The 115,343-nt window shown below is 59.8% G+C and carries 102 protein-coding genes and 1 pseudogene (2 of these 103 cut by a window edge); 55 read left to right on the top strand and 48 right to left on the bottom strand.

Annotation, left to right across the window (positions count from 1 at the left end; all coding sequences use genetic code 11):
* Window positions 1-359 carry the 5' portion of a methyltransferase domain-containing protein gene (locus ACM1ZW_RS26525; RefSeq protein WP_017338266.1) on the bottom strand. It extends 400 nt beyond the left edge of the window, so only the first 359 of its 759 coding nucleotides appear in the window; its start codon is at window positions 357-359; the stop codon falls past the left edge of the window.
* 65 nt (window positions 360-424) lie between these two features.
* On the opposite strand from ACM1ZW_RS26525, the gene gloB reads away from it, so the two are divergent.
* From gloB to fabI, 8 genes are all read left to right on the top strand, one after another.
* Complete coding sequence (gene gloB / locus ACM1ZW_RS26530; RefSeq protein WP_416740848.1) at window positions 425-1,192, top strand: hydroxyacylglutathione hydrolase; 768 nt, start codon at window positions 425-427, stop codon at window positions 1,190-1,192.
* Window positions 1,193-1,291: 99 nt separating this feature from the next.
* Window positions 1,292-2,734, top strand: coding sequence for a transglycosylase SLT domain-containing protein (locus ACM1ZW_RS26535; RefSeq protein WP_017338264.1), 1,443 nt, complete (start codon window positions 1,292-1,294; stop codon window positions 2,732-2,734).
* 331 nt (window positions 2,735-3,065) lie between these two features.
* Window positions 3,066-4,874 (top strand): extracellular solute-binding protein, encoded by a 1,809-nt coding sequence (locus ACM1ZW_RS26540; RefSeq protein ID WP_416740849.1) that lies wholly within the window; start codon window positions 3,066-3,068, stop codon window positions 4,872-4,874.
* On the top strand, window positions 4,871-6,712 hold the full coding sequence (locus ACM1ZW_RS26545) for an extracellular solute-binding protein (RefSeq protein ID WP_414878263.1): 1,842 nt from the start codon (window positions 4,871-4,873) through the stop codon (window positions 6,710-6,712). Before ACM1ZW_RS26540 ends, ACM1ZW_RS26545 begins: the two co-directional genes overlap by 4 nt.
* A gap of 3 nt (window positions 6,713-6,715) precedes the next feature.
* Window positions 6,716-7,789: a microcin C ABC transporter permease YejB gene (locus tag ACM1ZW_RS26550; protein WP_017338261.1), complete on the top strand. Its 1,074-nt coding sequence runs from the start codon at window positions 6,716-6,718 to the stop codon at window positions 7,787-7,789.
* A 1-nt stretch (window position 7,790) separates the two neighbouring features.
* On the top strand, window positions 7,791-8,810 hold the full coding sequence (locus tag ACM1ZW_RS26555; protein ID WP_017338260.1) for an ABC transporter permease: 1,020 nt from the start codon (window positions 7,791-7,793) through the stop codon (window positions 8,808-8,810).
* Between the two features lies 1 nt (window position 8,811).
* Window positions 8,812-10,422 (top strand): ABC transporter ATP-binding protein, encoded by a 1,611-nt coding sequence (locus ACM1ZW_RS26560; RefSeq protein WP_017338259.1) that lies wholly within the window; start codon window positions 8,812-8,814, stop codon window positions 10,420-10,422.
* Window positions 10,423-10,443: 21 nt separating this feature from the next.
* A complete protein-coding gene (gene fabI, locus ACM1ZW_RS26565; RefSeq protein WP_017338258.1) occupies window positions 10,444-11,238 on the top strand; it encodes an enoyl-ACP reductase FabI in 795 nt (264 codons plus the stop codon).
* A 67-nt stretch (window positions 11,239-11,305) separates the two neighbouring features.
* Here fabI and ACM1ZW_RS26570 read toward each other — a convergent pair whose 3' ends face one another.
* Window positions 11,306-12,193, bottom strand: a complete 888-nt coding sequence (locus tag ACM1ZW_RS26570) for a LysR substrate-binding domain-containing protein (RefSeq protein ID WP_416739694.1) — start codon at window positions 12,191-12,193, stop codon at window positions 11,306-11,308.
* Window positions 12,194-12,307: 114 nt separating this feature from the next.
* On the opposite strand from ACM1ZW_RS26570, the gene ACM1ZW_RS26575 reads away from it, so the two are divergent.
* Window positions 12,308-12,733, top strand: a complete 426-nt coding sequence (locus tag ACM1ZW_RS26575; RefSeq protein ID WP_414885213.1) for a VOC family protein — start codon at window positions 12,308-12,310, stop codon at window positions 12,731-12,733.
* 76 nt (window positions 12,734-12,809) lie between these two features.
* On the opposite strand, the gene ACM1ZW_RS26580 is transcribed toward ACM1ZW_RS26575, so the two are convergent.
* From ACM1ZW_RS26580 to ACM1ZW_RS26600, 5 genes are all read right to left on the bottom strand, one after another.
* Complete coding sequence (locus ACM1ZW_RS26580) at window positions 12,810-13,391, bottom strand: GGDEF domain-containing protein (RefSeq protein ID WP_416739695.1); 582 nt, start codon at window positions 13,389-13,391, stop codon at window positions 12,810-12,812.
* 74 nt (window positions 13,392-13,465) lie between these two features.
* Entirely contained in the window at window positions 13,466-14,044 is a 579-nt protein-coding gene (locus tag ACM1ZW_RS26585; RefSeq protein ID WP_017338254.1) for a hypothetical protein, read from the bottom strand.
* A 1-nt stretch (window position 14,045) separates the two neighbouring features.
* Complete coding sequence (locus tag ACM1ZW_RS26590) at window positions 14,046-16,214, bottom strand: molybdopterin cofactor-binding domain-containing protein (protein WP_416739696.1); 2,169 nt, start codon at window positions 16,212-16,214, stop codon at window positions 14,046-14,048.
* A 10-nt stretch (window positions 16,215-16,224) separates the two neighbouring features.
* Window positions 16,225-16,680 (bottom strand): (2Fe-2S)-binding protein, encoded by a 456-nt coding sequence (locus ACM1ZW_RS26595; protein ID WP_010459764.1) that lies wholly within the window; start codon window positions 16,678-16,680, stop codon window positions 16,225-16,227.
* A 292-nt stretch (window positions 16,681-16,972) separates the two neighbouring features.
* Window positions 16,973-17,818 (bottom strand): oxidoreductase, encoded by an 846-nt coding sequence (locus ACM1ZW_RS26600; RefSeq protein WP_416739697.1) that lies wholly within the window; start codon window positions 17,816-17,818, stop codon window positions 16,973-16,975.
* Between the two features lie 115 nt (window positions 17,819-17,933).
* Here ACM1ZW_RS26600 and ACM1ZW_RS26605 point away from each other — a divergent pair, with 115 nt between their 5' ends.
* Window positions 17,934-18,857: a LysR family transcriptional regulator gene (locus ACM1ZW_RS26605; protein WP_414878271.1), complete on the top strand. Its 924-nt coding sequence runs from the start codon at window positions 17,934-17,936 to the stop codon at window positions 18,855-18,857.
* A gap of 102 nt (window positions 18,858-18,959) precedes the next feature.
* Here the strand turns inward: ACM1ZW_RS26605 and ACM1ZW_RS26610 are convergent, their stop codons facing one another.
* Complete coding sequence (locus tag ACM1ZW_RS26610) at window positions 18,960-19,208, bottom strand: transmembrane sensor/regulator PpyR (RefSeq protein ID WP_414878272.1); 249 nt, start codon at window positions 19,206-19,208, stop codon at window positions 18,960-18,962.
* A gap of 282 nt (window positions 19,209-19,490) precedes the next feature.
* Here ACM1ZW_RS26610 and ACM1ZW_RS26615 point away from each other — a divergent pair, with 282 nt between their 5' ends.
* The 4 genes from ACM1ZW_RS26615 (at window position 19,491) to ACM1ZW_RS26630 (ending at window position 24,528) form a co-directional block, all read left to right on the top strand.
* A complete protein-coding gene (locus tag ACM1ZW_RS26615) occupies window positions 19,491-20,015 on the top strand; it encodes a sigma-70 family RNA polymerase sigma factor (protein WP_017338249.1) in 525 nt (174 codons plus the stop codon).
* Between the two features lie 4 nt (window positions 20,016-20,019).
* On the top strand, window positions 20,020-21,003 hold the full coding sequence (locus ACM1ZW_RS26620; RefSeq protein WP_416739698.1) for a FecR domain-containing protein: 984 nt from the start codon (window positions 20,020-20,022) through the stop codon (window positions 21,001-21,003).
* A 102-nt stretch (window positions 21,004-21,105) separates the two neighbouring features.
* Window positions 21,106-23,586 carry a TonB-dependent siderophore receptor gene (locus ACM1ZW_RS26625; RefSeq protein ID WP_416739699.1) on the top strand — a complete coding sequence of 827 codons (2,481 nt, stop codon included), beginning with the start codon at window positions 21,106-21,108 and terminating at the stop codon, window positions 23,584-23,586.
* A gap of 108 nt (window positions 23,587-23,694) precedes the next feature.
* Complete coding sequence (locus tag ACM1ZW_RS26630; protein WP_414878275.1) at window positions 23,695-24,528, top strand: AraC family transcriptional regulator; 834 nt, start codon at window positions 23,695-23,697, stop codon at window positions 24,526-24,528.
* A 212-nt stretch (window positions 24,529-24,740) separates the two neighbouring features.
* Here ACM1ZW_RS26630 and ACM1ZW_RS26635 read toward each other — a convergent pair whose 3' ends face one another.
* Window positions 24,741-25,328 (bottom strand): LysE family translocator, encoded by a 588-nt coding sequence (locus ACM1ZW_RS26635; RefSeq protein WP_414878276.1) that lies wholly within the window; start codon window positions 25,326-25,328, stop codon window positions 24,741-24,743.
* 85 nt (window positions 25,329-25,413) lie between these two features.
* Window positions 25,414-26,745: a PLP-dependent aminotransferase family protein gene (locus ACM1ZW_RS26640; RefSeq protein ID WP_416739700.1), complete on the bottom strand. Its 1,332-nt coding sequence runs from the start codon at window positions 26,743-26,745 to the stop codon at window positions 25,414-25,416.
* Between the two features lie 103 nt (window positions 26,746-26,848).
* Here ACM1ZW_RS26640 and ACM1ZW_RS26645 point away from each other — a divergent pair, with 103 nt between their 5' ends.
* From ACM1ZW_RS26645 to ACM1ZW_RS26655, 3 genes are all read left to right on the top strand, one after another.
* A complete protein-coding gene (locus ACM1ZW_RS26645) occupies window positions 26,849-27,745 on the top strand; it encodes a DMT family transporter (protein WP_017338243.1) in 897 nt (298 codons plus the stop codon).
* Between the two features lie 382 nt (window positions 27,746-28,127).
* Window positions 28,128-28,487, top strand: coding sequence for a DUF6124 family protein (locus tag ACM1ZW_RS26650; protein ID WP_017338242.1), 360 nt, complete (start codon window positions 28,128-28,130; stop codon window positions 28,485-28,487).
* Window positions 28,488-28,721: 234 nt separating this feature from the next.
* A complete protein-coding gene (locus tag ACM1ZW_RS26655) occupies window positions 28,722-29,552 on the top strand; it encodes a type 1 glutamine amidotransferase domain-containing protein (protein WP_416739701.1) in 831 nt (276 codons plus the stop codon).
* Window positions 29,553-29,705: 153 nt separating this feature from the next.
* Here ACM1ZW_RS26655 and ACM1ZW_RS26660 read toward each other — a convergent pair whose 3' ends face one another.
* A complete protein-coding gene (locus ACM1ZW_RS26660) occupies window positions 29,706-30,230 on the bottom strand; it encodes a DUF3833 domain-containing protein (protein WP_017338240.1) in 525 nt (174 codons plus the stop codon).
* Window positions 30,231-30,249: 19 nt separating this feature from the next.
* Entirely contained in the window at window positions 30,250-30,801 is a 552-nt protein-coding gene (locus ACM1ZW_RS26665; RefSeq protein WP_416739702.1) for a chalcone isomerase family protein, read from the bottom strand.
* A gap of 555 nt (window positions 30,802-31,356) precedes the next feature.
* On the opposite strand from ACM1ZW_RS26665, the gene ACM1ZW_RS26670 reads away from it, so the two are divergent.
* From ACM1ZW_RS26670 to ACM1ZW_RS26680, 3 genes are all read left to right on the top strand, one after another.
* Window positions 31,357-32,490, top strand: a complete 1,134-nt coding sequence (locus ACM1ZW_RS26670; RefSeq protein WP_416739704.1) for an alanine--glyoxylate aminotransferase family protein — start codon at window positions 31,357-31,359, stop codon at window positions 32,488-32,490.
* 242 nt (window positions 32,491-32,732) lie between these two features.
* On the top strand, window positions 32,733-33,815 hold the full coding sequence (locus ACM1ZW_RS26675; protein WP_416739705.1) for a bifunctional transcriptional activator/DNA repair enzyme AdaA: 1,083 nt from the start codon (window positions 32,733-32,735) through the stop codon (window positions 33,813-33,815).
* 84 nt (window positions 33,816-33,899) lie between these two features.
* The gene (locus ACM1ZW_RS26680; protein ID WP_017338235.1) at window positions 33,900-34,517 is read left to right on the top strand and encodes a DNA-3-methyladenine glycosylase family protein; all 618 of its coding nucleotides are present in this window, start codon (window positions 33,900-33,902) and stop codon (window positions 34,515-34,517) included.
* 73 nt (window positions 34,518-34,590) lie between these two features.
* Here the strand turns inward: ACM1ZW_RS26680 and ACM1ZW_RS26685 are convergent, their stop codons facing one another.
* Window positions 34,591-35,541: an IS481 family transposase gene (locus ACM1ZW_RS26685; RefSeq protein WP_416739706.1), complete on the bottom strand. Its 951-nt coding sequence runs from the start codon at window positions 35,539-35,541 to the stop codon at window positions 34,591-34,593.
* Window positions 35,542-35,694: 153 nt separating this feature from the next.
* Between ACM1ZW_RS26685 and ACM1ZW_RS26690 the strand changes: the two genes are divergently transcribed.
* The 7 genes from ACM1ZW_RS26690 to ACM1ZW_RS26720 all read left to right on the top strand — a co-directional run bounded on the left by ACM1ZW_RS26690 (window position 35,695) and on the right by ACM1ZW_RS26720 (window position 41,865).
* A complete protein-coding gene (locus ACM1ZW_RS26690; protein WP_414879657.1) occupies window positions 35,695-35,931 on the top strand; it encodes a hypothetical protein in 237 nt (78 codons plus the stop codon).
* Window positions 35,932-36,164: 233 nt separating this feature from the next.
* Window positions 36,165-36,770: an SCO family protein gene (locus ACM1ZW_RS26695; protein ID WP_017338234.1), complete on the top strand. Its 606-nt coding sequence runs from the start codon at window positions 36,165-36,167 to the stop codon at window positions 36,768-36,770.
* Entirely contained in the window at window positions 36,770-37,258 is a 489-nt protein-coding gene (locus ACM1ZW_RS26700; RefSeq protein WP_017338233.1) for a copper chaperone PCu(A)C, read from the top strand. The genes ACM1ZW_RS26695 and ACM1ZW_RS26700 overlap by 1 nt, the downstream gene beginning before the upstream one ends.
* Window positions 37,259-37,447: 189 nt before the next feature.
* Window positions 37,448-37,879, top strand: coding sequence for a PaaI family thioesterase (locus ACM1ZW_RS26705; RefSeq protein WP_416739708.1), 432 nt, complete (start codon window positions 37,448-37,450; stop codon window positions 37,877-37,879).
* Between the two features lie 57 nt (window positions 37,880-37,936).
* Window positions 37,937-38,425: a GFA family protein gene (locus ACM1ZW_RS26710; protein WP_416739710.1), complete on the top strand. Its 489-nt coding sequence runs from the start codon at window positions 37,937-37,939 to the stop codon at window positions 38,423-38,425.
* 99 nt (window positions 38,426-38,524) lie between these two features.
* Window positions 38,525-40,774, top strand: coding sequence for a TonB-dependent siderophore receptor (locus ACM1ZW_RS26715; protein WP_416739711.1), 2,250 nt, complete (start codon window positions 38,525-38,527; stop codon window positions 40,772-40,774).
* Between the two features lie 302 nt (window positions 40,775-41,076).
* Window positions 41,077-41,865 (top strand): MipA/OmpV family protein, encoded by a 789-nt coding sequence (locus ACM1ZW_RS26720; RefSeq protein ID WP_416739712.1) that lies wholly within the window; start codon window positions 41,077-41,079, stop codon window positions 41,863-41,865.
* A gap of 27 nt (window positions 41,866-41,892) precedes the next feature.
* Here the strand turns inward: ACM1ZW_RS26720 and ACM1ZW_RS26725 are convergent, their stop codons facing one another.
* The 3 genes from ACM1ZW_RS26725 to ACM1ZW_RS26735 form a co-directional block, all read right to left on the bottom strand.
* The gene (locus ACM1ZW_RS26725; protein ID WP_416739713.1) at window positions 41,893-43,179 is read right to left on the bottom strand and encodes an ATP-binding protein; all 1,287 of its coding nucleotides are present in this window, start codon (window positions 43,177-43,179) and stop codon (window positions 41,893-41,895) included.
* Window positions 43,180-43,887, bottom strand: coding sequence for a winged helix-turn-helix domain-containing protein (locus tag ACM1ZW_RS26730; RefSeq protein ID WP_017339417.1), 708 nt, complete (start codon window positions 43,885-43,887; stop codon window positions 43,180-43,182). It lies immediately after the preceding gene.
* Window positions 43,888-44,131: 244 nt separating this feature from the next.
* Window positions 44,132-44,740 carry a tRNA-(ms[2]io[6]A)-hydroxylase gene (locus ACM1ZW_RS26735; RefSeq protein ID WP_017339418.1) on the bottom strand — a complete coding sequence of 203 codons (609 nt, stop codon included), beginning with the start codon at window positions 44,738-44,740 and terminating at the stop codon, window positions 44,132-44,134.
* A 160-nt stretch (window positions 44,741-44,900) separates the two neighbouring features.
* On the opposite strand from ACM1ZW_RS26735, the gene ACM1ZW_RS26740 reads away from it, so the two are divergent.
* Window positions 44,901-45,764: a universal stress protein gene (locus ACM1ZW_RS26740; RefSeq protein ID WP_017339419.1), complete on the top strand. Its 864-nt coding sequence runs from the start codon at window positions 44,901-44,903 to the stop codon at window positions 45,762-45,764.
* Between the two features lie 147 nt (window positions 45,765-45,911).
* On the opposite strand, the gene ACM1ZW_RS26745 is transcribed toward ACM1ZW_RS26740, so the two are convergent.
* On the bottom strand, window positions 45,912-46,382 hold the full coding sequence (locus ACM1ZW_RS26745; protein WP_017339420.1) for a DUF1289 domain-containing protein: 471 nt from the start codon (window positions 46,380-46,382) through the stop codon (window positions 45,912-45,914).
* A gap of 567 nt (window positions 46,383-46,949) precedes the next feature.
* Here ACM1ZW_RS26745 and acnB point away from each other — a divergent pair.
* Window positions 46,950-49,559, top strand: coding sequence for a bifunctional aconitate hydratase 2/2-methylisocitrate dehydratase (gene acnB / locus ACM1ZW_RS26750; RefSeq protein ID WP_017339421.1), 2,610 nt, complete (start codon window positions 46,950-46,952; stop codon window positions 49,557-49,559).
* A 153-nt stretch (window positions 49,560-49,712) separates the two neighbouring features.
* Here the strand turns inward: acnB and ACM1ZW_RS26755 are convergent, their stop codons facing one another.
* Window positions 49,713-50,993, bottom strand: coding sequence for a serine/threonine transporter (locus tag ACM1ZW_RS26755; RefSeq protein WP_414879309.1), 1,281 nt, complete (start codon window positions 50,991-50,993; stop codon window positions 49,713-49,715).
* Between the two features lie 301 nt (window positions 50,994-51,294).
* Between ACM1ZW_RS26755 and ACM1ZW_RS26760 the strand changes: the two genes are divergently transcribed.
* The 5 genes from ACM1ZW_RS26760 (at window position 51,295) to ACM1ZW_RS26780 (ending at window position 55,406) form a co-directional block, all read left to right on the top strand.
* Window positions 51,295-51,678: a tautomerase family protein gene (locus ACM1ZW_RS26760; RefSeq protein WP_017339423.1), complete on the top strand. Its 384-nt coding sequence runs from the start codon at window positions 51,295-51,297 to the stop codon at window positions 51,676-51,678.
* Window positions 51,679-51,708: 30 nt separating this feature from the next.
* Window positions 51,709-52,293 (top strand): TetR/AcrR family transcriptional regulator, encoded by a 585-nt coding sequence (locus ACM1ZW_RS26765; RefSeq protein ID WP_414879310.1) that lies wholly within the window; start codon window positions 51,709-51,711, stop codon window positions 52,291-52,293.
* 112 nt (window positions 52,294-52,405) lie between these two features.
* Window positions 52,406-53,389, top strand: coding sequence for a 2-hydroxyacid dehydrogenase (locus ACM1ZW_RS26770; RefSeq protein WP_017339425.1), 984 nt, complete (start codon window positions 52,406-52,408; stop codon window positions 53,387-53,389).
* Window positions 53,390-53,532: 143 nt separating this feature from the next.
* Window positions 53,533-54,600: a phosphotransferase family protein gene (locus ACM1ZW_RS26775; RefSeq protein ID WP_017339426.1), complete on the top strand. Its 1,068-nt coding sequence runs from the start codon at window positions 53,533-53,535 to the stop codon at window positions 54,598-54,600.
* A gap of 38 nt (window positions 54,601-54,638) precedes the next feature.
* Complete coding sequence (locus tag ACM1ZW_RS26780) at window positions 54,639-55,406, top strand: SDR family oxidoreductase (RefSeq protein ID WP_017339427.1); 768 nt, start codon at window positions 54,639-54,641, stop codon at window positions 55,404-55,406.
* A gap of 176 nt (window positions 55,407-55,582) precedes the next feature.
* Here ACM1ZW_RS26780 and ACM1ZW_RS26785 read toward each other — a convergent pair whose 3' ends face one another.
* From ACM1ZW_RS26785 to ACM1ZW_RS26820, 8 genes are all read right to left on the bottom strand, one after another.
* Window positions 55,583-58,108: a hypothetical protein gene (locus ACM1ZW_RS26785; protein ID WP_416739714.1), complete on the bottom strand. Its 2,526-nt coding sequence runs from the start codon at window positions 58,106-58,108 to the stop codon at window positions 55,583-55,585.
* Between the two features lie 267 nt (window positions 58,109-58,375).
* Window positions 58,376-59,719 carry a hypothetical protein gene (locus ACM1ZW_RS26790; RefSeq protein WP_416739715.1) on the bottom strand — a complete coding sequence of 448 codons (1,344 nt, stop codon included), beginning with the start codon at window positions 59,717-59,719 and terminating at the stop codon, window positions 58,376-58,378.
* A 401-nt stretch (window positions 59,720-60,120) separates the two neighbouring features.
* On the bottom strand, window positions 60,121-61,758 hold the full coding sequence (locus ACM1ZW_RS26795) for a hypothetical protein (RefSeq protein WP_416739716.1): 1,638 nt from the start codon (window positions 61,756-61,758) through the stop codon (window positions 60,121-60,123).
* An 850-nt stretch (window positions 61,759-62,608) separates the two neighbouring features.
* Entirely contained in the window at window positions 62,609-62,857 is a 249-nt protein-coding gene (locus tag ACM1ZW_RS26800; protein WP_017339429.1) for a DUF1652 domain-containing protein, read from the bottom strand.
* Window positions 62,858-63,034: 177 nt separating this feature from the next.
* Entirely contained in the window at window positions 63,035-64,531 is a 1,497-nt protein-coding gene (locus tag ACM1ZW_RS26805; protein ID WP_416739717.1) for a PAS domain S-box protein, read from the bottom strand.
* 83 nt (window positions 64,532-64,614) lie between these two features.
* On the bottom strand, window positions 64,615-65,385 hold the full coding sequence (locus tag ACM1ZW_RS26810) for a hypothetical protein (protein WP_414878477.1): 771 nt from the start codon (window positions 65,383-65,385) through the stop codon (window positions 64,615-64,617).
* Between the two features lie 284 nt (window positions 65,386-65,669).
* Window positions 65,670-66,953, bottom strand: coding sequence for a Zn-dependent hydrolase (locus tag ACM1ZW_RS26815; protein WP_414878476.1), 1,284 nt, complete (start codon window positions 66,951-66,953; stop codon window positions 65,670-65,672).
* Between the two features lie 41 nt (window positions 66,954-66,994).
* Window positions 66,995-68,479: an NCS1 family nucleobase:cation symporter-1 gene (locus ACM1ZW_RS26820; protein WP_017339433.1), complete on the bottom strand. Its 1,485-nt coding sequence runs from the start codon at window positions 68,477-68,479 to the stop codon at window positions 66,995-66,997.
* Between the two features lie 554 nt (window positions 68,480-69,033).
* Here ACM1ZW_RS26820 and hydA point away from each other — a divergent pair.
* From hydA to preA, 3 genes are all read left to right on the top strand, one after another.
* Window positions 69,034-70,473 (top strand): dihydropyrimidinase, encoded by a 1,440-nt coding sequence (gene hydA / locus ACM1ZW_RS26825; RefSeq protein ID WP_017339434.1) that lies wholly within the window; start codon window positions 69,034-69,036, stop codon window positions 70,471-70,473.
* Window positions 70,474-70,630: 157 nt separating this feature from the next.
* On the top strand, window positions 70,631-71,998 hold the full coding sequence (locus ACM1ZW_RS26830) for an NAD(P)-dependent oxidoreductase (protein ID WP_416739718.1): 1,368 nt from the start codon (window positions 70,631-70,633) through the stop codon (window positions 71,996-71,998).
* The gene (gene preA, locus ACM1ZW_RS26835; RefSeq protein ID WP_017339436.1) at window positions 71,999-73,273 is read left to right on the top strand and encodes an NAD-dependent dihydropyrimidine dehydrogenase subunit PreA; all 1,275 of its coding nucleotides are present in this window, start codon (window positions 71,999-72,001) and stop codon (window positions 73,271-73,273) included.
* A 115-nt stretch (window positions 73,274-73,388) separates the two neighbouring features.
* Here preA and ACM1ZW_RS26840 read toward each other — a convergent pair whose 3' ends face one another.
* The gene (locus tag ACM1ZW_RS26840) at window positions 73,389-74,009 is read right to left on the bottom strand and encodes a TetR/AcrR family transcriptional regulator (protein WP_017339437.1); all 621 of its coding nucleotides are present in this window, start codon (window positions 74,007-74,009) and stop codon (window positions 73,389-73,391) included.
* Window positions 74,010-74,372: 363 nt separating this feature from the next.
* Between ACM1ZW_RS26840 and ACM1ZW_RS26845 the strand changes: the two are divergent.
* The 5 genes and pseudogenes from ACM1ZW_RS26845 to ACM1ZW_RS26865 all read left to right on the top strand — a co-directional run.
* A pseudogene (locus ACM1ZW_RS26845) lies at window positions 74,373-74,502 on the top strand (copper resistance protein CopD); the annotation flags it as partial.
* Between the two features lie 130 nt (window positions 74,503-74,632).
* Window positions 74,633-75,934 carry an OprD family porin gene (locus ACM1ZW_RS26850; RefSeq protein ID WP_414878472.1) on the top strand — a complete coding sequence of 434 codons (1,302 nt, stop codon included), beginning with the start codon at window positions 74,633-74,635 and terminating at the stop codon, window positions 75,932-75,934.
* Between the two features lie 283 nt (window positions 75,935-76,217).
* Window positions 76,218-77,036, top strand: a complete 819-nt coding sequence (locus tag ACM1ZW_RS26855) for an NAD-dependent epimerase/dehydratase family protein (protein WP_416739719.1) — start codon at window positions 76,218-76,220, stop codon at window positions 77,034-77,036.
* A 53-nt stretch (window positions 77,037-77,089) separates the two neighbouring features.
* Window positions 77,090-77,977 carry an SMP-30/gluconolactonase/LRE family protein gene (locus tag ACM1ZW_RS26860; RefSeq protein ID WP_416739720.1) on the top strand — a complete coding sequence of 296 codons (888 nt, stop codon included), beginning with the start codon at window positions 77,090-77,092 and terminating at the stop codon, window positions 77,975-77,977.
* 26 nt (window positions 77,978-78,003) lie between these two features.
* Window positions 78,004-78,882 (top strand): aldose 1-epimerase, encoded by an 879-nt coding sequence (locus ACM1ZW_RS26865; protein ID WP_416739721.1) that lies wholly within the window; start codon window positions 78,004-78,006, stop codon window positions 78,880-78,882.
* On the opposite strand, the gene ACM1ZW_RS26870 is transcribed toward ACM1ZW_RS26865, so the two are convergent.
* The 13 genes from ACM1ZW_RS26870 to pedF form a co-directional block, all read right to left on the bottom strand.
* A complete protein-coding gene (locus ACM1ZW_RS26870; protein WP_017339443.1) occupies window positions 78,867-80,594 on the bottom strand; it encodes a NahK/ErcS family hybrid sensor histidine kinase/response regulator in 1,728 nt (575 codons plus the stop codon). The genes ACM1ZW_RS26865 and ACM1ZW_RS26870 overlap by 16 nt on opposite strands.
* On the bottom strand, window positions 80,578-81,741 hold the full coding sequence (gene ercA / locus ACM1ZW_RS26875) for an alcohol dehydrogenase-like regulatory protein ErcA (RefSeq protein WP_017339444.1): 1,164 nt from the start codon (window positions 81,739-81,741) through the stop codon (window positions 80,578-80,580). The genes ACM1ZW_RS26870 and ercA overlap by 17 nt, the downstream gene beginning before the upstream one ends.
* Window positions 81,742-81,944: 203 nt before the next feature.
* The gene (gene pqqE / locus ACM1ZW_RS26880) at window positions 81,945-83,087 is read right to left on the bottom strand and encodes a pyrroloquinoline quinone biosynthesis protein PqqE (RefSeq protein ID WP_017339445.1); all 1,143 of its coding nucleotides are present in this window, start codon (window positions 83,085-83,087) and stop codon (window positions 81,945-81,947) included.
* Window positions 83,065-83,337 carry a pyrroloquinoline quinone biosynthesis peptide chaperone PqqD gene (gene pqqD / locus ACM1ZW_RS26885; protein WP_017339446.1) on the bottom strand — a complete coding sequence of 91 codons (273 nt, stop codon included), beginning with the start codon at window positions 83,335-83,337 and terminating at the stop codon, window positions 83,065-83,067. Before pqqD ends, pqqE begins: the two co-directional genes overlap by 23 nt.
* Window positions 83,334-84,086, bottom strand: coding sequence for a pyrroloquinoline-quinone synthase PqqC (gene pqqC / locus ACM1ZW_RS26890; protein WP_017339447.1), 753 nt, complete (start codon window positions 84,084-84,086; stop codon window positions 83,334-83,336). The genes pqqD and pqqC overlap by 4 nt, the downstream gene beginning before the upstream one ends.
* Before the next feature lie 108 nt (window positions 84,087-84,194).
* On the bottom strand, window positions 84,195-85,109 hold the full coding sequence (gene pqqB, locus ACM1ZW_RS26895; protein WP_416739722.1) for a pyrroloquinoline quinone biosynthesis protein PqqB: 915 nt from the start codon (window positions 85,107-85,109) through the stop codon (window positions 84,195-84,197).
* A 55-nt stretch (window positions 85,110-85,164) separates the two neighbouring features.
* Window positions 85,165-85,236, bottom strand: a complete 72-nt coding sequence (gene pqqA, locus ACM1ZW_RS26900) for a pyrroloquinoline quinone precursor peptide PqqA (protein ID WP_003253598.1) — start codon at window positions 85,234-85,236, stop codon at window positions 85,165-85,167.
* Window positions 85,237-85,495: 259 nt separating this feature from the next.
* The gene (locus ACM1ZW_RS26905; RefSeq protein WP_052909709.1) at window positions 85,496-87,016 is read right to left on the bottom strand and encodes an aldehyde dehydrogenase family protein; all 1,521 of its coding nucleotides are present in this window, start codon (window positions 87,014-87,016) and stop codon (window positions 85,496-85,498) included.
* A 309-nt stretch (window positions 87,017-87,325) separates the two neighbouring features.
* Window positions 87,326-89,101: a PQQ-dependent methanol/ethanol family dehydrogenase gene (locus tag ACM1ZW_RS26910; RefSeq protein WP_017339451.1), complete on the bottom strand. Its 1,776-nt coding sequence runs from the start codon at window positions 89,099-89,101 to the stop codon at window positions 87,326-87,328.
* Between the two features lie 270 nt (window positions 89,102-89,371).
* The gene (locus ACM1ZW_RS26915) at window positions 89,372-90,310 is read right to left on the bottom strand and encodes a quinoprotein relay system zinc metallohydrolase 1 (protein WP_416739723.1); all 939 of its coding nucleotides are present in this window, start codon (window positions 90,308-90,310) and stop codon (window positions 89,372-89,374) included.
* A gap of 16 nt (window positions 90,311-90,326) precedes the next feature.
* Complete coding sequence (locus ACM1ZW_RS26920; protein WP_414885245.1) at window positions 90,327-91,088, bottom strand: quinoprotein dehydrogenase-associated SoxYZ-like carrier; 762 nt, start codon at window positions 91,086-91,088, stop codon at window positions 90,327-90,329.
* Entirely contained in the window at window positions 91,085-91,963 is an 879-nt protein-coding gene (locus ACM1ZW_RS26925) for a substrate-binding periplasmic protein (RefSeq protein WP_017339454.1), read from the bottom strand. Before ACM1ZW_RS26925 ends, ACM1ZW_RS26920 begins: the two co-directional genes overlap by 4 nt.
* A gap of 3 nt (window positions 91,964-91,966) precedes the next feature.
* A complete protein-coding gene (pedF, locus tag ACM1ZW_RS26930; RefSeq protein ID WP_017339455.1) occupies window positions 91,967-92,428 on the bottom strand; it encodes a cytochrome c-550 PedF in 462 nt (153 codons plus the stop codon).
* Window positions 92,429-92,682: 254 nt separating this feature from the next.
* On the opposite strand from pedF, the gene exaA reads away from it, so the two are divergent.
* Window positions 92,683-94,575: a quinoprotein ethanol dehydrogenase gene (gene exaA, locus ACM1ZW_RS26935; protein WP_416739724.1), complete on the top strand. Its 1,893-nt coding sequence runs from the start codon at window positions 92,683-92,685 to the stop codon at window positions 94,573-94,575.
* Window positions 94,576-94,807: 232 nt separating this feature from the next.
* Window positions 94,808-95,458 carry a pentapeptide repeat-containing protein gene (locus tag ACM1ZW_RS26940; protein WP_414878465.1) on the top strand — a complete coding sequence of 217 codons (651 nt, stop codon included), beginning with the start codon at window positions 94,808-94,810 and terminating at the stop codon, window positions 95,456-95,458.
* 141 nt (window positions 95,459-95,599) lie between these two features.
* Here the strand turns inward: ACM1ZW_RS26940 and ACM1ZW_RS26945 are convergent, their stop codons facing one another.
* The 3 genes from ACM1ZW_RS26945 to ACM1ZW_RS26955 are packed head-to-tail and all read right to left on the bottom strand — an operon-like array spanning window position 95,600 to window position 97,622.
* Entirely contained in the window at window positions 95,600-96,238 is a 639-nt protein-coding gene (locus tag ACM1ZW_RS26945) for a response regulator transcription factor (protein WP_017339458.1), read from the bottom strand.
* Complete coding sequence (locus tag ACM1ZW_RS26950) at window positions 96,235-97,497, bottom strand: histidine kinase (protein ID WP_416739725.1); 1,263 nt, start codon at window positions 97,495-97,497, stop codon at window positions 96,235-96,237. The genes ACM1ZW_RS26945 and ACM1ZW_RS26950 overlap by 4 nt, the downstream gene beginning before the upstream one ends.
* Before the next feature lie 2 nt (window positions 97,498-97,499).
* Complete coding sequence (locus ACM1ZW_RS26955) at window positions 97,500-97,622, bottom strand: hypothetical protein (protein WP_017339460.1); 123 nt, start codon at window positions 97,620-97,622, stop codon at window positions 97,500-97,502.
* Window positions 97,623-97,779: 157 nt separating this feature from the next.
* Between ACM1ZW_RS26955 and ACM1ZW_RS26960 the strand changes: the two genes are divergently transcribed.
* The 6 genes from ACM1ZW_RS26960 to ACM1ZW_RS26985 all read left to right on the top strand — a co-directional run bounded on the left by ACM1ZW_RS26960 (window position 97,780) and on the right by ACM1ZW_RS26985 (window position 102,897).
* Window positions 97,780-98,964, top strand: a complete 1,185-nt coding sequence (locus ACM1ZW_RS26960) for an ABC transporter substrate-binding protein (RefSeq protein WP_414885249.1) — start codon at window positions 97,780-97,782, stop codon at window positions 98,962-98,964.
* A gap of 35 nt (window positions 98,965-98,999) precedes the next feature.
* Entirely contained in the window at window positions 99,000-99,959 is a 960-nt protein-coding gene (locus ACM1ZW_RS26965; RefSeq protein WP_416739726.1) for a YVTN family beta-propeller repeat protein, read from the top strand.
* Complete coding sequence (locus ACM1ZW_RS26970; RefSeq protein WP_017339463.1) at window positions 99,956-100,687, top strand: ABC transporter ATP-binding protein; 732 nt, start codon at window positions 99,956-99,958, stop codon at window positions 100,685-100,687. The genes ACM1ZW_RS26965 and ACM1ZW_RS26970 overlap by 4 nt, the downstream gene beginning before the upstream one ends.
* Window positions 100,684-101,475: an ABC transporter permease gene (locus tag ACM1ZW_RS26975; RefSeq protein WP_017339464.1), complete on the top strand. Its 792-nt coding sequence runs from the start codon at window positions 100,684-100,686 to the stop codon at window positions 101,473-101,475. Before ACM1ZW_RS26970 ends, ACM1ZW_RS26975 begins: the two co-directional genes overlap by 4 nt.
* A 142-nt stretch (window positions 101,476-101,617) precedes the next feature.
* On the top strand, window positions 101,618-102,175 hold the full coding sequence (locus ACM1ZW_RS26980; RefSeq protein WP_414885252.1) for a PQQ-dependent catabolism-associated CXXCW motif protein: 558 nt from the start codon (window positions 101,618-101,620) through the stop codon (window positions 102,173-102,175).
* A gap of 56 nt (window positions 102,176-102,231) precedes the next feature.
* Entirely contained in the window at window positions 102,232-102,897 is a 666-nt protein-coding gene (locus ACM1ZW_RS26985) for a response regulator transcription factor (protein ID WP_017339466.1), read from the top strand.
* Window positions 102,898-103,058: 161 nt separating this feature from the next.
* Here the strand turns inward: ACM1ZW_RS26985 and nahK are convergent, their stop codons facing one another.
* From nahK to ACM1ZW_RS27005, 4 genes are all read right to left on the bottom strand, one after another.
* Window positions 103,059-105,656 (bottom strand): hybrid sensor histidine kinase/response regulator NahK/ErcS', encoded by a 2,598-nt coding sequence (gene nahK / locus ACM1ZW_RS26990; protein ID WP_017339467.1) that lies wholly within the window; start codon window positions 105,654-105,656, stop codon window positions 103,059-103,061.
* On the bottom strand, window positions 105,625-106,788 hold the full coding sequence (gene nosP / locus ACM1ZW_RS26995) for a nitric oxide-sensing protein NosP (RefSeq protein ID WP_416739727.1): 1,164 nt from the start codon (window positions 106,786-106,788) through the stop codon (window positions 105,625-105,627). Before nosP ends, nahK begins: the two co-directional genes overlap by 32 nt.
* Before the next feature lie 270 nt (window positions 106,789-107,058).
* On the bottom strand, window positions 107,059-108,243 hold the full coding sequence (locus ACM1ZW_RS27000) for a porin (RefSeq protein ID WP_414878459.1): 1,185 nt from the start codon (window positions 108,241-108,243) through the stop codon (window positions 107,059-107,061).
* A gap of 175 nt (window positions 108,244-108,418) precedes the next feature.
* Window positions 108,419-109,225: a sulfite exporter TauE/SafE family protein gene (locus ACM1ZW_RS27005; protein WP_416740850.1), complete on the bottom strand. Its 807-nt coding sequence runs from the start codon at window positions 109,223-109,225 to the stop codon at window positions 108,419-108,421.
* 161 nt (window positions 109,226-109,386) lie between these two features.
* On the opposite strand from ACM1ZW_RS27005, the gene ACM1ZW_RS27010 reads away from it, so the two are divergent.
* Entirely contained in the window at window positions 109,387-110,250 is an 864-nt protein-coding gene (locus ACM1ZW_RS27010; protein WP_414878458.1) for an MBL fold metallo-hydrolase, read from the top strand.
* A 95-nt stretch (window positions 110,251-110,345) separates the two neighbouring features.
* Here ACM1ZW_RS27010 and bkdR read toward each other — a convergent pair whose 3' ends face one another.
* Window positions 110,346-110,834: a Bkd operon transcriptional regulator BkdR gene (gene bkdR / locus ACM1ZW_RS27015; RefSeq protein WP_017339472.1), complete on the bottom strand. Its 489-nt coding sequence runs from the start codon at window positions 110,832-110,834 to the stop codon at window positions 110,346-110,348.
* A gap of 185 nt (window positions 110,835-111,019) precedes the next feature.
* On the opposite strand from bkdR, the gene ACM1ZW_RS27020 reads away from it, so the two are divergent.
* The 4 genes in view from ACM1ZW_RS27020 to lpdA are tightly spaced (at most 3 nt apart) and all read left to right on the top strand, a layout consistent with a single transcriptional unit that may run on beyond the window.
* Entirely contained in the window at window positions 111,020-112,255 is a 1,236-nt protein-coding gene (locus ACM1ZW_RS27020) for a 3-methyl-2-oxobutanoate dehydrogenase (2-methylpropanoyl-transferring) subunit alpha (protein WP_017339473.1), read from the top strand.
* Between the two features lies 1 nt (window position 112,256).
* Window positions 112,257-113,315 carry an alpha-ketoacid dehydrogenase subunit beta gene (locus tag ACM1ZW_RS27025; RefSeq protein ID WP_017339474.1) on the top strand — a complete coding sequence of 353 codons (1,059 nt, stop codon included), beginning with the start codon at window positions 112,257-112,259 and terminating at the stop codon, window positions 113,313-113,315.
* A complete protein-coding gene (locus ACM1ZW_RS27030) occupies window positions 113,316-114,587 on the top strand; it encodes a dihydrolipoamide acetyltransferase family protein (RefSeq protein WP_414885257.1) in 1,272 nt (423 codons plus the stop codon).
* A 3-nt stretch (window positions 114,588-114,590) separates the two neighbouring features.
* A protein-coding gene (gene lpdA / locus ACM1ZW_RS27035; RefSeq protein ID WP_416739728.1) for a dihydrolipoyl dehydrogenase crosses the window boundary here: on the top strand, window positions 114,591-115,343 show its 5' portion. 630 nt of this gene lie beyond the right edge of the window; the window shows 753 of its 1,383 coding nt (coding positions 1-753); the start codon lies at window positions 114,591-114,593; its stop codon lies off the right edge, out of view.

Consider the following 115,343-nt stretch of genomic DNA (forward strand, 5'->3'; position numbering starts at 1 on the left):
GCCGCTTCACGCAGCAAACCGTGGGGTGAGAGGCAAAAATCCAGGCCATGCTGCAGCACCACCACATCGGCGGCATGCTCGCTCAACGGCCAGGCTTGTTCTTCACAGACGATTTCAACACCCGGCAATGGCGCGCCCAGCCGCACATTGCGCTGGACCTGCGGGGCGGACGGCGGTGTTTCGGCCGAAGGACCGTAATGCACCAGATAGCCACCAAAGAAGCGCCCCAGCTCGTCTTCAAGCATGCGGCGTTCTTCGTCCAGCAGAAATTGTCCGAGGGGGCCGGACAGCCATTCACGGGCCGCGCTGATCAAGGCCAGCCAGTCAGGATCAGCCTGAGCGAACGCTTTATCGGTCATTGCATTCTCCAACGCGCCAGGAAGTTCTAAGATGCGCCATTGTTTTCCGCTTGGCGAATCCGACGATGATACAGATCACAGCCCTGCCCGCCTTCACCGATAACTACATCTGGTTGTTACAAGATACCGACACCCGGCGCTGCGCCGTGGTCGATCCGGGCGATGCCGCGCCCGTTCTGGACTGGCTTGCGGCCAATCCGGGCTGGGTGCTGAGTGACATTCTGATCACTCACCATCATCACGACCATGTCGGCGGCGTCGAGCAACTGAAAAAAGCGACAGACGCGAAGGTCTACGGCCCGGCCAGCGAAACCATCCCGGCGCGGGACGTCGCGCTCAAGGACAACGATCGTATCAACGTGCTGGGTTGGGACTTCGATGTGATCACCGTTCCCGGTCATACCCTGGGGCACATCGCCTTCTACCATGAGGGAACGCTGTTTTGCGGTGACACCCTGTTCGCCGCCGGTTGCGGGCGCCTGTTCGAAGGCACGCCCGAGCAGATGCATGCGTCGCTGACGCGCCTCGCTTCGTTCCCAGAGGATACGCGGGTCTATTGCACCCATGAATACACCTTGAGCAATCTGCGCTTTGCCGCAGCGGTCGAGCCTGGCAACCCGCACACCGCCGAACGCCTGGCCAACGTCACCGCACAACGGGAAGCCGGAATCATCACACTGCCCTCTACACTGGGCCTTGAAAAGCTGACAAACCCGTTTTTGCGCACTGGCGAAACATCCGTTAAAGAAAAAGTGGACGAACGGAACGGCGCTCATTACCGGGCTCCCAGTGCGGTTTTTGCGGCTCTGCGCGCTTGGAAAGATACGTTCTAAACAGCGTTGCCGTTGGTAGCAAAAATCTGAATGGTTGACCGCAGGGGGTGCGCTTTCTAGAATCCCCCGACATTTTTGCCCGGAACTTACTTCCAGCCAATGTCGTCATCTATTCGTAAAGCCATCAATTCAGACGCATTGACCCGCTTGGCTCAAGCCATAGCGGTGGCTGTGTCCGCCACATTGGCGGGCTGTTCCAGCCATGTGCCACAGACCGACGCGACCCACACCCCGAATATCGCCGCTCGAGCCAAACAGAAGCCCATCTGGCTCAGCGAAAAGCCGACCCCGCAAATCCCACAGGACGTCTGGGAGCGCATGCGCCAGGGCTTCCAGTTGCAGGAAGGCCTGGGCGTCAACCCGCGCATCGAGCAACAGCGCCTGTGGTTCGCCAGCAACCCCTCTTTCCTCGAAAACGCCGGCGAACGCGGCAGCCTCTACATTCACTACATCGTCGAACGGCTTGAAGAACGCAACATGCCGCTGGAACTGGCGCTGCTGCCAGTGATTGAAAGCGCCTACAACCCGATGGCCTATTCCCGGGCCAATGCAGTTGGCTTGTGGCAATTCATTCCTTCCACCGGACGTTATTTCAACCTGCGTCAAACCCGTTTCTATGATGGCCGTCGCGACATCACCGCTTCGACCACCGCCGCCATGGATTACCTGACCCGCCTGCACGACATGTTCAACGGCGACTGGCTGCTGGCCCTGGCAGCCTACAACGCCGGTGAAGGCACGGTCAGCCGGGCCATCGAGCGTAACGAAAAGCTCGGCCTGCCGACCGATTACTGGAACCTGCCACTGCCGGCCGAAACCCAGGCCTATGTGCCGAAGCTGCTGGCCTTGTCGCAAGTGGTGCTGGCCCCGGAAGCCTACGGCGTGAACCTGAACCCGATCGCCAATGAACCGTACTTCCAGGTCGTCGAAATCAACCAGCGCATGGACCTGTCCAAGGTCGCCGCGGTGGCCAATATCGATGAAGACGAACTGTTCCAGCTCAACCCGGCCTTCAAGCAACGCACCACCATCGACGGTCCTCAGCATTTGCTGGTGCCGACGTCCAAGGCGCAGCTGCTGACCGCCAGCCTGTCGACCATGCGTCCCGAAGAATTGATCAGCAAGACGCCGCTCAAGCCGGTATTTGAAGGCGCAGACGACACCCAGCTCGCCAGCCTCAAACGCGCCTACCGGGTTAAACGGGGCGACAACCTTGGCACCATCGCCAAGGCCAACAAGGTCGAGGTCAAGGACCTGCAACGCTGGAACAAGCTGACCGGCAAGGACCTCAAGGTCGGCCAGACGCTGGTGATGCAGGACAAAACCAAGCGCAGCAACGGGCGCATCAACACCGTCGTGGCCGCCAATGCCAAGACGAAGACCAAGAAGCCGCAAACCCAATACAAGGTCCAGCAGGGTGATTCGCTCTACATGGTGGCCAAGCGTTTCAACGTTGAAATGCAACACCTCAAGCGCTGGAATCCGCGTGTCGGCCAAGCGCTGAAGCCGGGGCAGATGCTGACAGTTGCTTCGCCACACTAAAAAAGAGCCCCTGACTTCAGGGGCTTTTTTGTAGCCACTTGCGGGACTTTGTGGCGAGGGAGCTTGCTCCCGCTCGGCTGCGAAGCAGTCGTAAACCGAAATACGCGGAGTGCCAGAAATCACCGGGCTCCAGTTTTTGGGGTTGCTTCGCAACCCAACGGGAACAAGCTCCCTCACCACCGGTTCTGCGATCGGTCAGACTTCACCTCACAATTAACAACCCATTAAATCCCCGTCTTTTTCCTGTCCATACAAGCTGTTACTGTACGGCCCACAAAGCCCAAGCCGCCTGGATCGGATCTCTGACTTGAAGCGTCCCCTCCTCCTTCTCCTGATCAGCCTGGCCTTGAGCTCTTCCGCAAGCGCGACGATCAGCGAAAGCCATGGTTATGCGCAGTTCGGCACGCTCAAGTACCCGGCCAGATTTACCCACTTCGACTGGGTCAACCCGCAAGCGCCCAAGGGCGGTACGTTGCGGGTGATGGCGTTTGGCACCTTCGATACGCTCAACCCCTACACATTCAAGGGCACGAGCCCGGTCTCCACTGCAAATTTCCTGCAATACGGCATCAACGAGCTGAATGAACCGCTGATGGTCGGCACTGGCCAATACGCACCGTCCGGCGACGAGCCGACGTCCAGTTATGGCCTGATCGCCCAATCGGTGGAATACAGCGAAGACCGCAGTTGGGTGGTGTTCAACCTGCGCCCCGAAGCACGGTTTCACGATGGCACGCCGATCACCGCGTACGACGTCGCGTTCTCCTATCGGCTGCTGCTCAAAGAAGGCCATCCGCAATACCGCACCAATCTTCAGGAAGTGTTGCGGGTCGACGTGCTCAACCCGCAGCGCATTCGTTTTGTTTTCAAGCGTGCCGGGAATCCGCTGTTGATCCTGCGCCTGGGCGAGTTGCCGGTGCTGCCGCAGCATTACTGGAAAGGTCGCGACTTCAAGGCCACCACCTTCGAGCCGCCGCTGGGCAGCGGTCCTTATCGCATCACCTCGGTCACGCCCGGACGCCAGATTGTGTTTGAACGGGTCAAGGATTACTGGGGCAAAGACCTGCCGGTCAATCGCGGCAAGTACAACGTCGACCGCATGGAAGTCGAGTTCTACCGCGACAGCGACGTCGCGTTCGAAGCCTTCAAGGCCGGCGAGTTCGATATCTATATCGAGCATCAGGCGAAGAACTGGGAAAACGGTTACAACTTCCCGGCCGTGCGACGGGGCGATGTCATCAAGGCGCAGATCCCCCATCAGATCCCGACCCAGAGCCAGGGCCTGTTCATGAACAGCCGGCGACCGGCGTTTTCCGACGCCAGGGTCCGTGAAGCGCTGGGGCTGATGTTCGACTTCGAGTGGACCAACCGCACGCTGTTCAGCGGGGCCTACAAGCGCGCCATGAGTTATTACCCCAACAGCGAGTTCTCGGCCACCGGTCTTCCGGTCGGTCATGAATGGTTGATGCTCAAACCGTACCGCGAGCAATTGCCCGCCAAGCTGCTCACCGAGCCGTTCAGCCTGCCGCAGACCCAAGGGCGCGGCATTCCACGGGAAACCATGCGCAAGGCCCTGAGCCTGCTCGCCGAAGCCGGCTGGAAGCTGGACGGCCAACACCTGCAGAACGCGGCCAAACAACCACTGCGCCTGGAAATCCTGCTGGTCAACCCGAACCTGGAACGCATCCTCCAGCCTTATGTCGAGAACCTCGCCAGCATCGGCATCGACGCCCGTCTGCGCACGGTGGACCGCGCCCAGTACAAGCAGCGCCTCGATCAGTTCGATTTCGACATGATCCTGATGACCCTCAACCAGACCCTCAGCCCTGGACTTGAGCAATGGCAGTATTTCCATTCCAGCCAGGTCGGGGTCAAGGGCAGCAAAAACTACGCGGGCATCGCCAATCCGGTGGTCGATCATTTACTTGAACAATTGCTCGCCGCCCAGACCCGCGATGAACAGGTTGCCGCCGGCAAAGCCCTGGACCGCGTGCTGTTGTGGCAGCACTACATCATTCCCAACTGGTACCTCAATTATCACCGCCTGGCCTACCGCAACCGGTTCGCCTTTGTCACCACGCCGCCCTACACCCTGGGCCTGAGCGCGTGGTGGCTGAAGTCTTCGGAGAAAGATCGATGAAACCCATACGTGCCCTGCTCTTGCAGGCCAGCGGCCTGTTGTTCGCCGGGCTGGCCTGTGCCGCCCCGCAACACGCCCTGACCCTGTACAACGAGCCGCCAAAATACCCGGCCGACTTCAAACATTTCGACTACGTGAACCCGGATGCGCCCAAGGGCGGAATTTTTCGTCAGGCCGGATTCGGTGGCTTCGACAGCCTTAACCCGTTTATCAGCAAAGGCGTGCCGGCCGACGATATCAGCCTCATCTACGACACCCTCGCCAAACAAGGCCTGGACGAGCCATTCACCGAATACGGACTGGTCGCCGGCAAGATCGAAAAGGCCCCGGACAACAGCTGGGTGCGTTTTTACCTGCGCCCCGAAGCGCGCTTCCACGATGGTCATCCGATCCGTGCCGACGATGTGGTGTTCAGCTTCCAGACCCTGATCAAGGATGGCGCGCCGCTGTACCGCGGTTACTACAGCGATGTCGAAGAAGCCGTCGCCGAAGACCCGCTCACCGTCCTGTTCAAGTTCAAGCACAACAACAACCGCGAACTGCCGCTGATCCTCGGCCAGTTGCCGGTATTGCCGAAACACTGGTGGGCGACCCGGGATTTCAACAAGGGCAACCTGGAAATGCCATTGGGCAGCGGTCCGTACAAGGTCAGCGAAGTGAAGGCCGGGCGTTCGATTCGCTACGAGCGGGTCAAGGATTACTGGGGCAAGGACCTGCCGGCCAACCGTGGCTTCTACAACTTCGACGTGATGACCACCGATTACTACCGCGACAACACCGTGGCCCTGGAAGCACTCAAGGCCGGTCAGTTCGATTTCTGGCTGGAAATGAGCGCAAAGAACTGGGCCAACGCCTACAACATCCCGGCGGTCGCCGAAGGTCGACTGAACAAGGAACAGATCCCCAACGGCAACCCGACCGGCATGCAGGGTTTTGTGTTCAACCTTCGCCGCCCGGTGTTCCAGGACGTGCGCGTGCGCCAGGCGCTGACGTTGCTGCTGGACTTCGAATGGACCAACAAGCAGCTGTTCAACGGTGCCTATGTGCGCACCCGCAGTTACTTCGAAAACTCGGAAATGGCAGCCACGGGCTTACCGGATGCCGATCAGTTGGCCATTCTCGACCCGTTCCGCGGCAAGATCCCCGAGCAAGTGTTCACCGAGGCGTTCCAGAACCCGGTGACCGATGCCAGCGGCATGATCCGCACACAGCAACGCAAGGCTTACCAGCTGCTGCAAGAAGCAGGCTGGCGGATCGTCGACGACAAAATGGTCGACGCCAATGGCAAGCCGGTGACCATCGAATTCCTGCTGGCGCAGACCGAGTTCGAGCGAGTGCTGCTGCCGTTCAAGCGCAACCTCAGCGATCTGGGTATCGATCTGGTGATCCGCCGGGTCGACGTCTCGCAGTACATCAACCGCGTGCGCTCACGGGACTTCGACATGATCGTCGGCAGCTTCCCGCAGTCCAATTCGCCGGGTAACGAACAGCGTGAATTCTGGATGTCTGCCGCCGCCGACAAACCCGGCAGCCGTAACTCCATGGGTTTGAAAGACCCGGTGGTGGACCAACTGGTGGAGCAACTGATCAACGCCGATTCGCGCAAAAGCCTGGTGGCCCACGCCCGCGCACTGGACCGCGTGTTGCAATGGGGCTATTACGTGATCCCCAACTGGCACATCAAGACCTGGCGTGTAGCTTACTGGAACCACATCGGTCATCCGAAAATCTCACCCAAGTATGACATCGGCACGGCCACCTGGTGGATCAAGCCCAACGTGGCACCGGCGATAGAAGTCGAAACCAAACTGCAAGCCGACCCTGCGGGCACGGAGTAATAGATGCTGGCGTATATTTTTCGGCGACTGCTGCTGATCATCCCGACCTTGTTCGGCATCCTGCTGATCAACTTCGTGATCATCCAGGCCGCTCCCGGTGGGCCGGTGGAACAGATGATCGCCAAGCTCGAAGGCTTCGAAGGCGCCACCAGCCGCATTGCCGGCGGCGGTGCCGAAGTGTCGGTGGCCGGCTCGGCCTATCGTGGCGCGCAAGGCCTGGACCCCGCACTGGTGAAAGAAATCGAGCACATGTACGGCTTCGACAAATCGGCGCCGGAACGTTTGTGGATCATGGTCAAGAACTACGCCACCCTGGATTTCGGCGACAGTTTTTTCCGCGACGCCAAGGTCATCGACCTGATCAAGGAAAAAATGCCCGTATCGATTTCCCTCGGGCTGTGGAGCACGCTGATCATGTACCTGGTGTCGATCCCGCTGGGGATCGCCAAGGCGACGCGACATGGCAGCCACTTCGATGTCTGGACCAGTTCGGCGATCATCGTCGGCTACGCGATCCCGGCGTTCCTGTTTGCCATCCTGTTGATCGTTGTGTTCGCCGGCGGCAGCTATTTCGACTGGTTCCCGTTACGGGGACTGACCTCGAACAACTTCGATGAACTGAGCATGGGCGGCAAGGTGCTCGATTACTTCTGGCACCTGGCGTTGCCGGTCACCGCGCTGGTGATCGGCAACTTCGCGACCATGACCCTGTTGACCAAAAACAGCTTCCTCGACGAAATCAACAAGCAGTATGTGGTGACGGCAAAAGCCAAGGGCCTGACCAATCACCGCGTGCTCTACGGCCATGTTTTCCGTAACGCCATGCTGCTGGTGATCGCCGGTTTCCCGTCGGCCTTCATCGGGATCTTCTTCACCGGCTCCTTGCTGGTCGAGGTGATTTTCTCCCTCGACGGGCTGGGGCTGATGAGTTTCGAAGCCGCGATCAACCGCGATTACCCGGTGGTCTTCGGCACGCTGTTCATCTTCACGCTGCTCGGGCTGGTGGTGAAGCTGATCGGTGACCTGACCTACACCTTTGTCGATCCGCGCATCGATTTCGAAAGCCGGGAGCATTGAGATGAACCTGTCCCCTCTCAATCGTCGGCGTTTCGAACTGTTCAAGGCCAACAAGCGTGGCTGGTGGTCGCTGTGGCTGTTTCTCGTGCTGTTCGGCCTGAGCCTCGGTGCCGAGCTGATCGCCAACGACAAACCGCTGGTGGTGCATTACGACAACAGCTGGTATTTCCCGGCGATCAAGCGTTACCCGGAAACCGCGTTTGGTGGCGAGTTCCCGCTGGAAGCCAACTACAAAAGCCCCTACATCCGCGAATTGCTCAAGGCCAAGGACGCCTGGGTCCTGTGGGCACCGATTCCCTACAGTTACCAAAGCATCAATTACGACCTGAAAGTCCCGGCCCCGGCGCCGCCGTCGGCCGACAACCTGCTGGGCACGGACGACCAGGGGCGCGATGTGTTGGCGCGAGTGATTTACGGGTTCCGGATTTCGGTGCTGTTTGCCCTGACGCTGACCATTCTCAGCTCGATCATCGGCGTGATCGCAGGTGCCTTGCAGGGTTTCTATGGCGGTTGGGTGGATTTGGCCGGGCAACGTTTCCTGGAGATCTGGTCCGGGTTGCCGGTGCTGTATCTGCTGATCATTCTCGCCAGTTTCGTCCAGCCGAATTTCTGGTGGCTACTGGGGATCATGCTGCTGTTCTCGTGGATGAGCCTGGTGGACGTGGTGCGTGCCGAGTTCCTGCGCGGGCGTAACCTTGAGTACGTGCGCGCCGCACGGGCGCTGGGCATGCAGAATGGTGCGATCATGTTCCGCCACATCTTGCCTAACGCGATGGTTTCGACCATGACCTTCATGCCGTTCATCCTCACCGGCGCCATTGGTACCCTGACCGCCCTCGACTTTTTGGGCTTCGGCTTGCCGCCGGGCGCGCCGTCCCTGGGTGAGCTGGTGGCACAGGGCAAATCCAACCTGCAAGCGCCGTGGCTCGGCATGAGCGCGTTTGCGGTGCTGGCGTTGATGTTGAGTCTGCTGGTGTTCATCGGCGAGTCCGCTCGCGATGCCTTCGACCCGAGGAAGTGAAATGAATCAGGACAATCTGATCGAAGTGCGCGACCTGTCCGTCGAATTCGTCGTCGGCGATCGCTGTCAGCGTGTGGTCGAAGGCGTCAGTTTCGACATCAAGCGCGGCGAAACCCTGGCGCTGGTGGGTGAAAGCGGTTCCGGCAAATCGGTGACCGCGCACTCGATCCTGCGCTTGCTGCCCTACCCGCTCGCCCGGCATCCGTCCGGCACCATCGAGTATTCGGGGCAAGACCTGCTGAGCCTGAAAGAGAAAACCATCCGCCATATCCGTGGCAACCGGATTGCGATGATCTTTCAGGAGCCGATGACCTCGCTCAATCCATTGCACTCGATCGAAAAGCAGATCAACGAAGTCCTGGGCATCCACAAGGGTCTGATCGGCAAAGTCGCGACCAAACGCACGCTGGAGTTGCTGGAGATGGTCGGCATTCCGGAACCCGAGAAGCGCCTGAAAGCCCTGCCCCACGAATTGTCCGGTGGCCAGCGTCAGCGGGTAATGATCGCCATGGCCCTGGCCAACGAGCCGGAACTGCTGATCGCGGATGAACCGACCACCGCGCTGGACGTGACCGTTCAGCTGAAAATCCTTGAATTGCTCAAGGAATTGCAGGCCCGCCTGGGCATGGCGTTGCTACTGATCAGTCACGATTTGAACCTTGTGCGAAGAATTGCGCATCGCGTATGTGTCATGCAGCGCGGTTGCATCGTCGAACAGGCATCGTGCGAAGAGTTGTTCCGCGCGCCGCAGCATCCGTACACTCGGGAACTGCTGGCAGCGGAGCCCAGCGGGACGCCGGCGACCAATGTCATCGGGCCGCCCTTGCTGCAGGTCGAGGACCTGAAAGTCTGGTTCCCGATCAAGAAAGGCTTGCTGAAAAAAACCGTCGACCACATCAAAGCGGTGGACGGGATCAATTTCAGCCTGCCTCAGGGCCAGACCCTGGGGATTGTGGGAGAAAGTGGTTCGGGCAAGTCGACCCTCGGGTTGGCGATTTTGCGGCTGATCGGCAGCAAAGGTGCGATCCGGTTTGAAGGCAAGCAGCTAGACTGCCTGACGCAGCAACAGGTTCGACCGCTGCGGCGGGAGATGCAGGTGGTGTTCCAGGACCCGTTCGGCAGCCTGAGCCCGCGGATGTGCGTGAGCCAGATCGTTGGCGAAGGCCTGCGAATTCACAAGATGGGCACCGAGGCGGAACAGGAACAAGCGATCATTGCGGCACTCAAGGAGGTAGGTCTGGATCCGGAAACCCGGCACCGCTACCCCCACGAATTTTCCGGCGGGCAGCGGCAGAGAATCGCCATTGCCCGGGCATTAGTGCTAAAACCGGCGCTGATATTGCTGGACGAGCCGACATCGGCCCTCGACCGGACAGTGCAGCGCCAAGTGGTGGAGCTTTTGCGTTCACTGCAAACCAAGTACAACCTGACGTATCTGTTTATCAGCCATGACCTGGCTGTCGTCAAAGCGCTGAGCCACCAGCTGATGGTGGTCAAGCATGGCCAAGTGGTCGAACAGGGAGACGCGCAAAGTATCTTTGCCGCCCCCCAACATCCGTATACACAGCAGTTGCTGGAAGCCGCTTTCCTGGCACCAGCCACTGCGCAATAACCTGAAAGAGAGGAGCAACACATGGGTTTTCTCGCCGGTAAGCGCGTACTGATCGTCGGTGTCGCCAGCAAGCTGTCCATCGCATCCGGCATCGCTGCCGCCATGCATCGCGAGGGCGCTGAGCTTGCCTTCACTTATCAGAACGACAAACTCAAGGGTCGTGTCGAAGAGTTCGCACAAAGCTGGGGTTCCAACCCTGACCTGTGCTTCCCGTGCGACGTGGCCAGCGATGAAGAAATCGCCAAGGTCTTCGAAGCACTGAGCAAGAAGTGGGACGGCCTGGACTGCATCGTGCACTCCGTCGGCTTCGCCCCGGGCGATCAACTGGACGGCGACTTCACCGAAGCCACCACCCGTGAAGGTTTCCGCATCGCTCACGACATCAGCGCCTACAGCTTCGTGGCCCTGGCCAAAGCGGGTCGCGAAATGATGAAAGGCCGCAATGGCAGCCTGCTGACCCTGTCGTACCTGGGCGCCGAGCGCACCATGCCGAACTACAACGTGATGGGCATGGCCAAGGCTTCGCTGGAAGCTGGCGTGCGTTACCTGGCCGGCTCCCTGGGCCCGGACGGCACCCGCGTCAACTGCGTATCGGCCGGCCCGATCCGCACCCTCGCCGCTTCCGGCATCAAGAACTTCCGCAAGATGCTGGCCGCCAACGAAGCGCAAACCCCGCTGCGTCGCAACGTCACCATCGACGAAGTCGGCAACGCCGGCGCCTTCCTCTGCTCGGACCTGGCGTCCGGCATCAGCGGCGAAATCATGTACGTGGATGGTGGTTTCAACACCACGGCCATGGGCAGCATCGAAGAGTAATCTTCGGCTCGGCCATTAAAAAACCCGCCTCCCGAGGCGGGTTTTTTTGTGCCTGCGATTTCAGGGTTCATGCAAGCCCGCTTGTATGTTCAGACTTGAAGGGGTCCAGGCACTTCGCGAACAGCTGCTGGATCGGTTGCATTCGCTGGTTGTAACGCTGCAACAGGACGATCTCGCGGTAGAAGGTCAGCTCGCCCAACCGGATAATCCTGACCTTCGCGCCATACTCCAGCCATAACCCGGCTTCGGGAAGCAGGGACACGCCCAATCCGCATTCAACCATTTTGACGATGGCTTCCAGTTCATCCAGTTCCAGGGCCACTTGCACGTCCATCTGCTGCTCACGCAGAAACCGCGTCACCAGGCGGCCACCGAATGAATTGCGGTCGTAACGCACATGGGGATGGCTCGCGAGGATCTGCAACGGGTCGTCACCCTCAAGCGCCGGCGGCACGATCAGCACAAACGGTTCCCGGCGGATAACCTGGGCCGACAGCTCCTTGGGTAAGTCAAACGGCGGTTTGATCAGAATGGCCAGATCCACTTCGCCGGTGTCGACCTGGCTCAACAGGTTCAGCGACACGCCGGGTACCAGTTTCGGCTCAAGCAACGGTGCTTGCTGGCGCAGGCGCAACAACGCCTGGGGCAGCAACCCGGTCTGTGCCGTGGCCACGGCGCCGATCTTCAACTCGCCGCGATACTCGCTGACATCGTCGCTGACCGCCATCCGGCTGAAGGTTTCCAGCATTTCCCTGGCCATCGGCAATGCCCGTTGCCCCGCCGCATTGAGAATCGCCTGCCGCCCGGTGCGGTCAAACAACCGAATGCCCAGCGCCTGCTCAAGGTTGCGCATCTGTGCGCTGACGGCCGACTGCGTCAGGCCGATGTGCATGCCGGCCGCAGCAAACGTTCCATAACGCGTCACGGCAATAAAGGTCTTCAGTTCACGCAGCATGGCAGTCTCGATTGATCGAAATTATTTGAGCTCGACGCAAAAACTATCGTCTTTCAATCGAAAAGCACAGCGCTAAACTCCCCTTCAACTACCGCCAATCTACGAGGCACCGCGATGCAACTCTCCCCTTTTCACCTGGCCATCCCCGTCTATGACCTTGCGGCCGCCCGGACTTTTTACCGTGACGTCTTCGGCCTGGAGGAAGGCCGCTCCAGCGACCATTGGGTCGACTTCAACTTCTTCGGCCACCAGCTGGTGATTCACCTGGCGCCGAAAAACGCCTCTCAGGAAGCGGCGCACACCAACGCTGTGGACGGGCACGATGTGCCGGTGCCGCATTTTGGCGTGGTGTTGGGGATGGACGAATGGGAGGGTCTTGCCGAACGGTTGAAAGCGCGTGAAACCCGATTTGTGATTGAGCCGGGGATTCGGTTTCAGGGGCTGGTGGGCGAGCAGGCGACAATGTTTCTGTTTGATCCCTGTGGCAATGCGCTGGAGTTCAAGGCGTTCAAGGATATCGGGCAATTGTTTGCCAAGTGAAACAAGGGTGATTTTGAGGGCCTCATCGCTAGCCTGCTAGCGATGAGGCCAGCTCCTACACCGCTGAATTGCCGGCCTACCGGTGCAACGCCCTCTCAGCCTCAACCAGCATTTCATCAATCGAGGGGTGAAGACAGGCGTCATATTCAACCTGCCCAATGCTGAAACGAATGTCATAGCCACGACGCATCGTGGCATTGCGTTCGTCGAGGATTTCTTCGAGCCGCGCCTTGATCGCGGTCAGCTCCACAGCACTGGAACCCGTCAGCAACGCAACAAACTCATCATCGCCGAGCCGACCGATCACGTCGCTTTCGCGAAAGGCGATACGCAGTACGTCAGCGAAGGTTTTCAGCGCATCGTCACCCTCGGCACGACCGTACAGATAGTTGATGCGTTTGAAGTCATCGAGGTCGAAAAACAGCAAGGTGGCCGGAATCTCAAGGCGCTGACAGATTTCCAGCCCCAATTGGGCCAGTGAATTGAAGCCATGGCGATTAGAGAGCAGCGTCAGCTCATCCATGCTCGCCATGGTCACGCCTATCACTTCCTGCTCGGCCTGGCGTGCCCTGTGACGCAGTACTTCGCGTGCCTGTTGCGGCGAAAGCGAAGGATCAGCGCTAGCGCCATGTTTGACCGGTTTGCCTGGGATCAGCATGACTTGCTCCAGTGGCGGATATGTACTTTAGAGTCGTTCCAACCCGCTTTGACTCCCTGGTACCAGACCGCCGGTCAACCATCGACCACCGGACAAGGCCCGCCAGCCTCGGCCCAGCGCTTGAATTGAGTCACGAAAATGTCGTGCGGCACCGGCACCGGCGCCCTTCCCTCACCCGGATTCCAGCCCCACAACACCAGTTTGTCGTCGCTGACATGCTTGATCAGCGCCGCGAAATCCCGATCACCGTTGCTGCCGCGATCCTTGATCATCGCGCACAACTTGTCGGCCGGCAGCCCGATCCAGGCCATTTTGTGCGCCGCGGGCGGCAGGCTCCAGTGCGGCGCACCCGGCGGTGCGTTCGGGCCGTAACTGGCGGGCGGGTTGCTGTCGGCGTGGCAGGTGGCGCAGGGCAAACCCGCCGCGCCCTTGCCGTCCATGCCCCGGACCACGTTCATCGCATGGGGAATGCCGGCGTCGAACTGCAACGGCGAATCACCGGGGATATGGCAGTTCTGGCAACGCGGGCTCTGGAAGACTTTTTGCACCGTATCGAAAGCCTTCACGGCTTCCTTGTCGTCAGCAAACAGGTCCGAGGCATAGACCGCAAGGCCCACCAGCACCACCGCGCCAAGCACAAGATGTCGTTTCATTTCACACCCCCGACAGTTGCAAGGGCAATTCGCGCAACCGTTGCCCGGTCAGGGCGAACACGGCGTTGGCCACCGCCGGCGCCGTCGGCGGTACACCCGCCTCGCCGATGCCACCGGGTTTGTCGGTGCTGGGCACGATGTGCACTTCGACCACTGGCATTTCATTGAGCCGCAACACCTGATAGTCGTGATAATTGGACTGTTGCACCTCGCCGTTCTTGAAGGTCAGCTTGCTGTGCAAGGTAAACCCCAGGCCGAAGGTGATGGCCGATTCCATTTGCGCCGCGATGCTCATCGGGTTGACCGCAATCCCGCAGTCCACCGCACACACCACCCGGTGCACGCGGATCGCCAGATTGTCCTGGGACACCTCGGCGACCTGTGCGACGTAGCTGCCGAAAGACTCATGCACCGCAACACCCAATGCATGACCGTCCGGCAGAGGCGCTGTCCAGTTGGCTTTCTCGACCGCCAGATTCAACACCCCCAGATGCCGCGGATGCGCCTTGAGCAAGGTTCGTCGGTACTCCACCGGATCCTTGCCAGCCGCCTCGGCCAGCTCGTCGATCAGCGACTCCATCACGAACCCGGTGTGGGTGTGCCCGACCGAACGCAGCCACAACACGGTGATGCCGGTTTTCGGCGAATGCAGGTCTACCTGATGATTGGCGATCCCGGCAAGGTAAGGACTGTCGGCAACGCCTTCGACCGACGTCTTGTCGATGCCGTCCTTGACCATGGTCGCCTCCAGCATGGTCCCGGCCATGATCGACTGCCCGACCATCACGTGCTTCCACGCCATCGGCATCCCGCCGGCATCCAGTCCGATGCGCGCCTGGTGCAGGAATGCCGAGCGGTAGTAGCCGCCGCGAATGTCGTCTTCGCGGGACCACACGGTTTTCACCGGTCCGCCGGCTGCCTTCGCGACCTCCACGGCCTCCGCGACAAAGTCTGACGTCGGGTTGGCCCGACGGCCGAAACCGCCGCCCAGAAACTCGGTATGAATCTCGACCTGTTCCGGTTTGAGCCCGGTGATTTTGCCGGCAATCATCTGATCCAGCGTCTGAAACTGCGTGCCGGTCCAGATCTCGCACTTGTCCTGGGTGATTTTGACCGTGCAGTTGAGCGGCTCCATCGGCGCATGAGCCAGGTACGGCACGCTGTACTCGACGTCGATGGCTTTTGCCGCTTTGGATAACGCGCCCTCGGCATCCCCCGCCTTGCTCGCCGGAGCCCCCGGCGTGGCCGCCAGTTTGCGGAAGCTCTCCAGCAGGTTCTGACTGTCGAGCCCGGCGTTCGGCCCCAAGTCCCAATCGACCTTGAGTGCATCACGCCCCAGCTTCGCCGCCCAATAATGGTCGGCAATCACCGCGACGCCACTCGGCACTTGCACCACTTTATGCACGCCCGGTATCGCCAGCGCTTCGGCGCCCTCAAAGGATTTGACGTGGCCACCCAATACCGGCGGACGCGCGACCATGGCGGTCATCAGACCATCGAACTGCACGTCCATGCCGAATTTGGCACGGCCGGTGATTTTCTCGGGTGTATCGAGACGCTTGGTGGGTTTGCCGATGACCTTCCAGTCCTTGGCCTCCTTGAAGGTTATCGACGCGGGGGCCGGCACCGGCAACTGGCCCGCGTCATCGGCCAGTTCGCCGTACGTGGCGCGTTGGTCGCCCGCAATGACCACGCCCGACTCGGTACGAATGCTCGACGGCGCGACATTGAAGCGCTTGGCCGCGGCCTCGACCAGCATCAACCGCGCCGCCGCGCCGGCCTGACGATAGCGGTCGAACTCCATCCAGGTCGAAGTTGAACCGCCGGTGATCTGCATCCCGCCAAACCCGGCCAGGCCATAATCGGCGGCCGATGCGGGAGAGTGCTCGACGCGGATTTTCGACCAGTCGGCGTCGAGTTCTTCGGCGATCAGCATGGTCAGGCCGGTCCAGATGCCCTGGCCCATTTCCGAGTGGCCGAGCAGCACGGTGACGCTGTTGTCGTTACCGATGCGTAAAAATGCATTGGGCGCGAAGACGTTGCCCTGATTCTCGGCGCCCATGGCAAAACGGTGCGCGCCAGGGATGACGAACGCGACCACCAGTCCACCGCCCAACAACGCGCTGCCCTTGAGGAAGCCACGACGCGATAACGGATTGATGCTGTTCATGGCGAGTCCCTCAACCGATCTCGGCGGCGCGTTTGACCGCGGCACGAATCCTTGGGTAAGTGCCGCAACGGCAGATGTTGCCGGAGAGCGCCTGGTCGATATCGCTGTCGGTGGGTTTGGGGATCTTCGCCAGCAACGCCGCCGCCGACATGATCTGCCCGGACTGGCAATAACCGCACTGGACCACGTCGAGTTCGGCCCAGGCTTGTTGCACCGGGTGCGAACCATCAGTGGAAAGGCCTTCGATGGTGAGTATTTTTTGCCCGTGGGCCACGGCCGTGGCGGGCGTGATGCAGGAACGCAGTGGCGCGCCGTCGACGTGCACGGTACAGGCGCCGCACTGGGCCATGCCGCAACCGAATTTAGTGCCGGTCAGGTGCGCGACGTCACGCAGGACCCAGAGCAACGGCATGTCCGCGGGGACGTCCAGCTCCTGATCCTTGCCATTGATGTTCAAGGTCAGCATGGTGATTTCCTCAGACTCACGGTGACGCCATTATTGTGATCGGTCGGCGTGATCCTTTCATCTAAGCGCAAAATGCCGGGCGAGACCGGTTCATCGACCACCGGTCACACCTGTGGCGAGGGGATTTATCCCCGTTCGGCTGCGAAGCAGTCGCAAATCCGGACAATTCAGTCTGACTGTCAGGACTCCGGGGCCGCTTCGCGACCCAACGGGGATAAATCCCCTCGCCACAGGTGTGCGTGCTCTTCCTTGAGCGAACAGCATCAAGCCAACTTTCTTTTGCGTTTGACGCTTAGAAGTCGGTAGACACCGACACCTCACGCCAAACCTGCAACTCATCGGCAACAAAGCTGTTTTTCGCTTCAATCGCTGCGACGCAGTCACTGCCCAGTGGCAAGCGCAGCGGCGCATGTTGCGCTTCCACCAGGGTGATCATGACCTGGGCGAGTTTGTCCGGGTCACCCGGCTGGTTCAGGGTCACGGCCTTGGCGATCTTGCGCACTTCGCCTGCGGTGCTGTCGTAGTCGGCAATCGAGGACGGCGACTCGACCAGCGAATTGCCTTCGAGGAATTCGGTGCGGAAGTACCCGGGCTCGACAACGGTCACCTTGACGCCCAGCGGTGCCAGCTCAGCGTGCAAGGCCTCGCTCAAGCCTTCGACGGCAAACTTGGTCGAGCAGTAGACGCCAAAGCCCGGCCCCGATCTGTAGCCACCCACCGACGACAGGTTGATCACGTGCCCGCTGCGAGCGGCGCGCATGTGTGGCAGGACGGCGCGGGTCACGTTCAGCAGACCGAAAACGTTGGTTTCGTACACACGCCGTACTTCATCGGCGCTGGCTTCTTCCACCGCGCCGAGCAAACCGAAACCGGCGTTGTTGACCAGCACGTCGATGCGCCCGAAGTGGTCAATGGCCGCCTGGGCGACCGCAACGCCTTGTGCTTCGTCGGTCACATCCAGGCTGGCGGCGAGCAAACCGGGTTGTTCGCCAAAGCGCTGCGTGATGCTGCTGGCGTCACGTGCGGTGGCAACCACGGCGTCACCGTTGGCCAGCGCGGCGGCAGCGATTTTTGCGCCGATGCCACGGGAAGCGCCAGTGATGAGCCAGATACGTTTGAAGGAGTGGGAAGTGGTCATGAGCGTGTTTCCTTGTGTGCAGTGGGGGTAGGCACAAGGTACGCAGGAAGATTGCCCGGAAAAATGCCCTCGTGTTACAAGCACTATGAAACGCTCTTTCATAATGGCACTCACAATGAACCACGATCCGTTCGATGGCTTGACCGAGTTTCTGGCGGTGGCCGAGCACAAGAGCTTCACCCTGGCCGCCACCCGCCTGGCGGTAACACCCACGGCTGTCAGCCATGCGATCAAATTGCTCGAGCGCCGCACCGGCGTGTTGCTGTTCCAACGCACCACGCGCCGGGTGGCGTTGACCGAGGCTGGCGCCAGTCTGTTTGCCCGCTTGCGCCCTGCGGCCAGCGAGATCGACGAAGCGCTGGCAGTGCTCAGCGGGTTTCGTGATCAGCCGATGGGCACGCTGCGTATCACGGCTCCACGGTTGTCCGGGGCGTTGTTGATGGAGCCGTTGATCCCACTGTTTCGCGAGGCGTATCCGCAAGTGACCCTCGACATTTCCCTCGACGACGCCACGGTGGACCTCATGACCGGCGGCTTCGATGCCGGGATTCGGCTGGGTGAGTCCATCGAAAAAGACATGATCGCGGTGCGCCTCACCCCCGATCTGCAATGGTCGGTGGTAGGCGCTCCGGACTATTTCGCCAAGGCGGGTACACCGGCGAGTCCTGAAGACCTGACCCGCCATCAATGCATCGGCTTTCGCTTCTCGACCTCGGGCAGTGCGCACCGCTGGGAGTTTCGCCGCGAGGGGCGCGACTTTACGGTGGGCGTCGAGGGTGGCGTGATCGTCAATGACCGACGGCTGCTGGTGGCGGCGGCTCGCAGCGGTTCGGGCCTGGCCTACGCCTGCGATCTGGAGATCGCCGACGAGTTGGCGGACGGTCGACTGGAACGGGTGCTGGAGCCGTTCGTGCCGCTCAGTTCGGCGCTATACCTGTACTTTCCCAGCCGCACCCAGACTCAGCCGAAGCTGCGCGCCTTTATCGATCTGGCAACACGCTGGATCGCCGAACAGGGAGGGCTTGAACCCTCGGCTTAGGCGGCCACCAGGTCGCGACCCAGCCCTCATGCCAGCAATGGCATTTGCAGCGCAATCAAGGAAAGCCAAGGTTGAAAACCGGTGCAGCGGCGAGCTGGCGCATCAAGCCACCACCCTGACCTGACGAGTGCCCAACCGATGCTGGGCCAACAGGCGCATGACGTAGCCGATCTTGATCAGGGTCGGGCCGATGATGGTCATGGCATGCATCGAAACCAGTAGCGCAATCGGCAAATGCCCGGCGTAAAGATAGGCGCCGTAGATCCCCGCCAGCAGCAGCGCCAGGCCCGCGCCCAGGACTTTGCTCGACAGATACAGGACGTTCCGAGGATTGCTGAAGTAAGCGAACATTTTTCCGTACTCCTGAATCAAACCAGTTGTACGTTTGTTGTTTCAGGTTTCGTGCCAGGTTTTTTATGTTTAAAAATCAATGATATAAGGCATTTGAAGTCAAATTGACCTGATCAGAAAATAGTCAATGTGACTCCAATTGATGTCATAGTGACTGCATGCAGACTGCCCCACCACAAAAGCGAACTAATATCATTTGCGCGCAACCCGTCCTTTTGCTTTAATCGCGACCAATTCTTATTCGCACCGAAGGCGCCCGTCGCCCATGGACACGTGCTCACGATGATGGTCGCCGACTCTTCCAGCATTCAGAACCTCTACGTCACTCATCACCGCTGGTTGCATGAGTTGCTGCGCCGTCGCTTGAGCAACGCGTTCGATGCCGCCGACCTGGCCCATGACACCTTCATCCGGGTGCTCAAGCGCCCGCAAGTGTTCGACTGCGAAACCCGCGAACGTTCCTACCTGGCCACCATCGCCCGGGGCTTGTGCATCGATCACTGGCGCCGTCGGCAACTCGAACAGGCGTGGCTGGAGACGCTGGCCTCGCGCCCGCAAGCCGTTCAACCGTCGCCGGAGCAACGGGCGATCATCGTCGAAACCCTGTACGAAGTGGACGCAATGCTGATGCGCCTGCCCACGCGGGTGCGCGACGCGTTCATCCTCGCCCAGTTGCACGGCCTGCCCTACCGCGCCATCGCCGAAGAAATCGGCGTGTGCGAGCGCATGGTGAAAAAGTACCTGGCGCAAGCGCTGATGCATTGCGCGATGCTCGAAGCCGAGCTTGACGGCCTGTTGATCGAGTAAGCGCATGCCCTCTGCCGCCTCCAACTCCATCAGCCATGCCAGCCTCGAACAGGCGGCGCAATGGTATGTGCAACTCAACGACCAGCAGGTCGGCGAACACGAGCGTCAGCGCTGGCAAGCCTGGCTGGCGCAAAGTGGCGACCATCAGGCGGCCTGGCGATATGTCGAGCGTGTCGGCCAGCGCTTCGCCGCGTTGCAGGACGATCAGCCGCAGGCTGCCGGCCTGGTGCTGCGCAACACCGCGCGCTCGCCGATCACGCGTCGGCAAACGGTCAAGAGCCTGCTCATCCTCGCCTCGGGCGGGCTGTTGGGCTGGAACGCCTGGCGCGACACTTCGCTGCCGGATGCCTTGGGACGCTGGACGGCCGACCTTTCAACCGGCACCGGCGAAACCCGCGAAAGCCTGCTCAGCGACGGCAGCCGGATCTGGCTCAACGCCTTGAGCGCCTTGAATGTGCGTTTCGACACCACGCAACGCCTGCTGCTGTTGAGTGCCGGGGAAGTGTTGATCGACACCGCCAAGGACAGCCGCCGACCGTTTCTGGTGCAAACCGCCCAGGGCCGGATGCGTGCACTTGGCACGCGTTTCAGTGTGCGTCAGGAAGAGCAACAGACGTTGCTCAACGTCTACGAAGGCGCGGTTGAAGTCCGAACCACTGAGGGCCAGGTGCACGTGGTTGAGGCCGGACGCCAATTGGCGTTCACGCAAAGCCACCTCCCGCCCTCCTCCGAGGCTGCGGCCGGGCGCGAAGCCTGGCGTCGCGGTGTGTTGCTGGCGGATAACCTGCCGCTGGGCCAGTTGATCGAAGAGTTGAGCCGCTACCGTCATGGGCATCTGGCCTGCGACCCTGCCATCGCCGGGTTGCCGGTCATGGGTTCGTTCCCGCTCAAGGACACCGATCAGGCCCTGCACCTGCTGGAAGCAGCCTTACCGATACGCGTGGAGAAAACCCTGGCGTGGTGGGTCAGCGTCGGTCCGAAGGTGTGAGCCAGAAACTTTTGGCGCCGCAGTTCCCTTTTGCGTTTCTCGTTCGGTTAACCCTGTGAAGCCTTTCAATTGCCGTTCGATTTGATTCCAGGGAACACCCCTTTGCGCGACGCCTTCATTCGCACTCGCTCAGCCTTGCGACCGTTGGCCCTGGCCCTTCCGGTCGCGTTGCTCAGCCTTGTTTCGACGCACACTCAGGCCGAAACATCCGCCGCCAGTGAACAGTCAGGCAGCCACAAGCGTTACTACACAATCGCTGCCGGTTCGCTGGTGAGCGTACTGAACAGCTTCGCTGAACAAGCGGGGATTTTCCTCGCCGGTCATAACGATCTGGCCAGTGACAAGCGCAGTCCGGGCCTTGATGGCGAGTTCACCGAGCAGCAGGGTTTGCAGCAATTGCTACAGGGCAGCGGCTTGCAGGCTCAGCCTCAGGGCGACCGCGGTTATGTGCTCAAAGCAGCCCCAGAGGGTTCGCTGGAACTGGACGCCACCAACATTTCCGGCCAGGCACTGGGCGCCATTACCGAAGACACCCATTCCTACACCACCGGATCGGCCTCTTCGGCCACCGGCCTGCCACTGTCCTTGCGGGAAACGCCGCAGTCGGTGACGGTCATTACCCGTCAGCAACTGGACGATCAGGGCTCCACCAGCATCGCCGATGCCTTGCGTCGCGTGCCCGGCATCAGCGTGCAGAACTACGACAGCGAACGCTGGGAGTTTTCCAGCCGTGGCCTGCCGATCACCAACTTCCAGTACGACGGCGTCAACACCGACTACGACGGCGTCTACGATTACGGCACCACCAGCACCGACATGGCGACCTTCGACCGCGTCGAAATCATCAAGGGTGCCACCGGCCTGATGACCGGCTCGGGCGATCCCTCGGCCACCGTCAACCTGATCCGCAAGCGTCCCACCCAAGCGTTCAAGGCCTCGATCACCGGCGCCGTCGGTTCCTGGGACAACATTCGCAGTACCGGTGACATTGCTGGCCCGCTGACCGAGAGCGGCAACGTGCGCGGGCGATTCGTCGGTGTGTATCAAGATCGCAGCGCCTACCTGGACAACTACCGCAACACCCGCGACATCACCTACGGCATCCTCGAGGCAGACCTGACGCCGAGCACCCTCGTGACCTTCGGTATCGACCAGCAGAACACCCGCTCCCGTGGCGCCAGCTGGACCGGCTTCCCGATGTACAACAGCGACGGTTCGCGCACGCGTTTTTCCCGCTCGTTCAACCCCGCCACCGACTGGAGTCGTCGCGACTTCACCAACCAGACGATCTTCGCCTCGGTGGAGCAGCAACTGGCCAACGACTGGACGCTCAAAGTCAGCTACGACCGCAAGCACCGCCAGCACGACACCTTCCTCGCCTCGGCCAGCGGCGGCCATCCGGACCCGGTCAGCGGCAACGGCATGTTCATGTACATGGGCCAGTTCAAGGGCGATCAGGTGCAGGACAACCTCGACGTCAACTTCACCGGCCCGTTCCGCCTGTTCGGTTGCGAGCACGAGCTGATCGCCGGCTTCATGTCGATGAACACCCGCCAGGACATCCCGGTACACGGCTCGATCTACCCGCCCGTCGACGGCAGCATCTACGACTGGCGCGGCGAGTTCCCGAAACCGGACATTGCCAAGGTGGGCGACAACGACATTGTCCAGCGCCAGACCGGCGCCTACCTCGCCACGCGACTCAAGCCCAGCGACGATCTGGCGGTCATCTTCGGCACCCGCGTAAGTCAGTTCAAGGCCAACGATGACCTGGACTACAGCGACCCGAACTCCCCGGGCCTGCACGACCGTTACCACCAGACCGGCGTGGTCACACCGTACGCCGGACTGGTCTACGACCTCGATGACACGTACTCGGTGTACACCAGCTACACCAGCATCTATCAGCCGCAGATGAGCAAGGATGCCCAGCGCAAAATACTCGACCCGGTGCAAGGCGACAGCTACGAAGCGGGGATCAAGGCCGAATACGTTGGCGGCCGCTTGAACGCCAGTTTTGCCGTGTTCCGTATCGAGCAGGACAACCTGGCCGAGTACGTCAGTGGCGTCGATAGCGAGTCGGTGTACCGTGCAGTGCAAGGGGCGACCACCAAAGGCTTTGAGGTCGAACTGGCGGGCGAAGTGATGGATGGCTGGAACCTGTCAGCCGGCTACAGCTACAACCACACCCGCGATGCCAAGGGCGATTACGTCTACGGTTCGATCCTGCAAACCACCGCGCCGCAGCAGGTCGTTCGGGTATTCAGCACGTATCGCCTGTCGGGCGCACTGGAAAAACTCACCGTCGGTGGCGGTGTGAACTGGCAGAGCGAATTCTTCGGCAATGTGTTCCAGCCCAACCCCAACGACACGGTCAACTTCGGCCAGTCCTCGACGCTCACCCAGCACAGCTACGCCCTGGTGGACGTCATGGCGCGCTACCGCTTCAACGATCACTTGAGCACGACGCTGAATGTGAAGAACCTGTTCGACAAGACTTACTACACCGGGCTCGGCAACTTCGGCACCGGGTTCTATGGCGAACCGCGCAGCCTGCAACTGACCACCCGTTGGGATTTCTGACCGGGCCGTGAGGGTGCAGATGAAAAAACTCGACATCACGGCGCTGCAACGAGCCTTTGACGGCAAGAGCTAATACACTCAGACGCTGACCTGCCAAGGACACTGACGATGAAGCCCACCGCTGCCAAAGACGCTGACAAGGCCCCGCGCTTCTGGCGCGACGACGCCCTGCCCTTCATCGAAGCCCGCTCCATCGCCGACGGCCGTGAGGTCTGCTACACCCGGCATGCTCACGAGCACTTTTCCATCGGTGCGATTACCGCCGGGCGCAGCACCTATGTCCATGAACAATCGGAGTGTGAGGTCAGCGCCGGCACGGTGGTGCTGATGAATCCCGGCGATGTCCACGCCTGCAACCCGATCGACGACCAGCCGTGGTCGTATCTGATGTTGTATGTCGATACGCCTTGGCTTACCGACTTGCAGCATCAGCTGGGGTTCAGCAGCGACCTGGCGTTTCGGCGGTTTTCCACCACCCATACGGGTGACGCCAGCCTGTTTACCGGCCTGAAGGCGTTGTATGAGGTGTTGGTCGACACGGAGCAAGAAGTGCTGAGCAAACACAGCGCCGCGGTCGAGTTTTTTACCAACGTGCAGCAACAGCTCAACCCCGGCGATCAACCGCTGCGCGAACCCAATTTCAAACTGGAGCGGGCGGCGGATTACATCCGCGACCACTGCACGCAACTGCTCAAGCTCGAAGACATTTGCGAAGCCGCGCAACTGTCGCCGTCGTACCTGATCCGCGCCTTCAAACAGCATTACGGCATGACGCCCCACGCTTTTCTGGTCAACCGGCGCATTCAGTTCGCCCAGGACCGACTGCGCAGCGGCCATCTGATCGCCGACGTCGCGCTGGAAGCGGGGTTCGCCGATCAGGCGCATTTTCAGCGGGCGTTCAAACAGCATTTGGCGGCGACGCCGGGGCAGTATCGCGGCTGAGATCGGCACGCCCACTGATCTGTGACGAGCCCCCCCTGTGGTAAGAGGGAACATCTGTGGCGAGGGGATTTATCCCCGTTGGGCTGCGAAGCGGCCCCGGCATCCTTTCTGGAAGACCTCGCATTCAGGTTTTGCGACGGCTTCGCCGCCGAACGGGGATAAATCCCCTCACCACAAAAAACCCATCACCACAAAAGTTCGTCAGCGGGCTACTAAGGCAATAACAAGTAGATCGCACTCATCGCCAGCAACGCCGCCATGCTCCGATTGAACAACCGCATCCCCGCCGGGTTATTCAAGTAACCGCGCAAAAAAGTCCCGGCGTACGCCCAGCAGCCGACCGACAGGTAGCAGATCACCAGATACACCGCCGCAAACTGCCAGACCAATCGTGCCTCGCCGTCGGCGACAAACGCCCCCATGCCCGCAACGCAGGCCAGCCACGCTTTCGGGTTGAGCCACTGCATCACCGCGCCGTACAGCATCGACGGCGCCCGCGCCGAATCCTTGGCATCGAGTTGACCGTTATCCGCCGCCAGCTTCCACGCCATGAACAACAGAAACGCCACCCCGGCCAGTTGCACCACCCGCGTCAGCGCCGGCCACAGCTGCAACACCTCATGCAACCCCAGCCCCATCAGCACCAGCAGCAACACAAAACCCAGCGTCGCCCCCGCCACGTGCCGCTGGCTGGCGCGAAAACCGAACTGCGCGCCGGAACTCAACGCCACAATGTTCACCGGCCCCGGCGTGATCGACGCCACCAGCGCAAACGCCGCCATCGAAATAATCAGACTCATTGCGTACCTTCTTCAATTCAGTTGAACCAGGCCTCAAGGTAAAGAGCAGCCCGGCGCCCGTATTGAAGAAAACTGCCCACCCGCCTCACGCATACGCGCCGACCACCCGCTTCACTTTGATCAACGCCTGTCGCAGCGAATCCATGTCCACCGACCCCAGCGCCAGCCGGATCGCATGCGGCACATGGACCGAGGTCGCAAACGGCTCGGCGGTGGAGACGGCGACTTGCTCGTGCATCAATTCCACCGCGATCTGGTCCGCTCTGGCGTCCTCCGCCAACGGTAGCCACAGAAAGTACGAAAATGGATGAGTCATGCAGCGCAGCCCTTTGAGCAGCTCGGCGGCCATGGCTTGCCGGGCCTGGGCGTCCGCGCGCTTTTGCGCTTCCAGTTGGCTCACGGTCCCATCGTCAATCCAGGCGCAGGCAATCGCGGTCATCACGCCGGGGGTGTTCCAGGTCGTGGCCCGGATTGCCCGCTCCAGCGCAGGCACCTTCTCGACCGGCGCAGCGATGAAGCCGACGCGCAGCCCCGTGGCGACATTCTTGGAGAACCCGGAAACATAGACGGTCCGTTCCGGCGCCAAGTCGGCTAACGGTGCCGGGGCGTCTTCGACCAGAAAGGCGTAGGCGGCGTCTTCGATGATCAACAGGTCATGCTGACGCGCAATCGACACGAACTGCGTGCGCCATTGCATATCCATCACCCAGCCCAGCGGATTGTGCAGCGTCGGCATGGTGTAGACAGCCCGCACCGAGCGGCGCCGGCAAAGCGCTTGCAACGCCTCCAGATCAGGCCCGGTTTCCGTGGCCGGAATGGGCACGATTTCCAGGTGCAGCGATTCGGCCAGCACCTTGAAACCGGTGTAGGTCAACGCATCCGCGGCGATCACATCACCGGGTTTGAGCAACGCCATCATCGTCACCGCCAACCCGTGCTGCGCGCCGCTGACGATCAACACCTGTTCCGCCTGGACGCTCAATCCACGTGAGCCCAGATGGTTCGCAATCGATGCCCGCTCATGCAGGCGCCCGGCATGGGGCTGATAGCGCAGATGGGATTCGAGGTCGCCGGATAACGCGAGCTGGCGCAGGGCCGTGCGCAACAGATCGGCCTGACCGGGCAATGACGGGTAGTTGAAGTTGAGGTCGGCCATGCCCACGGCCACCACGTGCTGGCTGACGCCCTGACCGTGCGGGAGCGACGTCTCCCTGACGAACGTGCCTCGTCCCGTTTCGCCGCTGACCAGGCCCATCGCCTCAAGCTCTGCGTACACGCGGCTGGCCGTGACGAGCGCCAATCCATGCTCAGCGGCGAGATGCCGATGGGTGGGCAGGCGCGTACCGGGCGGCAAATGTCCTGAACGGATGTCCGCGGCAAAGGTGTCGACCAACGACTTGTAGCGCAAGCGAGCCATAGTAGGGATGTATCCATGACAATTTTTTGATTGTCTTAATAGTCGGCCATACGATGCGCTCAAGGCAACCCGCCGTCTTAACCCTCTGTCGAGTGTGACCTCAATGGAACGCGTATCGAATCTGAACACCCAGCCTCGAGAAAACTTCACCAGTGGCTGGCTCAACGGGCTGATCGGCGTGGTGATCTTCAGCGGCTCGCTGCCCGCCACGCGGGTCGCGGTGCTGGAGTTCGATCCGGTGTTCCTGACCGTTGCCCGGGCCACCATCGCCGGCGTGCTTGCGCTGTGCCTGCTGTGGCTGTTCAAGGAAAAACGTCCGGCGCGCAGCCAGTTGCTGCCGCTGGTCATCGTGGCCATGGGCGTGGTGGTCGGGTTTCCACTGCTGACGGCGCTGGCCCTGCAATACGTGACCTCGGCGCACTCGATCGTCTTCGTGGGGTTGTTGCCGCTCGCGACCGCCGTGTTTGGCGTGGTACGCGGTGGCGAGCGGCCTCGCCCGGTGTTCTGGTTTTTCTCGGTGCTGGGCAGTGTGCTGGTGGTGGGATTTGCCGTGTCCCAAGGCCTGACCGCCTCGCCGGAAGGCGACCTTCTGATGCTGGCGGCGATCCTGGCCTGCGGCCTCGGTTATGCCGAAGGGGCGAAGCTGTCCCGGACACTCGGTGGCTGGCAGGTGATTTCCTGGGCGCTGGTGTTGTCACTGCCGGTGATGGCGTTGTTGACCTTGTGGCTCAAGCCCGTTTCGTTCTCGGGGATCAGTGCGCCGGCGTGGTTCAGCCTGGGTTATGTGTCGCTGTTCAGCATGTTGATCGGTTTTGTGTTCTGGTATCGCGGGCTGGCGCAGGGCGGGATTGCGGCCGTGGGGCAACTGCAACTGCTGCAGCCATTTTTTGGCTTGGCGCTGGCGGCGACGTTGCTGCACGAGCACGTCAGCATTGGCATGCTGGCGGTCACGGTGGCGGTGATTCTCTGTGTGGCAGGCGCGAAGAAGTTTGCGAAGTAACCGGTCTGTTTTCGTTCGAATCTGGCTGTTTAACCGGCTTGTTTAAGTGCGATCAGATTTACTTCCTGAAAGCTACATGACCTTGCGCCGTTGCCTACGGGTACGCCAGAATCCGCCGGCTTGTGCACCTTGGACCTGGGATTTATCGTTTTCCGGTCGCTGAAAAGAACAGCGATCGGGTTTGGTAGCCCGGGTTATACAAGGTGTATTGCATCACCATTCGGGGCGTTTTTTGTCTCGACTTTATGGTGGTCATGCACAGGGCGCCTTCGGGCGCGCCGGTTTCCTTGTGCCCGGTCTACCAACCTGCGTATGGCCACCACCTTCGTTTGGTAGCGAAGGTGATGGCTCCTGGTTTGTTGCTGCACAAGGAGTTGTACCTATGTTCAAAGTAACGCCCAACCCGCCAGACACCGATCCGGTTTCCCCGTACGAACCCGATTCAAAAAAACTCAACGACGCCGCCGAACGAGCCCTCGACTTTCATTTCCCGTCGGCTGCCGACCTCAAAGGCACCCCGCGCACCATCACAAAGATGTTCACCGTCAACCCTGAACTCGATACCGAAACCCTGCTGGCCCATGCGTGTGAGTCGCTGGCCTCGGCCAACGTCATGACCATGGACCTGGCGGACCACATGGACGGGCCGAGTCGCAACACCCTGTTGGGCATTGCACAAGTCATCATGCTCGGCGAGCTGGCGGTCAACCGGGCGCTGGATCAACTCGACCCGATCGAATAGCCACGGCCTCCCATGAATGTACGGTGCCTGCGGGTCAAGCCGCACGGCACCTGTGGCAAAGCATCAAACACCCGACCAGCCACATCGACTCGATGTTGCGCAGGGTCTTTCGCTCAAGAAAAACGCCGACAATTAATTACTCAATGTAATAAGTGAAATTCAATTCAGGGGCTCTATCCCTTTCAGCTCTAGTAATAAGATGGCCCCATCAAACCATCCCTACTGGAGAATCGCGTGAAAAAAACCATCATTGCCGCCCTGTTAGCCACTGCCGCTAACTATGCCAACGCCGGCACGGTATTGGTTGTACTGTCGGATCAGGCTCAACTGGACCTGAAAGACGGCAAAGTCATGCAAACAGGTTTTTTCCTGAACGAATTGATGCAACCGGTGCAGACCTTCATCGAGGCGGGTCAAACCGTCGTTTTTGCAACCCCTAGCGGCAAGGCGCCCACCGCGGACCAGAAATCCAATGATGTGAGCTTCTGGGGCGGCGATGAAAAGGCCCGCCAGGAAAGTCTTGCGCTGCTGGCCACGCTGAAGCTGACCTCCAAGAGCGGCTCGCCGGCAATCAGCTTCGCGCAGGTTCAGAAAATCGGCTACGACAAGTTCGATGCCGTATTCGTGCCTGGCGGCCATATCCCGATGCAGGACCTGCTGAAAGACAAGCAACTGGGCCAACTGCTGACCAACTTCCATGAAAAAGGCAAGATCACCGGCTTCACCTGCCATGGCACCATCGCCATGTTGTCGGCAATCCCGGACGCGCACGGTTTTGTCTCCGCGCTGGAATCGGGCAAACAGCCGGCAGCGCCAGCCAATTGGATTTACAAGGGCTACAAAGTCACCGCCTTCACCGACGCGGAAGAGGAACAGGCCAAAGGTTTCCTCGGCGGCGGCCATATGAAACTGTTCCCGCAGGATGGCCTGACAGCAGCCGGCGCTAACTTCTCAGAAGCCAAGCCATGGAGCGAGAACGTGATCGAAGACCGCGAAGTCATTTCCGGCCAGAACCCACAGTCGGCCAAGGCAGTCGCCGTGGCCATGCTGGCGAAACTGAAGTAATCCCAAGCGGCCGTTCCGGGCAAGCCGGGACGTAGGTGCTGGGGGCCGATCTGCTTTGGCTCCAGCACCACCGTCTATCCCGACACGCTGCAAGCTTATGTGTCGGAAGACGACGCCCGCCTATTTCGCGAGCGGAATCGACCCGGTGTTGAATCAAGGTTGCTTGCGAAAGAACAAGGTGATCTGGCCCACCTCCACCCCGAACTTGGTCATGAACGAGCGATTGATCATCGTGTTCTTGTCCATAAGGTACATCCAGTCGTCTAACTGAACCTGATACACCTTGCCATCCACCGGTAGGCTCAGCACATATTTCCAGCGCAGTGTATTGCCTGCCACCTCACCAAGCGCCTCGCCCACCACGTCGCCAGCGGTTCCGCGCCATTGACTGGAGCCAACCGGGGTCAACGTCCACACTCGTTTTTGCTTGGTACCGTCGCTGTACGTAAATGATTCGTCGAGTATCAGCCTGTCACCTTCGGAGTGGCCGATGATCTCCACGTGGAAGCGCTTGGCGACCACGCCGGAACGCTTTTGAAACATACCCCAGGCTTCAACCCGACCCTCGAAAAATTCTCGCAACTCAAGCGTGGGCGTCTCCTGGCTGTAGGTTTGCACATCCACCCGACTGCAACTTGCAAGGCCAATGCAAAGCAGCAGTAACCCTATCTTCAACATGTGCATTTCCTCAACGGTCTCAGGGTTTAGCGGCACCCAGCAATTGGGCGCGCAGCTCCGGGTTGCGGGTTCGGGGGTCAAGCCATATCGCAAAAAAGGCTTTGGCGAACGCAACATCTCTCACGACATGCCGAAGGTTCTCACCGACGTAAAAACGTGCGCCCTCTCCAGGCATATAAACGCCGGTGATGCGGTCACCGGCACGCACATCGACAAACGCCTGAAACATCTCCGCCTCCCAACGGGCCATCAGCTCTGAATTCTGAGTGTTGGGCGACAGGCGACGGATTTCCTTGATGCTGGCCTCAACCAGATCATCGCGACTAATAGCGCGACTGTAGGTCAGCTCCAGCGCAAAAGGCACATCCGCAGCCGGCGTTTCACCGGTAATGAGGCGTGAACTCCAGAACTGCGCGCTGTAAATGGAAAACCCGAATACGCGCATCTCCCCGTAACCCAGCCGACGAGCATTGGGAATAGCCTCGCGCCAATCAGCCAATAGCTCAGCGCTCTGGAGCATCAGAACAAAACAGATAGCGTGGCGGATTAAGCGAACCGTCTGACTAGCCATGCAAAGCCCTCGATATGACTCAATAGGCGCCTTTAAAAGTTATACCAAATACTGATTTTGTACAGCTAATGTCTCAAACTCGACTGTGCCGACAAAAAACGGACACCACAGCCCCGGTCAAATGACTCGATTTCCACGCATTCGAACGCCATCTGCGCCGAAAAAATGAGGCGAGTGCGAGGCACACTTTGACGAAAATATTTCACCAATGTGTGGTGCCAGGGGTTGGCTTCGGCACGCGTTGATGTGCCGGCAGCGTCGTCTGGTGATCTGGAGGTCAGCAATATGTGCTGAAGTTGCCATCGTCAGTTGGCTTTTCAGGCCTATTTTGCACGAAACATATACAAACCTATAAAACATGTACAACAAAAGGCAGTTAACGGCCCACCCTCCCACAACTCAGCAGCCACCTGCGAGCATCGTTACGTCCAGCAGTCGGTCTGATCAATGCCAGCCGCTCAACCGAAGTCGCCATTCAACCCCAAGCAATCTTGTCATTTGCCAAGGCTTAGGGCAGGGTCGATATCACTGAGATCTCTGCCAAGGAGTCACCCCATGTCAAAGCTCTATCCCAGTATCGATCCCGAAGGGCTGGTGGAGTACTCGGTGGTCTACACCGACCGCTCGCTCAACCACATGTCGCAGTCATTTCAAGGCGTGATGAAGAACATTTCCAGGACCCTGAAACAGGTCTACAACGCCCAGGCGGTTGCGGTGGTCCCGGGCAGCGGCACATTCGGCATGGAAGCGGTGGCGCGACAGTTTGCCACCGACCAGCAATGCCTGGTGATACGCAACGGCTGGTTCAGTTATCGCTGGAGCCAGATCCTTGAGATGGGCCACATCCCGGCGGCCACCACGGTGCTGAAAGCCCGACCGGTCGACACGGGTCGCCAGGCGGCCTACGCCCCACCCCCTCTGGACGAAGTGCTGGCAGCCATTCAGGCGCAGAAGCCGCAGATTGTTTTCGCCCCCCACGTTGAAACCTCATCAGGCATTATCCTGCCCGACGAGTACCTGCGGGCCGTCGGCGACGCCGTGCATGCGGTGGGTGGCCTGTTCGTGCTGGACTGCATCGCCTCAGGCACGCTTTGGGTTGATATGCACAAGTGCGCAGTCGACCTGCTGATCAGCGCTCCGCAGAAAGGCTGGAGCGCCTCCCCTTGCTGCGCCCTGGTGATGTTCAGTTCCCTGGCCCTTGAGCGCATCGAACAGACGCAGAGCAGCAGCTTCGCCTGCGACCTGAAAAAGTGGCTGCAGATCATGCAGGCCTACGAACAGGGCGGACATGCCTACCATGCGACCATGCCCAGCGATGCCCTGGCGCGATTTAACGAAGTGATGAAAGAGACGCAAGCCTACGGTTTCGACAAGGTCCGCGGCGAACAACAGGCTCTGGGTGATCGGGTGCGCGCAATGTTGACCGGCAAAGGCATCAAGAGCGTGGCGGCAGCCGGCTTTCAGGCCCCTGGCGTAGTGGTGAGCTACACCGATGATGCCGACATCAAGAGCGGTAAGAAATTTGCCAATCACGGCCTGCAGATCGCCGCCGGAGTGCCGTTGCAATGCGATGAGCCGGCCGACTTCCAGACCTTCCGCATCGGTCTGTTCGGACTCGAAAAGCTGCACAATATCGAGCGCACGGTCAGTACCCTCGAGCAGGCGCTGGACGAGGTGATGGCTAACTAAGCCCTCCTTTTGCCCGCAGCACCTGCCGAACGTGTGAATGCCAGGAAGGTATCCTGCCTGGGGGCGAGCTTGCTCGCGATGAATTCAGGAGCGCCGCGTGTAGCCAGAAAACACGCATTATCCTTAAGACCATCGCGAGCAAGCTCGCTCCTGCAGGGGGGTTAACCTGTGATGACAAGCATCAAAAATTTCCTGTCGATTTTCCGGTGGAGGCCTGAGGCCTCGCGCCCTATGCTCACCCCATGAACCTACAAAACGCGATGCTTCCGCCCCACGCCGAGATGGTTCGCGCCATGCTCGAACGAGACACCACCTACGAGGGGGTGTTTTTTACTGCGGTCAAAACCACCGGCATCTTCTGCCGCCCCAGCTGCACGGCGCGCAAACCGAAACCGGAGAACGTCGAGTTCTTCGCCCATGCCGATGACTGCCTGTCCGCCGGCTATCGCGCCTGCCTGCGTTGCAAACCGCTGGATGCGGCCGCCATCGCGCCCGACTGGGTGCAGAAGCTGCTCCAGTCGGTGGACGCCGATCCCGAGCTGCGCTGGAGCGATGCCCAGTTGCAGGCCGAGGGCATCGAGCCGCTGAAGCTGCGGCGCTGGTTCAAACAACATTTCGGCATGACCTTTCACGCCTGGCTGCGCACCCGACGCCTGGGCATGGCGCTGGGCGGGATCAGGCAGGGCGATTCCATCGACAGCGCGGCGTTCGATTCCGGTTACGAATCCCTGAGCGGCTTTCGCGACGCCTTTCAAAAATCCTTCCACATCACCCCCGGTCGTGCGGCCAATAGCGAGCCTTTGCTGTTCACGCGCCTGACCACGCCGCTGGGGCCGATGATCGCCATGGCCGAACGGCGCGGGCTGGTGTTGCTGGAGTTTCTCGACCGACCGGCGCTGACCCGGGAAGTCGAAGCCCTGCAGAACCGTCATGGTTATGCCGTGGCGCCGGGACACAATGCACACTTGCAGCAGATCGAAACAGAGCTGGCCCAGTATTTCGCCGGCAAACTGACCGAATTCAAGGTGCCGCTGCACTTGCCTGGCTCCGAGTTCTCCCGGCAGGTCTGGGCCGAACTGGCGAAAATCCCCTACGGCCAGACCAGCACCTACGGCACCATCGCTGCGCTGTTGGGCAAGCCCGGTGCCAGCCGCGCCGTGGGTTTGGCCAACGGGCACAACCGGATTTCGATTGTCTTGCCCTGCCACCGGGTGATCGGTGCGGACGGCTCATTGACGGGCTATGGTGGAGGACAACCGCGCAAGGCGTTTCTGCTCAGGCTGGAAAACGCGGCGGTGCAGGTCTCACGACAACTTGCGTTCTGACGCTTCGGTGTTTTTCATGAGGAAGGACATTCGATGAACACGCTCGAACAGCCATTCCGCAGTGCTCAAACCTGGGGTGAACGCTTGACCGATCCTTACTTGCCAGCGACGGCGTTTCTCAGGGCCATTGATGATGACTGGGCGCGTCACATCGCGGCCATCGGACCCTGCCTGCACCAGCCGCATGCGGCGCGCGATCCGTATGAGTCGCTGGTGCGGGCGATTGCCTATCAACAATTGCACGCCAAAGCCGGGGATGCGATTGTCGGTCGGTTGCTGGCGCTGTTTCCTTCGACGGCGTTTCCGCGCCCTGATCAGATTCTGGCGACCGGGTTTGATCAGCTGCGCGGGTGCGGCTTTTCCGCGAGCAAGATTGCGACGATTCAGGGCATCGCTCAAGCGGCGCTGGACGGTGTGGTACCCGATTATGCAACGGCGTTGGCGATGGATGATGAGGCGTTGATCGAGCGGTTGATCACGTTGCGCGGGGTTGGCCGCTGGACGGTTGAGATGCTGCTGATCTACAGCCTGGAGCGGCCGGATATTTTGCCGGCCGATGACTTCGGGGTGCGTGAGGGGTATCGGCGGTTGAAGGGGCTGGAAGTGCAGCCGACGCGTAAACAGATGGTGGAGATCGGGTTGGGGTGGAGCCCTTATCGGACGGTGGCGGCGTGGTATTTGTGGCGGGTGACCAACAAGTAGACCGCGTTATCGTTCATCGCTAGCAGGCTAGCTCCCACAGGGTCTCATGAACGCTGGAGATCCACTGTGGGAGCTAGCTGTGTAAACCCACCACGTTGTTCACGGATGCTATTCGGCTAATTGGTGGCAAATAACTCAGGCTGGCATGCGGGCGATGCCAGTTGTACTCGTGCAACCACGACGTCAGGTAGGTCGCACGTTGGTCTGAGCTTTCGTAACTTCTGGCGTAGGCCCATTCGCGCAGAGCGGTTTGGATAAATCGCTCTGCCTTGCCATTCGTTCGTGGCGTGTAAGGTTTGGTATAGATGTGTTCAAGCCCCAGCCGTCGACATAGACGCTTGAAGCGTCCGGACTTGTAGCAAGGGCCGTTATCGGTCATTACCCGCTCGAAGCAAACGCCAAGGCTTGCGTAGTAGCGCAGGGCCCGGATCAGCGCGAGGCAGGCGCTACGCCCACTTTGGTCTGCGTACAAACCGCTGTGTGCCACTCGACTGTTATCGTCGATGGCAACATGGGCGTATTCCCAACCGACATGGTAAGAGCGGCCTTTTAGGCGGTCTCGTGTCACTCGATGACCTGGTTTGTTAAAACGCCCCAGCTTCTTGATGTCCAGGTGAAGCAGACCTCCGGGCTGAGAATATTCGTAGCGAATCACTGGCGGTGGCGGTTCCAGGTATGCCAAACGGTTGAGGCCGTTACGGCTCAATAACCTGCCCACAGTGCTGTGTCCCACCTTCAAGTCCTGGCTGATTTGGCGATAGGTTTTTCGCTGGCGACGTAGCTCAAGCACTTGTTCCTGGCGCATCTCAGGAAGCGCGTGCGGACAGAACTTGGGCCGGGACGAACGATCCTGCAGTCCTTCCTCGCCTTCAGCACGATAGCGATTAAGCCACTTGTAGGCAGTGCGAACACTGACTCCTTGAGACTGAGCTACCTCAACAGGTCTCAGGCCTTCCTTAAGGATTCGTTGAACAAGAAGGGCTCGACCGGAAACGGTTAATCGGGCATTTTTATGAGCGTTCACTCGGGGCCTCCGGGTGCTTGGTTTGGTTCGCACCTCCAATTTCCCGGAAAAGCCCCGAGTGAACAACCTACAGAGAGATCACAGCTAGCCTGCTAGCGATCGCGTCAGCCCATTCACCACACATTAACAGCCACCGGCACTGCGCTTGGGGCAATGGCCGAAGGATTTGAATCGGCCATCCAGGGCCTCACTGCCGTTCCACCGCAACTCAAGCTGGAGGCGCTGGCTCAGTTCGACACTGATGTGTTTTCCTCGGTCGACCTGACCACACGGTTCAAGCTCGACGATGACAGTACCCAGAGCCTTGAACTGCATGCCGACGCAAACCAGCGCCAGGTACGCATGAGCGGCGCGGCGCGGCGGGCGATTTCGACGTATCCGTGGAGCTGAAAAACGCCGCCATCCTCGGCGACAGCCATCAGAAATTGGTTGGCAGCCCGATGGAGATCAAGGGCTGACCCGAAAACCGATGCCGGCTGGGGAATTCGCTGCGTCAGTTTGTCGCAAGTTATGAATAATCCTTTGACGCGTATAATCGCTCCCCTCCGCTAAACCGGCATGCATCAAAGACGCCCTGTCCGAGGTTGACTATCCGTTCGGGCGCATCTAAAGGTCTGTAGAACATGAGCGTTTCGTTGACCCGCCGCCAGGTGGTTGCAGGTATGGGCTTGTTCAGCCTTGGCCTCCTCGCTGGCTGTGACAATAGCGTCAGCCTGTCGTACAAGTACGGCAAGGACCTGAGCGACAAGATCCTCGGACGGACATTCAAGCTGAAAGACTCAGAAGGCAACCTCACAACGCTCTCGAGCTTTCGTGGTTTGATGCCGATGATTTTCTTCGGCTTCACCCAGTGCCCGGCGGTATGCCCCACCGCCCTGGCTCGCGCAGTGCAGATCAAGAAGCTGATGGGAAAAGACGGGGATATTCTCCAGGTCGTCTTCATCACGCTGGACCCGGAGCGGGATACGCCAGCGGTGTTGGATGCCTACGTCAAAACGTTTGATCCCTCATTTGTCGCGCTCCACGGGACACTCGAGGAAACGGCGGAAACGGCCAAGGAGTTCGGGGTGTTCTATGAGAAAATCCCGAGCGGCTCCACCTATACGCTCTCCCATACAGCGACCAGCTATGTGTATGACACAAGGGGCAGGTTGCGCGTCGGGCTTTCCCCTTCCCTTTCTGCACAAGAGTGTACGGAAGACTTGCTAACCGTTATGGAAGTCTGCTGATGAATTCGAATGCTATTAAAACCGCCATCAATGTGCGCGTTAAAACGGCTGTCCTGGGGCTTTTTCTGCTGGGAACGGCGCTTCAGGTTTCAGCCCAGACTCAAGTGGAAGACGCCTGGGTACGTGCCACCGTTGCCGGGCAACAAGCAACCGGCGCGTTCATGACGGTCACCGCGAGCAGCGACAGCAAACTGCTAAGCGTGCAAACACCGGTCGCTAAAGTTGTGCAGATTCACGAGTCGACGATGAAAAACGACGTGATGAGCATGCACCCCGTGGAGTTCGTTGCCTTGCCCGCAGGGACAGCGGTCACCCTGAATCCTCATGGCTATCACGTGATGCTGATCGACCTGGTCGGCCAGGTCAAAGAAGGCGACACAGTGCCGCTGACCTTGACTGTCGAAAACGCCAATGGCGAGAAGGAGTCGATCAAGGTTGAGGCTCAGGCGCGAGCGCTGAATATGCCGGACCACAGCAAAATGCATTGATCGCTGGAAGTCACCGGACATCGGTGGCGTTCAGTGGGACCGCGTTATCGTTCTTCGCCAGGGGCCTCCTGAACGCTGGAGACCCACTGTGGGAGCTAGCCTGCTAGCGATGAGGCCTGAATATTCACCATCAATCCACCGGCCCATCACCCTCCTTTATCCACCATGACATCCCCCGGAACCCAGCGCATGTTGATGCCTCAACCGGAGGGATTCGCCATGCTTGATGCACTCAAAAAGATCAATTCAACGTCCGCCTTCAACCGCTGGGCCGGTTTCGATGTCACTCGCGCCGAGCCTGGCGCGGTTGAGCTGACCATGGCTTTTCGCGAGGAGGACATGGCGCAATACGCTGGCTTCCTGCATGCCGGCCTGATCGGCGCGCTGCTCGATACCGCCTGTGGGTTTGCGGCCGGAACGGTCGCTGGCAATGTCCTGGCGGCGCATTTTTCAGTGAATTGCCTGGCGCCCGCCATCGGTGAAGTGTTCATTGCACGCGGCCAGGTGGTGAAGGCTGGCAAGAAACAGGTGTTTGCCCGCGCCGAACTGTTCGCACAAACCGGAGATCAGTTGAAGCTGGTGGCAACCGGCGATGCGATCCTGGTGCCGATCCAGCAGTGAACCACCGGTTTTCGGGGCGGTCAGGGAAGTAACAGCCAAACTTTTGGAGGTTATTCCATGCAACTCGAAGGCTCGTGCCATTGCGGCGCCGTGTCGTTCAGTCTGACCAGCGCCCACCCCTACCCTTATCAACGTTGCTACTGCTCGATCTGCCGCAAGACCCAGGGCGGCGGCGGTTACTCGGTCAACATCGCCGGTGATGCCGCCAGCCTCAAGGTGCGCGGTCGAAAATCCATCGCGATCTATCACGCGCGACTCAAGGACGAAGGCGCCAAACGCGCCCACCGCAGCACGGCAGAGCGGCACTTCTGTTCGGTCTGTGGCTCAGGGTTGTGGCTGTTCAGCCCTGAATGGCCGGAGCTGATCCACCCGTTCGCCTCGGCCATCGACACCGCGCTACCCGTGCCACCCGAATACACGCACGTGATGCTTGGCTCGAAAGCGCCGTGGGTGGAGGTTGCGCCGCATCACGGTGATCGGCAGTGCGAAACCTGGCCCGAGGAATCCATCGCGCAGTGGCATGAGCGCCTGGATGTGGTCCGCTAGCTCATTTTTTTGCACACCGCAGTTCCCCTTTGCGTTTTTCGTTCGGTTAACCCTCAGAAGCCTTTCACTTACCGAACGATTCGATACAAAGGGATTTCCATGTCGCACCCACTTGCCGCCCGTTTTCGTTTTGCCCTGTGCCCCCTGGCACTGGCCCTGCCAGCCGCTCTGCTGAGTCTTTCCTGCAACGCCCACGCCGCCGAAACGGTGGAAAGCAAACCGGCGCCCAAAGACGACGGCGCGCTGCAACTGGGTGCGACGAGTATTTCTGCCGTAGGCTTGGGCGCGACCACCGAGGACACCCATTCCTACACCACGGGCTCAACGTCCTCGGCCACCGGCCTGGCCTTGTCGCCCCGTGAAACGCCGCAATCGGTCACCGTGGTCACCCGTCAGCAAATGGACGATCGCGGCGTGCAGAGTGTCAGCGACGCGTTGCGCAATGCCCCCGGCGTGTCGACGCAAAAATACGACAGTGACCGTACCGAGTTTTCCGCCCGCGGTTTTGCCATCACCAACTTCCAGTACGACGGGGTCAACCAGCCGTACGACGGTGTCTACGGTGAGAACCCGAACAACAGCGATGACGCGGCCAGCCTCGACCGCATCGAAATCGTCAAGGGTTCGACCGGCCTGATGACGGGTTCGGGCGACCCGTCCGCCACCGTCAACCTGATTCGCAAGAAGCCGACCAAGGAATTCAAGGCCTCGATCAGCGGCACCGTCGGTTCGTGGGACAGCTACCGCACCACCGGCGATATTTCCGGTCCGCTGAACGATACCGGCAGTGTGCGCGGCCGATTCGTCGGTTCGTACCAGGACAAGCATTCCTACATCGATCACTACAGCCAGAAGAAAGACCTGTTTTACGGCATCCTCGAAGCGGACCTGTCGGACGACACCCTGCTGACCTTCGGCATCGACAAGTCCAGCGCCACCCCACGCGGCACCTCCTGGACCGGCAACACGGTGTACTTCGCCGACGGCGGCCGCACCGACTTCTCGCGCAGCTTCAACCCGGGCGCCGACTGGAGCCGTCGTGATTTCGACACGGTCACCTACTTCACGTCGCTGGAGCAGGCCCTGGCCAATGACTGGAAACTCAAGGTCAATCTCAACCAGAAAACCACCGATCACGATACGCGCCTGGCCTCGGCCAGCGGCGGCGCACCGGACCGCGCCACCGGTGAAGGCATGTTCCTTTACTGGGGCCGCTGGGAAGGTCATCGCGTGCAAAACACGGCGGACGTGAACGTGTCCGGGCCCTTCACCCTGGGCGGTCGCGAGCACGAACTGGTGGCCGGTTTCATGACGTCCCATGCCCGCCAGACCGGCGCGACGTTCGACAGCGTTATCCCCGGTGCCGGAAATGTCCCTGGCAGCATTTATGACTGGAACGGCGACCTGCCGGAACAGGATTTCCCGAAAAACGGCAAGTACGAGCGCACCACCAGTCAGAACGGTGCTTACCTGGCCACGCGCCTGCGCCCGACCGACGACCTGTCGATCATCCTCGGCAGCCGCGTGAGCACCTTCAAGTACAACGAGGATTACAGCTACTACCCGGGCGCCGGCCAGACCGACACCCAGACCAGCTACAAGGAACACGGCGTCGTCACCCCTTACGCCGGTGTGATCTATGACCTGGATGACACGTATTCGGTCTACGCCAGCTACACCAACATCTATCAGCCGCAGACCTACAAGGACGCCGCCGGTTCGACCCTGAAGCCGGTTGAAGGCAACAGCTACGAGACCGGTCTGAAAGCGGCGTACCTCGAAGGCAAACTGAACGCCAGCCTGGCCTTCTTCCGCATCGAGCAGGAGAACATCGCCCAATACGTCACCACTGACACCACCGGGCAGGACGTTTACGAAGCCATCCCCGGCGCCACCACCAAAGGCGTGGAGCTGGAACTGGCGGGCGAATTGTCCGATGGCTGGAACCTGTCGGCCGGCTATACCTATGCCCGTACGCGCGACAAGGACGAGCAACGGATCTACGGTTTCCCGCTGGCCACCACCAAACCGGAACACGTCGTGCGTACGTTCACCACCTACCGCTTGCCTGGCGCACTGGACAAGGTCACCGTCGGTGGCGGCGTCAGCTGGCAGAGCGCGTTCTACGGCCAGAGCTTCAGCCCGACCGAGGGCAGCACCTCGCTCAAACAAGGCGGCTACACCCTCGTCGACCTGATGACGCGTTATCAGTACAACAAGCACCTGAGTTTCACCGCAAACGCCAACAACGTCTTCGACAAGAAGTACCTGACGGGCCTGGGCAACTTCGGTACGACGTTCTACGGCGAGCCGCGCAACCTGATGCTGACCACCAAGTGGGATTTCTAAGCTGAGGTCACTCTGAACTGTGGTGCGACACTGAGGCCAGGCACCGCCCCTGTGGCTAAACACTGCCCCTGTGGCGAGGGAGCTTGCTCCCGCTGGACTGCGCAGCAGGCCCATTTTTTGGCGCCGCTCCGCGACCCAGCGGGAGCAAGCTCCCTCGCCACAACAAGCTCCCTGGCCACAGGTTGCTCGCTGTACGGTCAGCTCCGTTCACAGTCTTTGACAGTTTCCCGACAAAGCTGTCAAAGATTGCCCGCCGGCACCCGCCTAGCATGGGCGCATCCAATCTCCCCTCGGGTGCTCCCATGCTTCGTTCGCTGTCGCTGTCGCTCACTTCATTCTGTCTGTTCCTGCCCTCCCATTCCGTGCATGCCGAAGACTGGCATTACAGCCTGCGTGCCGGCGCGGCCAGTGCGCCGCGTTACAGCGGCAGCGATGAACGCGTCGTGGCGCCGCTGTTGGGTGGAAAAATCGTCAGCCCTTACGGTGTCTTTCTCGACACTCAAAAGGGTCTGGGCTGGGCCTTTGACGAGGATGACTACGGCCTCAGCGTGTACGTCGGCGCCAGTGATGTGCGCAAGGATCGCAAGACCGGGTTCAAAGGTTCGGACGAGCTGGACGGCATGGGCTCGATCAAGTCCCGCCCGGTGTTGGGGCTCGACGGCACGTATCACATGGGGCCGATCATTCTCGGCGCGAGTTTTGAACATGCGCTGGAAAAGGACGATGACGATGAGGACACGGGTTCAGCCTGGAATCGCTTGAAACTCAGCATCAGCGCGCCGTTTTACGAAGGTGAGCATGGCAAGGTCGTCGGCAGCCTCAACAGTCAGTTTGGCGACGGCGATTACATGCGCACCTGGTACGGCGTCAGCGCGGGTCAGGCGTCGCGCACTCAGTTTCGGGCGTATGACGCTCATGGCGGGCTGGTGAGTCGCGGGGCGGATTTGACCTGGTCGTTGCCGGTCAATGATCAATGGAATGTGTCGACGGTGCTGGCGGTGCAGTATCTGGCCAAAGAGGCCGCGGACAGCCCGATTGTCGAGCGGCGGATGCAGACATCCTTGGCTGGGCAGGTGGTGTACAGCTTTTGATTTGAGGTGATGCGGATGACGCCACAATTAATCCTGATGCGCCCACGTCATACGAAACGAAGCCCCACCCCACGGCGAATCCGCCACTTCCACCTGCCCGCCATGGGACTGCGACACCCGCCGGACCAGCGCCAGGCCCAAACCGAAACCACCCGTGCGGCGATCACGGCTGGCGTCCAGGCGCGAAAACGGCTCGAAGATTTTCTCCCGTCCGGCCATCGGCACGCCTGGCCCATCGTCATTGACCTGAACTTCGTAATGATCGCCGGTGCGCACCAACGACACTTCCACCCGCGCCTCGGCATAGCGAATGGCATTGCGCAGCAGGTTGATCACCGCCCGCGCCATGAAGCGTGGCTCGATGCGCACCTCATCGACACGACACTCGACAATCAGCAGTTGCACCCCGGCCGCCTCGGCCTCCAGCGCCACGCTGCCGACCACGCTGTCGAGCCAACTGTTGGCCTGGATATTTTCTCGCGTGATCACCGTGGCACTGCGCTCGAGGCTGGCGTAGGTCAGCAGTTCCGACACCATCTCCTCCAGCTCGCCGAGGTCGGCGTACATGTCGGCAATCAGCTCGCGGTTCCGGGTCGGGTCGGGTTGTTGCTTGAGCTGGTCAAGCTCGAACGACAGTCGCGCAATGGGCGTGCGCAACTCATGGGACACCGCGTTGGTCAGCTCGCGCTGATTGGCGATCAGGCCTTCGATACGCGCGGCCATCAGGTTGAAGTGTTCGGACAGGTCGCGGATGTTCGAGCGCTTTGACAGCTGGATACGCGACGACAAGTCGTTATCGCCGAAACGCTCGGCGGCCAGGCGCAGTTTTTCCAGATCTCGCCAGTGTGGACGCACCCAGAAAATCAACACCAGACCGATCATCACCGCAATCATCAAATAGGCCGTGGCAATGTAGAACGGCATCAGGCTCGGCTCGGCCGGCAGCTTGATGCTGAGCAGTTGGGCGCCGTCGTCAATGCGCGAGATGAACTGCGTGTACTTGTCGCGAAGTACCAGCTGGCCTTGGGCCAACTCGGCTTTCTCCTGATCGGTCAGGGCCAGTTGAGCGCTTTCGACCAGGCTCAGGCCCAAACCATAGTGAGGGCGCACGGCTTCCAGTTGGCGTTCCCGGGCCTCATCGTCGAGGCCGCGCAATTGCTCCACCAGCGACCAGGCCTGACCACGCACCGCCTCTCGGTTGTAACTTTGCATCTGACCGTCGAGCAGCGCATCGAACGTGCGCTCGACGGTTTGCAGCCCCAGGACCAGGCCAACCGTCATCACCAGAAACAGCCCGAGAAATAACCGCAGCATTTACAGCTCCCACGCGAACGGATTGAACAGGTAACCCTTGCCCCAGATGGTCTTGATGCACACCGGTTCGCGAGGGTTGTCCTTGAGCTTGCCGCGCAACTTGCTGATGTAAACGTCGACGCTGCGGTTGAGCCCATCGAAAGCGATGCCGCGCATGCGATTGAGTATGTCATCGCGGGACAGAATCTTGCCGGCGGCGCTGGCCAGCAACCACAGCAACTCGAACTCCATGGTGGTCAACTCGATGCCCTCGCCCGCCAGCCGCACTTCGCGACAACTGCGGTCGATACTCAGATGGCCGAACTCCAGCGCGCAGCAAACGCTGCTGTCCGGCGTTTGCCGACGTTGCAACGCGCGCAGGCGAGCCAGCAACACCGGTGGCTTGATCGGCTTGATCACGTAGTCGTCAGCGCCGGATTCCAGGCCGAGGATGTGATCGAGGTCGTCTTCCTTGGCGGTGAGGATGACGATCGGCGTGTCGGACACGCTGCGGATCTCGCGGCATACGTGCAGGCCGCTCTGGCCCGGCAGCATCAGGTCGAGTACAACGATTTTCGGTTTGAAGTCGAGGAAAGCCGCCAACGCGAGGTCACCGCGGTGCACCTGCAACACCTCAAAGCCATGTTGGGACAGGAAATGCGCGATCAGCCCGGAGAGCCTCTCATCGTCTTCCACCAGCAATACTTTGCCAAAACCCAGGTTATCCATAACGAACGCTTGCCAACCCTTGAGTGAAGTGGGCGGCATTATGGCGCCAATCGGTGACGGGACGGTGATGCCAGGCAGCAAAAACCGGCCTCTTGGGCCGGTTTTCAGTGATCTTTCATACTCTTAAGAGTTTTTAACAATTCACGTGCAAAGATTGCAGTCTCGTTCCACTCGACAGCGCCTACAGGAAATGCGCTCCAATGCAGGAGCTGTCGAGTGAAACGAGGCGACGCTCTTTTGATCTTCACGCCGCAGCAGGGACGCCACTGTGAAAGCGGAATTCCACGTCCGGCGACTCGATCAGCTCCTGCTCGGCGGCACGAACCCGGTCAATCACCTGAGCGATATCCTTGGCGTCACCGTACTGATAAGCCAGTTTCAGATACCCCTGGAAATGTCGGGCCTCGCTTTTCAGCAAACCGAAGTAAAACTTGCCCAGCTCTTCGTCCAGATGCGGCACCAGCGCTTCGAAACGCTCGCAGCTGCGGGCTTCGATGAACGCGCCCACCACCAGGGTATCCACCAGTTTGACCGGTTCGTGACTGCGCACCACTTTGCGCAAGCCCGAGGCGTATCGCCCGGCGGACAACTGACGCAGCTCGATCTTGCGCTTTTTCATCAGGCGCATGACCTGTTCGTGATGCACCAGCTCTTCCCGAGCCAGACGCGACATCAGGTTGATCAGGTCGACGTGGGAGTGGTATTTAGCGATCAGGCTCAATGCCGTGCTGGCGGCCTTGAATTCGCAGTTCTTGTGGTCGATCAGCAAGGTTTCCTGATCGGCCAGCGCGGCCCGGACCCAGCCGTCGGGGGTGCGGCAGCCAAGGAACTCGTGAATTTCGGGAAGGATCATGGGGCTCACGGATAAAGGGTTCAAAACGAAGGGCGCCGATTATACCGGCCCGCCGCCAGACCACCAGTCACGACCGTTGATATGCATCAACTCCCCGGTTGCCTCGCAACAACTATAGTTGTGCAACGCCATGCTTTTTTAACCTCTGGAGATCCCGATCATGCAAGCCATTCGCAGCATTCTGGTGGTCATCGAGCCCCAACACTCGGAAAGCCTGGCGCTCAAACGGGCCAAGCTGATTGCCGGCGTGACCCAGGCGCATCTGCATCTGCTGGTCTGTGACCGCAAGCATGACCACAGCGGCATGCTCGGCGTGCTCAAGGCGGCGCTGCTTGAGGACGGCTACAGCGTCACTACAGAGCAGGCGTGGAACGAAAGCCTGCACGAAACCATTGTCGATGTGCAGCAGGCGGAAGGTTGCGGGTTGGTGATAAAACAGCATTATCCCGACAGCTCGTTGAAAAAAGCCCTGCTGACCCCGGCGGACTGGAAACTGCTGCGCTTTTGCCCGACGCCGGTGCTGCTGGTCAAAACCTCGAAGCCCTGGACGGGCGGCGTGATTCTGGCGGCGATCGACGTCGGCAATACCGATAACGAACACCGCCACCTGCACAACACCATCATCGATTACGGTTATGACATTGCCAGTCTGGCCAAGGCGCATCTGCATGTGGTCAGCGCCCATCCGTCACCGATGCTGTCGGCGGCCGACCCGACGTTGCAGCTGAGTGAAACGATCGAGGCGCGTTATCGTGACCAGTGCAAGGCGTTTCAGGCCGAATTCGACATTGATGATGAGCACCTGCATATCGCGGAAGGTCCGGCGGATGTGTTGATTCCGTACATGGTGCACAAGCTGGGTGCGGCGGTGACGGTGATTGGCACCGTGGCGCGGTCCGGTTTGTCCGGGGCGTTGATCGGGAATACAGCGGAAGTGGTGCTGGATGCAGTGGAGAGTGATGTGCTGGTGCTGAAAACGCTGGAGATTGAGGACCATCTGCAGGAGATCGTGTCTCATCATTGAGATTTGCGATGCATTTGTGGCGAGGGAGCTTGCTCCCGCCGGGTTGCGAAGCGACCCCAATTCGTACGGCGCGGTGTTATCAGGTAATACTCGCCAGCCGATTTGCGACTGCTGCGCAGTCGAGCGGGAGCGCCACAGGACTGAGAGTCAGCCGCCGAAGGCGTCCTTGAGGAAGCCCGGCGCAATGTAGCGCTGGTAATGCGCTTCAGAGAGCAAAAAGAATTCCCGATCAATCGCATCCCGCAGCTCCGGCAGGTTCCACTCGCGAAACTCCGGCAGCAGGACCATTCCGTAGGCGTCCAGATTGTTGATCACCCGCGCCCCGCGAGCGATCAGCTGATAGGCCCAGCAATATTCCGACTGATGCGGCACGAAGCGGATCTTGCGCTGTTCCAGCTGCATTCTCAGCAGCGCCGGATCAAAAATTTCTACCTTGCCGGCCATCACCTGGGACAACAGCTGTTCGAGACGCAGCCATACCGCGCGTTTTTCTTCCTCGTTGTAACCGTTCCAGTGGATCACTTCATGGTGGAAACGCTTGCAGCCACGGCAGACCAAGTCACCGTAAACAGTGGAACAGAGGCCGACGCAGGGGGTCTTGATGGTCTGATTGGGCATAGATAAGAAAAACACGGGAAAGCAGAACAGGCCGGCATGTTAGCCCTTTGTCTGACATTCATCACCCCTCAAAGTGAAAGGGCTGAGGGTCTCTTGGACTTTGGTGCCGGCCGCGTTGCGCGCCTACGTGCGCGAGGCGGCGTTGCGGAATTTGCCAAGGGAACAACCATCAGCGGCATCCCCCGCCTTGCCTTGCACACGCAGGCACACATCGCGACTCGCCACCAAAGTCCAATAGCCCCTCACTTACCTTTAAATTTTTTTTGCCGTAGAATCAGCCAGCCTTTTAAGGCGCCAATGTCCGTTAGAAGCTGTTTTCAAAGCGTCACGAGCACAGTCGTTCCTTCAGAGCGGTGTTGGCGAAGGGTTTTTCCAGCGGGGAAAAGCTCTACGCCAACCCTCATCAGCTCCCCGTTCTGCAGGCGTAAAACTTTGAAAGCAGCTTCTGTAAGGAATTGTCGGTAATTCTGGCTAAGTGGCCCACAACGCCACGCAGCGCATGAGTACGGCAATTTCGGGATGAGCGTCCCGGACACCCATTTGGGACCACTGATGAGGGTAATAACTGTGCTTGAAGCCTACCGCAAACATATCGAAGAGCGTGCAGCACTGGGTATCGTTCCCCAGCCGCTTAACGCCGAACAAACTGCAGGCCTGGTCGAGCTGCTGAAGAATCCCCCGGCTGGCGAAGAAGCTTTCCTCGTTGACCTGATCACCAATCGCATTCCACCTGGCGTGGACGAAGCGGCCTATGTAAAGGCCGGTTTCCTGTCTGCCCTGGCCAAAGGCGAAGCCACCTCCCCTCTGATCGACAAGAAGCGCGCTGTTGAACTGCTCGGCACCATGCAGGGCGGCTACAACATCGTGACCCTGGTTGACCTGCTCGACAGCGCCGAACTGGCTCCTGTTGCCGCCGCTCAACTCAAGCACACCCTGCTGATGTTCGATGCGTTCCACGACGTCGCGGAAAAAGCCCGTAACGGCAACGAACACGCCAAAGGCGTGATTCAGTCCTGGGCTGACGGCGAGTGGTTCCGCAACCGCCCGGTCCTGGCCGACAAGATCAGCCTGCGCGTGTTCAAGGTCACCGGCGAAACCAACACCGACGACCTGTCCCCTGCCCCGGACGCCTGGTCCCGCCCGGACATCCCGCTGCACGCCCTCGCCATGCTGAAAATGGCCCGTGACGGCATCGTTCCGGACGTCCAGGGCGTTACCGGCCCGATGAAGCAGATCGAAGAAATGCGCGGCCAAGGCTTCCCTATCGCTTACGTCGGTGACGTAGTCGGTACCGGTTCTTCGCGTAAATCCGCCACCAACTCGGTGCTGTGGTTCTTCGGCGACGACGTTCCTTACGTGCCGAACAAGCGTGCTGGCGGCTTCTGCTTCGGCAGCAAGATCGCTCCGATCTTCTACAACACTATGGAAGATGCCGGCGCACTGCCGATCGAATTCGACGTCACCAACATGAACATGGGCGACGTGATCGACCTGTATCCGCATGCTGGCAAAGTCTGCAAACACGGCACTGACGAAGTCCTGACCACCTTCGAAATGAAGACCCCGGTCCTGTTGGACGAAGTTCGTGCCGGCGGCCGTATCCCGCTGATCATCGGTCGCGGCCTGACCGACAAGGCGCGTGCCGAATTGGGCCTGGGCCCTACCGATCTGTTCAAACTGCCTGAAGCACCTGTCGACACCGGCAAGGGCTACACCCTGGCACAGAAAATGGTCGGCAAGGCGTGCGGTCTGCCAGAAGGCAAAGGCGTTCGTCCTGGCACCTACTGCGAACCGAAAATGACCACCGTCGGCTCTCAGGACACCACTGGTCCTATGACCCGTGACGAACTGAAAGACCTGGCGTGCCTGGGCTTCTCGACCGATCTGGTGATGCAGTCTTTCTGCCACACCGCGGCCTACCCTAAGCCGATCGACGTGACCACCCACCACACCCTGCCAGACTTCATCATGACCCGCGGCGGTGTTTCCCTGCGTCCGGGCGACGGCATCATCCACAGCTGGCTGAACCGCATGCTGCTGCCGGACACCGTCGGTACCGGTGGTGACTCGCACACCCGTTTCCCGATGGGCATTTCGTTCCCGGCCGGTTCCGGTCTGGTTGCGTTCGCCGCAGCCACCGGCGTCATGCCGCTGGACATGCCGGAATCGATCCTGGTGCGCTTCAAAGGCAAAATGCAACCGGGCGTCACCCTGCGTGACCTGGTTCACGCCATTCCTTACTTCGCGATCCAGGCTGGCCTGCTGACCGTTGAGAAGAAAGGCAAGAAGAACGCGTTCTCCGGCCGCATCCTGGAAATCGAAGGCCTGGACAACCTGAGCATCGAGCAGGCTTTCGAGCTGTCCGACGCCTCGGCCGAACGTTCGGCTGCCGGTTGCACCATCAAGCTGTCGAAAGAGTCGATCACCGAGTACCTGAACTCCAACATCACCCTGCTGCGCTGGATGATCGGCGAAGGCTACGGCGATGCGCGTACCCTGGAACGTCGTGCTCAAGCGATGGAAGCCTGGGTTGCCAACCCTGAGTTGATGGTTGCCGATGCTGACGCCGAATACGCCGAAGTCATCGAAATCGACCTGGCCGACATCAAAGAGCCTGTGCTCTGCGCGCCGAACGATCCGGACGACGCCCGTCTGCTGTCCAGCGTTGCTGGCGAGAAGATCGACGAAGTGTTCATCGGTTCGTGCATGACCAACATCGGTCACTTCCGCGCTGCCGGCAAGTTGTTGGATCAGGTCAAGGGTCAGCTTCCAACCCGTCTGTGGCTGTCGCCGCCGACCAAAATGGATGCTCACCAGCTGACCGAAGAAGGCTACTACGGCATCTACGGCAAGGCCGGCGCACGCATGGAAATGCCGGGCTGCTCGCTGTGCATGGGTAACCAGGCACGTGTAGAACCGAACTCCACTGTGGTGTCGACGTCGACCCGTAACTTCCCGAACCGTCTGGGTGACGGCGCGAACGTTTACCTGGCTTCGGCTGAGTTGGCGTCCGTTGCTTCCATCCTGGGTCGCCTGCCGACCGTCGAGGAGTACATGGAATACGCTGGCAAGATCGACAGCATGGCGGCTGATGTCTACCGCTACCTGTCCTTCGACCAGATCGCCGAGTTCCGTGAGGCTGCTGCGAACGCCAATATCCCGGTCGTTCAAGCCTAACGTTACAACGCTGTAGAAAACGCCGCCCATCTTGAGATGTGCGGCGTTTTTTTATGGCTGGATGATTGGGGTTTTGTGTACATGTCCGCTCAAAAAAAAACGGCCAACTCGCAATGCGGATCAGCCGTCATCAAATCAAACGAGCAGCACCAATCAGGCACTCAGCGAATAAATCAACGCCGAAATAGCCACCAAACCCACCGCCGTCACAAACACATTGGACGCCTGACCCCGATAGCGCGCCATCGCCGGCACCTTGCGAATCGCGTACATCGGCATCAGGAACAGAATCGCCGCGATGATCGGGCCACCCAGGGTTTCAATCATCCCCAGAATGCTCGGGTTCAGCGTGGCCACGATCCAGCACACCACCAGCATGAACGCCGCGGTCATGCGATCCAGCGTCTTGGGTGCCGGACGCTTGCCGCTCTTCACAATCAGCCCCTTCAGGCCTTCACTGGCACCGATGTAGTGCCCCAGGAACGACTTGGAAATCGCCACGAACGCAATCAACGGCGCAGCGAAGGCGATGGTCGGGTTGCTGAAGTGATTAGCCAGGTACGACAGGATCGACAGGTTCTGCGCCTTCGCTTCCGCCAGTTGCGCCGGGGACAGGGTCAGCACGCAGCTGAACACGAAGAACAGCACCATCACCACCATCAACACGTGCGCGCGGGACAGGATCTGCGAGCTGCGCTCCTCGGCGTGATCACCGTAGCGACGCTTCTGGTCCACCGCGAACGCCGAGATGATCGGCGAATGGTTGAACGAGAACACCATCACCGGAATCGCCAGCCACAACGTGTTCAACAGCGCCGACGGCTCAGGCAGCGTCGATGCAGTGGTCAGGATGCCGCCATTCCAGTGCGGAACCAGGAACACTGCCAGGAACAGCAACGCCACGATAAACGGATACACCATCAGGCTCATGGCCTTGACGATCACCTGCTCACCGCAACGCACCACCGCCAGCAGGCCGAGGATCAGCACGAACGACAACACGGCGCGCGGTGGCGGCATGATGTGCAGTTGGTGCTCAAGGAAACTGCCGACGGTGTTGGTCAGGGCCACGCTGTAGATCAGCAGGATCGGAAAGATCGCGAAGAAGTACAGCAGGGTGATCAGCGCACCGGCCTTGATGCCGAAGTGTTCTTCCACCACTTCGGTGATGTCCGCCCCTTCTCGTCCGGACAATACGAAACGTGTCAGGCCACGGTGTGCGTAAAAAGTCATGGGGAACGCCAGCAGCGCCAGGAACAGCAACGGCCAGAAACCGCCCAAGCCTGCATTGATCGGCAAAAACAGCGTACCGGCCCCGATGGCCGTGCCAAACAGGCCGAGCATCCAGGTGGTGTCGTGGCGGTTCCAGCCTTCAAGGCTGACAGGTTTCGCCGCTACATAGCGTTCGTTGACGCTATTGGCCTGATCATTCATCCGGTGGGATCTCCACATTCCGGTCAGTTGCTACCCGGTCAGGACGAGTCGGAAAAATCCGACAGGCAGCGCCCTGGCCGAAACAGGGGCGCGATTGTCCGGGATTAATTAGCAGAAGCAAAGACTTAGGTGAGGAATGGTTGTACGGGTCAGATAATAGTGGACGACATAAACCCTGTGGGATTTGGACTGCCTTTGAGATTTGCTTGACTGCGTTTCATCGCCAGACAAAAAATCCTGCTTGATAAAGGTTGTTCGTCATGTATTTTTAACTGACCGATATTTCTTCCGGAGTAATGCCATGCCCCTGGTTCGTATCGACATCAAAAAGCATCAGGACCCCACCCACGCCAAACGCATCGGCCAGCTGATTTACGCCGCCATGCACAGCGCCATTGGCGTTCCGGAAAACGATAACTTCCAGATACTCGCCGAACACGACGAGCAGCACTTCATCTTCGATCCGCAATACCTGGGGATCGATCGCTCCGACCAACTGGTGGTGATTCAGATCACCCTGAGCGAAGGCCGAACCGTCGATCAGAAAAAACTGCTCTATAAAACCATCGCCGAGAGCCTGAACGCGGAGCTGGCGGTGCGGCTGGAGGATGTATTCATTAATCTGGTCGAAGTGAAAAAAGAGAACTGGTCGTTCGGCAACGGAATTGCCCAGTACGCCCTATGATCACCAGCCATTTAACATTGTGAGCCGCCAATGCCCCGTGTTTCCCGCAAGCAAGCCGAACTCAACCGCGAAATCATCGTCGAGGCGGCCACGCGCCTGTTTCGCGAACGGGGTCTGCATGGTATCAGCGTGATTGATGTGATGGGGGCGGCGGGCCTGACCCATGGCGGCTTCTATGGGCATTTCGAGTCCAGGGAAGCCCTGGCCCAGGAGGCCAGCGGCCGCGCATTCCAGCAATCGACAGACCGCTGGAAAGACTGGATCGCCGCCAACGAAGACAAGAACGTCGCCCGTCAGGCCTTGATCGGCCCCTACCTGTCGGCCGCCAGCCGCGACAACCCGGGCGATAGCTGCCCGGTGGTGGCGTTTGCCGGTGACATGTGCCACGAAGCCGCCGAAAGCGGCCTGCGCCAGACCTTTATGGAAGGCCTCGGCTCATTGCTCGACACCTTCACCCCCCTGATGGACACCGGCGACAACGCCAGTGATCGTCAACAGGCGCTGGTGCAATACGCCCTCATGGTCGGCGCGCTGACGCTCGCCCGCGCCACCCGTGGCGATGCTTTGTCCGATGAAATCCTGGAGGCTGCGCGCACCTTTCTGACGGCGCCATAACCTGCTGCTGCTGTTCCGCTATGATCATCTGGCAGTGTTGCGATCTTTGATCGTTGCCCATGCGTTTTGAAGCCAGCAATCTCTAGGGATATTCAAGCCACAGGAGCCCAGCATGCCCGCAACCGTTCTGGTACTGGTTGAAACGATCAATGATTACTTGCCGATTCTCGAACATCAGGGCTTTCACCTGATTTTGGCGCCTACCCCCGCCGAGCGGGCCGAAGCCATTTCGACCCACGGCGCGCGTATCGATGCGGTACTGACCCGAGGCCCGCTGGGCCTGTATGCCGATGAAATCGCCGCGCTGCCGGCACTCAAGATCATTTGCGTGATTGGTGCCGGTTACGAACATGTCGATCTGCAGGCCGCAGCCGACCGGGGCCTGACCGTGACCAACGGCGCCGGGGTCAACGCCTCGTCGGTGGCCGATCACGCGATGGCGATGCTGCTTTCAATGGTGCGCGACATCCCCCGTTGCGACGCCGCCGTGCGCCGAGGCGAGTGGCCAAAGATCATGCGCCCTTCCGTGGCCGGCAAACGCCTGGGCATCCTCGGCCTCGGTGCCGTCGGCATGGCCATCGCCAAACGCGCAGCCAACGGTTTTGACATGACCGTCAGTTACCACAACCGCCAGCACCGCAGCGACGTGCCGTACAGCTTCTGCTCGACACCGAGCGAACTGGCCCGCGCTTCGGACTTCCTGGTGGTGGCCACGCCCGGCGGGCTCGGCACCCGCAGCCTGATCAACCGTTCGGTGCTGGACGCGTTGGGCCCCAACGGATTCCTCGTCAACATTGCCCGGGCCAGCGTGGTGGTGACCGCCGATCTGATCAGCGCCCTGGAGCAACGACGCATTGCCGGCGCAGCACTGGATGTCTTCGATCATGAACCGCAGGTGCCTGATGCGTTGAAGTCACTGAGTAACGTGATTCTCACGCCCCACGTTGCCGGGCTGTCACCCGAAGCAACCCGGGGCACCGTCGAGCTGGTCGGGCGTAACCTGATGGCCTTCTTTTCCGGCCAACCGGTACTCACTCCCATCGACCTGCCGGCGTCGGCATCGGTGACGCCGCCCGAAAACAAGGCGGTTCTGTAGGGCAATTCAAACAGGTGTATCAAAAGCAATGATTGCCCGGCAACACCCTCACCTATAAGGGCCGATCGTGGTTGTGGGTACGGGGTGTGCGCATTAGATTAGCCAATAGTTTCAGGCCTCCAGAATAAGCAGAAGGGATAAGCATGGCGCTTACTGACCAGTCCACCCGTATCCGCACCGGCGAAGAACTCGATGCCAGCCTGATCGATCCGTACCTCAAGGCCCACATTCCGGGTCTCAGCGGTTTGCCGCAGATCAGCCAGTTCCCCGGCGGTGCGTCGAACCTCACCTACTTGCTGGAATACCCCGAGCAGGAATTCGTCCTGCGTCGGCCGCCGTTCGGTCACAAGGCCAAGTCCGCCCATGACATGGGTCGCGAATTTCGCATCCTCAATCAACTGCGCGACGGCTTTCCCTACTGCCCGAAAGCCTACGTGCACTGCACCGACGAATCGGTGATCGGCGCCGAGTTCTATGTGATGGAACGGGTCAAGGGGATCATCCTGCGCGCCGAACTGCCACCGGAACTGGGCCTGGATTCGGCGAAAACCGAAGCCCTGTGCAAAAGCTTCATCGACAAGTTCGTCGAATTGCACCGGGTCGACTACAAGGCCTATGGCCTGGGCGACCTCGGCAAGCCCGAAGGTTATGTGGCGCGGCAGATCAAAGGCTGGAGCGACCGCTACGAGAAAGCCCTGACCCCGGACGCGCCGAAGTGGGAAGCCGTGAAGGCCTGGCTCAACGACAAGATGCCTGCCGATCACCCGACATCGAGCATCGTCCATAACGACTATCGCTTCGACAACGTGATCCTCGACCCGAACAACCCGATGCAGATCATCGGTGTGCTCGACTGGGAACTCACCACCCTCGGCGACCCGCTGATGGACCTGGGCAACACCCTCGCCTACTGGATCGAAGCCGACGACCCGGCGCCGGTGCAACTGATGCGTCGCCAGCCGAGCCACGCACCGGGCATGCTGACCCGCCGCGAATTCGTCGACTACTACGCCCAGCGTTCGGGCATCCAGATCGACAACTTCGACTTCTACTACACCTACGGCCTGTTCCGCCTGGCCGGCATCGTGCAGCAGATCTACTACCGTTTTTTCCATGGTCAGACCCAGGACAAACGCTTCGCGCAGTTCATTCACATGAACAAACTGCTGGAGCAGATGAGCCTGCAGGTCATCCAGAAATCCAGCCTCTGATCCAGGCCATCCAATAAGACTTCTCACAAGGGAATCCCATGTCCAAGACTCAGTTGTTCGACCTCGACGGCAAAATCGCTTTCGTCTCCGGCGCCAGCCGTGGCATCGGCGAAGCCATCGCCAAACTGCTGGCCCAGCAAGGCGCCCATGTGATTGTCTCGAGCCGCAAACTCGAGGGCTGCCAGCACGTCGCCGATGCAATCATCGCTGCCGGCGGCAAAGCCACCGCCGTGGCCTGCCACATCGGTGAGATGGAACAGATCAGCCAGGTCTTCGCCGGCATCCGCGAACAGTTCGGCCGTTTGGACATCCTGGTCAACAACGCCGCGACCAACCCGCAGTTCTGCAACGTACTGGACACCGACCTCGGCGCCTTCCAGAAAACCGTCGACGTGAACATCCGCGGCTACTTCTTCATGTCGGTAGAAGCCGGCAAGCTGATGCGCGACAACGGCGGCGGCAGCATCATCAACGTGGCTTCGATCAACGGCATCTCGCCGGGGATCTTCCAGGGCATCTATTCGGTGACCAAGGCTGCGGTGATCAACATGACCAAAGTGTTCGCCAAGGAATGTGCGCAGTTCGGGATTCGTTGCAATGCCCTGTTGCCGGGGCTGACCGACACCAAGTTTGCGTCGGCGCTGGTGAAGAACGAGGCGATTTTGAACACGGCATTGGCGCAGATTCCGCTGAAGCGCGTGGCGGATCCGAGTGAAATGGCGGGGGCGGTGTTGTATCTGGCGAGTGATGCGTCGAGTTATACGACGGGGGTTTCGCTGAATGTGGATGGGGGGTTCTTGTCTTGATTTGATGGTAGGCAGCGCGCCTGGCAATTGATGCGGTCAGAATCTTGCATTGAGAAAAGGAGCTCCGAACGGCCGGAGTTCCTTTGCTCATTAACCTTCTAGGGATTTCGCTTGGATCAAGCTTTATCAGAAGGCGAATCATGGAAACGCGACTCGATTCTTCGGTTGTTCTCGCTTTAATCTGGAGTTGGCAGCCTAGCGTTCAATCGTATTGTTTCCTTGTACTTCATGGTGCCCCGTGTCGCGACCGCAGAATAGTCATATGTGCCCGGCAAAAAGCCACTGAGAACTATAATGAAGCCATTGGCATTGGTCTCTGATGTATGTACGCCATCAAGCGTCACGGAGACGCCTTTCACAGGTGTGAGGTCCTGCTCGGTGACTCGAACAAGTACCCAAATAAGCACCCCTGCCAAGATATTCGTCTCGACCGGGGAAGCAGGTAACTCTATGTACTTGCCATCCGACAGCAACTCCAAAAATCTAATCCTATAAGCTCTGGCGACGAGTCTGTTGGTCGGCGTAAGCATCTTCGCCGCCTCTTCGTCACTATATAGCTTCAACTTGAATGTCCCCCCCTTGCTCTGCAAACCTGTGAGTATCCATTCGTGCCTCGTGGATAGTTCTAGAAAACTTGGCAGGCTCGTCAGGTCACCTGTTACGAGATCGGGATCTGGCTGCCAGTCAAGGGCCAAAAGAACGCCATCCAACAAACCAGGGGTTTTGTAACCCAGTGTCAGTGTTGTTGATTGGCCTCCAGTGAAATCTGCCCCATCGGACGGCATCGGTACACCGTCCACCAGAACAATCACCTCATCGTCCAGATTGCGCGACAATAGTCTGTTGGCGTCTATCTTTATGCCCGTCGTCATTCCGTTGCCCGCGAACTCGAACCCAATAAAACCGCTCTGGTCCGCTGCAAAGGTGAGTGCCCAGCTATGATCCGTGACCATAGTGTCGGGTGCTGGGACGGAGGTCGCGAGCGGCGACCCACCGAAACTTAACCCGACCTCATGACCGGTCAACGGGCTGCCTGGGTTGAGAGCCAGCGTCAGCGTGGCTGCCTCACCTCTGTAATAGGTAGCACCGGCCTCCACATCTTTTCCGTCAATCTGAACCCTTGCCTCATCGCCCAAATCCCGCGACAGCAGCTTGTTGGCATCAATTTTTATGTTGCCCCTGCCGAAATGTTCGCCTGCGAGCTCAAAATGAAACATACCGCTTCTATCCGAAGCCAAGGTGATCGTCCAGGAGTGCAATCCGGTAAAGGTTTCCGCCGGGGGGTTGCTGGTCACGAGCGGCGACCGCCCGAGCCACAACCCGACCCCATGACCCGCAATCGGGCTGCCTGCCTTGGGGACAAGCGTCAGCGTGTGTACCCCGCCCCTGAAATAAAGCGTCCCGGGCTCCGCATCTTTTCCGTCTATCTGAACCGTTGCCTCATCCGCCAGATTGCGCGACAACACCTTGCTGACAGGAGTCGAGACGCCTGCGGTAAAGCCCGCCCCCGTCAAGTCCAACTTGAACGTACCGCTGTTGTTGGAAGCCACAATCGTCCATGTATGCAACCCGTCCGAAGTCACCACCAGGTCGCCATCCTCCAGTCCGCCAAGCAGAGTAGCCGTCAGCTCCAGAGGCCAATCCCGCACGGGACTACCAGCCTTATAGCTCAGGGTGATGGTCCGAGGTTCGTCCCTGAACAACACAGCCCCCTCGACTGGATACGCGACACCGTCTACCCAAACACCCTCCACTTCGTCCGACAGGTTGGCGGACATCACCCAGAACGGAAGCTCCCAAGGCAACACCACATCCGTACTGAAAAGAACCAACATGCCAAGACCGCTTAGCCCATCGTCCGGTGTGACCGTCCAGTTGAACGTTTCGCCGACCGGGCTGACATCGCTTTCAAAAGGCGGGTTTGATACAAGGTCCAAGCCTCCAGACTCTCCCACCCCCAGACGCAACACCTTCGCAATCTCGGGCGCAACTTCGACTCTTAAAGCGTTTGCTCTTCCGCGAGTCAGTCCAATGGGATCGCCCCACATCACTTCCCTGTCATTGACGTACAACTTCGCGTCTTCCCAAGGACTTGTCTCATAAACCTTGATCTCAAAAGACTCACTCACCGTTTTATCGTCATACGGGCTGTAGAATTCTGCCGTGATCGTCTGCTCACCCAATGTTTGAACCGTATGGGTGAACTGGCTTACGCCCGACGTCGATGTCGGTACTGCCGTTGTCGTCCCACCAATCGACCACTTGACCTCAATATTTTCCAGCGCCTGTTTTGTGTAGAACGATCCGACCGTGATTTGGGCCTTTACTGTGTCTCCTATCACCGGTGCACTGATTGGGCTGCGGCTGTCCAGAACCTCACGACGATAGTGCCCCAACCGCACCGAGATTTTGTAAGGCACGGCGGTAAACTCACTTTGAATCGAGTATTCGAAGTCGTGATCGATGCCATCGGCCGGACAGCGGAGCTTCCATTCCGAGCCCTCAGGTTCAAGTTTCTGAAGTTCGCCATATCCAGGGTCGGCGAAGATCAAAGGCGAATCAGCGGAAGCGTGATTGAGGCTCACTCCCTGACTGACCCAAGGACTATCCTCAGCGCCTTCAATTCTGAGCGTATGACTATCGGAGCCATAGCAGAGGTATACGGCTCTTTCGGCTGAACTGGACCTGATCTGGATGGTCATGGCATTTCCTCGAACATCGACAATGGTTGAAAAAGGCCATTCGACTATTCAAGAAAAAACGGGGCTGGGTAACTGTCAAAACTGACAGACCAATAGAACAAAACGCGATAAAAACAGTAAATTTCCTTTCCCTTAACCTCTCAACGCCTCAGCCCCCGGTAGTCGACACTGTCAGGATCAAGCATTGAAAAAGGGAGCTCCGAACGACCGGAGCTCCTTGGGTTTACTGACACTTTGCTTTCGGAATTTGGCGTTACAGGAAAGACTTCACTCGCCAACCTGATAAATCGGCAGGTCGATCGCCTTCTCCATCCCCTCGCCGGACAGGCTCAGTTGAAACCTTCCGTTCCCCTGTAAACCGGTCAAGAGCCATAGATAGTTAGAAGTTATCGGCCGGTCAAAGCCAGGTTCACACTTCAGGTCTCCCGGGTTAAACCCCTCCAGGCCAGCGCAATGCAGTTGTAGAGCATGCCCCCCCAATGGACTACCTGGTTTAAGCCTGAGCGTAAGAAAATAGGTGACGTCATGCACGAACTTCATACCCTCAACAGGTTCTTTACCGTCAATAAGGATATCAACCTCATCTTCCAGATTACGCGATAGTAATTTGCCAGGCAGGTTAACCAGATAGTTACCTGCGGCTCCAAATCCGGTACCTCCGTTCCCGCCCCGAAGAGTTATCACGAGGGTTCCGCTTCGGTTTGACCCGGTGACGTCCCATTCATATTTTCCTGTTTGCTTCACGCCAAACTCCGGCATACTTCTAATATCGCCAGGAAGAAGTGGAGAATTGGCTTTACCCGTCAACCACATCTGAACTTCATTGATGAGGCTGCCAGGATTGGGCTCGAAGGTAATGGAAACAGGTTGATCCCGAAAAAAAACATAGCCATCAGCGGCAATGTCTTCACCTCCAACTTTGATCCTCCCCTCATCTTCCAACTCTTCTGCCAGCAACAGACAGTGCAAGGTGAGCGGCTTAGGGATACCCTCTTCCTCGAATATTAATTCAAACCGCCCACCTGTATTTTTATATCCGTTAGCAATCCATTCATCCCCACCCGAAAAAATCTCCACATCAGCCGGTACCAGTGGCGGAAAGACGCGTTTACTCATCCGCAACGCTTCCCAGTTAAAGTCAACGCCGGTTTTGTTAACCAGATGTAATTTGATACCGATACTTTTCCTTATCAGCATTTTTTCAGCAGGTAGAGGATCATCCCAAAGCGTGAAACCCCAGTCATCGCCCACATAGTCCGAGCGCACCACACATGGAACCCGCCATTCCGTGATCACGTCCTTGCTCGAAAAAACCAAGAAGATATTGCCACTCTTGCCATCTTCTACCGACGTAACCTTCCAGCGGAATGCATTGCCGACCGGATCGGCAGGGGTGCCGAACTCCGGGGAAGCGGTGATGGCCAGGTCGCGGGAATCCTCTTTCGTGAGAGATATCTGTCCAGTAAAGGACGAGGGGACTTCCACCCTTATATCGTGTACCTGCCCACGCCACAGCATAATGGGCCCCTCGATCAGTTTGTCGTTGAAGAACAACTTGGCGTCTTCCCAACCATTTGGCCGAGCTGATACAGATTTGATTTCATTGGTCATGACGGTACTCTCAGATATCGAATTGGCCGCTCGAGTATCGAGGAAAAACATTGACTGGGTAACTGTCATAACTGACAGTAAATTTAGACAAAGTTGCGATAAACCAGGCAAAACTCAACACTGCCCCAGATTTCTGTTGGCTGCCAATGGCCACACTAGCGGCTAGACTGTTTGATCCAGTTCCAATATTAAGAGCCATGACAAAATTTCAATTGCGGAGAGCAAGGATCGGCCTGTCGACAACAAGCAATTAAGTACGCCGATATAAGGCGATAGCACCCTCGAAAGTGCTATCGCCAACGACCATGGCTGTTATAACTCAGGAGCCCAACCTCAGCGCTACGTTTCTGTCGTTCGATGAATATTTCGTGACGTTCTTCCAACACCTGGAATGATTATTTTTAGGAATCCCGAACATCGAGTAACAATGTTGCAGTCCGCGCCGTGCCGTCCGGCAATTCCACTTCTGCAGTGATCGTTCTAACGCCTACGTTTTTGTACCGGCCGTGTTTCGCCACGAAGTTTCCGTTGGCTGTCGTTGTACCGGCAAACCGGCCCCACTCCGGAAGTACAATCTCTGCAGGGGCATTGGCAATCGGAACATTACCGGACAGTCGGAGTTTTATACTCACAAGATATATGTCTGTCGTCTTCACTTTCACTGACTCGGGGGGTAGCGGTGCGTCTACGCCAAATACCGAGAACTTTAATGTGGCCTCTGAATAATCAGGTTTTGACAATCGGTTAATTGCTGTAAAAAGCACCGACTTCTCTTCTTCGCTGAACAGCTTCAGCTTGAACGTCCCCACCTTGTTCTGCGCACCTGTGAGCCTCCATTGGTGCGCTCGGGTGAATTCGCCAAAAGACGGTTGACTGGAAAAATCACCTGTTCCAATTCCCTCGACAGGCACGAAGGCAGCGGCCAATGGGACGCCATTCAACACATCTGAATTCTTGTAACTCAACGTGAGTGTCTTTGGCTGCCCCCCAGTAAAATCCGCCCCGCTAGACGGTAGCGCCACGCCGTCCAGCAAAACCGTTACCTCATCGTCCAAATCCGGCGACAACAGTTTGTTGGCATCAATTTTTATGTTGCCCCTCCCGAAACCATGGCCTGCGAGCTCAAAATGAAACGTGCCGCTTCTGTCCGAAGCGAAGGTGATGGTCCAGGAATGCAACCCGGTAAAGGTTTCCGCCAGGGGGGTGCTGGTCACGAGCGGCGACCGCCCAAGCCACAACCCGACCCCATAACCCGCAATCGGGCTGCCTGCCTTGGGGACAAGCGTCAGCGTGTGTACCCCGCCCCTGAAATAAAGCGTCCCGGGCTCCGCATCTTTTCCGTCTATCTGAACCGTTGCCTCATCCGCCAGATTGCGGGACAGCACCTTGCTGTCGGCTAGCGTTATGCCGGTGGTAAAGTCCGCCCCCGTCAAATCCAGCTTGAACGTGCCGCTGTTGTTGGAAGCCACAATCGTCCACGAATGCGCCCCGGCCAAAGTGACCACCAGGTCGCCATCCTGCAATCCGCTGAGCAAGGTGGCCGTCAATTCCAGAGGCCAGCCTTGCACGGGGCTGCCCGGCTTATAGGTCAGGGTGACGGTCTGAGGTTCGTCCCTGAACAGCACGACACCCTGGGTCGGATAAGGGGCACCGTTCACTTGAACACCGTCCACTTCGTCCAGCAGGTTGGTTGACATCACGCGGCAAGAGAGCACCCAAGGCACCTCCACTTCCTTGCTGATCAGCACCAGCGTGATTCGGCCACTGGCACCATCGCCCGGTGTAATCGCCCATGCGAATTCGCCCTCCACCCAATCGCCAAATCCCGGCGATGAAACAAGATCCAGTTCGTCATCTTCAGCCAATTCCAACCTTATCTGCTTCGCGATATCCGCTGACACCTCCACCTTTACTTGATTTGGCTGGCCGCGGAGCAAGAAAAACTCCTCCCCTTCCTGGAACTCCTGGCCGTTGATAAATAACCTGGCGTTATCCCAGAAGCGTTGTAACGTTGATCCGGCGTGGCGTTCGAAGGTCATGGCGTTATCCCGTTAGTCAGCAGTCGCATTAAAAAAGACTGCTCGACTATCGGAAAAAATGCAGGCTTATGGAACTGTCATATTTGACAGTAAAGTTAGAACAAATCGCGATTAATGCACGATTTGACGAGCGTATCGGTGCCATAAAATAGATTGCGTTACTCGTTTTATAGAATGAGCAAAAGACAACCTTGGCTGCCTTTTTTTTTTCAAGCGACGGGTAATGATTCAAAATTCGCGAAGCAAAAATTGTTTATCGTCTGGACAAATCAGCAAGCCATGCAGTTACAGCGTGTGCTGATTTCACCTGACTTGTGATGACTCATAGCACCGCCTCGACATCCAGGGTGGCATTAAGAAATACCGACCACTCAACTATCGAGACAGTGCATGAATTATGGAACTTTCAGAGTTGACAGTTCGGCTAGAACCAATTGCGATCAAAAGCCAATTTTTCATAAACAACACGCCGCTACTGAGTCACACACCGAGTCAACGTAGTCACTCGTGTGACCTCACCCTCCGCCCTTACATCACCCAGTACATCGGTTTTTTCGGACGTTTCACACGTGCGTTGAGGCATCGGAGGTGGAGCGGCGGGCGGCGGTGGCGGAGGACTGGCACAACCGCCAAGTATCGTTATGCAAAAGGCGAGCGACAATGACGCAAACGTGCATTTCCCAAGACTGTTCATAAACTGACCCGCGATAAGTGATCGACATATTCCGCGACAAACAGCAAACACTACAAAAGTGTGGACCGGTCACGGCAAACAAACGTTCACTTTTCTTATAGGCGGCATGGTTGAGATCGCTTGGCTTTTTCACAGCAAGGATCTAACCGGCACGCGCTATCGGACAGGGTCGGGGCGATGCAGCGTGTTGCTCTCAAGTTCATAACGCAGTTCTTCAATCAGTGCCTCTACCGCTTCCAGAGTCGCAAGCGGGACCCTCAAGCCACTGACTACCAGGTCAACCTGCCCGGAAACCGGGTGATAGAGTTTCACCGTCAACGAGTGATCCCCCGTCAGCGTGCACTCACAAGCCAGCGGCGAAAAACTGCGCTCCAGTTGCAGACGTAATTGCGCCAGGGAAATCATTGCAATTCACCTTGGCGGCGGCGCATCAAACAGTGCGCTGTGAACGTGACCATGTGACGGTTCCTTTTCATGTATCGAAGGGGTTCGCGAAGACTTGTATCGCACCCTTACAGCTTAAGAACCGCCAAGCCCGGTCAGAACATCCATTTGCACTGGCTAATCTAGTGCAATTGCACCTTACCTTTGCCGCTTCGGTCGGCGTTCGCTGGAGAACAATCCGCGCTCGCGCGCCCAGACAATCGCTTCACTGCGACTGTGCACGTCCAGCTTGGAATACACCGTCGAAACATGGTTGCGCACGGTGTTGGGGGCCAGTTTCAGGCGCGCTGCGATTTCCTTGTCAGCCAGGCCTTCGCAGATCAGGCCAAGCACATCGCGTTCACGGGCGGTGAGGTCAGTGAAGGAGACGCTGGGCAATTTCGGCGAGTTGACGCTTTTCACGTTGGCCAGTTTTTCGATCAGCGTACGGCTGAACCAGGACGCGTCTTTCATCACCTCTTCAATCGCGGCCACCAATTCCAGCTCGGTGCGTTTGCGTTCGGTGATGTTCATCAACACCAGCAGGTAGCAAGGGCTGTCCTGAATGTTCACGGTGTCGGCGGAAATCGCGCAATCGATCAGTTCGGTATCTTTTTTACGTACGCTGACATCGATGCGATCCAGGCTGCCGGTTTTCTCCAGTGCCGCAAACAGACGAGTGCGTGCGCCCGTGTCATGGATGAAATCGATCTCGGCGATGGTCTTGCCGAGCACTTCTTCACTCGGATAAGCGAGGGTTTCGAGGAACGCCTCGTTGACGTCCAGCACCACTTGATCACTGGCGTTGCACACCAGGATCGGCACCGGTGTCAGGCGGAAAGCCTTGGCAAACCGTTCCTCGCTCTGGCGAAGGGCAACCTCGGCCTTATGCCGGGGTTCCATGTCGACAAAGGAAAACAACATGCAGTCTTCGTCGTTGAGCTCAAGCGGCTGGCCCGCGACGATCACCTGCTTGCTGCCGCCTTCAGGCAATTTCAGCTCGGCCTGCATCTGGGGAATAGTGGCGTGTTCACGCAAGCGCTCGATTGCCAGGTCTTTCTTTTCGGCGCCTTCAAGAATGTCCAGCTCATAGGTCGACACATCGATGACCTGATCGCGGCTGTAGCCGGTCATTTCAAGGAAGCCGGCATTGACCTTGATGTAGCGCAGATCGCTGAGGCGGCAAATCACCGCCGGGGCCGGGTTGGCATTGAAGGTCTTTTCGAAACGCTGCTCGGCGCTGGCCCACTCGGTGACATCGTCCATGATCAGCACCAGCAACTCCGGTTCGCCGCCGCTGTCGGTCAGGACCAGGCTGCGTACGTTGTGGACCCAGGTACGCGCTTCATCGTCGAGCGGAGTCACTTCCACCAATACATCGCTGAACGTATCACCACGGGCCACGCGATTGATCGGGTAGTTGTCGGCCGGCACCGGATGATTGTTGCGATAACGCAAGGCGAAGCGTTTCGCGTACTCCTTGGCATTGGCGCCCAATTCGCTGATCCGTCTGACACCGTGCATGGTCAGCGCGGCTTCATTGGCCCAGAGGAGGGTCTGATCGAGCTCCAGCAGGATCACGCCGTCGGACAGACCGGCGATGATCTGCTGCAATTGACGGCGATTGGTTTCAGTGGTCAGGACGTCTTGGCTCATTGGATCTCCACAATCGCGGGAGCGCCAACGTGCGGCGCTCTGTGAAGATTACGACCTCAGGGGTTTGTGATCGTGCGTTACTTCTACTCCTTGGCTGAATCTGTGGAACTCTCAATTGCTTCTGAATGCTCCAACTTGCCAGATACGGTTTCAGTCATGACATCTGCTGTGGGCGAAAAGTCAAAACTAGTAGCTAACGGCACACCTTCAGCCTCAAACCGTGCGGTTACCGGCACTACTTTATCGAATTTATCGAAACTAAAATTCCACTTCAATTCTAAGTGCCCCATCGTCTGAGGCTCGGCAGGCGTAACATCGGGAACTCCATGCTCCCCCGTCAATGTCATTGTTATTTTTTTACCAAACAATCTGTTCCCAACGGGCCAAAGCTGGATGCCATTTCGGTAGTCAGTTTGAGTAAGGCGCAAAATACCCTTATGAGCAAAAAATCCATTATTGGTTGGCGTAAAAACGTAAAACCTTGAACTTGAATACCAAGGGTGATCGGCCGCATAGGATTCGCAGTGAAATTCCAACGTTTGATTAAAGTCCCGGCTGTACAGTACCAAAGTGAAACGCTCTTCCGTACTTCCAGGTGTTATCGTCCACTTTAACTTACCAGCCACCGGTTTCACCCACGTATCGGTACCCGGCTCTAAATAGATGGGTTGTCCATCAGAGACTACCCCCAGACGAAACTCCCCCAACGAGCCGGGCATATTAATGCTCAACTTATTTGCGAAAGAACTTTGCAGCAGCAGAGGCGCGCCACGCGTTAGTCTGTTCTGGTTGATCTCCATGAATAGATTATCGTACGGGTCATTTCTTGATTCAGCATCTACGACAGTTCCCATAATGCAATCTCCCTCTAATTGATTCACACACCAACCTATGCGCGACTACTATTAGAGAAAACTAACTACAGCGCCACTGTCAAATATGACAGTTGCTTAGAATCAAATTCGAATAAACAGCCTTTTTAATAGCCAAAATAGAATCACAACACCTACGTCGTAGCGAAGCTTGCTCACGAAGAGTCCATCATATGCAACATCTTCGCCGCCTGATCCGACGTCTTCGCGAGCAAGCTCGGCTCCTGCAGGGGTTGCGTGCACCTGAAAACACGAACGTCGGATCTTCATGCCGCGATTTGCCCTCCGGCAATCGCCGCCGACGCCGCCAGCATCGCCCGTAACAACACCGCACACCCTGCCGCCAGGTCGTCCGGTGCGGCGTTTTCGATTTCGTTGTGGCTGATACCACCCTCGCACGGTACGAAGATCATCCCGGCCGGGCCGAGTTCGGCGAGGAAGATGGCGTCGTGCCCTGCTCCGCTGACGATATCCATGTGCGACAAGCCAAGCCCTTGGGCCGCGCCGCGTACCGCTTCGACGCAGCCTTTGTCGAAGTACAGCGGCGGGAAGTCGGCGGTCGGTGTCAGTTCGAAGGTCAGGCCGTGCTCTTCGCAGGTGGCTTCGATCACTTCGCGGACTTCGGCGATCATCGAATCCAGGCGTGCCGGTTCCAGATGCCGGAAATCCAGGGTCATGCGCACTTCGCCGGGGATGACGTTGCGCGAGCCAGGATAGGCTTGCAGGCAACCGACAGTGCCGCAGGCGTGGGGTTGATGGCCGAGGGCGGCGCGATTGACGGCGCCGACAATGACGGACGCACCGACCAATGCGTCTTTGCGCAGGTGCATCGGGGTGGGTCCGGCGTGGGCTTCGACGCCGCGCAGTTTCAGGTCGAACCATTTCTGGCCGAGGGCGCCCATGACCACGCCGATGGTTTTGCGTTCGTCCTCAAGGATCGGCCCCTGTTCGATGTGGGCTTCGAAGTAGGCGCCGACGGCGTGACCGCTGACCTTGCGCGGGCCGGCATAGCCAATCGCGTTCAGTGCTTCGCCGACGGTAATGCCTTCGGCGTCGACCTTGGCCAGGGTTTCTTCAAGGGTGAATTTTTCCGCGAACACGCCGGAGCCCATCATGCACGGGGCGAAACGCGAGCCTTCCTCGTTGGTCCAGACCACCACCTCCAGCGGCGCTTCGGTTTCCACGCCGAGGTCGTTGAGCGTACGCAAGACTTCGACGCCGGCGAGCACACCGAAGCAGCCGTCGAACTTGCCGCCGGTGGGTTGAGTGTCGATGTGACTGCCGGTCATCACCGGTGGCAGGTTCGGATTGCGCCCGGGGCGCCTGGCGAAGATGTTGCCGACGGCGTCGATACTGACGGTGCAGCCGGCCTCCTCGCACCACTTGACGAAGATGTCCCGGGCCTGGCGGTCGAGGTCGGTCAGGGCCAGGCGACAGACGCCGCCCTTGACTGTGGCGCCGAGTCTGGCCAAGTCCATGAGCGACTGCCACAGGCGGTCGCGGTTGATGTGCTGATGGGTGGATTGCAGAACGTCTACGGCCGCGTTCATGGTGATCTCCTCAGGAAGTTGTCATAGGTGTATGCCTGTACCTACACCGCAGTTTTCGCAACAGACGGACTGGGCCGAACAGAGCACAACCCGTAATAAATCAACCCACCCAGCGCCGAACCCGTGAACCAGCCATAGCTGTAGAACCAGCTGAAGGCATCGCTGCCCAGCGACAGCAGCGTCAACACCACCGGCACACCAAACGCGATAAACCCGCACCAGTTCCACGCCGGATAGACGTCATCGCGATAAAGCCCGGCCAGGTCCAGTTGCTGTTTCTTGATCAGGAAATAATCCACCACCATGATCCCGGCGATGGGGCCGAGCAGACTGGAATAGCCCAGCAGCCAGTTCGAATAGACCGTTTCCAGGCTCACATCGGAAACGATCAGCCCGAGCTTCTTCAGCAGCTCATGCGCCATCAGCACCAGGCCAACCACCCCCGTGAGCATTACCGCCTTGGTGCGGTTGATCACCTTCGGCGCGATGTTCTGGAAGTCGTTGGTCGGCGAAACAATGTTGGCGGCGGTATTGGTGGAGAGCGTGGCGATGATGATCAGCGCCATGGCCAGCGCGACCCAGACCGGGCTCTGGATGTGACCGATCAGCGTCACCGGGTCGGACACGGTCACGCCCACCAGCTTGACCGATGCGGCCGTCATCACCACGCCCAGTGAAGCGAACAGGAACATGGTCAGCGGCAGGCCGATGATCTGCCCGACGATCTGGTCCTTCTGACTTTTGGCGTAGCGGCTGAAGTCCGGAATGTTCAGTGACAACGTGGCCCAGAACCCGACCATCGCAGTCAGCCCGGCGGCGAAGTAACTGACCACGCTCGCCCCTTCCGGACGCTTGGCCGGGATCGCCATCAATTCGCTCATCGATACGTTCGGCATGGCCCACACCAGCAGCCCGACACCGACCAGCACCAACAGCGGCGCGGACAGCGTTTCCAGCCATTTGATCGACTCGGCGCCGCGAATCACCACCCACAGGTTCAAGGCCCAGAACACCATGAAACCGATGACCTCACCCGTGCCGCCAAGGGATTTCCAGCCCTCGAACACCGAGCCCAGAAACAGGTGAATCGCCAGCCCGCCAAACATCGTCTGGATGCCGAACCAGCCACACGCCACCAAGGCGCGAATCAGACAGGGAATGTTGGAGCCCAGAATGCCAAAGGATGAACGCAGCAGGACGGGAAACGGGATGCCGTATTTGGTGCCGGGGAACGCGTTCAGCGTCAGCGGAATCAACACAATGATGTTGGCAAACAGAATCGCCAGCAGCGCCTCACCGACGCTCAGGCCGAAGTAAGCGGTCAGCACCCCGCCGAGGGTATAGGTCGGCACGCAGATCGCCATGCCGACCCACAGCGCGGTGATGTGCCATTTGTTCCAGGTTCGCTCGCGCACCTTGGTCGGTGCCATATCGTGGTTGTAACGGGGACTGTCGAGGACATCGCTGCCGGCTTCGAGCTCGAACAAGCCGTCGCGCTCGGTCACTTGCGATCTGATCTGTTGCATGGCCGCTCCACTGTTCTTTGAATTATTTTTTGCTCAACAAGGGGCTGGTGGCATCAATAAACGTGCCGGGCACCCCGATTGCGCATCGGGCAGTTCCATAAAAACTTCGTAAAGCACTGATGTTTATCAGCTTTATTTATATATCTGGTGAGTCCTCGGTGACTTGCCTGTTTCCTCAGGCTAAAAGGCCAGGCCAGTGGTCCGAACCGTCAGGACTCAATCTGGTGCGTCGATCTTTTTTTCAAAGTTGCGCATCAACCATAGACCATCCTCAAGCGGCTGATTTCACATAAGAAATCTTGACCATTTTTGGAACCTGTCAAGTGCGTCAAAATGGTGAGAGGCCTCACCATTTTGGTGATTAATCGTTTTAGTACTTATATTTCAAATACTTAAATCAGTTATATGCTTATAAAAATTATTCTTGCTGATTCCACGAACTCATACTAGTTTCTATTCCTGACAGTGTTGACAGGAATACTCCTGTCTACGCCTGCTTCATATAAAACATTTAGAACCGGCACCAGTCGGTCATTGCCTGCGAGGAACTCGGAATGTCTCTGTTGATCCGTGGCGCCACCGTTATTACCCATGATGAAAGTTATCGCGCCGACGTCTATTGCGCCGACGGCGTGATCAAAGCCATCGGTGACAATCTTGATGTTCCGGCAGGCGCCGAAGTGCTCGACGGCAGCGGCCAATACCTGATGCCCGGCGGCATCGATCCGCATACGCACATGCAGCTGCCTTTCATGGGCACCGTGGCCAGTGAGGACTTTTTCAGCGGTACGGCGGCAGGCCTTGCCGGGGGCACCACGTCGATCATCGACTTCGTGATTCCCAACCCGCAGCAATCGCTGATGGAAGCCTTTCATCAGTGGCGCGGATGGGCCGAGAAGTCGGCCTCCGATTACGGTTTCCACGTTGCGATCACCTGGTGGAGCGAGCAGGTCCGCGAGGAAATGGCCGAGCTGGTCAGCCATCACGGCGTCAACAGCTTCAAGCATTTCATGGCTTACAAGAACGCGATCATGGCGGCCGATGACACCTTGGTAGCGAGTTTCGAACGCTGCCTGGAACTGGGCGCGGTGCCGACGGTGCATGCGGAAAACGGTGAACTGGTTTATCACCTGCAACGCAAGCTGATGGCCCAGGGCATCACCGGCCCTGAAGCGCATCCGCTGTCGCGCCCGTCGCAAGTCGAAGGTGAAGCGGCTAGCCGGGCCATCCGCATCGCCGAAACCCTGGGCACGCCGCTGTATCTGGTTCACGTGTCGACCAAGGAAGCCCTCGACGAAATCACCTACGCCCGCAGCAAGGGCCAGCAAGTCTACGGTGAAGTGCTCGCCGGTCATCTGCTGTTGGACGACAGCGTCTATCAACACCCGGACTGGCAGACCGCCGCCGGCTACGTGATGAGCCCGCCGTTCCGTCCACGCGGCCATCAGGAAGCACTTTGGCATGGTCTGCAATCCGGCAACCTGCACACCACCGCCACCGACCATTGCTGCTTCTGCGCCGAGCAAAAAGCCGCGGGGCGTGACGATTTCAGCAAGATCCCGAACGGCACCGCGGGTATCGAAGACCGCATGGCGGTGCTCTGGGATGAAGGGGTGAACACCGGGCGTTTTTCGATGCAGCAATTTGTCGCGCTGACCTCTACCAACACCGCGAAGATCTTCAACCTCTACCCGCGCAAGGGTGCGATTCGCGTCGGTGCCGATGCGGATCTGGTGCTGTGGGATCCCGAAGGCACACGGACAATTTCAGCGAAGACCCATCACCAGCAAGTCGACTTCAACATCTTCGAAGGCAAGACCGTACGCGGGGTGCCAAGCCATACGATCAGCCAGGGCCGTGTGGTCTGGGCCGATGGGGATCTGCGCGCCGAGCGAGGGGCCGGGCGGTATGTCGAGCGGCCGGCGTATCCGGCGGTGTTTGATTTGCTGAGCAAGCGGGCTGAGTTGAATCAGCCGGTTGCCGTGAAACGCTGAGATCGAGACCTTCGACCTCATCGCCAGCAGGCTGGCTCCCACAGGGTAAACGCATTCCAAATGTGGGAGCCAGCCTGCTGGCGATGAGGCCCGTTCAGACACCGCACAAACCAATGCCCACCAGAGGCATCACCTCAATAACCGTGAGGCCAACACCGTGATCAAGTCCCTGAACCACCTCCCGCATCCCTACGAGAATGCGGCCGACCTCGCTGGTCATTTCACCGACCTGGCGCCGCCGCTCAACGACCGCCAGGCACATCTGGAAGCCTCGCGCTGCCTGTATTGCTATGACGCGCCGTGCGTGAATGCCTGTCCGAGCGACATCGACATTCCCTCGTTCATCCGCAATATTCATCAGGACAACGTACAAGGCGCGGCGCAGAAAATCCTCTCGGCGAACATCCTCGGCGGCAGTTGCGCCCGGGTCTGTCCGACGGAAATCCTTTGCCAGCAAGCCTGCGTGCGCAACAACGCCCATGAATGCGCGCCGGTACTGATCGGCCTGCTACAGCGCTACGCCGTGGACAATGCGCACTTCAGCGAACACCCCTTCCCTCGCGCCGCAACCACCGGCAAGCGCATCGCCGTGGTCGGTGCCGGTCCGGCCGGTTTGTCCTGCGCCCATCGCAGCGCCATGCATGGGCATGACGTGGTGATTTTCGAGGCACGGGAAAAGGCTGGTGGCCTCAACGAATACGGGATCGCCAAGTACAAACTGGTGGACGATTACGCGCAGAAGGAACTGGACTTCCTGCTGCAGATCGGTGGCATCGAAATCCGTCACGGACAAAAACTCGGCGAAAACCTGACCCTCAGCGAGCTGCATCAACAATTCGACGCAGTGTTCCTCGGACTTGGCCTCAACGCCAGCAAACAGCTTGGGCTGGCCCGCGAAGATGCACCGGGCTTGCTCGCCGCCACCGAATACATCCGTGAATTGCGCCAGGCCGATGATCTGACACAACTGCCTTTGGCCAACCGCTGCATCGTCCTCGGTGCCGGCAACACCGCCATCGACATGGCCGTGCAAATGGCCCGCCTCGGCGCGCATGACGTGAATCTGGTGTATCGCCGCGGCGTCGAGGACATGGGCGCCACTCACCACGAACAAGACATCGCCAAAGCCAATCAGGTGCGCTTGCTGACCTGGGCGCAACCCGAAGAAGTGCTGCTCGACGATCGAGGCAACGTGCGCGGCATGCGCTTTGCTCGCACGCACCTGGTGGAAGGTCGCCTGCAAACCACCGGCGAAACCTTCGAACTCGCGGCCGATGCGATTTTCAAAGCCATCGGCCAGGCCTTCGACTCGAGCGCTCTTGGCGATCCGCTGGCTCGCGAACTCAAGCGTTCGGGCGATCGGATTCAAGTCGATGAACACCTGCGCACCAGCATTCCGGGCGTGTATGCCGGCGGTGACTGCACCAGCCTCGATCAGGACCTCACCGTGCAAGCGGTGCAGCACGGCAAACTGGCGGCCGAGGCCATCAACGCTCAACTGATGCTCAACGTGGAGGCTGCGTAAATGGCCGATCTTTCGATTGTCTTCGCCGGCATCAAAAGCCCCAACCCGTTCTGGCTGGCCTCCGCGCCACCGACCGACAAAGCCTACAACGTGGTCCGCGCCTTCGAAGCCGGTTGGGGGGGCGTGGTCTGGAAAACCCTGGGTGAAGACCCGGCGGCGGTCAACGTGTCCTCGCGCTACTCGGCGCACTTCGGGGCCAACCGTGAAGTATTGGGTTTCAACAACATTGAGCTGATTACCGACCGTTCGCTGGAGATCAACCTGCGGGAAATCACCCAGGTCAAAAAAGACTGGCCGGATCGGGCGTTGATTGTGTCGCTGATGGTGCCCTGCGTCGAAGAATCGTGGAAATACATCCTGCCGCTGGTGGAAGCCACCGGTGCCGATGGCATCGAACTGAATTTCGGTTGTCCGCACGGCATGCCGGAACGGGGCATGGGCGCGGCGGTCGGTCAGGTGCCGGAGTATGTCGAGCAGGTCACGCGCTGGTGCAAGACGTATTGCTCGCTGCCGGTGATCGTCAAGCTGACGCCGAACATCACCGACATCCGCGTCGCGGCCCGTGCAGCCCATCGCGGTGGTGCCGACGCGGTGTCGCTGATCAACACCATCAACTCGATCACCAGCGTCAACCTGGAGCGCATGGTCGCCAACCCCACCGTCGGCAGCCAAAGCACCCACGGCGGTTATTGCGGTTCGGCGGTGAAGCCGATTGCGCTGAACATGGTCGCCGAGATTGCCCGCGACCCGCAGACGCAAGGCTTGCCGATTTCCGGCATCGGCGGCATTGGCAACTGGCGCGATGCGGCGGAATTCATCGCGCTGGGCAGCGGCTCGGTGCAGGTGTGCACGGCGGCGATGCTGCATGGTTTCCGGATTGTCGAGGAAATGAAGGACGGTTTGTCACGCTGGATGGACAGTCAGGGTTACGCCAGCGTGTCGGAATTTTCCGGGCGCGCGGTGGGCAATACCACTGACTGGAAGTACCTGGACATCAACTATCAGGTCATTGCGAAGATTGACCAGGAAGCGTGTATCGGCTGCGGGCGTTGCCATATTGCCTGCGAAGACACGTCCCATCAGGCCGTGGCCAGTCTCAAGCAGGCGGACGGTACGCATAAATATGAAGTCATCGACGAGGAGTGCGTGGGCTGCAATTTGTGCCAGATCACTTGCCCGGTACAGGACTGCATAGAGATGGTGCCGATGGAGAACGGGAAGCCGTTTCTGGACTGGAATCATGATCCGAGGAATCCGTATCACGTTGCGGTCTGAAATCTTCGGCGCCTGAACTGACGCCATCGCGAGCAGGCTCGCTCCTACATTTGAAATGCATTCCAATGTGGGAGCGAGCCTGCTCGCGATGAGGCCGGCAGCACCACTCGAGATTTTAAGGCTCCAGACCGATCCCCCGCAAAATCACACTCGTCACCGTCTGCACCGCCCGCTCGAACTGCATGTCCGACAGCGGCTGATGATCGTTCAGGATATTCACCTGATGATCAAAGTCAGCGTAATGCTGGGTCGAGGCCCAGATCATGTACAGCAGGCTTGAAGGCTCCACCGGCAAGATGCGTTTGTCGTCCACCCACTGGCGAATTTTCGCCTCTTTCATCTTGGCCCAGTCGTACAGGCTGACGTCCAGTTTCTCACCCAACGTCGGTGCGCCGTGGATGATTTCATTGGCCCAGACTTTCGAGCCGTAAGGCCGGCTGCGGGAGTGGTTCATCTTGGCGCGGATGTAGCTGCTGAGCACCACGCGCGGATCATCGAACATCTCGAAACACAGGGCGTCCTGCTTCCACACCTCCAGCAAATCGAACAGCACAGCGCTGTACAACTCGGTCTTGGTGCTGAAGTAGTAATGCAGGTTGGAACGCGGCAGTTGCACTTCGGCGGCGATGTCGGCCATGGCGGTGCCGCCGAAGCCTTTTTCGGCAAAGACCTTTTCGGCCCCGAGCAGGATTTTTTCGACGTTACTGCGGCGAATCTCGATCTTGTGATTGCCCATGGGGGCTCCCTGGCAACAGCGTTGCTCAAGACTAGCATCCGCTCTACCTCGCGGCGACAGCGGAAAACGAAACTTCGTACCACCACCCGCTCACGCTCGCAGTTAACTGTCGCCCTTCTTCGAACCTGCCTCTGAGATCTCCGCGATGCTTTTCAAGAAATCCCTCTCCATCGCCGTCCTCCTCGGCTCGCTGCTCGCCGCCTCGTCGGTATTTGCCACGCCCATCTGAAAGGCCAGACCCCGGCCGCTGACAGCGCCGTGAGTGCACCGTCGGACTTGCGTCGGTCGACACCCATAAAAGCGAAGGCGCGTACAGCTTCAAGGTCGGCCGGTCACTCATGACGAGCGCGCTGGTGCTGTGCCGTTTCCTGCATCTTGCGGTTGGTGCTGTTCAATCGGTTGCAGATCAAGGATTGCGGAATGGTTGGTGGGGATGGGCGCAGTGGCTGCGGTCTCCCTCCTGGGCACCATGCCTCCCATGATTTCTAGCTGACAGCACAATCCCCAAGTCATCGTATAACTTCCGATTGACAACCCGCTAAACCCTCGCAAATAATCACCCCAGCGTTGTACGACGACGTATGACAACAATAAAAACAACAAGAAACATCGGGAGCGTCACAGTGAGCAAGCACGTCCGTAATTCCTTCGCCTGCACCCCTCGCCCAACCTTCGTACGCCGCTATACCCTGAGCCTGATCGGTTGCAGCAGCCTGGCCGTACTCGCCATGCCCATGACCAGCAACGCCGAAGGATTCGTCGATGACGCCAAGGCCACGCTGAACCTGCGCAACGCCTACTTCAATCGCAACTACACCAACCCGGCCTACCCTCAAGGCAAGGCTGAAGAGTGGACGCAAAGCTTCATCCTCGACGCCAAATCCGGCTTCACTCCGGGCCCGGTCGGCTTCGGCGTGGATGTGCTCGGCTTGTACTCGCAGAAACTCGACGGCGGCAAAGGCACGGGCGGCACCCAGTTGCTGCCGATTCACGATGACGGCCGCCCGGCGGACAATTTCGGCCGGATGGGCGTGGCGCTGAAAGGCAAAGTCTCGAAGACCGAATTGAAAGTCGGGGAATGGATGCCGGTGCTGCCGATCCTGCGCTCTGACGATGGTCGCTCGCTGCCGCAAACCTTTCGTGGCGGCCAGGTGACGTCCACCGAGATCAGCGGCCTGACGCTCTACGGCGGCCAGTTCCGCCAGAACAGCCCGCGTAACGATGCGAGCATGGAAGACATGTTCATGAACGGCAAATCGGCGGCCTTTACCTCGGACCGCTTCAACTTCGGCGGCGGTGAATATGCGTTCAACGAAAAACGTACCCAGGTCGGTGTCTGGTACGCAGAACTCAGCGATATCTATCAGCAGCAGTATTTCAACCTCAGCCACAGCCAGCCAATCGGCGACTGGACCCTGGGCGCCAATCTCGGTTACTTCATCGGCAAGGAAGACGGCAGCGCCCTGGCCGGCGACCTCGACAACAAAACCGCGTTCGCCATGCTCTCGGCCAAGTACGGTGGCAGCACGTTCTATGTCGGCCTGCAGAAACTCAGCGGCGACGATGTCTGGATGCGCGTCAACGGCACGAGCGGCGGCACCCTGGCCAACGACAGCTACAACTCCAGCTACGACAATGCCAAGGAGAAATCCTGGCAGCTGCGTCATGACTACAACTTCGTGGCGCTCGGCATTCCCGGCCTGACGATGATGAACCGCTACATCAGCGGCGATAACGTGCACACAGGGGTGATTACCGATGGCAAGGAATGGGGTCGCGAATCGGAACTGGCCTACACCGTCCAGAGCGGCCCGCTGAAAAACCTCAACGTCAAATGGCGCAACGCGAGCATCCGCAAAGACTTCAGCACCAATGAATTCGATGAGAACCGGATTTTCGTCAGCTATCCGATTTCGTTGCTGTAAAACCTTTAGAAGCCTGGACAACTCTGTGGCGAGGGAGCTTGCTCCCGCTCGGTTGCGAAGCAGTCGCAAAACCGGACGATCCAGTCTTGCTGAAGGATTGCAGGGGCCGCTTCGCGCCCCAGCGGGAGCAAGCTCCCTCGCCACAGTTGGGCGCTTGACAACCCTCCGTCCATTTCCACCAAAGTCGCGTTGACAAGACCCGGAAAGCCTAACGATACTCCGACCAAGTCATACGACAACCTACAACGATTCTGACAACAATAATTTGCGTCCAGGAACTGCCATGACCACTACGCCCAACGCCCCTTTCAATCGCCTGCTGCTGACCGGTGCCGCCGGTGGCCTCGGTAAAGTCCTGCGCGAAAGCCTGCGGCCTTACGCCAACGTGATTCGCCTGTCGGACATCGCTGACATCGCCCCCGCCATCGATGATCGCGAAGAAGTCGTGACCTGCGACCTCGCGGACAAGCAAGCCGTGCATCAACTGGTGGAAGGCGTGGATGCGATCCTGCACTTCGGCGGCGTTTCGACGGAACATTCGTTCGAAGACATCCTCGGCGCCAACATCTGCGGTGTATTCCACATCTATGAAGCCGCACGCCGCCATGGCGTGAAGCGGGTGATTTTCGCCAGTTCCAACCACGTCATCGGTTTCTACAAACAGGATGAAGTGATCGACGCCCACTCCCCTCGCCGCCCGGACAGCTACTACGGCTTGTCCAAGTCCTACGGTGAGGACATGGCCAGTTTCTACTTCGATCGCTATGGCATCGAGACCGTCAGCATCCGCATCGGCTCTTCGTTTCCGGAACCGCAAAACCGCCGGATGATGAGCACCTGGCTGAGTTTCGGCGACCTGACCCATTTGATCGAACGCGCCCTGTACGCCCCTGGTGTCGGCCACACCGTGGTCTACGGCGCCTCCGACAACAAGAAGGTCTGGTGGGATAACCGCTATGCTACCGCCCTGGGTTACGCACCAAAGGACACGTCTGAAGTGTTCCGCGACAAAGTCGAAGCCCAGCCGATGCCGGCCGCCGATGACCCGGCCATGGTTTATCAGGGTGGTGCCTTCGTCACGTCCGGCCCGTTCGGCGACTGACCCCATTCGTTTCACTTGATCTCCACAACAAAAAACCAAGGGAATGAGTCGCCATGCAAGCCGAATTGATTGTCGATGCCCGAAACGGGGTCGGTGAAAGCCCTGTCTGGGTTCCTGAGGAAAACGCCCTGTACTGGGTCGACATTCCCGCCGGGGGCCTGCAACGCTGGAGCGCCGAAACCGGCCGTGTCGAGGCCTGGACCGCACCGGAAATGCTCGCCTGCATCGTGCGAAGCCCTGACGGCGGTTGGGTCGCCGGGATGGAAAGCGGATTCTTTCGCCTTCACACGCACAACGATGGCAGCCTTGACAGTGAATTGCTGGCGCACGTCGACCATTCCCGCACCGACATGCGCCTCAATGATGGTCGTTGTGACCGTCAGGGGCGTTTCTGGGCCGGCAGCATGGTGCTGAACATGGGCGCCAATGCGGCCGACGGCGCGTTGTATCGCTACAGTGCCGGAGAACGCGGGCCGCTCGGCGCGCAACTGGGTGGATTCATCGTGCCCAATGGCCTCGGCTTCAGCCCGGATGGCCGCACGATGTACCTGTCGGACTCGCATCCCTCGGTCCAGCAGATCTGGGCTTTCGACTACGACATCGACAGCGGCACGCCGTCCAGCCAACGGCTGTTCGTCGATATGCATCAGTTCCCTGGCCGCCCCGACGGCGCCGCAGTAGACGCCGATGGCTGCTACTGGATCTGCGCCAACGACGCTGGGCTGATTCACCGTTTTACTCCCGACGGTCGTCTTGATCGTTCCCTCGCCGTACCCGTGAAAAAACCAACCATGTGCGCCTTCGGTGGCAGTCGACTGGACACGCTGTTCGTGACCTCGATCCGCCCCGGTGACGACCACGACCCACAGTCACTGGCCGGGGGCGTGTTCGCCCTTGAACCCGGTGTAAAGGGATTGCCGGAACCCGTTTTCAACCACTGACTGAAACGCTCGTATCGCTGGTGAACATGACGCCAACCTTGCTCGAACTCAACGACGGACTCACTCTCCTCACCCTCGCCCCCGAACTCGGTGCGAGCATCGTCAACTGGACCGTGCGCAGTTCGGGACAGCCGCTGTTGCGCCACAGCGACGCTCACGCGCTCAACACCGGCCTGCCGGGCAAGCTCGGATGCTTTCCGCTGGTGCCATGGTCGAACCGCATTTCCGACGGTGGTTTTGATCGCCCGGATGGCTGGCTCGCGCTCGAGCCCAACAGCCTCACTGATCCGCTGCCGATTCATGGCAGCGCCTGGCAGCAGCCGTGGCAGGTGGTTTTGCAAACGCAGGATGAAGTCGTGCTGCAACTCGACAGCACCACACCGTTCGCGTATCGCGCCCGGCAGCGTTTCCATCTGAGCAACGGCAAACTGAGCATCGAATTGCACGTCTCGCATCTGGCCGAACGCGCTGCGTGGCATGGTTTGGGATTGCACCCGTATCTGCCGCGCACCGCTGGCACGCGGTTGCAGGCAAAAGCCGGGCAAGTCTGGTTATGCGACGCGGCCAAACTGCCCACACGGCTCAGCACATTGCCGGCCGACTGGGACTTTCAGCAACTCAAGGCCTTGCCCGGCACGCTGGTCGACAACGGATTCTGCCAATGGGATGGCTACTGCCTGATCCAGCAACCCGACCTCGGTTATGAACTGGAATGCCAGGCCAGCGGCAGCGATTACTACTTGCTCTACTGCCCGGTGGACCTGGCGTTTTTCTGCATCGAACCGGTGAGCCATCCGGTCAATGCGCACCACTTGCCCGGTCGGCCGGGATTGGTGTTGCTGGAGCAGGATCAGTCCGCTGAACTGGCTTTCAGCATGCAGTACCGCGCCTACCCCAATAGCTGACTCAGCACTGCACGCAACTTGCCGGGTTTCACCGGTTTGTTCAGCAGCGGCGCGTCGAGTCGTTGCAACGAGCGTCGGCACTGGTCCGTGCGGTCGGCGGTGATGATCACCGCCGGAATGGTCTGGCTGAAATGCTCGCGTAGATGCCGGACCACCTCACACCCCACAACCCCGTGATCGAGGTGGTAGTCCGCCAGGATCAGTTCCGGCGCCTGGCCCTGCAACGCGGCCAGTGCCGAGGTTTCGTCGGTGGCGACGACCACTTCGCAGCCCCACTGCCCGAGCAATGCGCTCATGCTTTGCAGAATGCTCACCTCATTGTCCAGCACCAGCAACCGCCGGCCCGGCAACGGATTTCCGGTCCCCGACTGGGGCGCCGCGAGGCTGATGGGTAACGGAATCTCATGGGAGATCGGCACCTCAATGCTGAACATCGAACCGCGTCCCGGCAGCGAATGCACCTGGATCCGGTAGTCGAGGATCTTGGCGATGCGCTCGACGATGGCTAGCCCCAGCCCCACACCTTTGCGGTCGGCGGCGCGGCCGACGTCCAGTTGATTGAACTCGAGGAAAATCGAGTCGAGGCGATCCGCCGGTATCCCGCGCCCGGTGTCCCACACTTCCAGGCGCAGCCTGTCACCCCGCCGCCGGGCCCCGAGCAGAATGCTGCCTTCGTCGGTGTAGCGGCAGGCGTTACTGAGGAAGTTGCGCAGGATACGGGTCATCAGCCGCAGGTCGGTGCGAATGGCGAAATCGCCCATGTGCACGCGCAAACGCAACCCGGCCGCATCGGCCACTGACCGGAACTCGGACGCCAGCGGCCCGAGCAATTCATCGAGGCGGTACAACGCGACATCCGGTTTGACCGCGGCCTGATCGAGCCGGGAGATGTCGAGCAAATCGGTAAGCAAGTCTTCCGCCCCTTCCAGGGCCTGATGGGTGCGTTCGACCAGCACCTGTTCGACGTCCGGCAGTTTGCGTTCACGCAAGGTCGAAATCAGCAAACGCGCGGCGTTGAGCGGTTGCAGCAGGTCGTGACTGGCGGCGGCGAGGTATTTGTCCTTGCTGCGATTGGCGGCCTCGGCAGCGTCCCGGGCATCGCGCAAGGCCTCGGCGATCTGTTTGCGCTGGGTGATCTGTTGCTGCAGGTTGCGGTTGGCTTCAAGCAATTCGTCGGTGCGCGCGGTGACACGCTGTTCCAGTTCGTCATTGAGCTGTTGCAACCGTTGCTGCGCCTGCTTGCGTTCAGTGATGTCGGCGACAAAACCCTCCACCAGCGCCTCTTGATCGGGCTTGAGCAGCAGGTTCATCAGCACATCGAGGCTGCTGCCGTCCTTGCGCCGCAACTGGGTTTCATAGCCGTGCAGACTGCCCTGATGTCGGAGGATTTCACCGATGTTTTCCAGTTCCCGCGCACCGCCGACAAACAGGTTGCTCGCCAGATCCGCCAGGGAAAACAGCACGTCCTGAGGGTTTGCATAGCCCAGCATCCGCGCCAACGCAGGGTTGGCGGCGCGCATGCCTTCGAGCAGGCTCGCCTGGAAGATCCCGTGCACGGCATTTTCGAACAGCCACTTGTAGCGATTGCGCTCGGCTTCGAGCTCGTCGAGGCGCGCGGCGAGTTCCGGGTAATGGCTCTTGCGCGCCGAGTGACTGCCTAATCCGAGTAACCCGGCCAGCGCCCGTTGTTGTTCGTCAGAGGGCTTCGCCATAGACGACCTCGACATCACGCTGACTGGATTCGCGCGGGTTGGTGAGGATGCACGGATCGTGCATAGCGTGTTGCGACAGGAACGGGATGTCCGCCGTGCTGACGCCGTGCAGACCGAGGGTTTCGTGGAAGCCGATGGCATGTTTCAACGCGATCAGGTGCTCAACCAGACGCCCGCAGATCTGCCGGTGATTGAGGCCACGGCAATCGATGCCGAACGTTTCGGCAATCACCTTGAACCGTTCCGGCGCGGAGCTGTAATTGAAGGCCACCACATGCTCCACCAGTACCGCGTTGCACAGCCCATGGGGCAAGTCGAGGAAGCCGCCCAGGCTGTGGGACATGGCATGCACCGCGCCGAGGATCGCGTTGGAGAACGCCAGCCCGGCCTGCATGCTGCCGAGCATGATCTTCTCGCGCAGGGCGATGTCGCTCGGGTTGGCGATCATCTGCACCAGGTTGCCGTTGATCAGGCGCATCGCTTCCAGCGCATGCGGGTCGGTCAAGGGGCCGTGACCCGTGGACACGAAGGCTTCGATGGCGTGCACCAACGCGTCGATGCCGGTACAGGCCGACAGGAACGGGTCCATGCTCAGGGTGGTTTCCGGGTCGATCAGCGACACGTCCGGGACCACCGCTTTGCTGACGATGGAGAACTTCATGCGTTCTTGCTGGTTGGAGATGATCACGAATTGCGAGACGTCCGCCGAGGTACCCGCGGTGGTCGGAATCAGGATCAGCGGCGGGCTGGGCACGCGAATGGTGTCCACCCCTTCGAACTCGAGGATGCTGCGGCCGTGAGCGACGACAATGCCGATGCCCTTGCCGCAATCCATCGGGCTGCCGCCACCGACGGCGACGATCACGTCGCAATGGTTTTCCCGGTACAACTCGGCACCGAGCATGACCTCCTCGACCCGTGGGTTGGGGGAAACGTCGCTGTAGAGGAAGTAATCGATGCCCAGGGCTTGCAGGCTGGCCTCGACATCGGCGACCCAACCGGCGGCGATCACGCCAGGATCGCTGACCACCAGGACCTTGCGGGCACCAAAGGTCTTGGCGTAGTTGCCGACGTTGTGCCGGCAACCGGCACCAAAGATGATTTCAGGTGAAACGAATTTACGCAGCTGGCTGAGACTCTGGCTCATTGGAAAGCCTGTTTTTATTGTTTTGGAAGGTAAGAGCCACACTAACCCATCCGGCTGTGAATGCAATCAGACCAATGGTTACACCGCAGATCTCTGTGGGAGCGAGCCTGCTCGCGATGGGGGCGGCACATTTAACATCTCTATTGCCTGACAAACCGCTATCGCTAGCAGGCTGGCTCCCACAGGGATTTGTGTCGCTGTATTCATCCGCGATAGATCAACCGCGAGGCCTTTTCATTGCGCAACGTCAAGTGTTCCATGCCCTGCCCCGGCGCATCGGCTTCCTCGCGGGCCTTGAGGATCACGCCGTGGTGCGGCGACTTGCTGCACACCGGGTCGGCATTGGCCGCATCGCCGGTGAGCATGAACGCCTGGCAGCGACAGCCGCCAAGGTCCTTGTGCTTTTCATCACAGGAGCGGCACGGTTCCTTCATCCAGTCGTCGCCGCGAAAGCGGTTGAAACCGAAGGAATCGGTCCAGATGTGCTCGATGCTGTGTTCGCGCACATTCGGGAACGTCACCGGCAATTGCCGGGCACTATGACAAGGCAAGGCCGTGCCATCCGGGGTGATGTCGAGAAACAGATTGGCCCAGCCGTTCATGCAGGTCTTGGGGCGTTCTTCGTAGTAATCCGGGGTGACGAAAATCAGCTTGCACGGATGGCCCTGCGCCTCAAGCCGCTCACGGTATTCGTTGGTGATGCGCTCGGCGCGCTGCAATTGCTCGCGGGTCGGCAACAGGCCCACGCGGTTGAGCTCGGCCCACCCATAGAACTGACACGTGGCCAATTCGACGAAATCCGCTTCCAGCTCAAGACACAGGTCGATGATCTTCGCGATCTCGTCGATGTTGTGCCGATGGGTGACGAAGTTCAGCACCATCGGATAACCCTGGGCTTTCACCGCGCGGGCCATGGCAAGCTTCTGCGCGAAAGCCTTGCGCGAGCCGGCGAGCATGTTGTTGACCGCTTCGTCGGCGGCCTGGAAGCTGATCTGGATATGGTCGAGCCCGGCGACTTTGAAATCATGGACTTTCTGCTCGGTCAAACCGATGCCCGAGGTGATCAGGTTGGTGTAGTAACCCATGTCCCGTGCGGCTTTTATCAGCTCCGCCAGGTCCTGGCGCACCAACGGCTCGCCACCGGAAAAGCCCAGTTGCGCAGCGCCCATTTCGCGGGCCTCGCGGAACACGCGAATCCATTCTTCGGTACTCAACTCCGCGCCTTGCTGAGCGAAATCCAGTGGATTGGAGCAATACGGGCATTGCAGCGGACAACGATAAGTCAGCTCCGCCAACAGCCACAGCGGCGGTCCCGGGCGCGAATCATTCGATCCAGAATTGAGCATGGGCCACCTCCAGAAACGCCAGCACGTCCTCGTCGATCCCCGGCACACCGGGAAAACTCGCGGAAAGTAAATCAATGATCGCCGCCACACTGCGTTGACCGTCCAGCAGATCGAGAATCTGCCCGGCGCTGGCGTTGAGTTTGATCATGCCTTCGGGGTACAGCAGCACATGGCAGTCCTGACGCGGCTCCCACTGCAAGCGGAAACCCTGGCGCAACGTCGGCGCCTGCGCACGGTTGATCAGGCTCACAGCGCAATCCCCCGATGCCAGACGCGGTCGGTCGTCACCGTGTGATACGGCGGGCGTTGCAGCTCGTAAGCCATGCTCATGGCATCGAGCATGCTCCACAGCACGTCGAGCTTGAACTGAAGGATTTCCAGCATCCGCTGCTGGCCTTCGACGGTGACGTAATGCGCCAGGGTGATGCGCAAACCGTGCTCGACATCACGCCGCGCCTGACTCAGGCGCGTGCGGAAATAGTCGTAGCCGGCGACGTCAATCCACGGGTAATGCGTGGGCCAGGCATCGAGCCGCGACTGGTGGATCTGCGGCGCGAACAGCTCGGTCAGCGAACTGCTGGCCGCTTCCTGCCAGCAGGCGCGCCGGGCGAAATTGACGTAGGCGTCCACGGCGAAACGTACGCCGGGCAATACCAGTTCCTGGGACAGGATCTGTTCGCGATCCAGGCCCACCGCTTCACCGAGGCGCAGCCAGGCTTCGATGCCGCCTTCACTGCCGGGCACGCCGTCGTGGTCGAGAATCCGCTGCAGCCATTCGCGGCGCACGTCGCGGTCCGGGCAGTTGGCCAGGATGGCGGCATCCTTGAGCGGAATGTTGATCTGGTAGTAAAAGCGATTGGCGACCCAGCCCTGGATCTGCTCGCGAGTGGCGCGTCCGGCGTACATGGCTTGGTGGAAAGGATGATGGATGTGGTAGTACGCACCTTTGGCGCGCAGGGCGGCTTCGAATTCGGTGGGGGTCATTGGGGTGTCAGTCATTGCGGTTCTCCGGGAATATGCGGTGTCTGGTCTGGCCCCATCGCGAGCAGGCTCGCTCCCACAAGGGATCTGCGGCGTACACAGACCTGCTCGCGATGAGGCCATCAGCTACAGCTCAATACTCATGCCATCGAATGCGACCTCAACGCCCCGCCGCTCCAGCAACGCCCGCTCCGCCGAGTCTTCATCGAGGATCGGATTGGTGTTGTTGATGTGGATCAGCACCTTGCGCTGGCGGCTGAAACCCTCCAGCACTTCAAGCATGCCGCCCGGTCCGCTTTGCGGCAGGTGGCCCATTTCACTGCCCAGGCTCTGGCCGACTTCACACACGCGCATCTCGTCATCGCGCCACAACGTACCGTCCAGCAACAAACAATCGGCACGTTGCATCCAGCTCAGCACCTCATCGTCGATCTGGCCCAGGCCCGGCGCATAGAACAGCGCCGCGCCCGTGCGCAGGTCTTCGATGAACAGGCCAATGGTGTCGCCCGGTTGCGGATTGCCGCGATTGGGCGAATACGGCGGCGCGTTGCTGACCAACGGAATCGCCCGAAACTGCAAATGGCTGCACGCCGCGATAGTGAACGGCTCGCGGTCAAGCCCCACGGGTTGCCACTGCAAGCCGCCGTTCCAATGCTTGAGCATGGTGAACAACGGGAAACCGCTGCTCAGGTCTTCATGAACCCGCTCGGTGCACCAGACCGAATGCGGACAGCCTTCGCGCAGGCTCAACAGGCCGGTGCAATGGTCGATCTGGCTGTCCATCAGGACCACGCCGGCAATCGCCGTGTCGCGCAAGCGGCGGGCCGGTTGCAACGGCGCGAAACTCTCGAGTTGCGCGCGAATGTCCGGGGACGCATTGCACAGCACCCAATCCACACCGTTGTCGCTCAGGGCAATGGAAGACTGCGTGCGTCGTTGCGCGCGCAGGCTGCCATTGCGCATACCGGCGCACTGGCGGCAGTTGCAGTTCCACTGCGGAAAACCACCGCCAGCGGCGGAACCGAGAACCCGAATGTACATGGGCGATGCTCCAGAAGGCAGGCCCGGCCAACGCAGCGGCTGGCCGGGTGGACGATCAACGGTTGGCGAAATACATCGTCACTTCGAAGCCAATGCGCAGATCGGTAAACGCGGGTTTAGTCCACATGGGTCATTCCTCTTCTTGTGCCGGACGATTCCGGTAAAGCCATTAATGCACGGGGCGGCAGGCGCCCGAATGCTACTTTCGAAGGAGGTTGTGGGGTGCGTTGGTAGGGGGTATGGCGGGGAGTTCAAGCACACACAAACCAATGTGGGAGCGAGCCTGCTCGCGATGGCGGCGTGACAGTCAACATCAATGTTGAATGTACTGGCCTCATCGCGAGCAAGCCCGCTCCCACAGGGGGATTGTGGTGTTCTTGCGGGGGTTAGAAGAACCCGAGCGGATTGATGTCGTAGCTCACCAGCAGGTTTTTGGTCTGCTGATAGTGATCGAGCATCATCTTGTGGTTTTCACGGCCGACACCGGATTTCTTGTAGCCACCGAACGCAGCGTGCGCCGGGTACAGGTGGTAGCAGTTGGTCCAGACACGCCCGGCCTTGATCGCCCGACCCATACGGTACGCACGGTTGATGTCGCGGGTCCACAGGCCGGCACCGAGGCCGAACTCGCTGTCGTTGGCAATCGCCAGGGCTTCGGCTTCGTCCTTGAACGTGGTGATGCCCACCACCGGACCAAAGATTTCTTCCTGGAACACGCGCATCTTGTTGTGCCCCTTGAGCAGGGTCGGCTGGATGTAGTAACCGGTCGACAAGTCGCCTTCGAGCCGCTCGGCCGCGCCGCCGGTGAGCAGTTCGGCGCCCTCCTCCTGGGCGATTTTCAGGTAAGAGAGGATCTTGTCGTATTGCTGCTCCGACGCCTGGGCGCCGACCATGGTTTCGGTGTCCAGCGGGTTGCCGCGCTTGATCTTGACGATCTTTTTCATCACCACTTTCATGAAGTCGTCGTAGATCGATTCCTGCACCAGCGCTCGCGATGGGCAGGTGCAGACTTCGCCCTGGTTGAAGAAGGCGAGCACCAGGCCTTCGGCGGCTTTCTCGATGAACTGCGGCTCGGCGTTCATGATGTCTTCGAAGAAGATGTTCGGCGACTTGCCGCCCAGTTCGACGGTGCTTGGAATGATGTTCTCGGCCGCACATTTCATGATGTGCGCACCAATCGGGGTGGAACCGGTGAAGGCGATCTTGGCGATGCGCTTGCTGGTGGCCAGCGCCTCACCGGCTTCGCGACCGAAACCTTGCACGATGTTCAACACACCGGCCGGCAGCAGGTCGGCAATCAGTTCGGCGAAGATCATGATCGACAACGGCGTTTGCTCGGCCGGTTTGAGCACGACACAGTTACCGGCCGCCAGGGCCGGGGCGAGTTTCCACGCGGCCATCAGCAGCGGGAAGTTCCACGGAATGATTTGCCCGACCACGCCCAGCGGTTCGTGGAAATGATAGGCGGTGGTCAGCTCGTTGATCTCGGCGGCGCCGCCTTCCTGCGCGCGAATGCAGCCGGCGAAGTAGCGGAAATGGTCGGCGGCCAGCGGCACGTCGGCATTCAGGGTTTCGCGCACGGCTTTGCCGTTGTCCCAAGTTTCGGTGACAGCGAGAATTTCTAGGTTTTGTTCGATGCGATCGGCGATTTTCAGCAGCACCAGCGAGCGGTCCTGCGCCGAGGTCTTGCCCCAGGCATCGGCAGCGGCGTGAGCGGCGTCGAGGGCTTTGTCGATGTCGGCGGCGCTGGAGCGCGGGAACTCGGCGATCACTTCACCGGTGACCGGCGAGGTGTTGGTGAAGTATTCGCCATTGACTGGCGCGACGAACTCGCCACCGATGAAGTTGCCGTAGCGCGCCTTGAACGTGACGACGGCGCCTGGTGTTCCGGGTTGTGCGTAGATCATGGTGAGCCTCTGTCTGGGTCGATGCCTGTCGGGCAAACAGGCGATGAACCGATAGTAGAGAGCCCCGCGTGCCGAACGAATGCGCCGTTGGCAGGGGGGTTCTCGTTATTTGGTAGTAGTCGCCGCCGGGTCAGCAGGCTTTTGTGGCGAGGGAGCTTGCTCCCGCTGGAGTGCGAAGCGCTCCCGAACCCAGACGCTGCGGTTTATCTGTCACACCGCGTTGGCCGGATTTACGACTGCTTCGCAGCCGAGCGGGAGCGAGCTCCCTCGCCACAGGTACGTCATTACCCCAGGGTTGTGGTGGTTGGGTCAGTGTTTGGCGACCAGGTCTTTCGGCAACTTGAACGTCCAGAGCATGCCGCCCTGGTTGAAGTCTTTGATGCGCTTGGCCACTTCACCACCCCACAGCGGAACAGCACCGCCCCAACCGGACAGCACCGAGACGTACTGCTCGCCATCCATTTCCCAGGTCACGGGCGAACCCAGCACGCCGGAGCCGGTCTGGAATTCCCAGACTTTCTCGCCGGTCTTGGCGTTGAATGCCTGGAGGAAACCTTCCGGCGTGCCGGTGAATACCAGGTTGCCCTTGGTGGTCAGCACCCCGCCCCACAGCGGCGCGAAGTTCTTGTGACGCCAGACTTCCTTGCCGGTTTTCGGGTCGATGGCGCGCAGCACGCCGATGTAGTCTTCGTTCAACGGCTTGATGGTGAAACCGGCACCGAGGAACGCCGCGCCTTTCTTGTAGGCAATGCCTTCGTTCCAGATGTCCATGCCCCATTCGTTGGACGGTACGTAGAACAGCCCGGTGTCCTTGTTGTAGGCCATCGGCATCCAGTTTTTCGCGCCGAGGAACGCCGGTGCGACGAACACCGAACTGCCTTTGGCTTCAGTGCCCGGTGCGCCAGGACGGCTGGCCTCGTTGTAGATCGGCCGGCCCTCTTTATCGAGCCCGGTGGCCCAGGTGATCTTGTCCACGAACGGGAAGCCGCGAATGAATTTGCCGTTGGTGCGGTCCAGCACGTAGAAGAAACCGTTACGGTCGGCAGTTGCCGCCGCTTTGATTTCCTTACCGCCTTCGGTGTAGTTGAACGAGACCAGCTCGTTCACGCCGTCATAGTCCCAACCGTCGTGGGGCGTGCTCTGGAAGTGCCATTTGATCGTGCCGTCGTCAGGGTTCAGCGCCAGACGTGACGAGGAATAAAGGTTGTCGCCAGGACGCAGGTGCGAGTTCCACGGCGCAGGGTTGCCGGTGCCGAACAGCAACAGATTGGTTTCCGGGTCGTAGTAACCGCCGAGCCAAGGTGCCGCGCCGCCAGTTTTCCACAGATCGCCCGGCCAGGTCTTGCCCGCTTCGCCACCGGAAATGCCGTTCTCCACGGCTTTGCCGTCCTTGTAGACATAACCCATGTGCCCTTCGACGGTCGGGCGACTCCACAGCAAGTCGCCGTTTTTCGGGTCATAGGCTTCAATCTTGCCGACCACCCCGAACTCGCCACCGGCCACACCGGTAATCAGCTTGCCGTTGATCACCAGCGGCGCTGCGCTGATGGAATAGCCTTCCTTGTGGTCGGCGACTTTCTTGCTCCAGACGACTTTGCCGGTGTCTTTGTTCAGCGCCACGAGTTTGGCGTCGAGGGTGCCGAAGAACACCAGGTCGCCGTACAGCGCCACGCCCCGGTTGATCACGTCGCAGCACGGGCGGATGTCATCGGGCAGGCGCGCATCGTATTGCCAGAGCTTCTTGCCGGTGCGCGCGTCCACCGCAAACACCCGCGAGTAGGAACCGGTCATGTACATCACGCCGTCCTTGATCATCGGCTGTGCTTGCTGACCGCGTTGTTTTTCGCCGCCGAAGGAGAAGGCCCAGACCGGCCGCAAATCCTTCACGTTGTTGACGTTGAGGGTGTCGAGCGGGCTGTAGCGCTGACCCTGGACGCCCAGACCGTTGGTGACGATCTGCTCCGGGTTCTTGGGGTCCTGGAGAATGTCCTGATCGGTGACGGCGGCCAATGCCGTGCCGGACAACAGCATGGCACTGAGCAACAGGCTCAAGACGAAGGGTTGGCGACGTGCGGGTTGGGTCATGACGGCTGCCTCTGCGGTTTTTGTTATACCCGGGAAATTTTCCCGGTCTGGTGCAGATTCTTGGGCGCCGCCGCCCTTGCAACAATTGCCCGCAGTGCGGAGATTGCTAGTTCCTTAGTAGCGGGTCGGAGGAGATGAACACCGGTTTTTGTGATCGACACCAGTTCCCTGTGTGCGAGCCTGCTCGCGATGAGGGCCTGACAGTCGATATCTTTATTGACTGCTACACCGCTATCGCGAGCAGGCTCGCTCCCACAGGGTTGCGTGTTTTCACTTGGTTGCGGCGGCATCGACTCGGGGCATTTGTGCACGCTCGTAGCGCGGGTAGAGATGACTGACGCTGCGAATCAGCTCATAGCGACTCAGGCTGATACTGGCGAACCGTTCAGGGATGGGACTGCGGATCATCTCGCCCATGTCGCTGCCATTGGCCGCGCCATCACGCATCAGTTGATCGAGCCAGCCCAGGTAATCGCGCATTTGCTCGAAGGGTTTTGCGTCCGTGGCGACCGGGCCGTGGCCGGGGACGATGAGCGTCCACGGCAAGCCTTGCAGCGTCGCAATGTCCGCCAGCCACACCGACAAACCCGGACTGTTGGGCGTGGTCAGCGCCCGTTGATAAAACACCAGATCCCCGGCAAACAGCACGCCGGTTGTCTGGTCGAGAATAGCCAGATCAGCGCCCGTGTGCCCACCCAGGCTCAGCAGACGCAGATCGTGATTCCCAAAAGTTCGCACGCCCGGCGTCAGCGTCTCGGTCGGCAACACCACTTCGGTGCCACGCATCCAGTCGCCCACCAGTCGGTACATGTTCTCGGCCATGGCATCGCCCTGCTGTTTCAACAGCTCGACTGTACCGCCCAACGCGCCAATCGGTACGTCGCTGAAGGCCTGATTGCCCAGCACATGATCGGGATGATGATGGGTCAGCAGCACCTGGATCACCGGTTTGTCGGTGGTCGCGGCAATCGCTTTGCGCATCGCTTCGCCGTATCGCCTGGACGGCCCGGTGTCGATCACCACCACGCCGCGCTCGGCGACGATGAACGCGGTGTTGACGATGTTGCCACCGTTGTCCTTGGCGAAATTGTCGGTGCTGCCTTCCAGCAGCCAGGTGTCTGCGGCGATCTGCCGGGGCTTGAGTGAATAGTCGAGATCGGCCAACGCAGGAAGGCTCAGGCTCATGAACAACAGCAGCATCCAGCGCATCACGCGCTCCTTTGAGTCAGGGTATGGCCGCATCAAACTGGTTGCCGCTGTTGTCGCGCAGCAACAAGCGCGTCTGCCCTGCCCCTTCAATGTCGAACGCCAGGCTGGGGTTTTCGCTGACGGCGGGAAACAGTTCGAGGCGGGCCAGCAACCGGTCGTTGTGATCGCGCAACTCGGCATGGTTGATGAAGAATTCCGGGATACCGCTGACCATGCCGTTGTCCATCGGATGCGCCACCTGCAAGCGCAAGCGGCTGTATTCGCCACGCGGGTAGCGCCCGCCGATGACTTCGCCAATGTGTTCTTCCCAACCCGGCTGGGTGCGCACCACGCTGGGCGCCGTGCAGCCGCCGCCCGCCGCATCGATCAGGGTCGAGCCGACATGCCACAATCCATCGCGGGTCAGCACCGCTGCACGCAACGGCGTGGCTTGTTCGACACGAATGCGGATCGACAGCCACGGCAGCACGCGATCCAGCGGTTGAAAATCGACAATTTTCGGCAACGGATTAAGCTCGGCCCAGGCAAGGATTTTTACCACCTCGCCCTTGAACGCCCGGGCGTCGATTTCCAGCGGCACTTGCCGGGCATCTTCGGCGAACGGCGGCGCCATCAGCTTGACCCGCTCGTCGAACACGAACGGCGCATCGCCAAGCATTTGCTTGTGATAGAAGGCCCACATCACCGACGGCACCGGGTCTTTACCCGGTTCGATGACTGCCGCGTGCGCGGCGAAGGGTAGCCAGCAGGCCAACAGGCAAAACGCGCTCCAGTTCACTGTTGATACATCTCCGGCACGTCATAGCGCAGGCCGTAACGGGCATAAATGGCTTTGACCGAGCCTTCACGGATCAGGGTTTCCAGGGTTTCTTCCACGGCATAGGCCAATTGACGATTGCTTTCGTGCACCGCCATGCCGATCTCCCAGAGTTGCTTGCCCATGTTCGGATAGGCGTTTTCCGCCAGCGCGAGTTGCGGGTCCGCCGCCTCGTGAACCTGCCAGTCGATCTCGCCGCGCATCGCCATGACCGCGTCGACTTCACCGGCCTTCATGGCCGCGAACGCCTGGGGCACACCGGGATAGTGGCGGGTTTTGCCGGCGAGCATGCCGCTGAACACCGAGGTCAGGTAGAACGACGGCACGCTGTCGACCTCGACGCCAATCGGGTGGTGCTCGAACACCGCGACGCTGCCCACCGACTCCAGCCGGCGGCGGTCATACGCGACCTGCCATTGCTCGTTCTGGTACGGACCGAACATCACCACATGGCCGTTTTCCAGCTCGCCCAGTTCGTTGCGCTTGCGCGCGTAATCCTGATCATAGGGCACGCGCATCATCAGGTCGGCCAGTTGCAGATCGTGCAACTGGCTGGCGCGCCAGATGTAGTCGCGCAGGTCGTCGTCGAGCTTCTCGCCGGCAGGCGCCCAGATCAGTTTCAAGTGAACGCCAAGGGCTTTGGCCAAGGCCTCGGCCAGTTCGACATCCACACCACGGGGCTGGCCGGCGTCTTCGAAACTGTAGGGAGCAAAGTCTTTGTAGACCGCCACCTTCAGCTCCCCGGCAGCGATCATTTCGTCATAGGTACGAATCTGCGCCTGCACCACCTGGCAGCACAGCAGCACAGCGCTGATCAACACAGCGAGCAGGCGCATGCATTACTCCTCGACGTGAACGCTGTCCAGGTAAGTGCGCACAGCCCACAGGGCTTCCTGACTCAGGTAATCAGCCATCTTTGGCATGTACACCCGGCCGTCCCTCACGGCGCCGTGGCGGACCCGTTCGACGAACCATTCATCACCGGCCTCGCCGACGTCGAGCATGCGCAAATCAGGGGCGATGCCGCCAGATTTCGCTTCCAGACCATGACAGGCCGCGCAGTTCTGGTTGTAGGCCGATGAGCCGATTTCGACGGCTTTATCGTGCTCGGCTGTCGTACGGTAAGGGTTTACTGCCGCCCAGCCATCGCCATCAACCTGCACGCCGGCGTCCTTGATCGGGGTCAGTCCCTTGGTTTCGACGGCTTGTGGCACCACGTTGCCGTGGGCCCAGACCGAACCTGCACTGATAAAGCCGGCCAGCAGTCCGGCAACGAGCAAGGCGTTGCGTTTTGTTGTCATTGTTATGCCCTCAGGATTGCACGCAAAACCTCTTGGCAGAGGCTATGGCAACCATCTTAGGAAGCGTTTCACGCAAGCCCCATGCTGCTTTGGTGGCCGCCGTCCAGTACCTTGGTAGTAGGGCTTGTGGCGCACACCCAAATCAGGTGCCGCATGGGAAATATTCCCGGCAACAGCGGGACTTTTTCCGTATTCGCCACCCCGTCGGACACACCACCCTGTGCAGGCCAAAACCTCCACTGGGAACTGCAACCATGACAATAAGATCGCTACCCGCCCTTTCCCCTTTGACCCTCGCCGTGCAAGCCTTTTTGCTGGTGAGCAGCCTGACCCTGAGCGCTGCCGGCCAAGCCGCGACCGAACCCGCGAAGCCGACACACGATGTGAGCTGGGAAGACATTGCCAACGATCACCTGACCACCAAGGATGTTCTGCAATACGGTATGGGCACCAACGCCCAGCGCTGGAGCCCGTTGGCCCAAGTCAACGACAAGAACGTATTCAAGCTGACACCCGCCTGGTCCTATTCATTCGGCGATGAGAAGCAGCGCGGCCAGGAATCCCAGGCGATCGTCAGTGACGGTGTGGTGTACGTCACCGGTTCGTACTCGCGGGTATTTGCCCTCGACGCCAAGACCGGCAAGCGCCTGTGGACCTACAACCATCGCCTGCCGGACAACATTCGTCCGTGCTGCGATGTGGTCAATCGCGGGGCGGCGATCTATGGCGACAAAATCTACTTCGGCACCCTCGACGCGCGCCTGATCGCGCTGGACAAGAACACCGGCAAAGTGGTGTGGAACAAGAAATTCGGCGACCACGCCGCCGGCTACACCATGACGGGCGCTCCGGTGCTGATCAAGGACAAGACCAGCGGCAAGGTGCTGCTGATTCATGGCAGTTCCGGCGATGAGTTCGGCGTGGTCGGGCAACTGTTTGCTCGCGACCCCGACACCGGCGAAGAAGTGTGGATGCGGCCTTTCGTCGAAGGCCACATGGGTCGTTTGAACGGCAAGGACAGTACCCCGACCGGTGACGTCAAGGCGCCGTCCTGGCCGAACGATCCGACCACCGAAACCGGCAAGGTCGAAGCCTGGAGCCACGGCGGCGGCGCCCCTTGGCAGAGCGCCAGTTTCGATCCGGAAACCAACACCATCATCGTCGGCGCCGGAAACCCTGGCCCGTGGAATACCTGGGCACGCACCGCCAAGGATGGCAACCCGCACGATTACGACAGCCTCTACACCTCGGGCCAGGTCGGCGTCGACCCGAGCACCGGCGAGGTGAAATGGTTCTACCAGCACACCCCGAACGATGCCTGGGATTTCTCCGGCAACAACGAGCTGGTGCTGTTCGACTACAAGGACAAGGACGGCAAAGCGGTCAAGGCCACCGGCCACGCCGACCGCAACGGTTTCTTCTACGTGGTCGACCGCAACAACGGCAAATTGCAGAACGCCTTCCCCTTCGTCGACAACATCACCTGGGCCAGCCACATCGACCTGAAGACCGGGCGGCCGGTCGAGAACGAAGGCCAGCGCCCGGCGAAACCGCTGCCGGGCGAAACCAAAGGCAAACCGGTTGAAGTGTCGCCGCCGTTCCTCGGTGGCAAGAACTGGAACCCGATGGCCTACAGCCAGGACACCGGGCTGTTCTACATTCCGGGCAACCAGTGGAAAGAGGAATACTGGACCGAAGAGGTCAACTACAAGAAAGGCTCGGCGTATCTGGGCATGGGTTTCCGCATCAAGCGTATGTACGACGATCACGTCGGCACCCTGCGCGCGATGAACCCGACCACCGGCAAAGTGGTGTGGGAGCACAAGGAACCCCTGCCACTGTGGGCCGGCGTGCTGGCGACCAAGGGCAACCTGGTGTTCACCGGCACCGGCGATGGTTTCTTCAAGGCCTTCGACGCGAAAACCGGCAAGGAGCTGTGGAAGTTCCAGACCGGCAGCGGCATCGTCTCGCCGCCGATCACCTGGGAACAGGACGGCGAGCAGTACATCGGCGTGACCGTCGGGTATGGCGGTGCGGTGCCGTTGTGGGGCGGCGACATGGCCGAGCTGACCAAACCGGTGGCTCAGGGCGGGTCGTTCTGGGTGTTCAAGATTCCGAGCTGGGATAGCAAGGTGGCGAAGAAGTAACACGCCAACCCCCTGTAGTCACAGGGGGCTTGCCTGTATTCAGCAAGCCCTTCTGTGGCGAGGGAGCTTGCTCCCGCTGGGTCGCGAAGCGGCCCCTCCATACTTCAGCAATACCGGGTTGTCCGGGTTTGCGACTGCTTCGCAGTCGAGCGGGAGCAAGCTCCCTCGCCACAGGAACCTGCCTGGCCACAGTTTTGTGTATCCCGCCGCCTCTCCATTCCGAGGACCTGCCATGAACTATCTACCTTTGATACTGTTGCTGACTGCACTTCCGGCTTACGCCACCGATGACGGCGAAGACACCCCGTTGATCATCAATGGCTGCACCATCGCCGAACACAGCCCCTGCCCCGGCGCCAATCTAAAAGGCGCCAACCTGAGCAATCAGGACCTGCGCAACATGAACCTCAGCGGCGCGGACCTGCGCGATGCCGACTTGCGTCACGCCCGCCTCGACCTCGCCAATCTGGAAAAAGCCCAGCTGCAAGGCGCCAACCTGACCCGGGCCAGCCTGCAACAGAGCAACCTGCGCCTCGCCGATTTCACCGGCGCGACGCTGATGGCGATTCAGGGTTGGGGAATGTTCGCCCAAGGCGCGCAATTCGAGGACGCCAACCTCAGCGGCGCCTATCTGCAATTCGCCCGGCTCTCCGGGGCCAGATTGCACAACGCCAACCTGCGGGCGGCCGACCTGGAGATGACCTGGCTGAGCAAGGCTGATCTCAAAGGCGCGGATCTTAGCGATGCCAATCTGCAGGAGGCCAAGTTTGGCGAAAGCAACCTGGAGCAGGCGAACCTCAATGGCTCGCGCCAGCATTATGCGAATTTTCAGGATGCGAATATGGAGGGTTGCAGCGGCTGCCCGACGACGTGGAACAAGTGAGCCCCGAATCGACAATGCAACACAGACCTCCTGAGAGAGCGAGCCTGCTCGCGACGACGGTATGGCAGCCAATATCAATGTTGAATGTTATGCCCTCATCGCGAGCAGGCTCGCTTCCACAGGGTCCTGCGGTGGATTGAATCATCTCGCCACCCGCACCACCCCCATATCAATCCCCAAATGCACCAGCTCGGCGTGGGAACTGACCTGCAATTTGCTCTTGAGCAAGGTCAGGTGATTGGAGACGGTCTTGCTGCTGATGCTCAACTGCTCGGCAATCAACCGGGCCGGGGTGCCTTTGGCGAGCATCACGAAAATCTCCAGTTCACGCTGGGTCATGCTCTGCAAACGCGGATCGCTGGCGTCCTGCTGCGGATGACAGACCAGTTGAGTCGCCAGCGGTTGTTCGATGTACGCGTGGCCGGCGAGGATGCGCCGCACAGCCTCGATCAATACATCCGGCGCCGAGCTTTTGGTCAGGTAGCCCGAGGCGCCCGCGTCCAGTGCCTGGCGCACCAACGGCAGCTCATCGTGCATGCTGAAAAACAGCACGCGCAATTGCGGCAGGCGCTGTCGCAGGCGGCGCGTGGTTTCCAGCCCGCTGATCCCCGGCAAGCCGAAATCCATGATCACCAGATTCGGCACGGCTTCCTGAACCTTGGTCAGCGCCTCTTCACCCGTTGCGGCTTCACGCACTTCCATCGCCGGCAACAACGCGCGCAACAAACTCGCGTAGCCCTGACGGACCACCGCATGGTCATCCACCAGCAGAATATTCATGACGCCTCCAAAGGCATGCTCAAGGCCAGCGCCCAACCGGCGCCGGGGTGGCTGATGATGCGTAGCTCGCCGCCCAGACTGCGGGCACGCTCGAACATTGAATACAAACCGACGCCCGGTCGCTGTGGCGGGTGCGCACCGCAACCGTTGTCACGCACCAGCAAGCGCAACCGCCCGCCACGGTGGTGCAGGCGCACCCGCACTTCACTGGCACCGGCGTGGCGGGCGACGTTGGTCAAGGCTTCTTGCAACAGGCGGTAGAGATGGGTCTTGTCCGGTGCGGACAACGACGGCAAGTGCGCGCTGACCCGTAACCGGCAATCGATCCCTTGTCGGGCTTGCCAGTGTTCCACCAGCAACCCGAGGGCTTCGGCCAGTGGCAGGTGTTGCAACACCACCGGGTAGAGGTCGTGAACCAACGCTCTGAAACCGTGTTGAAGGTGTTCGCAGTTGTGCTCCAGCTCACGCACCGTGCGCTCAACGGTGTCGGGTTGATCGGCGACCAACCGCAACAGACAGGCCTGAGCCCGAATCCCCGCCAGGTATTGACCGAGGTCGTCGTGCAGGGTCTGCGCCAGATGGGTGCGTTCCTGTTCCTGCACCGCCAGCAAGGTCTGGGTCAGTTGCGTGTTGTCGGCGCATGCCTGTTCCAGCGCTTCGGTCATGCGGTTGAAATGCGTCGCCAGTTGCTGCGCTTCCGGCAGTCCTTGCGCACGCAATCGCACCTTGAGCTGGCCGCCGGAGACCTGCCGCAACGCGCGCAGCAACTCGTCGAGCAGGCCCATGCCCCGGCGCACGGCCCAGCGAATGGTCAACAGACTCAACAACAACGCCAGACCGCACAGGCTCAGTAATTGCTGGAGGGAATCCCAGACTTCATCGATTTCATCCCGTGGGTCGACCGCGATCTGCACGCGTCGGCCATCCTGCAAATCCAGGACCCGCGCGTGGTGCCGGGCCTCGGCAAACAGCAATCGCCCGAGCCAGGCGTCGAGCCCGTCCTGCGTCGGCAGTTGTACCGCCTCGCCCGGTTCGAGCCAGCGCACCCGCACGTGACGCAGACTTTGCGTCAGCCGTGGTTGCAGGCTGACGGGATCACGCTCGGCAGTTTGGCTCAAGTATTCGACCACCGCCTCGGCGGATTGCAGCTCACGCTCCACATCCGCCAGCGCCTGGTGCACCAGCAAGCCCATGCACGCAAAGGTGACCAGGGCGAAGAATCCGCAGACCCAGAGGTTGATCCGCCACAGCGCTGACATGCCTAGCGCCCCGGTGTCGCGGGCAAAACCTGCAGCGACGCGGGGCGCGGGCTGTGGAGCTTGTCGACGCCGATCAGACTCAGGATCAGCAGTAACGGCAGGAGCAGCGCTTTGAGAATACGCATGGTCGATCTCCTCCAGAGTGATGGCCGTTGTTGTCCATGCTAAAACCGCGCCGCCCTCGGCGAGTTACTACCTTGGTACTGCCTCACTGGTACTTTCTGCATATTTCATCCTGTCCTCAGGCTTCCTATGCTGGCGCTAACCCCCGTGGAGTGCCTTATGCGCCAGCTTGCCCCTTACGCCCTGATCTACGTGCTGGCGATTGCCTGCGCCGCCGGGCTGGCGACCCAGAGTCAGGCGGCCGACGCGCCCTTGCAGGTGCAGATCGGCTACCTGGGTTATCGCCCTGATCCGGGACCGTTGCTGTCCAACGTGATTCCCGAGCCGGTCGATGCCGGAGGGCGTGGCGCCGAGCTGGCGATCACCGACAGCAACAGCACCGGGCGCTTTCTCAACCACAGTTACAGCCTGTCCAGCGCCAACGTCGACAGTCCCGAGGCCTTGCTTGAAGCCGCCAAGACTCAGCACGCGCAAGGTCTGCGCCTGTTTGTGGTGAACGCCCCCGTGGCCAGCCTTCGCCAACTCAGCGCCGCACTGCCCGACAGTTTGCTGTTCAACGCTGGCAGCCCGGATGACAGCCTGCGCACCACCGACTGCTTGCCGAACGTGCTGCACACGCTGCCGAGCCGAGCGATGCTGGCCGATGCGCTGGCACAGTTTCTGGTGGTGCGCAAATGGCAACGGGCGCTGCTGATCGTCGGCCCGACCGCTGACGATCAAGCCTATGCCGCCGCCCTGCGCCGCTCGGCGAAGCGCTTCGGCGTGCAACTGGTCGCAGAAAAAGCCTGGAGTTTCGATAACGACCAGCGCCGCAGCGCCCAGGCCGACATGCCGCTGTTCACCCAGACTGCCGAGTACGACGTGGTGCTGGTGGCCGATGAGCGCGGCGACTTCGGCGAATACGTGCCCTACCAGACCTGGTATCCGCGCCCGGTGGCCGGCACTCAAGGCCTGACCCCGGTGGGTTGGCACAAGACCGTGGAAACCTACGGCGCCGCCCAATTGCAAAAGCGCTTCGAAGCCATGGCCGGGCGCTGGATGAACGACCGCGACTTTGCCGCGTGGATGGCCGTGCGCAGCATCGCCAGTGCAGTGAGCAAATTGCGTCAGACCGATCCGATGGCGATCCGCACGCTGGAAATCAGCGATCAATTGCCACTGGATGGTTTCAAGGGTCGCAAGCTCAGTTATCGCCCGTGGAACGGCCAGTTGCGCCAGCCGATCCCCATCGTCCAGCCCCGGGCGCTGGTCAGCACCTCGCCGCAGGACGGCTTTCTGCACCCTTTCAACGAAATGGACAGCCTCGGTTACGACAAGCCCGAAGTCAGCTGCCGCTTTCCCTGATCTTCCACAACAACGACAACAATAAGGAATCTGCCATGCGCCGCCCCCTGCTTTCATGCGCCCTGCTGCTCGCTGCCGGGCATGCCGTGGCCAGCACCGCCTGGGTCTCGAACGAGAAAGACAACAGCCTCAGCCTGATCGACATGCAGACCTTGCAAGTCACCGACACCCTGCCGGTCGGCCAGCGCCCGCGCGGTCTGTTGCTGTCCCACGACAGCAAGCTGCTGTACATCTGCGCCAGCGATTCGGACCGGGTTCAGGTAATGGACGTCGCCACGCGCAAGATCATCAAGGAACTGCCTTCAGGCAAGGACCCCGAGCAATTCGCCCTGCACCCGAACAATCGCTGGCTCTACGTTTCCAACGAGGACGATGCTTTGGTGACAGTGATCGACACCGAGACTTCCAAGGTGCTGGGCCAGATCAACGTCGGCGTCGAACCCGAAGGCATGGCGGTCAGCCCCGACGGCAAATGGGCGGTAAACACCAGCGAAACCACCAACATGCTGCACTGGATCGACACCAGCACCCAGACCCTGGCCGACAGCACGCTGGTGGATCAGCGACCGCGTTTCGTCGAGTTCGCGCCCGATGGCAAACAACTTTGGGCCTCGGCTGAAATCGGCGGCACCGTGACCATTCTCGACGTCGCGACCCGCCAGGTGCTCAAGACCTTGAGCTTCCAGATCAAAGGCGTGCACCCGGACAAGGTGCAGCCGGTGGGCATCAAACTCAGCGCCGACGGCAAGTACGGTTTCGTCGCGCTTGGGCCGGCCAATCATGTGGCGGTGATCGATGCCAAAACCTTCGAGATCCTCGACTATCTGCTGGTCGGCCGCCGCGTCTGGCAGATGGCGTTTACCCCGGATCAGAAACAATTGCTGGCGACCAATGGTGTCAGCGGCGATGTGTCGGTGATCGATGTCGACAGCCTCAAAGTGAGCAAATCGGTGAAGGTCGGGCGTTATCCGTGGGGCGTGGTGGTGACGCCATGAACGCGCTGGAAGTCAGCGACCTGAGCTTTGCCTATGGCGCGCGCGAGGCGTTGCGCCAGGTGAGTTTCTGCCTGGAGCCAGGGCGTTTCGCGGCGCTGCTGGGGCCCAACGGGGCAGGAAAATCGACCCTGATCGCACTGCTCACCCGGCTCTACGATTTGCAGCGTGGCGACATCCGCGTCGGCGGTTGTTCACTGCGTAACGCGCCGCGCCCGGCGCTGAGACAACTGGGTGTGGTGTTTCAGCAAAGTACCCTGGACCTGGACCTCAGCGTCGAGCAGAACCTTCGGTATCACGCCGCGCTGCATGGGATGTCACGCCGCCAGACCAGCCTGCGGGTCGACGCCGAACTGGCGCGGCAAACGCTGACCGAACGCCGGCGCGAGCGGGTGCGCGAACTCAATGGTGGACATCGTCGCCGGGTGGAAATCGCCCGCGCGCTGCTGCATGAGCCACGTCTGTTATTGCTCGACGAGGCCAGCGTCGGCCTCGATCCGGCCAGTCGCCTGGCGCTCAATCAACACATCCGCAATTTGTGCCGCGAGCAACACATCAGTGTGCTCTGGACCACCCATTTACTGGACGAAGTACAGCCCAGCGATGATTTGCTGATTCTTCACCAAGGGCATTTGGTGGCCAGCGGACAGGCCGATGCACTGAGCCTGGAACACGGCGGCGACCTCGGCTCCGCCTTCGCTCGCCTGACCACCTCCGGAGCCGCCCGATGAATGCTTACTGGCAATGTTTCAGCGGCATCGTCCTGCGTGAATGGCTGCGTTTTGTGTTGCAGCGCACGCGGTTTCTCAGTGCGCTCGTCCGGCCGTTGCTGTGGCTACTGGTGTTCGCCGCCGGTTTTCGCGCGGCCCTGGGCATTGCCATTATCGAGCCCTACGACACGTACATCCCGTATGAGGTCTACATCATCCCTGGCCTGGCCTGCATGATTCTGCTGTTCAATGGCATGCAAGGTTCATTGTCGATGGTCTATGACCGGGAAATGGGCAGCATGCGCGTGCTGCTGACCAGCCCCTTGCCCCGGACCTTTCTGCTGTGCAGCAAATTGTTGGCGACGTCGTTGATTTCGCTGTTGCAGGTGTACGCCTTTCTGGCGATTGCCTGGGTGTACGGCGTGCAGCCACCGGCCATGGGACTGTTGATCGCCCTGCCGGCGTTGTTGCTGGTGGCGTTGATGCTCAGCGCGCTGGGGTTGTTGCTGTCGAACGCCATCCGCCAGTTGGAGAACTTCGCCGGGGTGATGAACTTCGTGATCTTCCCGCTTTTTTTCCTGTCCTCGGCGCTGTATCCGCTGTGGAAGATGCGCGAGTCCAGCGAGTGGCTGTATTGGTTGTGCGCCGTGAACCCGTTCACCCATGCAGTGGAGCTGGTGCGGTTTGCGCTGTATGAACGCTTCAATCCGTTGGCGCTGACAGTGTGCGCGGGGTTGACGCTGGTGTTCGCGCTGCTGGCGGTACTGACCTTCAACCCGCAGCATGCAGCCTTGCGCAAAGCCAACTGACAAAACCGTCGCTCCCACTGGGGATTCGTGTTGAACACGGGGGAAAATTACTACTTTAGTACTGGTTTTCCTGTCTATCGTCGCATTCCCAACGCACCGAGACTGGCATGTAATGGGTTCATAACTATAAGGATTGAACCCCATGCCGCGTGCCCGACGTCGTCTGCTACGCCCTTCTCTCGCTGCGCTGTCGCTGGGCCTGCTGCTGGGCGCCGCACAGGCCGAAACACCGCTGTTCTCCGCCGAAGGCTATCGCATCGGCCTCTACCGCAGTCCGACCCCGAATCAACTGCAAGGCGCGTCCATCATCGATACGCCGGCCCTGCAAACCCTGCTCACCCAGACGCCACGTCCGGTGCTGATCGACGTCTATCGCCGTCAGTGGCTGCAAGGTCGCTTCATCGAAGACCAGCCCCATGAGAACCTGCCCGGCAGTCATTGGCTGGCCAATACCGGCGATGGCGACCTGACGCCCGACTGGCAGGGCTATTTTGCGCGTAACCTGAACACATTGACCGCGGGCGACCTTGCGCGACCGCTGGTCTTCTACTGCCGCTCCGACTGCTGGTTGAGCTGGAACGCGGTCAAACGTGCCGCCGCCTTGGGCTATAAGACTCTGTATTGGTATCGCGACGGCCTGGATGCGTGGCAAGCGGCAAACCTGCCCGTGGCGCCCGCCCGGCCCGAACCCTTTCCGTGACCTTTACGCGTGCGTGTTGTTGCCACACCATAATCAAAATAATGAGGTGAAAGGCTATGTACAAAATTCTGATTGCCGACGATCACCCGCTGTTTCGCGAAGCCATACATAACGTCATCAGCGACGGGTTCCCGGGCAGCGAGGTCATGGAAACCGCCGACCTCGACAGCGCCCTGGCGCTGACTCAGGAACATGACGACCTGGACCTGATTTTGCTCGACCTGAACATGCCCGGCATGCACGGCCTCAATGGCCTGATCAACCTGCGCAACGAGGCACCGACCATCCCGGTGGTGATCGTCTCCGCCGAGCAGGACAAGCAGATCGTGCTGCAAGCCATCACTTATGGTGCGGTGGGCTTCATCACCAAATCCTCGCCGCGGGTGCAAATGACCGAGGCGATCCAGCAGATTCTCAACGGCAATGTCTACCTGCCGCCGGACATCATTCGCACGCAGAAAAGCGGCACCCACCGCCGGATGAACGATAACCCGAGTTTCCCTCCGGAACTGCTCCAGGCCCTGACACGCAAACAGTTGCTGGTGCTGGAACGCATGACCAAGGGCGAGTCGAACAAACAGATCGCCTACACCCTGGAAATCGCCGAAACCACGGTCAAGGCCCACGTCTCGGCGATCCTGCGCAAACTCAACGTGCACAACCGGGTGCAGGCGATCCTGAGTGCCGGGGATATTGATTTCGGGTCTTATCTGCGGCGTTGAATGTCGGGATTACCAATCTCTGTGGCGAGGGAGCTTGCTCCCGCCGGGTCGCGAAGCGGCCCCCTGCAAACGTCCCAATAAGCCGAGCGGCCTGATTTACGACGGCTTCGCAGTCGAACGGGAGCAAGCTCCCTCGCCACAGATTCAGTGTCCGGAGGGAGCTAACGGGACAGGCCGAGCAAATGACTCATCGCCGTCTTCAGCTTCATCGGCCGCACCGGTTTGTGCATCAAGGTGTGCCCCAGCTCGCGAATCTGCAATTTGAGCTCATTGCTGTAGTTGGCGGTGATCATCATCGCCGGAATCGCTGAGCCGCGCCGGGCGTTGATCCGGGCCACCGCATCCACGCCGTTCTGCTCGTCATCCAGGTGATAATCGGCAATCAGCAAGTCCGCTTCTTCATGGTAGTTATCCACCTGCCGCGCCAGGTCCTGCTCCGACAGCGCCGTCACCACCAGGCACCCCCACCCTTCAAGCAAGGTGCGCATGCCGGCGCAAATCGCCGCGTCGTTGTCCAGCACCCACACCCGCGCGCCACGCAGACGCTCGAGCATCGGCTCACTCATCTGCAGGCTCGGCGGCGCCATGGGTGCCGTGGCGCTCAGCGGTACTTCGACGGAAAACATCGAACCCTTGCCCGGCCACGAACGCACGTGAATGCGGTGCCCGAGAATCCCGGCAATTTTCTCGACAATCGCCAGCCCCAGGCCCAAACCACGATCCTGATCCGGACGCTGCACATCGCCACGCTTGAACTCCTGGAAAATCTCTTCCAGACGGTTATCCGCAATGCCCATGCCGCTGTCCCAGACTTCGATCGTCAGCCGCTGATGATGACGCCGACAACCGAGCACCACCCGGCCGCTGTAGGTGTAGCGAATCGCGTTGCTCAACAGGTTGCGCAGGATCCGCGCGAGCAATTGAATGTCGCTGCGCACCAGCGCCGAACACGCGATGAAATGCAGCTCAAGCCCCTCACTGCGGGCCACTTGGGTGTACTCGGCGGCGAGGTTTTCCAGCAACTCGCTCAAGGCGAACGGCGCAATGTCGGCCTTGATCACCCCGGCATCGAGTTTGGAAATATCCACCAGGGTGCCCAACAGGTTTTCCACGTCTTCCAGGGAATTACTGACATTGCGCACCAGAATCTCGTTGGCCACCGGTTCCCGGCGTTCGAGCAAGGCACTGGTAAACAGTCGCGCTGCATTCAGTGGCTGCAACAAGTCATGGCTGACGGCGGCGAGAAATTTGGTTTTCGACAGGTTGGCCTGTTCGGCTTCGAGCTTGGCTTCGCGCAGGCGTGATTCAACGCGCCGACGCTCGTCGATCTCGCGCAGCAACTGGTCATTGAGGTTCGTCAGTTCCGCCGTGCGCTCACGTACCCGCAGCTCAAGGTTCTGATAGGCCTGGTGCAGCGCCTCGGCGGTGCGGCGGCGCTCGGTGATATCGCGGATCAACACGAAAATCCCCACCACCTCTCCGGTGGCCAGCCGATTCGGCACATAGGAGCGCAGCATGTAGCGCTCCTGATTGTTGATGTTGGTTTCGGCGAACTCGAACGTTACGCTTTCACCGGCCAATGCCCGGGCCACGTAGGCTTCCAGCCGCTGATAATGTTGCTCGCTGTGCACCTCGCGCAGGCTCTGCCCGAGCATCACGCCGCGCGGCCAGCAGTACCATTCTTCGTAGACCTTGTTGGTGAACTCGTAGACCAGATCGGCATTGAGGTAGGCGATCAGTGCCGGTACGTGGTCGGTGATCAGGCGAATCCAGCGCTCGCTTTCACTCAGCGCTTCGGCGTGCTGGTAGCGTTCGGTGATGTCGGTGAAGGTGTTGACGAAGCCGCCGGTGGGCAACGGATGGGTGCGGATTTCCAGGACCCGGCCATCGTAGAGGCGCTGCTCGCATTCCTGCACCGGGCGCCCGTTGCCGTCTCGACTGGCCGGGGTCAACAGGTTCAACTCGCTGTCGGCGATCACTTCGGCGAACGGCCGATGCGCCGCCACCGGCGCAAGGCCGCTGAGTTCAAGGAAGCGCCGGTTCCACAACTCCAGAATGCCGTCGGCGTTGACCATCGCCACGCCTTGGGACAGGTTGTCGACCGCCCGTTGCAGCAAATGGGATTTCTGCGCCACCGCCTGCTCGCGGCGCACCGTTTCGCTGAGTTTGACGTCGGTAATGTCGGTGAACAGGATCACCCGCCCGCCCTCTTGCGTCGGCCGTTCGCTGACTTGCAGCCAGCGACCATCCTGCAAACGGAACAGCAGATTTTCGTCGGCCTGCCCGCGCGGTTCTTCGGTGAACAGGCCGGTGGACAGCATCAGCCGCTTGACCTCAGCCAGGCGCATGCCGGCGTTGATCCGCACCCGACTGTTGCCCCAGAACGCCTTGAAGCGGCTGTTGAACAGCACGATTCGCTGGTCGGCATCGAACAGTACAAAAGCGTCGGAAATGCTCTCGATGGCGTCGATCAGGTGTTGATGCGCGGTTTCTGCGCGCAAGCGCGCTTCGCTGAGCAAATGATTGCCCGACTTGAGTTCGGCCATGGCCTGGTTCAAGGCGTCGGTGCGCTCACGCACCTGTTCGGCCAGCACCACCGAATGCTGGAACGCCGCGTACGGGTCGTTGCCGCGGGTGATACCGGATTCGATCCGTTCGATCAGCGCGCCATTGATGCGCTGCAGTTTCTGGTTTTCGTGTCGCAGGCTGGCGACTTGCGCCTGAAGCTCAACGATGTCCAGGGGACCGGCCTCGGGCAATGGCAACCCCGGTGAAGGTCTGGTTGATGTGCATGCCATTGAACTGTTCTCCATAGGTGTTGAAACCCATCACCCGCTGGTCCCGCAAAAACGTACCGATCTGCTCGAGGCTGCCGCCGTCTTCCAGTTCCAGACGCCTGAGAAAACAATCGCAGCCGATGGTCAACAACAGGTCACCGAGGCGGTCCTGCAAACCCTCGAACAGATTTTGCAGGTTCGGCAGCATCGGGCCCGGCGTCATGACCGTGAGGACGATGCCGTTTTCCACCGCGCAGTAGAAACTCAGGCTCAGGTCCGGATGAACCTGCTGGATTGCCCGTACGTAGTACTGATCGTTGATCCGCACCGCCAGCGGGTGGGCGGCGAAGACCCGGTGATCGAGCTCGGCGACGGGCACGCCGATGTGCCGGGCGTACTCCTCGGCGGCGGGTTCGGCATTCAGTTCGAACACCCGGCGCGAAGCACTGTCGGCGCCAGTGACCACCAGTTTTTCCGCCCGCGGCAGGATGTGGTGGGTGGTGAAGACTTCGAAATCCAGCCAGGTGTTGACCAGCACCACCACCGCCGCGCCACTGTGAAACTCGCCATTAAAATAGACGTGGGTATGGGTCAGGTAATTGTCGTCGCCGGCCGAACCACCGAAATGCGGGATGTCGCCCAACGCTGCGCTCAGCGCTGCGAGGACCATTTCTTCACGGCTGGACAAACCATCCAGCAGGGTCAGGGCAAAACTGTTGCCCTTGATCGGCGCCAGGGTGTTGCTGCGACAGCCACTGACCAGACGCTCGACCATTTGCTGCGCGTCGATCAGGCTGAATCGCTCCATCTCGTCGATCAGTTCGGCGTCGATGGAAAAATGCCGATGGTCGAACCCCACTGCCGTCACGCAGTTGCGACCGTAGCCCAGCGGGGTGATTTCACCGGCGCTGGTGCAGCCGACCAGGCGAATACCGCCGAAGCTTTGTTGCAAGGCCAGACCCAGCGCCTGCAAGTCGTACTCGGCGGAACAGAAAAACAACACGAACCCCAAATGCGGATGCAACAGTTGCCGCGCCAGTTCTTGAGCCACCTGTTCGGCATCGGTCGACTGGGACATTGCACTGACGACACCTTCGCTCTGGACCTGCTGCATCGTCGCCTCCCGCAGGTGCGCATGTATGAGGTTGGAGTGTACGAAGGCCAGGGGCTGCCACGTATGCTACTTGGGTAGCGGTCAGGCGGTTCGATGGGATGAGAGTCGGACATCAAAGGCTGGTGGCTGACACTTTTGTGGCGAGGGAGCTTGCTCCCGCTGGACTGCGAAGCAGGCCCGGAACCGGCCGATGCGCGACCAGAACCAGGGCCGCTTCGCGCCCCAGCGGGAGCAAGCTCCCTCACCACAGATGATCTACATCGCCAGCGGTTACCAGGTCAGCACCGCCCCCACTGCAAAGGTGTCGGTGTCTTCGTTCTGCGCGCTGGTGTCGTGACCGTTGATTTCGAACTGGTTGTACTCGGCCACCAGCTTCAGGTTGTCGTTGACGTCATGGAACAGCGCAATGCCACGAGTCTCGTAGTCTGCGCCGCTGCCGACCACGCCGTTGCCATCGTCCTTGGTCTTGCCGTAGGACAAGGCCAGGCGGTTTTTCCCCAGTTTGTAGGAGCCCTGCAACAGGTAACCGTCACTGTCGACGTTGCGCAACGTCGGTTCGCCGGCGTTATTGGTGAAGAACGGGTTGATGCCCTTGGCCTGGAAGCCGGAACCGGTCAGCGACAACCCGCCCATTTTCGCTTGAACGCCATAGCCGACGCCTTTGGAGGTGACGGACTGCACCGTGGAGTCGGTGTTGTCCGACGTCTGGTAGCTGCCGTTGACCCAGCTGTAAATCTTCGCTCCGGCCACGTCGAACTGATAGGTGATCTCGCTCTCGGTCCGCGGGTTCTCCTGATACGCCTTGCCCGTCGGGCTGCTGTCGTTGGTGTCCACCGGGTCCATGATCCCCACCGCCACCCGCAAGCCGTCCATCACCGGGGTGCGATAGGTGATCTGCGAGGTCGGGAACGGGTACGGATAACCGCTGCCGATGTTGCCGAACGACACCCCGCCACCATCCACCAGCCCCAGGGTATCGCTGACCTGACCGTAACCGGCGAGCAATTCATCGAGCAGGATGTTGGAACGGGCAAACAGGCCGAAGTCCTTGCCGATCAGCACTTCACCCCATTCAGGGTTGGCCACCGTGCCGTAGAACTGCCGCACATCGATAGCCGTGTCGGTGCCGTTGGTTTCGCTGTCGTTGATCGTCACCCAGAACGATGCCCGGGCGCCGAGCTTGAGATCATCGACCTGCTTGCCCATGTTGAAGCCCAGGTAGTTGGGCAGAAAGCCCATTTTGACCCGCGCCTGTCGACGATCGTATTGATCACCGGCGCGGTCCACATCACTGTTCACGTAAAACGCGTTGATATAGCCGTCGGTGGAAAATGTGGTCTGGTCCTTGTCGTACAGCATGATCTCGGCTTCGGCCATTGAGCTCAAACCGAGGGTCGACAGGCCGGCGATCAAGGCTGGCAAGTAACGATGCTTGAAATTCTTATTGTTGTGCATGACGCGCTCCGCAGCGGGGGACTGGATGTCGGAGGCGATTATCGAAAGCTGACCGGCGGCGTCATACGCTGCCTTGGAGGGGGTATTGAAGTGCTTTGGCGTGGCGGGTGGAGTGCAGCAAATTCGGCGTAAGACCGGGCCACGACGAGGGCCCGCAACTTAGGGTGTAAGACCGTTAGACGCCGGCTCTGAACAGCATGTAGGCCGCGACCATGACGCAGACGCTGGCGAAGCCGACCTGCAGGACCCTGGCCGGGACTCGAGCGCACAACTGTCGGCCAATGATCATGCCGACCACGCTTGCAATGATGAATGCCACGCCCAGGCCATCGATCCGCACCCCGGCATGAAACGCACCGATCACGCCGATGGCGGAAATCAGGCTGATCACCATCAGGGACGTCGCCACAATCCCGCGCATCTGTACATCGGTCAGTTGCTTGAACGCCGGGACGATCAGGAACCCGCCGCCGACCCCGAGCAACCCGGAAACAACACCGGTCACCGCGCCGAGTGCGGCCAGGGTCGCGGTGCATTTGGCGGTCCAGGAAAAGCGTCCGGTCTGTTGATCGAGCATGCAGTTTTTCTGGCCCCAGTTGGCGTGCCCGTGGTCGCTCGGGCCTTCGTCCTGGCGCTCGCGGCGCAGCATCCGCCAGGCCACCATGACCATCAGCAGGCTGAACAGAATCATCAGGATCTTTTCCGGCAACTGATGGGCGAAGTAGATGCCGACCGGGGAAAAAATCGCCCCCAGCAATGCAATCAACAGCGCTGCGCGATAACGCACCAAACCATGGCGCAACCCGTCAATCGCCCCGACCGCCGCCGCGCTTCCCACCGCAAACAAGGCGACGGGTGCCGCCTGAGTCATGGTCAGACCCAACCCCAGCACCAGGGCCGGAACCGCAAGAATGCCGCCACCGGCACCGGTCAAGCCGAGGACCAGGCCCATGACCACACCAAAAAAACTCGCCAGCAACATAGAACGCTCGTAATCCATGACAAAAGCCGGGAACGCCCGGTATCGATGACTGACAGGATAGAACCCGCGCAGCTTTTTACATCAATTGAATTGTTGTAGGGCTGGTCAGCGCAGGGAAATTGACACTACCCTCAAGGCTTGTCCCAAAAGAAACGGCCACCATGCCCGCCTTGATTGAAGCCTTCCTCGACCCTGCCTCGTCGACCTACAGTTACGTGATCTACGAAGCCGACGGCGGCCCGTGTGCGATCGTCGACCCGGTGCTCGACTACGACCCGGCCGCCGGACGCACCGCCACCACCCAGGCCGATAAAATCATCGCTTTCGTGGGTGAACATCAGCTACAGGTGCAATGGCTGCTGGAAACCCACGCCCATGCCGATCACTTGTCCGCCGCGCCGTATCTGCGCCGGAAGCTGGGCGGCAGAATTGCGATTGGCCAGTCGATCAGCAAGGTTCAGGGGGTGTTCAAAAGCCTGTTCAATCTTGAACCGGAATTTGCGGTGGACGGTTCGCAGTTCGATCATCTGTTCGCCCCGGACGAATCGTTCATGATCGGAAACCTCAAGGCCAAGGCCCTGCATGTGCCCGGTCATACCCCGGCGGACATGGCCTATCTGATCGGCAACAGCATCATTCTGGTGGGCGATACCTTGTTCATGCCGGATGTCGGCACCGCGCGCTGCGACTTCCCCGGCGGCAATGCCAGCCAGTTGTTTGCCTCGATCCAGAAGTTACTGGCGTTTCCGGCCAGCGTGCGGCTCTACGTTTGTCACGACTATCCGCCTGAAACGCGCGAGCCCCAATGCCAGACCACGGTCGGCGAGCAGCGCAAGAGCAACATCCACGTTCACGACGGCATCGACGAAGCCGCGTTCGTTGCGATGCGCACCCAGCGGGATGCGGGGTTGGGCATGCCGACGCTGTTGCTGCCGGCGATTCAGGTGAACGTGCGGGCGGGGCATTTTCCGCCGGCTGAAGAGAATGGCGTCATATACCTGAAAATCCCGATCAACAAGCTCTGAAAATCATAATCAAAGAATCGCAGGCTCCTGCAGGATTCGGTGTCACGGCGTATACCGTCAATGTAGGAGCGGCGAAGCCTGCGATCCTTTGATTTTCAATTGGCCAGTGTCAACCCATTCGCCGGCAACGGCAGCGCGGTTTTATAACGCACCTGCTTCAGCGCAAAGCTCGAACGGATGTTGGCCACGCCGGGAACCTTGGTGAGGAAGTCCATCATGAAGCGTTCCAGCGACTGAATGGTCGGCACCAGCACCCGGATCAGATAATCCGGATCGCCTGCCATCAAATAGCACTCCATCACTTCCGGGCGATCCGAGATCGCTTCCTCGAAATGCTGCAACGCCTCCTCCACCTGTTTTTCCAGGCTGACGTGAATGAACACGTTCACATGCAACCCCAGCAGATCGGCGTCCAGCAGCGTCACTTGCTCGCGAATCAGGCCCAATTCTTCCATCGCCTTGACCCGGTTGAAGCACGGCGTCGGCGACAGGTTCACCGAGCGAGCAAGGTCAGCGTTGGTGATGCGGGCGTTCTCCTGGAGGCTGTTGAGAATGCCGATGTCGGTACGGTCCAGTTTGCGCATGAGACAAAACCACCTGTTTTTTATGTTTATGCAGATTTTTTATCCTCAAATGATCTCAAGCGCAACGAAACAGAGAGAAATATTCTTCTTGGCCGGGCCTATGATTGTTGTAGGACAAGATTTCCTCCACAGAGGAATGACGGTCAGCTCACTACAAGAAATTCACAAGATCGAGCGTAGAAGCCATGAACCAAGCGTACGAACCGCTGCGCCTGCACGTTCCCGAACCTTCGGGCCGCCCAGGCTGCAAAACCGACTTCTCCTACCTGCGTCTGACCGACGCTGGCACGGTGCGCAAACCCGCCATTGACGTAGAACCCGCCGACACCGCCGACCTGGCCAAGGGCTTGATTCGCGTGCTCGACGATCAGGGCAATGCTCTCGGACCGTGGGCCGAAGGCGTCCCGGTCGAGATCCTGCGTAAAGGCATGCGCGCCATGCTCAAGACGCGGATCTATGACAACCGCATGGTTGTCGCTCAACGCCAGAAAAAAATGTCGTTCTACATGCAGAGCCTTGGCGAAGAAGCCATCGGCAGCGGCCAGGCCCTGGCCCTGAACGTCGATGACATGTGCTTCCCGACCTACCGTCAGCAAAGCATCCTGATGGCGCGTGAAGTGCCGCTGGTAGACCTGATCTGCCAACTGTTGTCCAACGAGCGCGATCCGCTCAAAGGCCGTCAGTTGCCGATCATGTATTCGGTCAAGGATTTCGGCTTCTTCACCATTTCCGGCAACCTCGCCACTCAATTCGTACAAGCCGTAGGCTGGGGCATGGCCTCGGCGATCAAGGGCGACACCAAAATCGCCTCGGCCTGGATCGGCGACGGCGCCACGGCTGAATCCGATTTCCACACCGCCCTCACCTTCGCCCACGTTTACCGTGCGCCGGTGATCCTCAACGTGGTCAACAACCAGTGGGCGATCTCCACCTTCCAGGCGATTGCCGGCGGTGAAGCGACCACGTTTGCCGGTCGTGGCGTCGGTTGCGGCATTGCCTCCCTGCGGGTCGATGGCAACGATTTTGTCGCGGTCTACGCCGCCTCTGCCTGGGCCGCCGAACGCGCCCGCCGCAACCTCGGCCCGACCATGATCGAATGGGTCACCTACCGTGCCGGCCCGCACTCGACATCCGATGATCCATCCAAATACCGTCCTGCCGACGACTGGAGCTACTTCCCGTTGGGCGATCCGATTGCGCGCCTCAAGCAGCACCTGGTGAAAATCGGCCACTGGTCCGAAGAGGAACACATTGCCGTCAGCGCCGAACTGGAAGCTGAAGTGATCGCCGCGCAGAAAGAAGCCGAGCAGTACGGCACCCTCGCCGGCGGCCAGATTCCGAGCGCCGCGACCATGTTCGAAGACGTCTACAAAGAGATGCCGGAGCACTTGAAGCGCCAGCGTCAAGAGTTGGGGATCTGACATGAACGATCACAACAATAAAATCGAGTTGGAAACCGCCATGACCACGACCACCATGACCATGATCCAGGCCCTGCGCTCGGCCATGGATGTGATGCTTGAGCGTGACGACAACGTCGTGGTGTTCGGCCAGGACGTGGGCTATTTCGGTGGCGTGTTCCGTTGCACCGAAGGCTTGCAGAACAAGTACGGCACCTCCCGCGTATTCGACGCGCCGATCTCCGAAAGCGGCATCGTCGGTGTTGCCGTGGGCATGGGCGCTTACGGTTTGCGCCCGGTGGCCGAAATCCAGTTCGCCGATTACGTCTACCCGGCGTCAGACCAGATCATTTCCGAAGCCGCCCGCCTGCGTTATCGCTCGGCCGGCGAGTTCACCGCACCGATGACCCTGCGCATGCCGTGCGGCGGCGGCATCTACGGTGGCCAGACCCACAGCCAGAGTATCGAGGCGATGTTCACTCAGGTCTGCGGCTTGCGCACGGTCATGCCGTCCAACCCGTACGACGCCAAAGGCTTGCTGATCGCCTCCATCGAAAACGATGACCCGGTGATCTTCCTTGAGCCGAAACGCCTGTACAACGGCCCGTTCGATGGCCACCACGAACGTCCCGTCACCCCGTGGTCGAAACACCCGGCTGCGCAAGTGCCGGACGGTTACTACACCGTACCGCTGGACGTGGCCGCCATCACCCGTCCGGGCAAGGACGTGACCATCCTGACTTACGGCACCACGGTCTACGTATCGCAAGTCGCCGCGGAAGAAACCGGGATCGACGCTGAAGTCATCGACCTGCGCAGCCTGTGGCCACTGGACCTAGAAACCATCGTCAAGTCGGTGAAGAAAACCGGCCGTTGCGTGGTCGTTCACGAAGCCACCCGTACTTGCGGCTTCGGCGCCGAACTGGTCGCCCTGGTGCAAGAGCATTGCTTCCATCACCTGGAAGCGCCGATCGAACGCGTCACCGGCTGGGACACCCCCTACCCGCACGCGCAAGAGTGGGCGTATTTCCCTGGTCCGTCCCGGGTGGGCGCGGCGTTGAAACGGGTCATGGAGGTCTGAATGGGCACGCACGTTATTAAAATGCCGGACATTGGCGAAGGCATTGCAGAAGTTGAACTGTCGGTGTGGCACGTCAAGGTCGGCGACATGGTCGTCGAAGATCAGGTGCTGGCCGATGTGATGACCGACAAGGCGATGGTCGACATTCCTTCGCCGGTGCACGGCAAGGTGATCGCGCTGGGCGGTGTGCCCGGCGAAGTCATGGCGGTGGGCAGCGTCCTGATCAGCATTGAAGTCGAAGGCGCGGGCAATGTTAAAGAGTCGGCTCAGCCTGTGGCTGCTGCCGTGAAAGAAGCACCGGCGCCGAAAGTCGAAGCCGTTGTGGAAAGCAAACCAGCCCCTGCTGCGGCGCCACGAGCAGCCGTATGCCAAGGCCCGATGGTGGCTCGCGAAGCCGATGAGCGCCCGTTGGCGTCCCCGGCCGTACGCAAACATGCCCTTGATCTCGGCATCCAGTTGCGTCTGGTGCGAGGCACCGGCCCTGCCGGTCGCGTGCTGCACGAAGACCTCGAGGCCTATCTGGCGCAAGGTCAGTCGAATGCATCGACCGCTACTGCCGCATACGCACAGCGCAACGACGAAGAACAAATCCCGGTCATCGGCATGCGTCGCAAGATTGCCCAGCGCATGCAGGACGCCACGCAACGCGCTGCCCACTTCAGTTATGTCGAAGAAATCGATGTCACGGCCGTGGAAGAGTTGCGCGCACACCTGAATGAAAAACACGGCGCGACCCGGGGCAAGTTGACACTGCTGCCGTTCCTCGTCCGTGCGCTGGTCGTCGCCCTGCGCGACTTCCCGCAGATCAATGCCCGTTACGACGACGAAGCCCAGGTCATCACCCGCCTCGGCGCGGTGCATGTGGGCATCGCCACCCAGGCCGACATCGGCTTGATGGTGCCGGTGGTGCGTCACGCTGAAGCTCGCAGTTTGTGGGACAACGCTCAGGAAATCTCCCGCTTGGCCACCGCCGCGCGCACTGGCAAGGCCGCCCGCGATGAACTGTCCGGCTCGAGCATTACCCTGACCAGTCTCGGCGCGTTGGGCGGGATCGTCAGTACGCCAGTGCTGAACCTGCCGGAAGTGGCAATCGTCGGCGTCAACAAAATCGTCGAACGCCCGATGGTCGTCAAAGGCCAGATCGTGATCCGCAAGATGATGAACCTCTCCAGTTCCTTCGATCATCGCGTGGTCGATGGCATGGACGCGGCGCAATTCATCCAGGCCGTGCGTGGCCTGCTCGAACAACCCGCCACCCTGTTCGTGGAGTAAGACATGCAGACTTTGAACACCACGTTGCTGATCGTCGGCGGCGGCCCTGGCGGTTATGTGACGGCAATTCGTGCTGGCCAGCTGGGCATTTCAACCATATTGGTGGAAGGCGAATCGCTGGGCGGGACGTGCCTGAACATCGGCTGTATTCCATCGAAAGCCTTGATTCACGTTGCCGAACAATTCCATCAGACTCAGCACCACAGCAAAAACTCGGCATTGGGCATCAGCGTTTCCGCGCCGACCCTCGACATCAGCAAGAGTGTCGAGTGGAAGGATGGCATCGTTGATCGCCTGACCACCGGCGTCTCGGCGCTGCTGAAGAAAAACAAGGTTCAGGTCATTCAGGGCTGGGCGAAAGTGATCGACGGCAAGACCGTTGAAGTCGGCGACACACGGATTCAGTGCGAGCACCTGGTGCTGGCCACCGGATCGAAAAGCGTGAACCTGCCGATGCTGCCGATTGGCGGGCCAATCATCTCCTCCACCGAAGCCCTGGCGCCTGCTGCTGTGCCGAAACGCCTGGTCGTGGTCGGTGGCGGCTACATCGGTCTGGAGCTGGGGATTGCCTATCGCAAGCTCGGTGCCGATGTCAGCGTGGTCGAGGCGCAGGATCGTATCCTGCCGGCCTACGACGCCGAACTGACCCAGCCTGTTCACGATGAACTGAAAAAACTTGGCGTGAAGCTTTACTTGAAACATAGCGTCCAAGGCTTTGATTCTTCTAGCAATACTCTGCAAGTTCTTGAGCCGGGT

Origin of the sequence: Pseudomonas sp. NFX71 (genome assembly GCF_048079215.1) — a bacterium.
In the GTDB taxonomy this organism is placed as follows: Bacteria; Pseudomonadota; Gammaproteobacteria; order Pseudomonadales; family Pseudomonadaceae; genus Aquipseudomonas; species Aquipseudomonas fluorescens_B.

Excerpts from the sequence above, each read along its gene's own strand:
- ACM1ZW_RS26650 (WP_017338242.1), top strand. The coding sequence starts at position 28,128 with ATGTTCAAAGTAACGCCCAACCCGCCAGACACCGATCCGGTTTCCCCG.
- ACM1ZW_RS26795 (WP_416739716.1), bottom strand. The coding sequence starts at position 61,758 with ATGACCTTCGAACGCCACGCCGGATCAACGTTACAACGCTTCTGGGAT.
- pqqC (WP_017339447.1), bottom strand. The coding sequence starts at position 84,086 with ATGACTGACACCCCAATGACCCCCACCGAATTCGAAGCCGCCCTGCGC.
- ACM1ZW_RS26960 (WP_414885249.1), top strand. The coding sequence starts at position 97,780 with ATGCGCCAGCTTGCCCCTTACGCCCTGATCTACGTGCTGGCGATTGCC.
- ACM1ZW_RS27020 (WP_017339473.1), top strand. The coding sequence starts at position 111,020 with ATGAACCAAGCGTACGAACCGCTGCGCCTGCACGTTCCCGAACCTTCG.
- ACM1ZW_RS26780 (WP_017339427.1), top strand. The coding sequence starts at position 54,639 with ATGTCCAAGACTCAGTTGTTCGACCTCGACGGCAAAATCGCTTTCGTC.
- ACM1ZW_RS26555 (WP_017338260.1), top strand. The coding sequence starts at position 7,791 with ATGAACCTGTCCCCTCTCAATCGTCGGCGTTTCGAACTGTTCAAGGCC.
- pqqB (WP_416739722.1), bottom strand. The coding sequence starts at position 85,109 with ATGTACATTCGGGTTCTCGGTTCCGCCGCTGGCGGTGGTTTTCCGCAG.
- ACM1ZW_RS26690 (WP_414879657.1), top strand. The coding sequence starts at position 35,695 with ATGGCCGAAGGATTTGAATCGGCCATCCAGGGCCTCACTGCCGTTCCA.
- ACM1ZW_RS26910 (WP_017339451.1), bottom strand. The coding sequence starts at position 89,101 with ATGACCCAACCCGCACGTCGCCAACCCTTCGTCTTGAGCCTGTTGCTC.
- ACM1ZW_RS27025 (WP_017339474.1), top strand. The coding sequence starts at position 112,257 with ATGAACGATCACAACAATAAAATCGAGTTGGAAACCGCCATGACCACG.
- ACM1ZW_RS27005 (WP_416740850.1), bottom strand. The coding sequence starts at position 109,225 with ATGTTGCTGGCGAGTTTTTTTGGTGTGGTCATGGGCCTGGTCCTCGGC.
- pqqE (WP_017339445.1), bottom strand. The coding sequence starts at position 83,087 with ATGCTCAATTCTGGATCGAATGATTCGCGCCCGGGACCGCCGCTGTGG.
- gloB (WP_416740848.1), top strand. The coding sequence starts at position 425 with ATGATACAGATCACAGCCCTGCCCGCCTTCACCGATAACTACATCTGG.
- ACM1ZW_RS27030 (WP_414885257.1), top strand. The coding sequence starts at position 113,316 with ATGGGCACGCACGTTATTAAAATGCCGGACATTGGCGAAGGCATTGCA.
- ercA (WP_017339444.1), bottom strand. The coding sequence starts at position 81,741 with ATGAGCCAGAGTCTCAGCCAGCTGCGTAAATTCGTTTCACCTGAAATC.
- ACM1ZW_RS26720 (WP_416739712.1), top strand. The coding sequence starts at position 41,077 with ATGCTTCGTTCGCTGTCGCTGTCGCTCACTTCATTCTGTCTGTTCCTG.
- ACM1ZW_RS26820 (WP_017339433.1), bottom strand. The coding sequence starts at position 68,479 with ATGCAACAGATCAGATCGCAAGTGACCGAGCGCGACGGCTTGTTCGAG.
- ACM1ZW_RS26635 (WP_414878276.1), bottom strand. The coding sequence starts at position 25,328 with ATGAGTCTGATTATTTCGATGGCGGCGTTTGCGCTGGTGGCGTCGATC.
- ACM1ZW_RS26595 (WP_010459764.1), bottom strand. The coding sequence starts at position 16,680 with ATGCTGACCTTGAACATCAATGGCAAGGATCAGGAGCTGGACGTCCCC.
- ACM1ZW_RS26695 (WP_017338234.1), top strand. The coding sequence starts at position 36,165 with ATGAGCGTTTCGTTGACCCGCCGCCAGGTGGTTGCAGGTATGGGCTTG.
- ACM1ZW_RS26665 (WP_416739702.1), bottom strand. The coding sequence starts at position 30,801 with ATGGCTAGTCAGACGGTTCGCTTAATCCGCCACGCTATCTGTTTTGTT.
- ACM1ZW_RS26790 (WP_416739715.1), bottom strand. The coding sequence starts at position 59,719 with ATGACCAATGAAATCAAATCTGTATCAGCTCGGCCAAATGGTTGGGAA.
- ACM1ZW_RS26860 (WP_416739720.1), top strand. The coding sequence starts at position 77,090 with ATGCAAGCCGAATTGATTGTCGATGCCCGAAACGGGGTCGGTGAAAGC.
- ACM1ZW_RS26605 (WP_414878271.1), top strand. The coding sequence starts at position 17,934 with ATGAACCACGATCCGTTCGATGGCTTGACCGAGTTTCTGGCGGTGGCC.
- ACM1ZW_RS26580 (WP_416739695.1), bottom strand. The coding sequence starts at position 13,391 with ATGCTGATCCCAGGCAAACCGGTCAAACATGGCGCTAGCGCTGATCCT.
- ACM1ZW_RS26785 (WP_416739714.1), bottom strand. The coding sequence starts at position 58,108 with ATGACCATCCAGATCAGGTCCAGTTCAGCCGAAAGAGCCGTATACCTC.
- ACM1ZW_RS26840 (WP_017339437.1), bottom strand. The coding sequence starts at position 74,009 with ATGGGCAATCACAAGATCGAGATTCGCCGCAGTAACGTCGAAAAAATC.
- ACM1ZW_RS26600 (WP_416739697.1), bottom strand. The coding sequence starts at position 17,818 with ATGACCACTTCCCACTCCTTCAAACGTATCTGGCTCATCACTGGCGCT.
- ACM1ZW_RS26545 (WP_414878263.1), top strand. The coding sequence starts at position 4,871 with ATGAAACCCATACGTGCCCTGCTCTTGCAGGCCAGCGGCCTGTTGTTC.
- ACM1ZW_RS26770 (WP_017339425.1), top strand. The coding sequence starts at position 52,406 with ATGCCCGCAACCGTTCTGGTACTGGTTGAAACGATCAATGATTACTTG.
- ACM1ZW_RS26940 (WP_414878465.1), top strand. The coding sequence starts at position 94,808 with ATGAACTATCTACCTTTGATACTGTTGCTGACTGCACTTCCGGCTTAC.
- ACM1ZW_RS26775 (WP_017339426.1), top strand. The coding sequence starts at position 53,533 with ATGGCGCTTACTGACCAGTCCACCCGTATCCGCACCGGCGAAGAACTC.
- ACM1ZW_RS26855 (WP_416739719.1), top strand. The coding sequence starts at position 76,218 with ATGACCACTACGCCCAACGCCCCTTTCAATCGCCTGCTGCTGACCGGT.
- ACM1ZW_RS26805 (WP_416739717.1), bottom strand. The coding sequence starts at position 64,531 with ATGAGCCAAGACGTCCTGACCACTGAAACCAATCGCCGTCAATTGCAG.
- ACM1ZW_RS26620 (WP_416739698.1), top strand. The coding sequence starts at position 20,020 with ATGCCCTCTGCCGCCTCCAACTCCATCAGCCATGCCAGCCTCGAACAG.
- ACM1ZW_RS26675 (WP_416739705.1), top strand. The coding sequence starts at position 32,733 with ATGAACCTACAAAACGCGATGCTTCCGCCCCACGCCGAGATGGTTCGC.
- ACM1ZW_RS26755 (WP_414879309.1), bottom strand. The coding sequence starts at position 50,993 with ATGAATGATCAGGCCAATAGCGTCAACGAACGCTATGTAGCGGCGAAA.
- ACM1ZW_RS27010 (WP_414878458.1), top strand. The coding sequence starts at position 109,387 with ATGCCCGCCTTGATTGAAGCCTTCCTCGACCCTGCCTCGTCGACCTAC.
- ACM1ZW_RS26760 (WP_017339423.1), top strand. The coding sequence starts at position 51,295 with ATGCCCCTGGTTCGTATCGACATCAAAAAGCATCAGGACCCCACCCAC.
- ACM1ZW_RS26870 (WP_017339443.1), bottom strand. The coding sequence starts at position 80,594 with ATGGCGAAGCCCTCTGACGAACAACAACGGGCGCTGGCCGGGTTACTC.
- ACM1ZW_RS26570 (WP_416739694.1), bottom strand. The coding sequence starts at position 12,193 with ATGCTGCGTGAACTGAAGACCTTTATTGCCGTGACGCGTTATGGAACG.
- ACM1ZW_RS26810 (WP_414878477.1), bottom strand. The coding sequence starts at position 65,385 with ATGGGAACTGTCGTAGATGCTGAATCAAGAAATGACCCGTACGATAAT.
- ACM1ZW_RS26535 (WP_017338264.1), top strand. The coding sequence starts at position 1,292 with ATGTCGTCATCTATTCGTAAAGCCATCAATTCAGACGCATTGACCCGC.
- ACM1ZW_RS26660 (WP_017338240.1), bottom strand. The coding sequence starts at position 30,230 with ATGTTGAAGATAGGGTTACTGCTGCTTTGCATTGGCCTTGCAAGTTGC.
- ACM1ZW_RS26815 (WP_414878476.1), bottom strand. The coding sequence starts at position 66,953 with ATGAACGCGGCCGTAGACGTTCTGCAATCCACCCATCAGCACATCAAC.
- ACM1ZW_RS26735 (WP_017339418.1), bottom strand. The coding sequence starts at position 44,740 with ATGATCCTTCCCGAAATTCACGAGTTCCTTGGCTGCCGCACCCCCGAC.
- ACM1ZW_RS26610 (WP_414878272.1), bottom strand. The coding sequence starts at position 19,208 with ATGTTCGCTTACTTCAGCAATCCTCGGAACGTCCTGTATCTGTCGAGC.
- ACM1ZW_RS26965 (WP_416739726.1), top strand. The coding sequence starts at position 99,000 with ATGCGCCGCCCCCTGCTTTCATGCGCCCTGCTGCTCGCTGCCGGGCAT.
- ACM1ZW_RS26745 (WP_017339420.1), bottom strand. The coding sequence starts at position 46,382 with ATGCCCAATCAGACCATCAAGACCCCCTGCGTCGGCCTCTGTTCCACT.
- ACM1ZW_RS26700 (WP_017338233.1), top strand. The coding sequence starts at position 36,770 with ATGAATTCGAATGCTATTAAAACCGCCATCAATGTGCGCGTTAAAACG.
- ACM1ZW_RS26905 (WP_052909709.1), bottom strand. The coding sequence starts at position 87,016 with ATGATCTACGCACAACCCGGAACACCAGGCGCCGTCGTCACGTTCAAG.
- ACM1ZW_RS26630 (WP_414878275.1), top strand. The coding sequence starts at position 23,695 with ATGAAGCCCACCGCTGCCAAAGACGCTGACAAGGCCCCGCGCTTCTGG.
- ACM1ZW_RS26710 (WP_416739710.1), top strand. The coding sequence starts at position 37,937 with ATGCAACTCGAAGGCTCGTGCCATTGCGGCGCCGTGTCGTTCAGTCTG.
- ACM1ZW_RS26615 (WP_017338249.1), top strand. The coding sequence starts at position 19,491 with ATGATGGTCGCCGACTCTTCCAGCATTCAGAACCTCTACGTCACTCAT.
- pedF (WP_017339455.1), bottom strand. The coding sequence starts at position 92,428 with ATGACAACAAAACGCAACGCCTTGCTCGTTGCCGGACTGCTGGCCGGC.
- ACM1ZW_RS26925 (WP_017339454.1), bottom strand. The coding sequence starts at position 91,963 with ATGCGCCTGCTCGCTGTGTTGATCAGCGCTGTGCTGCTGTGCTGCCAG.
- ACM1ZW_RS26980 (WP_414885252.1), top strand. The coding sequence starts at position 101,618 with ATGCCGCGTGCCCGACGTCGTCTGCTACGCCCTTCTCTCGCTGCGCTG.
- ACM1ZW_RS27000 (WP_414878459.1), bottom strand. The coding sequence starts at position 108,243 with ATGCACAACAATAAGAATTTCAAGCATCGTTACTTGCCAGCCTTGATC.
- preA (WP_017339436.1), top strand. The coding sequence starts at position 71,999 with ATGGCCGATCTTTCGATTGTCTTCGCCGGCATCAAAAGCCCCAACCCG.
- ACM1ZW_RS26950 (WP_416739725.1), bottom strand. The coding sequence starts at position 97,497 with ATGTCAGCGCTGTGGCGGATCAACCTCTGGGTCTGCGGATTCTTCGCC.
- nosP (WP_416739727.1), bottom strand. The coding sequence starts at position 106,788 with ATGCAGCAGGTCCAGAGCGAAGGTGTCGTCAGTGCAATGTCCCAGTCG.
- ACM1ZW_RS26865 (WP_416739721.1), top strand. The coding sequence starts at position 78,004 with ATGACGCCAACCTTGCTCGAACTCAACGACGGACTCACTCTCCTCACC.
- ACM1ZW_RS26645 (WP_017338243.1), top strand. The coding sequence starts at position 26,849 with ATGGAACGCGTATCGAATCTGAACACCCAGCCTCGAGAAAACTTCACC.
- ACM1ZW_RS26575 (WP_414885213.1), top strand. The coding sequence starts at position 12,308 with ATGCAACTCTCCCCTTTTCACCTGGCCATCCCCGTCTATGACCTTGCG.
- ACM1ZW_RS26550 (WP_017338261.1), top strand. The coding sequence starts at position 6,716 with ATGCTGGCGTATATTTTTCGGCGACTGCTGCTGATCATCCCGACCTTG.
- fabI (WP_017338258.1), top strand. The coding sequence starts at position 10,444 with ATGGGTTTTCTCGCCGGTAAGCGCGTACTGATCGTCGGTGTCGCCAGC.
- ACM1ZW_RS26740 (WP_017339419.1), top strand. The coding sequence starts at position 44,901 with ATGCAAGCCATTCGCAGCATTCTGGTGGTCATCGAGCCCCAACACTCG.
- ACM1ZW_RS26640 (WP_416739700.1), bottom strand. The coding sequence starts at position 26,745 with ATGGCTCGCTTGCGCTACAAGTCGTTGGTCGACACCTTTGCCGCGGAC.
- ACM1ZW_RS26985 (WP_017339466.1), top strand. The coding sequence starts at position 102,232 with ATGTACAAAATTCTGATTGCCGACGATCACCCGCTGTTTCGCGAAGCC.
- bkdR (WP_017339472.1), bottom strand. The coding sequence starts at position 110,834 with ATGCGCAAACTGGACCGTACCGACATCGGCATTCTCAACAGCCTCCAG.
- ACM1ZW_RS26585 (WP_017338254.1), bottom strand. The coding sequence starts at position 14,044 with ATGAAACGACATCTTGTGCTTGGCGCGGTGGTGCTGGTGGGCCTTGCG.
- ACM1ZW_RS26725 (WP_416739713.1), bottom strand. The coding sequence starts at position 43,179 with ATGCTGCGGTTATTTCTCGGGCTGTTTCTGGTGATGACGGTTGGCCTG.
- ACM1ZW_RS26560 (WP_017338259.1), top strand. The coding sequence starts at position 8,812 with ATGAATCAGGACAATCTGATCGAAGTGCGCGACCTGTCCGTCGAATTC.
- ACM1ZW_RS26670 (WP_416739704.1), top strand. The coding sequence starts at position 31,357 with ATGTCAAAGCTCTATCCCAGTATCGATCCCGAAGGGCTGGTGGAGTAC.
- ACM1ZW_RS26970 (WP_017339463.1), top strand. The coding sequence starts at position 99,956 with ATGAACGCGCTGGAAGTCAGCGACCTGAGCTTTGCCTATGGCGCGCGC.
- ACM1ZW_RS26800 (WP_017339429.1), bottom strand. The coding sequence starts at position 62,857 with ATGATTTCCCTGGCGCAATTACGTCTGCAACTGGAGCGCAGTTTTTCG.
- ACM1ZW_RS26915 (WP_416739723.1), bottom strand. The coding sequence starts at position 90,310 with ATGCGCTGGATGCTGCTGTTGTTCATGAGCCTGAGCCTTCCTGCGTTG.
- ACM1ZW_RS26945 (WP_017339458.1), bottom strand. The coding sequence starts at position 96,238 with ATGAATATTCTGCTGGTGGATGACCATGCGGTGGTCCGTCAGGGCTAC.
- ACM1ZW_RS26715 (WP_416739711.1), top strand. The coding sequence starts at position 38,525 with ATGTCGCACCCACTTGCCGCCCGTTTTCGTTTTGCCCTGTGCCCCCTG.
- ACM1ZW_RS26730 (WP_017339417.1), bottom strand. The coding sequence starts at position 43,887 with ATGGATAACCTGGGTTTTGGCAAAGTATTGCTGGTGGAAGACGATGAG.
- hydA (WP_017339434.1), top strand. The coding sequence starts at position 69,034 with ATGTCTCTGTTGATCCGTGGCGCCACCGTTATTACCCATGATGAAAGT.
- ACM1ZW_RS26590 (WP_416739696.1), bottom strand. The coding sequence starts at position 16,214 with ATGAACAGCATCAATCCGTTATCGCGTCGTGGCTTCCTCAAGGGCAGC.
- ACM1ZW_RS26765 (WP_414879310.1), top strand. The coding sequence starts at position 51,709 with ATGCCCCGTGTTTCCCGCAAGCAAGCCGAACTCAACCGCGAAATCATC.
- ACM1ZW_RS26955 (WP_017339460.1), bottom strand. The coding sequence starts at position 97,622 with ATGCGTATTCTCAAAGCGCTGCTCCTGCCGTTACTGCTGATCCTGAGT.
- ACM1ZW_RS26705 (WP_416739708.1), top strand. The coding sequence starts at position 37,448 with ATGTTGATGCCTCAACCGGAGGGATTCGCCATGCTTGATGCACTCAAA.
- exaA (WP_416739724.1), top strand. The coding sequence starts at position 92,683 with ATGACAATAAGATCGCTACCCGCCCTTTCCCCTTTGACCCTCGCCGTG.
- ACM1ZW_RS26975 (WP_017339464.1), top strand. The coding sequence starts at position 100,684 with ATGAATGCTTACTGGCAATGTTTCAGCGGCATCGTCCTGCGTGAATGG.